Here is a 114,213-nt window from a genome sequence, read left to right on the forward strand (position 1 = left end):
GGTACCAGGGCGGCCAGCCTTGCAATGAAATCCAATGGTTCGAAAATGACGTGCGTGGTGCCGTCCCGGTACGGCGTCTTGAGCTGGTAGCGCACGTTGCCGCCTCGTGTTAACGACAGCCGCTTCTCGGATACCGCCGGACGGCTGATGTACCGGCACAGCCGTTCGAGCTTCTTGCGTTCATCGGCCCTGGCCGCCACGCCGGCGTGCAGGCTGGACCCGGCTACCTTGCCAATCCCGTCACCGGGGTCGTTTGCGGGAGGGGGCGGAATCCTACGCTAAGGCTTTGGCCAGCGATATTCTCCGGTGAGATTGATGTGTTCCCATCCGAGCGGCGAAACATGGGCCAAGAGATCGGGCGATAGCAGCTTTCCATCGCGTTTCTGGTTTGCAACGACCTCGCCGAGCTTCATGGTGTTCCAGAAGATGATGATGGCGGCGAGCAGATTCATGCCGGCGATGCGGTAATGCTGGCCTTCGGCGGAACGGTCGCGGATTTCACCGCGGCGGTGGAAGCTGATTGCCCGCTTCAGCGCATGATGAGCTTCGCCTTTGTTGAGCCCGATCTGGGCACGCCGTTGGAGTTCGGCATCCAGAATCCAGTCGATCATGAACAGGGTGCGCTCGACGCGACCGACTTCCCGCAGGGCTGTCGCGAGCTCGTTCTGCCGCGGATAGGAGGCGAGTTTCCGCAGAATCTGGCTTGGCGCGACGGTCCCGGCAGCAATGGTGGCGGCGATGCGCAGGATGTCGGGCCAATTGCGCTCGATCATGGCTTGGTTGACCTTTCCGCCGATCAACGCTCGCAGGTGCGCCGGGGCGGCCGACGGATTGAACGCGTAGAGCCGTTTGGATGGCAGGTCGCGGATGCGCGGAGCGAACCGGTAGCCGAGAATGGCACATGCGGCAAAGACGTGATCGGTGAAGCCGCCCGTGTCGGTGAACTGCTCGCGGATATGGCGTCCAGCATCGTTCATCAGCAGGCCATCGAGGATGTAAGGCGCTTCGCTTGCCGTTGCAGGAATCACCTGGGTTGCGAACGGCGCATATTGGTCGGAGACGTGGCTATAGGCTTTCAGGCCCGGGGTATTGCCATATTTCGCGTTGACCAGGTTCATGGCCTCACCTTGCTCTGTAGCGACGAAGAACTGTCCGTCGCTCGAAGCCGACGTGCCCATGCCCCAGAACCGGGCCATGGGTAACGCTGCCTGTGCCTCGACCACCATGGCCAGCGCCCGGTCATAGGCTTCGCCCTCGACATGCCACCGTCCAATGCGGATCAATTCCCAGAAGGTGTGGGTGTTTGTCGCATCCGCCATTTTGCGCAAGCCGAGGTTGATCCCTTCCGCCAAGATAACGTTCATTAGCCCGATCCGGTCAGCGCAGGGTGCTCCTGTGCGCAGATGGGTGAACGCTTCGGTGAAGCCGGTCGCCGCATCCACCTCCAGCAGGAGATCGGTGATGCGCGTGGGCGGGATCTGCTTGTAGAGATCGAGCACCAGATCTTCGGCGCCTGTCGGCGCGGCGGCTTCGAGTTTCTCGATATGCAGAACGCCGTTTTCAATCGACCCGCCCGGGATCGTGCCTGCGCGAGCGGCACGGCCAAGCTCGCGCAACCGCATGTCGAGGCGAGCTTGCCGGTCTGCCAGCCATTCCTCCGGCCGCAATGGCACAGCGAGACGACCGCCTTCCGCGATGGATTGTGCCGGAACGAGTGCGTGTTTCAGATCGCCATAGCGCCGGGACCTAGTAAGCCAGACATCTCCGGAGCGGAACGCATCGCGCAGATGGAACAGCACCGCGATCTCCCATAGGCGAGCGTCGCCAGCCCTCTGGGCCCGAAGGTGGCGATGCCATTTCGAGCTGGGCCGCAAGAAGCTGGTCATCGCGGCATCGTTCAAACCGGTACGAAGGGCCGTCACCGCTTCCAGAAGCGGCAGTGCAACGGGCGCAGCTCGCAGATCGAGCAGGCGCAACATGCGTGGAGCGTATCGGCGGAAGCGGTGATAACCGTCGAGCACATGATTGAGCGGATCGTCGGCCATGGTGGCGGTCAGCCTGGTTGCCATTGCAACAAGGGTTTTTAAGCCGTCCCACCCTGACCCACTCGCGATGACATCGCCCAGCGGCTGGCCATCATCCTGTGCATCGACCAGGGCGCCCCCGATCTCGGCGAAGGATTTCAGGGTGTCACGCACCACCCCCGCTTCGTCTGCGACCTTTGCATGGCAAATACGCTCCGAAGCACGGTAGAGACGGCCGACGATCCGGTCGTGGGTTTCGACCACTGCGTCGGCCAACATCGCCTGCCATTCCGAGACGCAAACAGCCAAGATCGCAAGCCGCCTGTCCTCCGGGAGATCGCGCATGCCGTCGGCATAATACCGTTCACCCTGCCTGCGCAGACGAGTCACCCGATGGGCAGGAACGCCGGCAAGCAGATCCTCGGGGAGATCGATGCGTTGCAGATATTCGAGCCGGTCGAGCAGCCGGTTGGCCGACGAAGAGTTCGAGCCAGGCTCGAACTGGCGCAGCCACACAAAACGGGTCACCCGATCATCAGCCGTCTCCTCGAGCAATGCCAGCAACTGTTCTCGGATCGACATAGGCAGCCGACTGGCGATCCTCGTCTCGATGCGTCGCTCGGCATCGACGAGAGCCGCGGCACAAAGCCGCTCGATCGTGGATGTCGCGGGAAGGACAGTGCGGGTGCGTCGGCACTCGGCTACGAAGCGACGGGCGATATCCTCGTTCGACACCGCCATCTCGGCTTCTCGGAACAACCATTCCTTCAGCTCGCTCGCACCACGTCCGGAGAAGGTGCGGAAGCCGTAGAGCCCCCGTAACTCGGCAAGATGCTCGTGCCGTGTTTCCTCGCGGGCAGCATAGTCTACGAGATCGTCGGCACCCAGGCCAAGCTGCGCTCCGATAAATTCGATGACCTCTGCAGGGATCAGTTCGCCTGGAGCCAGCACCCGGCCGGGATAGCGCAGGACACACAATTGCAGGGCGAAGCCGAACCTGTTGTGAGCGCGCCGACGCAGCCTGATATGCCCAAGGTCTTCATCACTCAGCGTATAGTGCTTGAGCAAATCCGTCTGTGAAGTCGGCAAGCGCAACAGCGCGTCTTTCTGCCGATCGGTTAGAGTGACGCGACGCGGCATACATGTTCCTTTTTCAAAATCTGATAGCGTTCAAGACGCTTTGTTTATGAAGCTGGTTGAGATACATTTCCAGAGGTCAATGCAATCGTGGCCGAAGCGCCGCCTCAAACCAACGTTTGTGATACATGCTGATCGGATATGCCCGCGTCTCCAAAGCCGATGGCTCGCAGTCTCTCGACCTGCAGCACGACGCCTTGCGCGCCGCAGGTGTCGAACGGGACAATATCTATGATGATCTTGCTTCCGGCGGTCGTGATGATCGCCCTGGCTTGACTGCCTGCCTCAAGTCATTGCGTGACGGCGATGTGCTGGTGGTCTGGAAGCTCGATCGCCTCGGACGATCGCTTGCCCATCTGGTCAACACGGTGAAGGAGCTGTCAGACCGCAAGATCGGCCTGCGGGTTCTGACTGGAAAGGGCGCTCAGATCGACACCACGACTGCGTCCGGTCGCATGGTGTTCGGAATCTTCGCCACCTTGGCCGAGTTCGAGCGGGATCTGATCCGAGAGCGCACCATGGCGGGTCTCGCCTCCGCGAGAGCGCGCGGTCGCAAGGGCGGACGAAAATTCGCGCTCACCAAAGCTCAGGTGCGTCTCGCGCAAGCCGCCATGGCCCAGCGCGATACTTCAGTTTCCGATCTCTGCAAGGAACTCGGCATCGAGCGCGTCACTCTCTACCGATATGTCGGTCCCAAAGGCGAGCTCAGAGACCATGGAAAGCATGTTCTCGGACTTACGTAGCAACTCGTTTCTTTTCGCAGGTTGAGCCACCTCCGCGCTTCATCAGAAAACTGAAGGAACCTCCATTGAATCGAACTAATATTTTTTTTGGTGAATCGCATTCTGACTGGTTGCCTGTCAGAGGCGGAGAATCTGGTGATTTTGTTTTTCGACGTGGTGACGGGCATGCCTTCGCGAAAATCGCACCTGCTTCCCGCCGCGGTGAGCTCGCTGGAGAGCGTGACCGCCTCATTTGGCTCAAAGGTCGAGGTGTGGCTTGCCCCGAGGTGATCAACTGGCAGGAGGAACAGGAGGGTGCATGCTTGGTGATAACGGCAATTCCGGGAGTACCGGCGGCTGATCTGTCTGGAGCGGATTTGCTCAAAGCGTGGCCGTCAATGGGGCAGCAACTTGGCGCTGTTCACAGCCTATCGGTTGATCAATGTCCGTTTGAGCGCAGGCTGTCGCGAATGTTCGGACGCGCCGTTGATGTGGTGTCCCGCAATGCCGTCAATCCCGACTTCTTACCGGACGAGGACAAGAGTACGCCGCAGCTCGATCTTTTGGCTCGTGTCGAACGAGAGCTACCGGTGCGGCTCGACCAAGAGCGCACCGATATGGTTGTTTGCCATGGTGATCCCTGCATGCCGAACTTCATGGTGGACCCTAAAACTCTTCAATGCACGGGTCTGATCGACCTTGGGCGGCTCGGAACAGCAGATCGCTATGCCGATTTGGCACTCATGATTGCTAACGCCGAAGAGAACTGGGCAGCGCCAGATGAAGCAGAGCGCGCCTTCGCTGTCCTATTCAATGTATTGGGGATCGAAGCCCCCGACCGCGAACGCCTTGCCTTCTATCTGCGATTGGACCCTCTGACTTGGGGTTGATGTTCATGCCGCCTGTTTTTCCTGCTCATTGGCACGTTTCGCAACCTGTTCTCATTGCGGACACCTTTTCCAGCCTCGTTTGGAAAGTTTCATTGCCAGACGGGACTCCTGCAATCGTCAAGGGATTGAAACCTATAGAAGACATTGCTGATGAACTGCGCGGGGCCGACTATCTGGTATGGCGCAATGGGAGGGGAGCAGTCCGGTTGCTCGGTCGTGAGAACAATCTGATGTTGCTCGAATATGCCGGGGAGCGAATGCTCTCTCACATCGTTGCCGAGCACGGCGACTACCAGGCGACCGAAATTGCAGCGGAACTAATGGCGAAGCTGTATGCCGCATCTGAGGAACCCCTGCCTTCTGCCCTTCTCCCGATCCGGGATCGCTTTGCAGCTTTGTTTCAGCGGGCGCGCGATGATCAAAACGCAGGTTGTCAAACTGACTACGTCCACGCGGCGATTATAGCCGATCAAATGATGAGCAATGCCTCGGAACTGCGTGGGCTACATGGCGATCTGCATCATGAAAACATCATGTTCTCCAGTCGCGGCTGGCTGGTGATAGATCCCGTCGGTCTGGTCGGTGAAGTGGGCTTTGGCGCCGCCAATATGTTCTACGATCCGGCTGACAGAGACGACCTTTGTCTCGATCCTAGACGCATTGCACAGATGGCGGACGCATTCTCTCGTGCGCTGGACGTCGATCCGCGTCGCCTGCTCGACCAGGCGTACGCTTATGGGTGCCTTTCCGCAGCTTGGAACGCGGATGGAGAAGAGGAGCAACGCGATCTAGCTATCGCGGCCGCGATCAAGCAGGTGCGACAGACGTCATACTAGATATCAAGCGACTTCTCCTATCCCCTGGGAACACATCAATCTTACCGGAGAATATCGTTGGCCAAAGCCTTAGCGTAGGATTTCGCCCTCTCCCGCAAACGACCCCCCGTAGGGCCGCTCCGGCTGGGGCAGTAGGCCCTTGAGCTGATAGAAGCGGATCGTCTCCACGTTCACCCCGGCGGCCTTGGCGAAGGCCCCGATGGTCAGATTCTCTTGAGCGTTCTCCATGGTGCTTGACTCCGTAGTTGACTACGGAAGTAACGTTACAGCATCAAGCGAAGTCCCGGAAGGAGAACCTTATGTCGGAACCCAAGAACGGCCGCGGCGCACTGGCGACCGGCGGCATCGCGGCCGTCCTCGCCTCGGCCTGTTGCCTCGGCCCCCTCGTCCTGGTCGCGCTCGGCTTCTCGGGCGCGTGGATCGGCAACCTGACCGTGCTGGAGCCGTACCGGCCGATCTTCATCGGCGCGGCACTCGTCGCGCTGTTCTTCGCCTGGCGCAGCATCTTCCGACCGGCCCATGCCTGCAAGCCGGGCGACGTCTGCGCCGTGCCCCAAGTGCGGACGGCCTACAAGGTGATTTTCTGGGTCGTGGCCGCCCTGGTTCTGGTTGCCCTCGCTTTCCCCTACATCCTGCCGCTGTTCTATTGAAAGGAGAATTGCCATGAAGAAACTCGCCACCCTGATCGCCCTGGCCGCCGCCCTGAGCACGCCCGCCTGGGCCGCCACCAAGACCGTTACCCTGTCGGTGCCCGGCATGACCTGCGCCGCGTGCCCGATCACAGTAAAGAAGGCACTCACCAAGGTGGACGGCGTGCAAAAGGCCGAGGTCAGTTACGAGAAGCGGGAAGCCGTCGTCACCTTCGACGACGCGAAGACCAATGCCGACGCCTTGACCAAGGCCACCGCAAACGCGGGCTACCCCTCCAGCGTCAAGCAGTGAGGGCACTGTCATGGCCGAAGCGATCACCCTTCACATCGAAGGCATGACCTGCACGTCGTGCGCCGAGCACGTCCAGCAGGCCCTGAAAAACGTGCCCGGCGTGCGCTCGGCCTCGGTGTCCTATGCGCAGCGGCAGGCCGAAATCGAGGCGGACGCGGGCGTGAACTTGCCCCCTCTGGTAGCCGCAGTGGCCGCGCTCGGCTACCGCGCACGGCTCGCCGACACGCCGAACAAGCCTACCGGCCTGTTGGATAAGGCGCTGGGCTGGCTCGGTGGCGACACGAAGCATGAAGGCGGCGAGCCGGCGCTGCACGTGGCCGTGATCGGCAGCGGCGGCGCGGCGATGGCGGCGGCCTTGAAGGCCGTCGAGCAAGGCGCGAAAGTCACGCTGATCGAGCGCGGTACTATCGGCGGCACCTGCGTCAACATCGGCTGCGTACCGTCCAAGATCATGATCCGTGCCGCCCACATTGCGCATCTGCGCCGTGAAAGTCCGTTCGACGATGGCATCGCGGCTACTGTGCCGGCGATTAACCGCAGCAAACTACTGGCCCAGCAGCAGGCGCGCGTCGATGAGCTGCGCCACGCCAAGTATGAAGGCATCCTGGATGGCAACCCGGCCATCACCGTTCTGCATGGTGAAGCGCGTTTCAAGGATGACCAAAGCCTTACCGTCCGTTTGAACGATGGCGGCGAGCGCGTCGTGGTGTTCGATCGCTGCCTGGTCGCCACTGGTGCCAGTCCGGCCATTCCGCCCATCACTGGTTTGAAAGGCACGCCGTACTGGACATCTACCGAGGCCCTAGTGAGTGACACCATTCCCGAACGCCTAGCCGTGATCGGATCGTCGGTGGTGGCGCTGGAACTGGCGCAAGCCTTCGCCCGGCTGGGCAGCCAGGTCACGATCCTGGCGCGCAGCACACTGTTCTTCCGCGAAGACCCGGCCATCGGTGAGGCCGTCACAGCCGCCTTTCGTGCCGAAGGAATCAAGGTTCTGGAACACACGCAAGCCAGCCAGGTCGCCTATGCGGACGGCGAATTCGTGCTGACCACAGGGCACGGCGAAGTGCGCGCCGACAAGTTGCTGGTCGCTACCGGCCGCACGCCGAACACGCGCAGCTTGGCGCTGGAAGCGGCGGGTGTCGCCGTCAATGCGCAGGGAGCCATCGTCATTGACAAGGGCATGCGCACCAGTACGCCACACATTTATGCCGCAGGAGACTGCACTGACCAGCCGCAATTCGTCTATGTGGCAGCGGCCGCCGGCACCCGTGCGGCCATCAACATGACCGGCGGAGACGCTACGCTCAATCTGACCGCGATGCCGGCGGTGGTGTTCACCGATCCGCAGGTCGCCACTGTGGGCTACAGCGAGGCGGAAGCGCACCACGACGGGATCGAGACCGACAGCCGCCTGCTAACACTGGATAACGTGCCGCGTGCGCTCGCCAACTTCGACACACGCGGCTTTATCAAGCTGGTAATCGAGGAAGGTAGCGGACGACTCATTGGGGTACAGGCAGTGGCCCCGGAAGCGGGCGAGCTGATCCAGACGGCGGTGCTCGCGATCCGTAACCGCATGACCGTACAGGAACTGGCTGACCAGTTGTTCCCCTACCTGACGATGGTCGAGGGGCTGAAGCTCGCGGCGCAGACCTTCACCAAGGATGTCAAACAATTGTCCTGCTGCGCAGGATGAAAGGAGATGGAACCATGAAGCTCGCCCCATATATTTTAGAACGTCTCACTTCGGTCAATCGTACCAATGGTACTGCGGATCTCTTGGTCCCGCTACTGCGGGAACTCGCCAAGGGGCGTCCGGTTTCACGAACGACACTTGCCGGGATTCTCGACTGGCCCGCTGAGCGAGTGGCCGCCGTACTCGAACAGGCCACCAGTACCGAATATGACAAAGATGGGAACATCATCGGCTACGGCCTCACCTTGCGCGAGACTTCGTATGTCTTTGAAATTGACGACCGCCGTCTGTATGCCTGGTGCGCGCTGGACACCTTGATATTTCCGGCGCTGATCGGCCGTACAGCTCGCGTCTCATCGCATTGCGCTGCAACCGGAGCACCCGTTTCACTCACGGTTTCACCCAGCGAGATACAGGCTGTCGAACCTGCCGGCATGGCGGTGTCCTTGGTATTGCCGCAGGAAGCAGCCGACGTTCGTCAGTCCTTCTGTTGCCATGTACATTTCTTTGCATCTGTCCCGACGGCGGAAGACTGGGCCTCCAAGCATCAAGGATTGGAAGGATTGGCGATCGTCAGTGTCCACGAGGCTTTCGGCTTGGGCCAGGAGTTTAATCGACATCTGTTGCAGACCATGTCATCTAGGACACCGTGATCGGATATCGACCCAATGTTCTACGGCACCGGCATCGGATTCGCAGCGCGCGGATTGAACTCGGCGAAACGGTATATGCATTGCCGTGAACCGACCAAAAGGAGGTGTTCGATGAACGCCTACACGGTGTCCCGGCTGGCCCTTGATGCCGGGGTGAGCGTGCATATCGTGCGCGACTACCTGCTGCGCGGATTGCTGCGGCCAGTCGCCTGCACCACGGGTGGCTACGGCCTGTTCGATGACGCCGCCTTGCAGCGACTGTGCTTCGTGCGGGCCGCCTTCGAGGCGGGGGTCGGCCTGGACGTGCTGACCCGGCTGTGCCGGGCGCTCGATGCGCCGGATGCGGGTGAAGCGGCGGTGTGGCTCACCGAGCTGCGCCAACTCGTCGAACGGCGACAGCGGGCGCTTGCGGGCCTGGAGGTGCAGTTGAGCGCGCTGCGTGCCGAGGTCGCCCGGCAGGAAGGGGCGTTGCCATGAACGGCCCCGAGCGCAAGCCCATTACCGGCTACCTGTGGGGCGGACTGGCTGTGCTGACCTGCCCCTGCCACCTGCCCATCCTCGCCGTCGTGCTGGCCGGTACGACCGCCGGCGCGTTCCTCGGCGAGCATTGGGTCATCGCGGCGCTCGGTTTGACCGGCTTGTTCCTGCTGTCCCTGTCGCGGGCGCTGCGGGCGTTCAGGGAAAGATCATGAGCACTGCCAGATTGACGGATGATTTCCTTGAGATTGCTCAGAAAGCCACTGCTAGCAAACAATACAGCAATCCCCGCACAAAGGAGTCATCATGGGCAGGAAGGAACCCGACGAAGCGATTGCAGATAGCCGCACCGGCCTGCGCGTAGACCTGACAATAGGGGATAAGAATGACCGAACCGAAGAGCCTTGAAAACTGGCTGTATGAGAAGGCAGGCCCCGCCTATGACGCCTTGAAGGCCGACCCGGCCCGCGCCGCCACGCCTGACCAGGTGCGTTACACCCTGGCCGAGCTGCTGGCCGAGGCCGAAGCCGCCGGCGGATATCCACTGCCGCCGGAACAACGCGAATGGGTAGATGCGCCGGCCGTTGGTCGCGAGTGGCCGGCCTGTGATGCCTTGGAAGCTGACCAGGTGCGCGCACGCCTACATGACGACGCGATGGTCGAAACGTTCCGCAAAGACCCGGCCTATGCCGTGGAACTGCTGAACAGCATCCTTGAGGATGGCGACAAGGGCGAGCTACTGATTGCACTTCGCCAGATGACGAAGGCTGCTGGCCGTGAAATGCTGACACCGTTTGACCCGGCCAAATGGCTGACCAGCACCGAGACCGTGGCCGCGTTCCTGGCCGAAGCCGAGGCCACCGGCGACCAGGCCTATGTCGAGCACGCCCGCGCAGTTGCAGCGCGGGCCAAAGTCATGCACGGCATCGAGTAGGGAGCTGGCCAGCATCGCCATTCCTGACGGTGCTGCAGCACCATGTGCGCGACTTGGTGCGCGGGGATCTCATCGCCGGAAATGACGATGCGAGATCCACGCCAAGGGGAAAAGCCAGAGCGGCCGTCATGGTCCGATCTGGCGATGCTCGAGCACGCCGGCGCACATCGCCGGCTATGACGATGCAGGCCCGGAAACGACAAGGGCGGCCACTGGCCGCCCTTGCTGTTCCTGGTGCGCGTGCCTACGCGGCACGGAGTGACTGCCGCACCGCCTCCAGGGCCTCGCGGAAGTCAGCAGGCGTCGCCCGGCCCGTCTCGGCCTGGTAGAAGACGACCATGAAGGCATTGGCGACGGCCTCGGCGAGCGGCCCTAGCTGCCGCGCTGCGTCCTGGTCGAGCCAGTCGAGCGCGGCGAGCTGCACGGCTGCATGATGAACGGCCTGCGTTGCATTGGTAGGATTCAGGGTTGCCATGATTCACCTCTCTAACAGGTGGGTTGTGGAAGTGTCGGCCGGCCCCACGCCGGCCGGCGCGCTTATCGGCTGCCGGTGCCGTAGAAGCCGGCGGCCTCGGCCAGCGGCGTGCTTCTCGCGCTGCTGCCGTAGCTGCTGGCGTTGCCGCCCGACCTGGCCGCCGGCTTGGTGGCCTCAATGACGGGCGAGGCGGGTCGATCAACAAAGGCCGCAACTTCTGCCGCGGGGTCTGCATCAGTCGATTGATCGTCGACCGGCTCAACCTCAACCGCCTGTGCCTGGCGCTGCTCGGTAGCGGCAAGGTCCAGGCAATCGAAAAATCCTCTCGGCGTCATCGTCATACCTCCTTGTCGCGGTTGGCGAACGTGGCCACTTCATCATCAGGATCAGCAGCAGCCGAATCGGCCCCTGCCAGGCTGTTGCCGCCGAAGCTGGGCACATCCTCGGCCGCCTGGTCTGTCTGGCTGCTCGCCCGGATCGCGGCGGCGATCTTTCCGCCAGTGGTGTCGGCGATGCGTTCGGCAGCGGCGTCGCGGATGCTGGCCGCCTTGGCCTTCGCAACGTCGCCAATGCCATGCGCCAGGTTCGCAGCCGTCGCCGCGAGAAGGCTGCCCGCACCTTGGCCGGCCTTCGAGCTGCCGGCGTCGCTGCTGGCCTTCGAGCTGGAACCGCTGCCCGAGCTGTCGGCGTGGCTGGTCTGCTGTGCCACCTTGCTCTGGCCGCTGCTGCCCGAACTGCTGGAGCTTCCCGAGTTATAGAAGCCGGCCGCCTGGCCGAGCGGCGTACTTGTGCCGGCACTGGAACCGCCGCCACCAAAGCCCGCCGCCTGCGCGAACGATCCAGCATCGGAATCACCGCCAGCACCACCACCAAACATGGGCATTCCGCCCGATTCGCCACCGGCGCTGGCCCCTGCTTTCTCGAACGCTGCTTTAATCGCCGACATGCCGCCGGCGGCCGAGGCTGCACCGCCCATCACGGCCGCGCCAGCCACGCTTGCCGCTCCGGCGGCCATGCTCGCCGCGCCCATAGCCGCACCGATGGCGGCACCTGCACCGAAGTTGCCGATGCCACCAGCGCCACCGATACCCGAGCCGGTGATGATGCCGGCGACAAGCGGGGGCACGCGATTGACCAGCATGAGCAACGCCACGCAGAAAACGAGCATCACGCCCAGCTCTTCAAAGTTCAGGGTGCCGGTGTTCATCCTGGCGTAGAAGCTGGAAAGCAGGTCGTTCCCGATGCCGACCAGGAGCACCATCGTCATGATCTGCACGGCCACGCCCAGCACGGTCTTGTAGTAGTTGATCGCCATGTCTGACGTCCAACGCGAGCCGCCGAAGCCAAGGAAGAAGATACCGGCGTACATCAGCAGCCAGCCTGACACGAGAAGCAGCAACATATTCACGGCGACAACGGCCAGCAGGATCAGGATGCCGACGCTCAAGGCCACACCGATGAAGCTATCCACGGGCGACCAGATCGACGAGTTCCTGAATGCCTGCTTCAAGATCATGAAGCCAATATCCACGATGCCCGAGGGTGTCACCGACGCCACCCCAGACGCCTGCTCACCAAGCCGGGCCAGTGACTGGATGATCGAGTTGGCGAAGGTCGGGCCATAGCGCAACAGCCAGAGGAAGAAGCCGAAGAACAGGATGAACCTGATGAACTCGGCGAAGAACTCGCCAATGTCGGCCTTGCGCAGCGCCATGAAGCCGAACGTGAAAACCAGCGAGATCGTGCCCAGCGTCCAGAACAGGAACATCGCGGCATTCATCACCACCGTCTGCCAGGACGTGGCCCGCGTGGCGAACTCCGTCACCACCTGGTCAAGCATCCCTTGGTTGGTGAGCTGGGCCGACGCGGCGGTGGAGTAAAGCGCGAGGGCGACGCCGATCAGCGCCGCCTTGTGCAGTGCTTTCATGGCTTCGCCTCCTTCTGGTCTTTCGGGTCGGCCAGTTCGAGCCAGTTCATGGGCTTCTCGGTCGGCGCGATGCCGCCGGCGGCCGGCGACCGGCGCGAGCACAGCCCGGCGAATTTCTCGCGCGTGGCCCTATCCTCGATCTTCGTGATCGCCTCAATCTGGCAATTGGTGTCATTGACCTCGGGCATGGGCGGGATGGCTGGCTTGTTGTCGCAACCAGCCACCAGCACCACCACGAGGCCGGCAAGCAGCATCGTATTCTTCATGGTGCAGGGCCTCCGTCAGCGGGTCAGTTCGAGCCAGTTTCTTGGGTTGGCCGTGCGCTCGATCCTGGATTCCCTGGAAGTCGCGCCGGCGGCCTGCTGTTGCGCCTCTACGTCGGCCTGCGCCTGCATCCTGGCGGTCGCGGCGTTCTGCTGTGCGATCAGCAGGCCACGGATTTGCAGGAGCTGGTTTGCCTGGTTGGCGGCGAGCTGGTTGGCGTAGCCGATGGCCTGCATCTGCCCGGTCGCGCCCTGCGCGGCGGACTGGAGCCGTTCGAGCTGGCGAGCATCGGCGGAAAGGTTGCGCTGCTGTTGCTCCAGGCCCTTGAAAAGCGCGTCGTTCGCCTTCTTCTGACTCTCGCTCGCCAGGCTGCGGTTTTGCTCCATCGCGGCGCGCTCGGCATCCGAGCACCCGGCGGCCGAGAAGCACGGCGAACCACGGTAGTAGGCCACATCCTGGAACTTGCCCAGGTACGCATCGACGCTGCCGAGCTGATTCCGGTAGTAGTTCAGCGTGTCGGTGGCGGCCATCAATCCGTTGATGGTGGACTGCGCCTGATCCCAGATATACGCGGCCGGGGCCATTGTGTTTTGCAGCATGTTTTCGTACTGCTGCAACTGGGTCTGGTACTGCTCGATCTGCTTGAGCGTCTGCGCCACCGACTCGATGGCCGTCATGACGTTTTGCACCAGGTTGCCGCCGTCGATGACGGGGATGCCTGCCTGCGCCGGGGTGATGATGATGCTGCCGGCCAGAGCGGCGGCGAGCGCGGTTTTAGCCGCTAAAAAACGGACGTGCTTCATGGTCGCAATCTCCATTCGATGAAAGAAAGGCAATGCCTTGACCAAGCTCGCGCTTGCCCACGGCAAGGTTTCATCGAAGAGCTACGCCACTAGCTAATCGGTATCGCCCTTGGCACTGAGGCCCGGGCTTCGGTGATTCTGTTCTCGGCCCTTACGGGGTGTCCCTGGCCTTATGCGTTCTCCCAAGAGTTGATAACGCCCAGGCTGGCGGCCTGGAAGGGGCTTGTGTCGCGTGCAGCACACGGTAATTTAGCTGCTAAAACTCTCAAGGTTCGGCCCTCGGCTGCACCACCGACTTCATGAGCCGGCTCATTTCGTCCTGGGTGGCCTCGATCCGACCCAGCAGGGCAAGGATCGTGGCATCGCCGAACCGGGCTGTGCGCGGATCGTCGGTCAGCCATAGCTTGAGCAATCCGCCCAGCCGGCCAAGGTCGCCATTCACTCGCACCAACTCGCGCACATAGTGATAGTCCATGACACCCCTGACCTGGTAGCCCTGGCCTACGTCGCGCAGGTAGCGCGCCATGCTGATTCCCGCCATCTTGGCGTTCGCCTCAATCAGTTCGCGTTCTTCTGGAAGGCAGTACACCTTGATCGGTGGGCTGCCCTTCCTGGTGATTCGATTCTCGTCGCCCATTTGTCCTCCAACCGGCGGTAGCCGGCAGCCTCGCAGAGCAGGATGCCCGTTGAGCGCCCCGCGCGAATAAGGGACAGTGAAGAAGGACAACCGGCTTGCCGGTGGGCCTACTTCACACATCCTGCCCGCCTTACGGCGTTGTTTTTGTCTCGTATGACTCATCGAATTTCGCGCTGTAACCGCACCATTGCTTCGCAACAGCGCGCCAGCAGCGAGAAAACCAACGGAAATTGCCAACGTCCGTGTGCTTGCAGCGATCCAAGAGGCCGGTAACAGCGTTTCAGCCATGCGCTTGCAGCGATTGAGCATGGGACTTTGCTCACTTCGTGCCCTGACCCGTGGAGCCAGGCGGCGCATTGGTGATGTGCTGGCGAACGTATTTCAGGAACGTCTCATAGCGGAAAGGGATTCGCCCAATCTCGCGCATGTGCTCCCAGATGATCTTGAGCGCGTAGCCGGCCTCCATCGCTTCCTTCACGTCCGCGCGCGCCGCCATGAAAGCGGCCAGGTAGTCCCTGCGCTTTATCTGCGAGGTCTGCTGCTGATGAGCGAGCCGTGCGGCCAGCTCGTCTGGATAGCTGCTTTCTGTCGTCGCCATGTCCGTAAACCTCCGTTATCAACTGAACTACTCCGAAGGTTACGGAGTGCCCGCCTACACAACATTCCAATAATTGGCCGAAACGGTTGACATGGAGCCGATGACACTGGCACGCGCATCGAAATAGGGATGGCAGCCCATTCGGCACGGAAGGTTGAACGCCAAGAGGGAGGCCGAGAGAATCCCCCGCCGCTCGGCCCCTCAAGTGTCAAAGAGTGGATCACATCGTCAGAGGCGGCGATGCGAGCTCGAGCGCCGGCGGCCGCCATCGTCGGAACTGACGATGGGGCCCTCGGTGCATCGTCGGATGTGGCGATGGTCGACCGTGGCCCGGACATGGCCAGCCTCGCCGGAAATGGCGATGCTGCAGCTCGACGTGTGCGCGAAAGAAGGGCCGGCCTCATGACGTGACCGGGAATGGATTTGAACTGTTGTATGTTGTAGCGCGCTACAACATACAACATACAACATACAACACCTGCCTATTGACACTTGAGGGGCGCAGCGTTTTAGCCGCTAAAAGAACCGCCCGGAGCTGCCCCCCCTTCTGGCGTACAACTCAACGGCCGAAGGCCGACCATCGGCAAGCGGCAAGGGCTTGGCGTCGCCCTAAAGGGCGGCGGCAAGCACCGCGCCTAGTGGATGATCTTGGAAGATCATGGATGGAATTTGCGAACTAGCCGCAAGCCCGCGCCGTTGCTGTGTTTTCCGGTTTGAGACGGGGAACGTTGCTACGGGTGAAGGGGAACATTGCTACGGAGTTTGGGGAACGTTACTACGGGCTTCGGCCTGCCAATTTCCCACTTCCCTGCCGCATACTCGCTGACCTTCCAGCCCACGGTGGCAAGCTCGGCCAGAGCCTTGCGGGCCTTCTGGCGGCGCTTCTTCATGGCCTCGGCGTTCGCCTCGTCCGGCCAGACGTAGCCAGAAAGGGTATCGAGTTCCACGCGCCCGGCTTTGCCGGGATCGATCCAGCCGCATAGCCGTTGGTGAATCAGGCGGGCCGGGTCGGTTTGTAGCGCCCGCACCTCGGCCATCTCGATGCGGGTATACGGGCGCCTCCCAAGAATCGCCTCCGCAATCTGGGGATTCAGCGCGACGAACAACCGCCCGTCCTCCTCATTGAAGGCGTAGCTCATCAGGTGAAAAGACCTTTGCCTGCTTCCCTTGCTGACTACCACCGTCACGTTTGCCATGCGCAGCAAGCTCGCCTTGATCGCCCTGATATTGTCGCCGCCATCGGTCAAGCCGATTTCGCCTAGCAGGCTGGTCATACTCTCTCTCACGACCAGCGCATCCTGCCCTACCGCGTCGAACTTCGGCTCAAGGAATAGACGGAGTTGCTTCGGCAAGTCCGCTGTTGGCTCTGGCGTCAGGATGATGCCCTTCGGTCCTCCAAGAGCCACAAGACCTTGCAGCAGCCGCATGTCATCAGCACCAAGAGGCTCGAAGCCGACGAACCGCGCTTGTTCATTTTCGGCGTAGTGATACGTCACATCGAGCTTGAGCCTCTTCCGTTCGCCGCGCTTGAGACTGCGGAACAAGCCGGGGACCAAGCAGTGCATTGGATCGTGCCTGGCATGGGTGAGGTCAAAAGCCATCGCCTCGCCTCCGACCATCACGTCTTTCCTCATTCCTGCTGGCCTCATACAGCTCCACCGGCACCAGCACGCCGCCGGCGTGCCGCATGTACCAGCGATCAAGCGGCGTGGCGTCGTAGTTCTGCTTGCTGACGCCGAAACGCACGAAGTAGCCGCGCCGCTCATCGCCGATGGGCTGCCGGTCATGGGCGCGGTCGCTGAGGCGCTTCGCCTCGTCCTCGGTCATGCGGGCGACGTAACCGCACCACCTGGCGTTGTCGATCAGCGCGGACGCGCCACGCGCGGCCTGCTGCTGGTCGGTCTGCCCTTCGCGGGCGCTGCCCTTGCTGACGTGGTGCAGGTAGAGCACGGATGCACCCGTGGTGGCAGCAACGTGCTCCAGTACGGCCACGAGGTGGGCCATGTTGCCGTTGCTGTTCTCATCGAGAGTGTGAATGCGGCTCAGGGTGTCCAGCACGATCAGCCGCGCCCCGGCACCGTCCTCAATAACGCGGCGCAAGTGGGCCTTTTTCATGATGTCCAGGCGCTTGCCCATGATCGGCTCAAGCGCGAGGTTCTCCGCGATGGCTTGACGAGCCGCGTGCCCGAGGTGCTGGCCGATGGCATGAATGCGCCGCACAAGCGCGGGCGGTGGGTCTTCCCCGGCCAGATAGACCACGCGCCCGGTGTGCGCGGGAGCAAGTCCCACGAGGTCGCCGCCGGCCACGCTGCATGCGATGCTCATGGCCGCTTCCAGCGCCCAGAAGCTCTTGCCAGTGGCCCCTGGGGCGACGAGCGCGCCGACGGTTCCCGCGAGGAAGCCCGGCCATATGAAGTCCAGCACCGGCGGTTCATGCTCGAACGCCGCCAGTACATCAATCGCCATGACTCAGTTCCCCGTTCCGTACAGGGACTCGTCGCTCAATGCCTCGGCGATCTGCGAGGTTCGGAAGTAGACCCGCCGGCCGATCTTCAACCGAGCCTTGTTGATCCGCTGCGTCCACTCGTTCGTCGCGCGCAGGCTGATCCGCAATCCATCAGGCGATCGATCCAGGACAGAGGCGAGCTGCGCCATGCTCAGCAGCGGGCCAAAGCGTTGCAGCAGCGTGTCTTCTATCGTCATTGCGTAAACCTCCGTTATCAACTGAATTGCAACGAAGGTTAGGCGCTATTGGGGGTTGCCTACATCTTATTAGTTGTCCAAAATGGTTGACATGAAGAACGATCCAACCATTGTCATCTGGGAAGGCTGCGATCCCACTGTCTCGGAAGCCATCGAGCAGTTTGAGGATCGCTGGCGGCCGTATTCCGCCTCCTCGCGGCGCTACCCCATCGTTGGGCTGATACAGGAACTCATTGACCCCGCCGTGGCTGCGTACACGGCGACGCTGCCACAACGCTACTTGGGCCATATCCCCGGAGCAGGGACAGGGGTGGGCCTCAGCGGGATCATTCGACTGGTTGGACTTGATGCGATGGTTCGCATGCAGCGGCAGTTGCTGCGCCAGTTCATCAAAACGGAGGATAGGCAGACGCCAAGAGATCGGCGGTTTGTTGCGACACTCGAATCGTTGATTGGGCTTGTATGGGACTGCGCCTGCAAACGGCCGGTGAAGTCGAAGGTGCGCGACACCCGACTGAATGGCGAACGCCTCCAGGGGTTCTGCCGGTTCTGCGGATCACTCGCCGAGCTGACCTCATTCGCCGGCGGGAGCGATGATCCGAAGGCGGACGATCCAGAGGAAAAGCTTCGACTAAGCAGCCTGTATTGCCTGGATCACCGGCCTAAATTGCCGAGCGGCGCATGGAACCCTGTCTACAGACAAGCAAGGCGATCCCTCGCGCAATTCGACCTCGAACTGGCGAGACTCAACCAGCAATGCGCGAAGCCGGCCACTGCCCAAGTGAAATCGGGCGATCAACTGGTTGACAGCTACTTCTTCCACTATGTCGCGGGCCAAACCTTACAGCCGGCGGACAAGGCAGAGCTGCGCAATCAAGCACGGCTGATGGTGGACTCGAAGCTATCGGATCGCAAAAAGCAGATGCTGATGCTCCAGTGGTCTGGACTCAATCAGTCGGAGATTGCGCGAAAGCTCGGCATCGAGCGCCAAGCGGTATCGAAGGCGCTGGCGGCGATCCCCGCAATGTTCCGCTTGAGTACAAAGCCGCGCTCACGGCGTCAACCTAATTGACCAACTAATAGGACGAAACAATCCGCATTGCCAGGCACCATCAGGCACATGTTCGCAAGTGACTGAAAGAGGCCAGGGGATGCAGGCAACGACAAGCAAGACGCTCATCAATCGGAAGAAGCTACTGGCGATGATCCCGCTGTCTGAGCGCACGATCTTCAACATGGAGCAGCGCGGGGAGTTTCCGCGCCGGATCGCACTCACCAGCCGAAACGTCGCCTGGGACTTGGCCGAGGTCGAGGAATGGATAGAGGCGCGGAAGTCGTCGGGCACTCAGGCCATGCGCCCTGGCTTCACTCCGTCTGCCGTGGCCGGCGGCTCTGCTGCCCCTTTTAGCGGCTAAAACGCTGCGCCCCTCAAGTGTCAATGAAACCCGAGGCCATGCCTCGATGCTCAGGCGGCGCTGCCTAACCTGCCTTCGTCTGGTTTACACCTTCGGCCGTCTCAGCGTCCATTCGTCGATCATGTCCGCCCAGTCCTGCAACATCGCCGTGCGCTGCTCGCGGTACTCGGCCTTGTTGTAGACGGCCCTGACGCCTCTCTGCTCGTGTGCCAGGCACTTCTCGATCCAGTCCGTGTTGTAGCCGGCTTCATGCAACAACGTGCTGGCCGTGCGCCGCAAGTCATGTGGCCCGAACTTGGCGAGCGACCGCCCCTCCTTCTGCGCCAGCCGATACGTCAGCGTCAGCACCTGGTTGAGCGTGGCGCTGCTCATGGGTAAATCCGAGTCATACCGCGACGGAAGCACGTAGTCCGATCCCCCTGCGAAGGTTTTCAGGGCAATGAAGATGTCCAGCGCCTGCCGGGACAGGAACACCAGGTGCGGATTGCGCCGCTTCATCCGCTCCTTCGGGATCGTCCAAAGCGCGTCGCTGAAATTGATCTCGCTCCATGTCGCGTTAGTCAGCTCGCTCTTGCGCACCATCGTCAACAGCAGCAGCTTGGCCGCCGCCCGAATGGATGGCGCTGTGCCGATGCGCTCCATGTACTGGTACATCAGGCCGATCTCGTCGGGCGTCAGCGCACGGTCGCGCGGCTCGAACTTGGCAATGGTCGTCGGGCGCACCAGCTCGGCCGGGTTCTCGACCTTCTGGCCGCGCTCGATGGCCCAGCGAAAGACCTGGAGCACCACCTCGCGGACATGCACGGCTGTCGCCGGCGCGCCGCGCTCGACGATGGCATCGGTCAGCGCGCGCAAGTCTTCGTGGGTGATCTCCACCAGCTTCTGATTGCCGAACTTCGGCTTCAGCTCGCGCTCGTAGACCGAGCGGCGCATGTCGCGGGTGGAGTCGGCCATCTGGTAGCCGCGCAGCCACTTTTCCGCCCAGGCCCCGAACGTCTCCGCGTCCTTGACGCGGGCCTTGTCCCGCGCCTTTTCCTTGGCCGGTGACTTCCCGGCCGCGACCATCTTCTTGGCCTCGCCCAACCGCTCGCGGGCTTCCGCCAAGGTGATGCCGCCGACACCGTAGCGGCCGAAGGTGATGGTCTCCTGCCTACCGTGGATCGAGTAGTTGTAGCGGAACGAGATCGCTCCGGCGGCCGTGACGGCTACATAGAGGCCGTCACGGTCATTCACCTTGTAGAGCTTGTCCTTCGGCTTGAGGTTGCGCAGCTTGGTATCGGTCAACATGGTTCTCGCCCTGATTCAGCTCAAATACCATGATCAGAAAACCGGCCCATCCTGGCGTAAAACAACAATTAAATCATCGTCTTACACAAATTCGATACCATGAACATCCGCAAGGTGGTTGCATGGTATTGGCGACTTCTCATGGCATAGAAGCATTCAATGCCATCCATCATGCCATGAAAAAACGGTGCTTGGCGATGCCAAATGTTGCCAGGCGGTGCTGAACGAAATCACAAAAAAGCCCGCAGTGACGCGGGCTTAGGTGTGTTTTAGTGCTACTAGATGCCAGCCAGTGCCAGACGCCGGATCACTCCCACTCGATCGTCGCCGGTGGTTTGCTAGAGACGTCGTAGGTTACCCGGTTAATGCCACGCACTTCGTTGATGATGCGACTGGATACTTTTTTAAGCAGCGCATAGGGCAACTCGGCCCAATCGGCAGTCATGAAGTCGGACGTTTGTACGGCGCGCAGGGCAACGACGTAGTCGTAGGTGCGGCCGTCGCCCATAACGCCAACCGACTTGACCGGCAAGAAAACAGCAAAGGCTTGCGAGGTGAGGTCGTACCAGTTTTGGCCACTGATCGGGTCTTCGGTCTTGCGCAGCTCTTCGATGAAGATGGCGTCGGCACGACGCAATAAGTCGGCGTACTCTTTTTTGACTTCGCCCAAAATGCGTACACCCAGACCCGGGCCGGGGAACGGATGACGGTACACCATAGCGGGCGGCAAGCCCAGGGCAACGCCTAACTTGCGCACTTCGTCTTTGAACAGTTCACGCAGGGGTTCGAGCAGCTTCAGGTTAAGCGTTTCGGGCAAGCCACCCACGTTGTGGTGCGACTTGATGGCAACGGCTTTGCCTGTTTTGGCACCGGCCGATTCAATGACGTCGGGGTAAATGGTGCCCTGAGCGAGCCAGCGTGCATTGCTGAGCTTGGCGGCCTCGGCCTGGAACACTTCAACGAATTCTTTACCGATGATTTTGCGTTTAGCCTCTGGGTCGGACACGCCGGCCAGCTTGCCCATGAATTGTTCGGTAGCGTCGACATGAATGATTTTCATGCCGAAATGTTCGCCAAACGTTTGCATGACCTGCTGACCTTCATTCAGGCGCAACAAGCCGTGGTCGACAAACACACAGGTGAGCTGGTCGCCAATGGCCTTATGAATAAGAGCCGCGGCGACAGACGAGTCAACCCCGCCCGACAAACCCAAAATAACTTCGTCTGAACCGACCTGGTCACGAATGGCCTGGACCGCTTCCTGTACATAGTCGGGCATGTTCCAGTCGCCTTCACAACCGCAAATTTCGCGCACAAAGCGCGACAACATGGCCGGGCCTTGCGTGGTGTGAGTGACTTCGGGGTGGAACTGGACCGCATAAAAATTGCGAGCTTCGTCGGCCATACCTGCAATGGGACATGACTCGGTAGAAGCCATTAGTTTGAACCCAGGCGGCAATTCGGTGACCTTGTCGCCATGGCTCATCCAGACCTTGAGCATGCCATGCCCTTCGGGCGTGGTGAAGTCTTCAAGGCCATCAAGCAGACGCGTGTGGCCCCGAGCCCGTACTTCGGCGTAACCGAATTCGCGATGATCGGAGAACTCGACTTTGCCACCCAATTGCAAGGCCATGGCCTGCATACCGTAGCAAATACCCAGCACAGGCACCCCCATTGCGAATGCGGCCGCAGGTACTTTAAGGGACTCTTCGTGGTAGGCCGAAGCATGGCTGCCCGACAAAATAATGCCTTTAAGACCTGGCTGCGACTTCAGGAAGGCGTCATCGACGTCGCCTGAATGAATTTCGCAGTAAACACCCGCTTCGCGCACACGACGTGCGATAAGCTGAGTAACTTGTGAACCGTAATCGAGAATGAGGATACGCTGATGCATGATGGGATATTTAAGGCCGCTTAGTCGGCGCGGTAGTTAGGCGCTTCTTTGGTAATTTGAACGTCGTGGACGTGGGACTCGCGCACACCGGCCGACGTGATTTCGACGAACTCGGCTTTTTCGTGCATGTTCGGGATTGACGCGCAACCCACATAGCCCATAGACGCCCGGATCCCGCCTACCAATTGGTAAATGATGGCGATGACGCTGCCCTTGTAGGGAACACGACCTTCGATGCCTTCGGGGACGAGTTTGTCGGCGTTATTGGACGGGTCTTGGAAGTAGCGGTCGGCCGAACCATCGGTCATGGCCCCAACGCTGCCCATACCGCGATACGACTTATACGAGCGGCCCTGGAACAAAACGACCTCGCCAGGGGCTTCTTCTGTACCGGCAAACATGCCGCCCATCATGCAAGCCGAAGCGCCCGCTGCCAAAGCTTTGGCAACGTCACCCGAGTAACGGATACCGCCGTCTGCAATGAGTGGAATACCCGAACCTTTAAGGGCGTCGGCAACGTCGGCAATAGCCGTAATTTGAGGCACACCGACACCTGCCACGATACGCGTCGTGCAGATTGAGCCCGGGCCAATACCGACCTTGACAGCGTCGGCGCCGGCTTCAGCCAGCGCTAATGCGGCTGCAGCAGTGGCAATGTTGCCGCCCACCACCTGAATTTTGGGGTAGTTCTTTTTAACCCAGCGCACGCGCTCGATGACGCCGGCCGAGTGGCCGTGGGCCGTGTCAACGACGATGACGTCGACACCAGCCGCTGCCAGCTTTTCAACACGCTCTTCGGTACCCTCGCCCACGCCTACCGCAGCACCAACGCGCAACTGCCCTTGGCTGTCTTTGCAGGCATACGGATGTTCGGTGTTCTTGACGATGTCTTTAACCGTGGCCAACCCGCGCAACTGGAAGTTTTCGTTGACGATAAGCACGCGCTCGAGGCGGTGCTTGTGCATCAGCGACTGGGCTTCTTCAAGCGTGGCGCCTTCTTTCATGGTGACCAGGCGTTCTTGAGGCGTCATGATGTCGCGCAGCGGGACGTCGAGGCGATCTTCGAAGCGCAGGTCGCGATTGGTGACGATGCCGACCACTTTACCGCCCTCGACAACAGGCAGACCCGAAATGCCATGTTGGCGCTGCAACGCAATGGCGTCGCGCACTTTCATGGTGGGTGTGACCGTGACCGGGTCAATAACAATACCGAACTCGTGGCGCTTGACGCGGGCCACTTCCTGGGCCTGACGGTCGGCCGTGAGGTTTTTATGGATGATGCCGATGCCGCCTTCCTGGGCCATGGCAATGGCCAGGCGCGACTCGGTTACGGTATCCATGGCAGCAGACACCAGCGGGATGTTCAGGCTGATGTCGCGCGTGAATTGGGTGGCAAGGGAAGTATCGCGAGGCAGGACCTGTGAAAAGGCCGGGACTAACAACACATCGTCGAAGGTTAGCGCTTTTTTGATGAGACGCATTCAATTACTCCGTGTGCAAAGCAAGATTATACGATGTAAGCCTTAGCCCAACCAAACGCGGGCATTGCGGAACATATGCAACCAGGGGCTGAACTCGCCGCCCGCATCGGCCTGCCCCCAGCGCTCGGGCGCCCACGACATCATGACATTGCGCGTAACCCGCTCGGGGTGCGGCATCATGATGGTGAAGCGGCCATCGGCCGTGGTGACGCCGGTCAAGCCGTTGGCGCTGCCGTTGGGGTTGTACGGGTAGGTTTCAGTCGGCTTACCGGTGTTATCGACATAGCGCATGGCCGCGATTACCTGGGCGGCGTCGCCTTGTGCGGCAAAATTGGCAAAGCCTTCGCCGTGCGCCACAGCAATTGGCGCCTGCATGCCGGCCATGCCCTTAAAGAACAACGACGGCGAATCGGGGATCTCGACCATGGACAAACGGGCTTCGTATTTTTCGGACTGGTTGCGCGTAAAACGCGGCCAATGCTGGGCGCCTGGAATCATGCTGGCCAAAGCCGCCATCATCTGACAACCATTGCACACACCTAATGCAAAGGTATCGTTGCGGCCGAAGAACGCCGCAAACTGGTCAGCCAGCTGCGCATTGAAACGAATCGTGCGCGCCCAGCCTTCGCCGGCACCCAATACGTCGCCGTAACTGAAGCCGCCTACGGCAACCAGACCCTGCACGTCGTCAAGACGCACGCGTCCCGACAGCAGGTCGGTCATGTGAACGTCCCAAGCTTCGAAACCGGCCTTGTCAAACGCCCAGGCCATTTCCACCTGACTGTTGCAACCCTGCTCACGCAAAATAGCCATACGCGGGCGGGCACCCTTGGCAATAAAGGGCGCAGCAATATCTTCTTGAGGGTTAAAGCCCACTTTAGGCGTGAAGCCTGGGTCTTGCGTGTTGGTCCAAACGTCGTACTCGGCTTGCGCACATGCGGGGTTGTCGCGGCGCGCCATAATGCGGCGGCTGACTTCGCTCCATTGCTGGGCCAATTCGCGCCATGGGCGCTGATACACGCACTTGCCGTCACGGAACACCTGAATTTCTTCTTGGGTGTTAAGCGAACCCACGACATGCGAATGCGCCGACAAGCCTTTCTCGCGCAGAGCTTGCAACACGGCGTTGCGCTGCTCGAGCGGAACTTGAATAACTGCACCGGCTTCTTCGTTGAACAACGCCTTGAGGGTGATTTCATCGCGCTGCACAGCCATTTGCTCGGGGCGAATTTTGTAATCACCCCAGTCGGCAGCCACCGGATCGATGGTCAGCATGTCGAGGTTGATCGAGACCCCGGTGTGGCCAGCGAAGGCCATTTCGCAAACAGTGGCCAAAAGCCCGCCATCGGAACGATCGTGATAAGCCAGAATGTGACCCGCATCGGCCAGCTCGCGAATCGCTTCAAAGAACGCGCGAACGGCGGCTGGATCTTCGACGTCGGGCGTACTGTCTCCCACCTGGTTGAACGCATGTGCAAGCACCGACCCTCCCATACGCTGACGCCCCTGCCCCAGATCGATAAGAATCAAGGCCGTCGCACCAACATCGGTACGCAACTGCGGCGTTAATGTTTTGCGCACATCAGCCACGGGAGCAAAACCCGTCACAATAAGAGATACCGGCGAAATCACTTCGCGCGAAGCGCCGTTTTCGGACCAGGTGGTGCGCATGGACAACGAATCTTTACCCACAGGAATAGACAAGTCGAGCTGCTGACACCACTGGCTGACGGCCGACACCGTGTCGTACAGCGCGGCATCTTGGCCTGGCACACCGCAAGCGGCCATCCAGTTAGCCGACAATTTAATGTCTTTCAGCGACCGTACATCGGCCGCCACCAGATTGGTTAGCGCCTCGGTAATAGCCATACGGCCCGATGCGGCGGGGTCGATCATGGCCAGCGGCGTACGCTCGCCCATGGCCATGGCTTGCCCGTCTGTTGATTCGAAATCAGTCAAAGTAACGGCGCAATCGGCCACCGGCACCTGCCACGGGCCCACCATCTGGTCGCGGCTGTTCAGCCCGCCGACACTGCGGTCGCCGATGGTGATAAGAAATGTTTTGTTGGCTACCGTAGGGTGGCGTAATACGCGTTCGATCGCCTCAGGCAAGGCAATCAGCGGCAAATCTACGGGCTCGGCAACGCCGTCAAGACGCTGCACATCGCGCGTCATGCGGGGAGGCTTACCCAAAATAACGTCAATGGGCACGTCGACCGGGCGTATTTCGTCTTTGGGTGTCAGGTCGGTAACCCCGGGCAGACCTTCACCCAGCGTGACACGCAATTGGCGTTCTTCAGTAGCCACACCCACAACCGCGTAGGGGCAACGTTCACGGCGTGCGATGACATCGAAACGGGCCAGGTCTTGCGGCAAAATCGCCAGCACATAGCGTTCTTGTGCTTCGTTGCTCCAGATTTCAGCGGCCGACAGCCCCGACTCTTCGAGATGAACCTGAGTAAGTTCAAAAATAGCGCCGCGACCCGCGTCGTTGACGAGTTCGGGGAAGGCATTGGATAACCCGCCAGCGCCCACGTCGTGAATGGCCAGAACAGGATTTTGCGCGCCCTGTTGCCAACACCGGTCAATGACCTCTTGGACGCGACGTTCAATTTCGGGGTTACCCCGCTGGACCGAATCAAAATCGAGCTCGGCGGTATTGGTGCCCACGCTCATGCTGGAAGCTGCGCTACCCCCCATACCAATACGCATGCCCGGGCCGCCCAACTGAATGAGCAATGCCCCGGGCGGGATCGGATCTTTATGTGTCAGGCTGTCTTCGATGCTGCCCAAACCACCCGCAATCATGATGGGCTTGTGATACCCCCAACGCGTGCCACCAGCAGTTTGTTCGAACGTACGGAAATAACCCGCCAGATTGGGACGGCCAAATTCGTTATTGAATGCAGCGCCGCCCAGCGGGCCTTCGACCATGATGTCGAGCGGGCTGGCGATGCGATCGGGCATACCGTGGGAATCGACTTCCCAGGGTTCGAGCGCATCGTCGAAACGCAAATTAGACACGGTAAAACCGGTCAAACCGGCTTTGGGCTTGGAGCCCCGGCCCGTGGCCCCTTCGTCGCGGATCTCGCCCCCTGCCCCGGTAGACGCCCCGGGGAACGGCGCAATCGCCGTCGGGTGATTGTGCGTTTCGACCTTCATGAGGGTGTGCACGGTAGCCTGATGATGGCCGTAGGCCGTAGCCCCCGCTTGCGATGGCTCGGTGCCAAATTGCCCTGCGTAAAACAGCGTGGCCGGCCCACCCGTCATAATGGCGGCGTTGTCAGAATAAGCCACTACTGTGCCTTGCGGCTGGGCGGCGTGGGTGGCACGAATCATGCCGAACAACGTATTGGGCTGCGCCTGACCGTCGATTACCCATTGGGCATTGAAAATTTTGTGGCGGCAGTGCTCGCTGTTGGCCTGCGCAAACATCATCAGTTCGACGTCGGTGGGGTTGCGCCCAAGGCCAGTAAACGACTGTTCAAGGTATTCGATTTCGTCTTCGGACAACGCCAAACCCAACTGCTGGTTAGCGGCTTCAAGTGCCGCGCGGCCCTGACCGATGACATCGATGGTTTGCATGGGCTTGCCAGGCAAAGACGCGAACAACGCCTGGCCGTCGAAGGTGGCGTCGACCACGGTTTCGGTCATGCGATCGTGCAGGCAAGCTGCAATTTGCGCCAACTGTTCGGGTGAAACAGAGGCCGTCCCCAGCAAACCTCGCGACGGTTGAACGGTATAACGAACCCCGCGCTCGACACGACGCACGGCCGTCAGGCCACAATTGTGAGCGATGTCGGTGGCCTTACTGGCCCAAGGCGAAACCGTACCCAGACGAGGAATAACGCGAAGCACCAGCGTGTGCTTGTCTTCTTTGGCAGCCGGCGCGGCTGTGCCGTAATCGAGCAATTGGGCTAAGCGATCGGCATCGGGCTGCGAGAACCCCGCTTCGGTCCAGACAAAATGCTCGTAGCGGCCCTGAATATCGGCCACAGGCAATTTGAGCTGGGAAAATTTCTGGAGCAGGCGCTCGCGACGGAAAGCAGACAGAACAGAGGAGCCGAGGAAATGCTGGATAGAGTTCACGGTGGGACGCGCTAAATGATGGGGAGACAATCCATCATTTTAGCCTTTTAAACCGTACGCTGGCCCGGCTCTGGGTAAGACACCTCGATAATGTCCAGCTCGTCGATGCCAGCCGGGGTGCGCAGCGTAATGGTGTCGCCCTCGCGCGCCTTGATCAGCGCCCGCGCCACAGGCGAAATCCAGCTGATTTTGCCCTGTAACGGTTCGGCCTCGTCAACGCCCACAATGGTGACCCGGTGGTCTTCGCCGGCTTTGTCGCAATACAGCACCGTCGCCCCAAAAAACACCTGATCGCGGTTCGGCTGCAAAGACGGATCGACCACTTCAGCCTGTTCAAGCCGCTTGGTTAAAAACCGCATGCGGCGATCGATTTCACGCAGACGCTTTTTACCGTACAAATAGTCGCCGTTTTCAGAGCGGTCACCATTGGACGCAGCCCACGACACGACCTGCACCACTTCCGGCCGTTCGACCGTCATTAAGTGGGCAAGCTCGGCACGCAGACGCTCGTACCCTTGCACCGTCATGTAATTTTTGGTGCCCTTGGGCAACGGCACGGCCTCGGGGCCAAGGTCGTCATCGTCGTCGTTGTCGGTTTCTTTGGTGAAGGCTTTGCTCATGGGTGGCCAAAGGCATAAAGGAGTTACTGCACCCGGTTATTGTAAACACGAACGACGCGCCCGCTGTAAGGTGCCGGCGGGTAATTCGAGCACGGACCGCGCCTGCAGACACAGACTGACGCGCCAAGGTTTTAAGCCCTGCACATACTTTACCGGCCGCATTTCATTGTCGAAATAAACGATATCGATAGCACTGGCTAAGCCAAAGGTATGAACTGAACAACAGGGGTAAAGCCATAATGCCCGCCCCCGCGTCGGAATACCGCAACGCCACACCCCCAACAGGCGCGCTGACCAGGAGGTTGCAAGATCAACAACCATTGTGCTTCACATTAAAAATCAGCAGACAACAATTTGATAACAATAGGAAATGCAATCACAAGAAATGTGCATGGAAAAATACACACCACCATAGGAAAAAGCATTTTTACCGGCGCCTGCAAAGCCAGTTTTTCGGCGCGTAAAAAGCGCTCATTACGTCGCTGTTCGGACTGCGCACGCAAAATAGGCCCCAAGCTCATGCCCAGGCTATCGGCCTGTTCCATGGCCATCACCCACTGCTGGACTTCGGCCAGACCCGTGCGTGCCGCAAATAATTTCAGCGCGGCAATGCGCGGCATCCCCGCGCGCATGTCGGTTTGCGCGCGGCGCAACTCTGACATCAGCGCACCTTGCGGGCCATGCGTTGCGGCCTGAATCAACGCGCCTTGCAAATTCAGGCCGGCCTCGACACACAGCGTGGTCATATCCAGCATAAAGGGGAACTCGCGCAACATGGCAAGCTGCCGTTCTTTGGCACGACGACGCAAGTGTTGAACAGGCAAACAGGCAAGCACGCCGCCGGCGACCAAACCTGCGCCCAGCAGCGCGGGCAACCCAGGCTCTGCGTATTGGAAAAGCACCCATACGGACAACGCCGCGCCGAGAATGAAACATAACAACTGTAATGCCACGACATGTTCGGGCCGCCAGTCTTCAGGCCAGGCAGACAGGCTCAAAAGCTGGCCCAGGCGTCGACGCCGCGCCCAGCTAATGAAAGGCTTACACACCTGCGATAGCGCCTGAACCCAAGGCCAAACAAAACGCAACATGCCACGGTTCTGTTGCGATGAGGTAGCGGAGCAAGATTGCGCCCAAGGTTGAAATACCAGCCACAACAGGCACGACAGGCAGGTACCCGCTGCCATTATGCTCAACCAGAACATGCTTCCCCCAATAGCGCCCCCGGCCGGAGACAGGATCGACTACACCTCGATATTGACGATACGGCGAATCAAAAGCACACCGGCTACTTCAAGTACAAGAACAGTAGCGATCAGCGTCCAACCCAGAGCGCTTTCCCAAAGCTGCGCCATGGCCTGCGGCTCAAGATAATGCAGCGCCACGGCCAACAGCAGCGGCAACCCGGCCATCACCCAGGCTTGCATACGTCCCTGTGCGGTCAACGCATCAATTCGCCCCAACAAATGCAAACGTGATCTCAGCGTGAAGGCAATACGTTCAAGTGTTTCGGCAAGATTGCCGCCGTTATGCGTAGCGATGGTCAGCGCAGACACCACCAGGCGGGTACTTTCGGTGGGCATGCGCATCGACAAGCCCGACAACGCCTCGTCAAAAGCACGCCCCATGCGTTGCTCGCGCAGCATCAACCCAAGCTCTTGCGACAAAGGTGGCGCAAACCCTGAAACGACTTGCCGCAACGCAGTTTGCATGCCAGAACCCGCCCGCAGCGCCCCGGCCAACGCCAACAGCAAATCGGGCAACTGTGCATCGAACTTGGCCAGTCTGCGTTGGCGAGTACGCCTGGCCAGTAACGGCGGCACCCCTAGTGCCCCCAGACCCAACATTAAGGCCAACACCACATTTGCAGACATCAAACCAACAAGCAGCACTACAGCAGCACAAAAAGCCACATTGAGAGCCCATAGCTGGCGAGCGTCGAGGAACAAAAACACTTCGGCCAACCGGACATCGGCCTGATCGGTAAAGATGGCACGATAACGACCGTAAGCCACAGCCAACGCCTGTTGAGCCAATCGCGCAAGCAAGACAACGGCCAACATTGTGAAGACAAATGACCAAAGCATCACATCACCGTATCCGGGGCGGCCCCACCATTCAACACTGCCGCACGTTCCAGGGCGAACGCCGCCGATGACGGCTGCCACGGCGTGCGCTGGCCGAAGGTGTCGGGCCCCAGCCCGGCCTGCACCAACACCGGCAACGCCAAAGATTCTGGCAAAACACCACAGCCCCGAAAGCAGGCCGTACCTTCAGGTTCAAACTGAAACAGCGTCTGAGACAAAATACGTCCGCTCTCGGTACCCCCTATTTCAACAATAGACGTAATCAATCGTTGACCCGAAGCCAGCCGTGCCTGTTGGACAATTAAATCGATACTTGCAGCGATATGCTCCCTGACTGCAGTCAGGGGCAAGTCCATGCCGGCCATCAAGATCATCGTTTCAAGACGCGCCAGGGCGTCGCGCGGGCTGTTGGCATGAAGCGTGGTTAAAGAACCTTCGTGACCCGTATTCATGGCAGCCAACATGTCGAATGCTTCTGCACCCCGGCACTCGCCCACCACAATGCGGTCGGGCCGCATACGCAACGCATTACGCACGAGGTCTCGAATATCAATACGCCCCCTGCCCTCAAGGTTCGCCGGCCGTGCCTCGAGGGTGACCCGATGCGGATGGGTTAATTGCAACTCGGCAGCATCTTCAATAGTGACGACACGCTCACCTTCAGGAATGCAGTTCGACAGCACATTCAACAATGTCGTCTTGCCCGATCCTGTCCCACCTGACACCAGAATATTTTTTCGATGCTCGACGCACACAGCAAGAAATGCGGCCATATGCGGGTCAAGCGCCCCCACATCCAGCAAGTCGGACATAGTTGGCCGCCGTGCGGGAAATTTGCGTATGGTCAGACTTGCACCCCGCAAGGCCACGGGCGGAATCACCGCATTGACACGCGAACCGTCTTTAAGCCGGGCATCAACCATCGGCGCGCTTTCATCCACGCGCCGGCCCAACGGCGCCACAATGCGGTCAATGACCTCGAGCACCGCCTGCTCGCTACTGAATATGGCCGGGTGCCGCCTCAATTGCCCCGCCGACTCGGTATAAATCTCATCGAACCGGTTCACCATAATTTCGGTAATGGTATCGTCAGCCAAGAGTGGCTCCAGCGGCCCCAGGCCAACGGCCTCGTTGACCACCTCGGTAATCAACGCTGCGCTATCCACCCAATCGGGAAGGCTCACGTCATCGTGCACCAGTCGATGCACGACACGTCGAGCCTCAGCGCGTAAATCGTCATCGCTTAACGCAGCAATATCGCGACGACGAAGATCAAACTCTTTGATCAGAGCCTGGTGAAACCTCACTCTTAAAGACAGTACCTTGGCCCGCTGGACGACATTAAGCGACGTATCGTCATTGCGTTCAGGAGTGCCGGCGTTCACGCGGCCTAGCGAAGTTGTTAGGCCTGACGCTAAAGCCGTCACCGGATCAATGGTGACGCCCGCCCCATCTTCAGGAGCGCCTGACCTATGGGTGTCGTCAAGCACATCGCCTTGAATCCTGATAAGGCAGGGGCCGACGACTAACTCGTCACCCGCAGCCAGCGCCGTATGCTGAATGACTCGCCGACCATTCAAGGCCGTACCCGCCAGCGAGCCCAAATCTTCAAGAAACAACTTGCCTGCCCGCATTTCGATGCGTGCATGCCTCTTGGCCACACGCCATGCTTTGATACGCAGACCGCAGTCGGCATCACGCCCTATCGCCAGCGGCAAAGCAAATTGCTCAATAGCCGTCTGCCCGTCTTCGTATTGCAACGACAATGTCAACATTACGGCTCCTTTTTATCAAGCGTCGCGCCCGTTGTTGCGCCCGACCATTGGGACCCCGGGCCTTCGTGTGGCCGCCAGGTCTGACGCCCACCACCGTCAACTGCCCCAGGTAAAGAAACGAGGGGACGAACGGGTGTATTGATACGCGGCCCGGCATCAAATGCGGCATCAAGCGCCACCGACGAGCGCCGGATACGATCAGCCAGATCAGGGTTTTCGGCGTCTACCACGACCGGCGTCACAAATATCGCAAGCTCGGTCTCCTGGCGCTGAAAGCGCTCGGATTTAAACAGCTCACCCAACACAGGTATATCGCCCAGCCCGGGAACCTTGCTGACGTTGCTCGAGAGTTCTCTGGAAATAAAACCCGCAAGAACAAGGGTCTGCCCGGAACGCACATTGAATTCGGTCGACGCCCGGCGCGTTTTAAGCGACGGGCCTGTGGGGATCGACAATGCCGTGTCTATGGAACTGACCTCGACCTCCATTCGGGACCGGATCGCCCCATTGGCCTCGACCTGAGGCGTAATACGCAATGAAACGCCATAAGGCTTGAAAGACGTATTGGTATTGCCGCGAGCGTCGACGGTGGAATACGGCACTTCGCCGCCCGCCAGGAATTCGGCCGTTGCACCACTGCGCGCCAGCAACTGTGGCTGCGCAAGCACGACGGCATCGCCGGTTTGCGCCAGCAACTTGATTTTTGCCGACAACAGCGCATTGGCGCCAAAGTAGCCCGCAGCAATTCCGGCCGGGAATGGCAGGGCTAAGGGTGCTTCGGCGGGCCGCATTTCAATGCCGCGCGATGCCCCCTCCCAGGCCACACCCATCCCGGCACCACCAACCGATTCGCTGTCCCATCTGACGCCCAACTCGGTTAGCTGGCTTTTGGGCACTTCCACCACCTGCACATCGAGCAGCACCATACGATCCCAACCGACACTACTTGTGAAATCGACGAGTTGTGGATAGCGTTTCGTTAATGTCTCGACGCGCTTTCGATCTGCATCCGACAAATCGCTGCCTTCGACAAGCAGTTTGTCTCCAACCACTGAAATTTTTGCGTTCGGAATCCTTTGAAGCACTGACTTAAGCTCTGCCTGGGTCTGTCGGGCGCCCTCAGGGGCCACCTCGACCTGATATCGGTATCTCAGACCTTGAGACGTCCATATCTGCACGGCGCTAGAGCCCTCGTTGCGCGCAAAAACAATGACTTCCTTTTCTTCGGTAGTGATGGCGTTGACCACATGACCATCACCAACCGCTACCCTTGCCACGTCGGGTATGGCCAGTACCCTAACCTCGCCGGCCTGCATCTGCAGTAGCTGCTCGGCTTGCGCCTGTGCAGGATTTGCCACCGACCATAGACAAGCCGCAACCAAGACCGGCACACCGCATTGCGATCGGTGCAATTTAAGAAAACGGATACAACCCGCATATAGCCAGGCCTTGGAACGAGAACTCATGGAGCCTCTCCCTCTGCGGTTTGGGTGTCGTCAGAATCAACTGCGACTCCGTGAATACCCCCGCCAAGGCCCGTCGGGACATCGTTGTGTAATGCGACATCTGTCGCCCCCCCTGAGCCCACACGCACCAAACGAGGTTGATCGGGAAGATCAAACACCCCACTTTCGTGGCGAACAGTGGGCACTGTCGGATTCAGTCCCGGCAAGGCCTGCTTTCCGGTACTGCCATAAATGACCGGCGCACGCTTAGGGTAAGAACTCTGGGGTGCAGGTCGAGCCACACCCAATAAACTGGCCAGATCACCTCGCACGGCTTTTCTGCTGGAATCAGCATCGTCAGACCGGCGCAGAACGGATGTAATCACACCGCCTTGCCGCGCAGCCACCAGCTTGACGGCATCTTCAGGGGACGTGTCGAGCGTGACCGTACCGAAACTACCCGACCCCACCCGATCAGACTGGCCGTCGGTCGCAATGGTGTCGAGCCCCGTCGCCAGCACCTGGACGCCTTGCAGCAAGGGCGCGGTAATACGCCGACGCTGGTAATCGAACGAAACATACAAATCAATCAGATCACCCGGTTTGAGCAAACCGGCGACGGCATTAATGGCATCGACCGGCATGGTGATTGCCCGGCGCCCTAACCCAAGCTGATCCGAAAACGGGGCAGGACCCGCCCCGCGTGTGTGGGCTGCCCCAATGGCATCGCCTGCCCTGAGCGGAACCTTCAAGACTTGACCCACCACGTAAGTGACCTGCTCGGGAGGCATGGAATCACTGGAAACAAGTGAACGAGGATATTGGCGCGTGGCGAGATGGCTGGTGTCGATCAAAGTGCCTGCGGGCAAATCGAATGCGGCTACGATACGAGCTACCGTCGGAACCGAGGCTGCAGCCTCGAGCTGACGCACTTTCTGATCGAGATGACGCTGTGCTGCCAAAGCTGCAAACACCCCTGAAGCCAATGCCACCCCCCACACCACAAGCGTGCGCCCGGCAACCGGCAAACGGTGCATGAATAACTGCATGTCAGCCGCCCCCAACTTGCAACGGCTCGGCCGCATGCAAGAAAAGCGTTGTGCCGTCACCAACCTGATACGCCGAAAACACAAGTTTGACGCTCTGTTTGCCCCACTGCTCCAAACTTCCGGTCGAGCTATCAGACAACCCCGTCCAGCCTTCCTTACGCAAATTTTCTTGAACAAGACGACGCAGCGTGGCTGGTGGTAGCGACGCGCTGTGCACCTCGTGCGTTGTTGTAGCCATGGACGAATGCGTGGTTTGCCGGTAACGCGACTGCGCCCATTGCGATAACCAGGGCAACACAGCTGCACGCTCTTGAGTCGATGACTGCCCCGAAAGCAGCATCATGGACAGCACCCCTTTGACGCCGTCGGACGTTGCAGTCAGATCAGCAACCCAATGTTTGCCGCCTGCTACACCGGACAAGACCACCTTGTTACGCAAGACCAACGCCCGCTGAAACACATTGGGAAACTGACTCATACGCGCCGCCGTTGCCATCAACGGACCTGCATCAGAAAACATCCGCCAATACACAGGCTGACCACCCAAGGTTGCCTGCTCGATAGGTTCCCACACCATATCGGGCGCAGCCAGACGCTCAAATACCCGCATGATGTCGGCCCCGGCCTGCACCGGCGACGTCGCCCACAACATGCAGCCGGCAAACGCCCATCGCATAAAAAGACGTGTAGACATCATCCGGGGCTCCCGCCAGAAGGCTTGAGATGCCAGGCGGGCACGTCAGCATGCCAGGGTGAAAGCCAGTCTAAATCGGGCACAGCGCGAGACCACCCCCGATCGAGGGGCTCTAGAACCGATGCAAGCGCTTGACCCGTCGACACCGAGCTAGCGGTTGCAACTGACCAGGCCGCCGCCGATGAACCGACGCGTTGAACGACATCGGCGTCATCGATGGCATGGCCAGCCCCCACCAAAATAGATTGCCTGCCGACCAACAACGGGGCTGCCCCCGTGTCCAAAGCTCGTGGCTGCAACCGGACAACGGCCTCAGTCAGCAGACTATCCCCTACACCCAATGATGAGGCCAGCACTGCGGCGCCATGCGCCCCCGCTCCGGGTTGAGCGTATGGCGAAAGCGCAGGCAATGTACCGATATCAACCGACAACTCGGGGCGCCCCGAACGCAGCCACGACTCGCCAGCGCGAGTACGCCACTGATGCGACGGGCCGGAAAAGTAACGCTCTCGTACCAGATCAGCAGCCGCCGACAAACTGCCACCACGCGTGGCAGCAAAGGCAACAGAACGACTGGCATGCAAAACCTGCAAGGCCATATCTTGCAGTCGAAACAACCAGGTTGATGCCGCCCACAAGCCGCACAGCACGACCAGCACCACCACCCCTTCGGCAAGCGCCTGACCTCGCGCCTGTGTTGGCAGCCGTATCATGGCCCCACCTTCATGCTGTGACGTAATGCCGGACTGATTGCCAACCGCGCCTGCCAATAAGGGTTAAACAAATTTTGGCGCTCGAGCCTGCGATCGGCACGCGCTTGCGGCCGCTGAAAGTACGTTTCGGCTGCACTATTAGTGTGGACGCGCTCACCCGAGGCAATAGCGCGAACAAGGTGGGCCGAAAAATACAACGGCTTGGCCTGGCCAGACTGACGGACGTCGAAATACCTTGGCAACCCACGCATGGACCATAGCGGACGCTGCGACACGGCCCTTGAATTTGCCAACGGGTTGGCCGAACCCGAAAAAATATCCCAATCGGTATGCGCGTGGACCCATCGCCAGAAATCTTGCGCAGCAAAGTTGTCGGGAGGATTCTGCACGTGGGGCATATCGTTGCCTGTCGCGTGCTGACCCGCAATCCAGCCCCACCCCATCGCATATTCCCGGTAATAACAACCTATCCATTTGTTCGATCGCAACGCATGGTAAGACTGCGTATCTGTCGATGACCAACGCCCGTCTGATTCGAGCCGGGTGTCGCCCCTGCGACGCAGCTCGTGACGCATATGAGGACAACGAGGATTGACCATCCAGGCATTTCGCATTGTCTCGTTACGCGGCGCAAGAAAAACAAATCTGGCAACAACGTCGGTTATGAAGCCCGAAAGTGACAGCCCGCCATGCTGGGCCAGGTAATCGTCCAGACCGTCATCAGACACCTTCAGCGAATAGTTTTCGTCGGGATAGCTTCGATTGAGCACCAGGGTCATGGCCTCGTCACGTGATCGACGCAAGTTCGTCACGATGTCTTGCTGGGCCTTGAACAAAGTATCGTGCACCAGTCGATCGTGGCCGGCATACGCTTGTGCCAACGCCCCAAACCCTGCGGCGGCCGTTTCGCGCCCGGCAGCCCTATCGGCCGACGCATATGCCGCCCCATGCGATGCGCCGAACATCATGGCAATAAGATAGGCCGGCGGGTTCCCCTGAACGAGTTGCCTGGCCTCGTGCCCGCCAAACAAGGCCCACGACCCCAACGTAGTCAAATGCGCCATGGCGACCTGATGCCCTACCTGCGCCCTATTGATAAATGACAGCAGATTCAGGGCACGCGCCTGTACCAGCGCACCGCTGTAGGCCGCCGCATCGAGCGCGTGGGTTTGATCGGCCCGCGCGCCCAACACCTGCCCGACGCCAAAGTACCGAATCATCGCCAATGCCGCCACGCCAACCAGCAGCAACCCCAACACCATGGATTGCCCGTGCTGGCGCGCCGGGCCGCGCGATACGGAATGAGCAGCGCGCAACACCTTTACTGCCCGCCACCGGCGTTGCCGGTAAACGACTTGAGACTTTTGGCAGCCGTTTGCGCTGCCGCTGCCTGCGCGGCCGTTTGTGCCATTTGCGACTCGGCCGTGCCGTCTTCGCCGGCAAGCTCTTTTGCCATTGCCGCCGTTTGCGACCTGACCACTTGGCCAAACGTTTGATAGACGGCAATGGCCGCAACGGCAACCAGCGCCACGATAATGATGTATTCAGTCATGCCCTGGCCCGCCTGTTTATGCATCCGCATTGTCATAACGCCCCCTTTGATCAGATGGCTCTTAGTGTGGCCAATAGATACGGGCACAACAATTCGCAGATGCCGAGCCGGCGAAAAGTATCCGGCCAACGACTACGGCCAACACATCACCGGAAAAAAATACAAACAGATGGCCATACCTAAGCCCACAGCGGTTTACACCAACCTTAATTCACGCTTAAGATAATTAATAACCGGCTGCACCTGATGCCTAGTATCCAAGTCAACACCACAAGCACCCAAACCATGAGCTCCAAACCTGCAAAACCTCGCAAACCCCGCGCCAAAGGCCGCCCCGACGCCGTCGATGGGGTGGGCCCGGAAGCCCTGGTGCAAGCTGCTATTGAAGAACTAAAGCACAGCACACCGCAGGCCTTGACGCTTGCAGCGGTGGCCCAACGCGCCGGGGTGCACCCTGCGCTTATTCGCTATTACTTTGGCACCAAAGACGGTTTACTGACGGCAGCCACCCAGCAACTGGTCGAGGGCGAGCACGACACCGTACGCCCGTCAGTGCAAAGCAATTCGCCGCTGGGCGACAAACTATCGGCGCGGCTGCGCGGCATGATCGAATTGATTGAAGCCAACCCGCATTTTCACCGGCTGGTCATGGACCAGATCTACCAGAAGTCGGCCGAAGACAAAGGTAAAGCCTTGTTAGGCCGGGTCACATCGCGCGGCCTGCAACTCACGGTGTCTATGTTGCACGACAACCCTCAAGCCCCCATCCGCGCTATTGACCCGCGTTTTCTGCATATCGCCTTAATCGGCCTGACAGAATTTTTTACGGCAGCCGGCCCGCTGCTGTCCGAGCTGTTCGGCGACGATGCCGACCCAGCCGAGCTGAAGACACGCTACGTCAACTTTCTGACTGACCTGATTCTGCATGGTCTGGAACAACCTATCGCTAACCCTGATTGACCCGGTATCGCTAGTCGGCCAATAATTCACGCTAACGTTAATTAATTTAAATGCGTAAATTCAAATGCTTAAGAACTTTTGGTACGTTGCCTGCACCAGTGCCGAACTGGCCCAACAACCGCTTGGCCGTATTATTTGCAACGAACCGGTCGTTATTTACCGGCAGGCCGACGGCGCCCCCGCCATTCTTAAAAACGTGTGCCCGCACCGGCAAGCGCCCCTATCTATGGGGGTGGTCGAGGGCAACACGCTGCGCTGCATCTACCACGGCATGACGTTCGATGCCGGCGGCAAGTGCGTGCATATCCCCTCTCAAGACGTGATCCCGCCGCGGTCGCACATTCGCAGTTATCCGGCGCAAGAACGCTATGGTTTGGTATGGATTTTTACAGGCAAGCCCGAACTAGCCGACAGCACGCCGCTACCCGCCCGGCCGTGGCGCGAGTCGGCGCAATGGAACACCGAAGTCGTCCAGTATTTTCATGTTGATGCCGCAGCCGAACTGATGAACGACAACCTGCTCGACTTGTCGCATGTGGCGTTTCTACATGCCTCGACAATTGGGTTTGATGCGCGTCGTCTTGAAAAAGACCCATTGCAAATTGACGTTGACGAGGGGTGCATTCGTACCACCCGAGTATTCAAAAACACCACGCAAGCGCCGGCCCATAAAGCCTGGCATACCTTGGCCGAGCCTGTCGATCGCACCCAGCTGGCCGAATGGACGGCCCCGTACAACGTAACCGTGCTGGTACGCAACGAAAACGATCAAGAACAAATAGATTTGCGCGCCGACCATTTCATCACACCCGAAACTGACACCTCGCATCACTACTACATTGCCTTGTCGCGCAACTTTCGTACCGACGATGCCGAGTTCTCGCAAAAGCTCGACGCCGACACCCGCCGTGTTCATACCGAAGACGTCGATATCGCGCAGGCCCAACAGGCGATGAAACCGTGGGTGGCCAACGAGCCGCAAATGGCGCTAAAGGCGGACAAGGCCGTCACCGCAGCACACCGCATGCTGGCGGCGCTGGCCGAAAAAGAAACCACAACAGAGGCCGCCCATGGCTGAGATTAAACACGTACTCATCGTGGGCGCCGGCATCGCCGGATGCTCGGCCGCCATTGTGCTGGCCAATCGGGGAATCCGCGTCACACTCATCGAGAAACAAGCCGAATGGCGCTTTCAGAGTTCGGGCATTTTTGTGTACAGCAACGGCTTGGCTGCACTGCAGCGGGTGGGTGTGCTGCCCGACATTCTGGCGGCCGGCTTTGCAATTGACGACGGCAAAAACATTTACCTTGACCACTTGGGCAACCCCATTACCGACGTGTACTACCCCACGGTAGATCCGGCTATCCCGCCCATTCTGGGCATCAAACGCAGCGAAATTCATCGGGTACTGGCCAGCCGCCTGGGCGCGCTGGGCGTCGATATACGACTGGCGACAACGGTCGTACAAATCGACAAGAACACCGACGCTGGCGCGACGGTAACGTTGTCAGACGGCAGCCAAACCAAATACGACCTGGTGTTGGCCTGCGACGGCATCCGCTCTCAGGTGCGTCAAATGGCCTTCCCCGAAATCGCACCGCGCAGCACCCATTTTGGCGTGTGGCGCAGCGTTCATCAGCGCCCGTCCTGGCTTAACAAAAAGTATATGTTGATGGGCGTGGGCAAGCGCCTGGGCATTATGCCCATCAGCCACGACAAACTCTACATTTTTGGCACCATCAGCGAGCCCGACAGCCCCTGGTTCGATCCCAGTCACTGGCCGGCGCTCATGCGCGAAAAATTTGCCGAATTTCAAGGCCCAGTAAAACAATTTCTGGACGAAGTGTCGGATCAGACCGAAGTGCTTTACACCCTGGTCGAAGAAATTGTGGCTCCCCTGCCCTGGCATCGCGGCAGCATTTTGCTTATAGGCGACGCGGCACATGCATCAACCCCATTTATGGGCCAGGGTGGTGCCATGGCGATTGAAGATGCGGTTGTCTTAGGCGACTTGCTAGATAAGCATGGCCACGACACTCGCGTACTGGAACACTTCGGGCGTACACGACTACCGGTATGCCAGTTTGTGCAAGACGCTTCGCGCCGCGTCGGCGAAGCCGGCGCCGTCGAAGATGCCCAGAGCTGCATGACGCGCAATGAAGCCATGAAAACCAACGCACAACATCAAGTGGAGCAGTTTTACGCCCGGTTGGGCGATCTGCGACACCCTCATTAATTTTCAAACCCGCAACACAAACTTTTTGCCTCAGGCAGTTAACCAAGGAGACTCAAGATGATTCGAACGCTATCTAAATGGCGCACCAACGCGTCGGTGGCATGCCTGGCCCTGGCCACCGCACTGGGCGCTGGCCCAACGCAAGCTGCAGAGCCCCTGACCGAAATTACCTACCTGCTGCCGGCACCAGCGGGCGTGATTGCCTTTGCCCCTTTCATGCTGGCCCAAAACAAAAATTACTATGCCCAACAAGGCCTGAAAGTAAATTTCGTGACAGCCAAAGGCGGCGCCGATGTGGGTAAGCAGCTGGGTGCGGGTAACGCACCATTGGGCGGTGCCTTGGGCGACACCCCCATTATTCTTCGTCAGAACGGCATCCCCGTTAAGGGCGTGGCGCTGCTGGGTGGCCAAGCCCTGCACCAGATCATGATGCGCGCCGACGCCAATATTAAGTCTCCGGCCGACCTGAAAGGCAAAACCTTTACGGTGATGTCTTACCAAGACACCTCGTTTTACGCCACGCTGGCCGTGCTGTCACAAGGCGGTCTAAAACGCGACGACACCGATGTGCAAGCGGCCGGCCCGGTCGGCATCTGGCAATTGGTGGGTACCGGCAAAGCCATTGGCATGATCGGCGCCCCCGAGAACGGTTTCATGGTTGAGGACGGCGGCGTGGCCATGACATATGAGTCGACAGGCAAATACTTCCCCGGCATGGCGCAGGCCATTATGGCGTCTGAAAAAATGATTGCCGAAAAGCCCGAAATTATTCAGAAGTTCTTGAACGCCACCCTGAAAGCCTTTGCCGAAGTCCGTGACAACCCGGCGCAGGCCACTGCCGAATACGTGTCGTTCATGCCCTCGTACAAAGGCCGTGAAAAGTTTGTAGAGCAAGTACTGACGTATTACGCGAAAAACGTGTATTCGGGCCAGGAACGCACCGGCAGTTTCGACCCCAAACGCGTGTCGGCGCTGCAAGACTTTTACCTCAAAGAAGGCATTATTCGCGACCGAATCGATCTGAACGATCTGTTTACCAACCAGTTCATCCAAGTGGCCAAATAAGCCAAAACGTAACCAAGCTGGGCGGCGCTTGATTTTGGTCAACTAAACAACCGGGCGTCGCCGTCGTTAATCCCCCTGTCAGGTTACGATCTGGCAGGGGTTTTTACTGTCAATCACATAAGCAAGGGGCAATTTCCCCGGCTAATTTGGGGTAGCAGGCAGTTTCACCCACTTACAATCGCGGGTTAGACGTTGCTCAGACATAACCTCGCACATCTTGTAGCGAAAAAACGGAACCCACTCTCTGTATGCGTAAAAACCTGCCCGTCACTAACATCGAAACTGTTGTTCGCGAAGACCAGTACCTGATTTCTAAAACCGACATGAAAGGTCGGATCATTTATGCCAACCCGGCATTTATCGAAGTCAGCGGCTTTACGCGCGACGAGTTGCTGGGCAAACCGCATAACCTGATCCGCCACCCCGATATGCCCCCCGAGGCCTTTGCCGACCTATGGGACACACTGAAAGAAGGCAAGCCCTGGTTGGGCATCGTAAAAAACCGGCGCAAAGATGGTAGCTATTACTGGGTGCTGGCCAACGCCTACCCGGTCGTCGAAAACGGTGAAGTTACCTGCTATGCCTCGGTCCGGGTCAAACCCACCGAAGAACAAATCAAAGCCGCAGAAGCCTTCTACCAGGACATCAACGAAGGCAAGGTGCGTTGGCATACCGTCAAGGCTGGGCAAAAAGTCCGTAAAGGGCTACTGCGCGTGCTCGACTACGCAGCCATGCCCTTTAACAACAGCCTGCGCTCAAGCCTGCTGCGCATGTCGGCCATGGGCCTGGGCGCCATTGGTATTGCCAGCTGGTTCGCCGCGCAAGGCGGTGTCCCGTCGGGTCAGGCATGGTACGTATGGCCTGCAGTTGGCGTGCTGACGGCAGGTATGCTGGGCTATGGTTGGCTGGTAGCGCAACGCGCCATTACGTCGCTGGCCGACGCGGCCCGCGTAGCACGACAAATTTCAGCGGGTAATCTGACGCTTGCGCTGCAAGAAGGCAAAAGTGACGAGGTCAACAACCTGAATTTCTACCTCGACATCATGCGCAAGAGCCTGATCAGTATCGCGCACGATGTCGAAGTCGGCGTGCATTCAACCGCCCACACGGCCCAGGTTTTGTATGCCAACAACACGCATTTGTCGGCACGCACCGAAGACAACGCGGCATCGCTGCAAGAAACGGCCGCCGCCATGGAAGAGCTGACAGTAACCGTCAAACAAAACACCGACAACGCCCATCTGGCCAGCCGTCTGGCCGACGAAAGCATGAAAATCGCGCAACGAGGCGGTGAGGTGGTCGGCGAAGTGGTTCACACCATGGACGGCATCAGCGAAAGCTCGCGCAAGATTGCAGACATCGTCACCCTTATTGAAGGCATTGCGTTCCAGACCAATATTCTGGCGCTTAACGCAGCCGTCGAATCGGCCCGTGCCGGCGAAGCCGGCAAGAGCTTTGCCGTTGTCGCAGGCGAAGTACGCAACCTGGCCCTGAAAAGCTCGCAAGCGGCCAAAGAAGTCAAAAACCTTATCGACGATTCGAATTCGCGCATTACTGCCGGGTCTGAGCAAGTCTCTCGCGCTGGCGCCACAATGCAGGAAATCGTTGACTCCGTTCGCCGTGTTACCGACGTGATGGCCGAAATCTCGACCGCGTCGGTCGAACAAACTACCGGCTTGACCGAAATCAACCAGGCGGTCTCGCTGATGGACACCGTCACCCAGCAAAACGCCAACATGGTTCACGACCTGGGGCAAACCGTTCGGCACTTGTCGGCCGAAGCCGAAAATCTGGGCGTGGCCATTGCAGTCTTGAATACAGGTGTCGGTCAAAAAGGCCGCCCTGCACAGGTCGGCTCCGACGAGCCGAAACTGGTCGGCTAACCCGGCCTGAGGCCAGGGCTGCCCTGGCCGCCGGTTACACGGGGCTACAATAACGGGGCCAACCGCAGGGTTGGCCCCGTTTTATTTCCGGAGACACCGTGAGCGTACCAATTTTTGACAGCTTCCTGACCACCACCGACATCATCGACGTTTTCGACGATATGGCGGTAATTCAAGGCATGCTTGATTTTGAAGCCGCGCTGGCACGCGCCCAGGCCGCCGAGGGCCTGATTCCGGCCCAGACCGCGCGCATCATCGAAAAACACTGCGTGGCCGACGCATTCGACCTGCCTGCCATCATTGTGGCTGCGCGCCGCGCAGGCAGCATGGCTATACCCCTGGTCAAGGCGCTGACGCAAAAGGTCGCCACCGAAGACCCCGAGGCCGCGACGAAAGTGCATTGGGGCAGCACCAGCCAAGACGTGATCGACACTGCGGCTGTACTGGTAACCCGCAAAGCCCTGGCTCTGATCGACGGCGAATTAAACAGCCTGGCGGCCCGCTTGCTCACCCTGGCACAAACGCACATACAAACACCGGTACTGGCTCGCACACTCATGCAACCGGCACAAGTCACCAGCCTGGGCTTCAAATTCGCCAATTGGGCCGCGCCGCTGGTACGCAGCCGCACGCAGCTTAAGACGCTGGCCAATCAGGCCCTGCAGCTGCAGCTGGGCGGTGCAGTAGGCACGTTGGCCGTCATGGGCGAGAAAGGCCCAGCCGTAGCCCAGCGCGTTGCTGCCGACCTGGGGCTGGCCAACCCCCTGGGCAACTGGCATACGCAACGCGATGAATGGGTTCGCCTGGGGCTTGAGGTTGCCGTGCTGACAGGTAGCCTGGGCAAAATCGCCACCGACCTGAGCTTGATGGCCCAGGGTGAAATCGCCGAACTGGCCGAGCCTTCGGGCCAGGGGCGTGGCGGCTCGTCGGCCATGCCCCACAAACGCAACCCGGTCTCTTCCATGATTGCGCTGGCCGCCGCGGGCCGCACGCCGCATCGGGCCGCTGCACTGCTGGCCAACATGCCACAAGAACACGAACGCGGGCTGGGCAACTGGCAGGCCGAATTGGCCGAATGGCCCGGTCTGTTTTTAAGTGCCCACGGTGCGCTGACGGCATTGCGTGAGGCTATGGATGGTCTGGTTATCGACGCGGCACGCATGCGACAAAACATCGATGCCCTGCAAGGGTTGATATTCGCAGAAGCGGTGTCCATTTACCTGGCCGGCGTCATCGGACGCCCAGCTGCCCACCATTTGATGGAAACCTTGACCGCACGCGCCGTCACCGAAAAAGCCCATTTGTCAGATGTGGTACGCGCGGCCGTTAACGCCGACGAAGCCCTGCGTACCCAGCTTGATCTCTCGGCGCTCGACGCCCTTTTCGACCCGGTCAATGCTACCCACAGCGGCGCCGCCATGGCCCGTACGATTATTCCCCAATTGCTTGCCCAACTGGCTTAACACATACACTTGAACCGCAGGAATCACCATGACTTTTGATGCCACCAATCACGACTTTGAACGCGGCCTGAAAAATCGCCGTGAAATTCTGGGCGACGCCTGGGTCGACCGCTCGCTCGAGCGCGCCACCAACTTCAATGCCGAATTCCAGGAACTGATTACCCGTTTTGCCTGGAATGAAATCTGGGGTCGCCCCGGACTAGAAAAGAAAACCCGCCGCGCCATGGTACTGGCCATTACCATGGCTCTAGGCCGCTGGGAAGAGTTCGAACTGCATGTACGCGCCGGCTTGGTCGGGGGCACACCCGAAACCCGCCTGACCCCCGACGAGCTGAAAGAAATCATCATCCAGACCGCCATTTATGCAGGCGTACCCGCCGCCAACACCGGCTTTACCCACGCCCAGGCCATCTTGAAAGAAATCGGCGAAGAAATCGGCTATACCCTCACACCACTTAACCCAGCCGATACCTGCCACCCTGGCATTGGTCACGAACACGTTACCCAAAGCAAACCGGCACTGCACTACACCCGTCGCCCGGCCCGCAACGGTCAACCGCGTCAAACCGTCATCCTCAGCCATGCACTAGGTTGCGACCTGACCATGTGGGACCGCCTGGCCAACGTGTTGGCGGCCGAGTACGACGTCGTCTGCTACGACCATCGCGGCCACGGCTCATCCGACGCACCGGCCAGTTTGTACACAATGGAAGCGCTGGCTGATGACGCCGCTCGTCTGATTGGCGAACTCGGTTGCGGACCGGTGATCTGGATTGGCCTTTCGATGGGCGGTATGGTGGGGCAAGAACTGGCTATCCGCCGCCCCGAACTGGTGTCGAAACTGGTGATTGCCAACTCGACGTCGGCCTACCCCGATGCGGTACGCGACGTATGGCAACAACGCATTGCCACCGTCAAAGCCCAAGGCATCGAAGTCATCGCCGACGCGGTAATGGAGCGCTACTTCCATGCGGGCTTCCGTGCCGAACGCGCAGCGACAGTGGCGTCGTACCGCCGACGTTTGGTAACGACCGACGCCGAAGGCTATATCGGCTGCTGCAATGCGGTTGGCACCGTCAATACCACCGATCGCCTGCCCCAGGTCAAGGCAGCCACGTTGGTCATTGCCGGTGAACTGGACCAAGGCGCGCCGGTATCGATGTCTGAAACTATGGCTAACCAGATTCCTGGCGCCAAGCTGGTCGTCCTTAAAGACGCGTCGCATCTGGCCGTCGCCGAACAGCCCCAGGCCTTTACTGACGCCGTCCAGGCATTTTTGAACGCCTGAAACCCTAGTACAGATCGAGCACTATTCGTTTGATGCTCGACGACTGACCCCCCGCAGGATTTTCATTAAAGCCTGCGCGGGGGGGCTAAGTACCGCATCAGACCGATGCAACAGCCCCACCGGCTCTTCGGTGCCCTCAAATGCCAGCGGCAACCGGGCGAGCAACCCACGCGAAATATCATCACGCACCGCACCTGCAGACGCAAACCAGACTGCGTCGGACTGCAGCACAACCAAACGGGCAACGGATACCGACAGGGTTTCTAGACAGTTGTTGGGCAGCTTGAGCCCGCGGGCGGCCAGGTAATTTTCGGTGTTATGGCGCGGTACCGTACCCGGCGGCGACACCACCAACGGACACGCAATTAGTTGCGACAACGACAAGCCCCCTTGCAACAGAGGATGCCCCTCTCGTACCACGGCAATCAGGGGTTCGACATACAACAACTCGAACGACAACCCCACCATCATTTGTGGGTCGGCCATGCGCCCCACCGCCACATCGGATTCACCGGCCTTGAGCTTTTCGAGCAAGGCACTGTTGGTGGCCACTAGCACTTCGACCCGAACCTGAGGATACTGCTGCCGGAATTGCGTCAGGGTAATCGGCAAAATATCGGGAGCCACAGTGGGCAATGCCCCCACGATCACCGTTTCTTGGGCAGCGCTGCCGCCTTTGCCCACAGCACGAGCTGCACCGTCCAGGGCCTCGAGCACCGATAACGCGTGCGCCAGGAAATGTTCACCCTCGGGTGTCAGGCGAGCGCCAAAACGCCCACGACGCAACAGCGCGACACCCACCATCTGCTCAAGCTCGACCAACGTCTTGGAAACCGCCGGCTGACTAAGGTTAAGCCGCTCGGCCGCCTTACCCAGATTCTGCTCTTGGGCAACGGTGACAAAGCACTGCAAATGGCGCAGCCTTACCCGGTGAAGAAATCGGTCATTTTCCATAACCTGAGGTTATCAAATATTCGTCATTAATTCAATTTACATCACCCATAGCCCGCATTATGATGGCCCCACTGAGCTGCACGTCAGACCAGACAGAACAACCAGGAGAGCCCTCAATGACGACCCCTATCGACCAATTCGGCGAATTTCTGCAACGTGACCGCACGTGGCATCCGCCTGCCTATACCCCCGGTTATAAAACCAGCGTATTGCGGTCGCCGCAAAAATCGCTCATTTCCATCGAAAACGATCTGTCCGACATCACCGGCCCTCTGTTTTCGCGCGATGAACTGGGCGCCCTTGATAACGACCTGATCATGAACTACGCCAAGTCGGGCTTGCCCATTGGCGAACGTATTCTGGTGCACGGCTACCTGCGCGACGAAAACGGTCGCCCCGTTCCCAACGCCCTGATCGAGGTCTGGCAAGCCAATGCTTCGGGCCGCTATCGCCACAAAAACGACAAATACATTGCCCCTATCGACCCCAACTTCGGCGGCTGTGGTCGCGTCATCACTGACGAAAACGGGTACTACTTTTACCGCACCATCAAGCCCGGCCCATACCCATGGCGCAACGGCATCAACGACTGGCGTCCGGCCCACATCCACTACTCAATTTTTGGTACCGGTTTTGCCCAGCGCCTGATCACGCAAATGTACTTTGAAGGCGACCCGCTCATCCCCGGCTGCCCCATCGTTCGCGCCATTCCCAACGAAGACGCCGTACGCGGCCTGATCGCACAAATGGATCGCGGCGCGTTTGTGGCCCTCGACAGCATGGCCTACCGCTTCGACATCACTATTCGCGGCTCGCGCGCCACCTTGTTCGAAAACCACATCCAGGGAGCCAAATAATGAACCCGAACACGCCTGTTTACCTGAAAGAAACCGCGTCCCAAACGGCGGGTCCGTACGTTCACATTGGCCTGGCCCCCAAGCAAGCCGGCTTCGATATCTTCGAAAATAACTTTGGCAACGTGCTGGTTAAGCCCGAAACCAAGGGCGAGCGCATTCGTGTCGAAGGCCGTGTATTTGACGGCAGCGGCCACATCATCAAAGACGTGCTTATCGAATGCTGGCAAGCCAATGCGGCTGGCCGGTACAACCACCCTGCCGACAAGCAAACCGACAAGCCCGTCGACCCAAGTTTCCGGGGTTGGGGCCGTACCACGTCCGATTTCGAAAGCGGCGTGTACGCATTCGAAACCATCAAACCCGGTTCGGTCACCGGTCGTCATGGCAAACCCATGGCACCGCACATCAACCTCTGGATTGTCGCTCGCGGTATCAATATCGGTCTGCAAACCCGCATGTACTTCTCTGACGAAGAAGCCGCCAATGCCGCCGACCCGGTGCTGAACGGGATCGAATGGGCAGGTCGTCGCAAGACACTGGTCGCTCAAAAGTCCGAGAAAGACGGCCAAGTCGTTTACACGTTCGACATCTACCTGCAAGGGCCAGACGAAACTGTGTTCTTCGACGCCTGATTTAACGGCGTTATCGGGCCTTAGCCCGTAAAGTCAAAGCGGTACGTGGTCTTTAGACCCGTACCGCTTTTTTACTGACACACCCCATTTTTACTGGGCCGCGCCCAACAACATATTGATTTTGGCGGCTGCCGCCAGCAAGCGCGGCAAACACACCTCAAGCAAATAATGGGCGTCGGCTTTGTCGGCCGACCCGCTCACATTAATTGCCGCCACTACTTTGCCGCTCATGTCGCGGATGGGTGCCGCCATCGACACCAGCCCCGGTTCCAACTCTTCGCGCACCAGACTCCACCCCTGCGCCCTGACCTGCAGCAAGGTCTCGTACAACTGCTCACGATCGACAACCGTATGCGGCGTATAGGCCGTCAGCGTCATTTGTGCCAGCCGTGCCTTAAGCACGTCATCGGGCAAGGCCGCCAGCAACACCCGGCCCATCGACGAGCAATACGCCGGCAAACGACTGCCCACACCCAGATTAATAGACATGATTTTGTGGGCCGGCACGCGCAACACGTAAACCACCTCATCGCCATCGAGCACGGCGGCCGAGCTGGACTGACGCAACTGCTCAACCAGCGCCTCCATGACCGGTTGCGCACGTGTCCAGACGGGCAACGAGGTCAGATACGCGAACCCCAGTTCAAGCACCTTGGGTGTCAAACGGAACAAGCGCCCCTCGTTGGTGACGTAACCCAATGCCAGCAACGTCAACAGAATACGGCGAGCGCCAGCCCGCGTCAGACCCGTATTTTGCGCAACCTCGGACAGCGTCTGCGCCGGCGCATTGGCGCCAAAACTCCGCAGCACCGCCAGCCCCCGCGCAAACGACTGAACATAGCTGTCGCCTGGTCGCACCGCGCCGGCCGCCGATACCTCGCTATCGATAGGTAATGAAGCTTCTGACATAAAAAACCTGATTGAAATACCCGTCGCTGCCAAGAAAACAAAATGACCGGTACTGTTGCGCTCAAGTGCCCGCGACCCGAGCTGACATTGACAACCCGGGCACGTCTGATTAAGCTAGACGAAGTTAGTTCTATATACGAATATTTGTTCAATATACGAACATATTCAGAAATTTTCAACACAATGTTCGCAGGGAAAACATGATCAATAAAATTTCTCCCTCTGTCGAAGCCGCATTGGCTTCGGTACACGACGGCGCCACCATCATGATTGGCGGCTTCGGCGGTGCCGGCCAACCTGCCGAGCTTATCGACGGCCTTATCGCACACGGCGCCAAAGACCTGGTCATTGTCAATAACAATGCCGGTAATGGCGACGTCGGCCTGGCCGCACTGCTGAAAACCGGCCGTGTGCGCAAAATCATTTGCTCGTTCCCGCGTCAGGCCGATTCTTACGTCTTCGACGAGCTCTATCACAGCGGCAAGATCGAGCTCGAACTCGTGCCCCAAGGCAACCTGGCCGAACGCATCCGCGCTGCAGGTGCGGGTATCGGGGCGTTCTTCACCCCAACCGGTTTTGGTACCGAACTGGCCCAAGGCAAAGAAACCCGCGAAATCAACGGGCGCAATTACGTGCTCGAACACCCTATTTTTGCTGACTTTGCCCTTATCAAGGCCGAAGTGGGCGACCGCTGGGGCAACCTGACTTACCGCAAGACCGCGCGTAACTTCGGCCCCATCATGGCAACCGCGGCCAAATGCACAATCGCCTCGGTTCACGAAATCGCCGAACTGGGCACACTCGACCCCGAAACCGTCGTCACCCCCGGCCTTTTCGTCAAACACATCGTAAAAGTCCCCCGCACGGCTACCGGCCCGGCCGGCTTCAAAACGGCTTAAGGAATTCTGACATGAGCGAACAACAAACCATTCCTTCCTGGACACGAGACCAAATCGCCGCTCGTGTAGCGGTCGATATCCCCGACGGTGCTGTCGTCAACCTGGGAATCGGCCTGCCCACCAAAGTGGCTAACCACCTGCCCGCCGACCGCGAAGTCATCTTGCACAGCGAAAACGGTGTTATTGGCATGGGCCCCGCCCCGGCCAAAGGCGAAGAAGACTACGACCTGATCAACGCGGGTAAACTACCCGTCACCCTGTTGCCCGGCGGCTGCTTCTTCCACCACGCCGACAGCTTCGCCATGATGCGTGGCGGCCACCTCGATGTGTGCGTTCTGGGTGCGTTCCAGGTATCGGTTAAAGGCGATCTGGCCAACTGGAGCACAGGCGCACCCGACGCCATCCCTGCAGTAGGCGGCGCCATGGACCTGGCCATTGGCGCAAAAAAAACCTACGTCATGATGGATCTGCGCACCAAAACCGGTGAATCGAAGCTGGTCGAGGCCTGCACCTACCCCCTGACAGGCATTGGTTGCGTCAGCCGTGTTTATACCGATGTCGCCGTGTTCGATCTGGGCGCCGAAGGCGCACGTGTCATTGACATCGTCGAAGGTCTAAGCTTCGACGAACTGCAAGCCCTCACGCCCGTCAAACTGGTCGACGCCCGCGCCTGACGCACAAGCAAACCGTGTGATGCACGCAACGCCGCCCCGAAACGGGCGGCGTTTAACGACCTGCCAATTCGAGCATACTAGTGGCTTGCTGCCTGAATGCTTTGGGCGACACGCCCACGTGCCGTTTGAAAAAGCGCGTGAAATAGGCTGGGTCGGTAAAACCTAGGGCATACGACACCACACTGACCGTCATAGTGGTGTAAACAAGGTCGCGCTTGGCGGCCAGAATAATGCGCTGATGAACAAGCGCCAAGGCCGATTGGCCCACCCATTGCCTGCACAGCAAATTAAGATAGGCCGCAGTAATGCCGATGGCCTGCGCATATTGCTCTACAGACCAGCCTTCAGCGTAATGGCGCTCTATCAGCGCCCCGAACTGCCTGAAATACTCACGCCCACGATCTTCAGGACGCGCCTGGCCAACACGGTTGTTAGCCGTTTGCCGACTGATCCAGATAAAAATGCCCTGCAGCAACGACTCCATCAGGCGTTCCCGGTGCAATGCGGCGCCACGGTACTCGCGATCCAGCAATGAGAAAGCCAGGTCTACTGAGGCGTCGATCTCCACATCGAGCGGGTAGATTTCCGGGACCAGCAAGCCACTGTCGACCGCACCCAACGTTGACAGCAGCGTGTCGACCAAGGGGTGAGCCATCGTCACGACATGCCCCTGGGCATTGGGCGCAAAACGAAACCCATGCACGCACATTTGCGGCACCAACACCACATGGCCCGGCTGCATATCGTGCACATGATCATCCAGACCAACACGGGCCGTCCCGCCCTTCAGGTACAGCAACTGCACCAACCCATGATGCTGGTGCAGCTTGATCTCCCAGTCGTGCAGGCGGCTGCGGTCAGCGATCAGCTCGCAATGCACCATGTCCGGCGTCAGCCACTGGTCGCTTTCGCCATACAACTTGTAAACCGGCACACGAGACGTTGCCAGCGGTGTGGATGTCGAAGGCAGCGTAAGCGTTGCCGTCGGCGGCTGTGCCACAGACTGTGATGAAACCGGGTTATTTTGCATCATTAATACAAGCGACTAGCTAGGGTTCACCCTAGTATTCCTTATTTTTCAGTATGTTGAACCAAAAGTTCATATATTTATTTTCGAAAAGTGCAATTATTATAGGCAAATATCCATTCACTTCATGGCCCATAAGGCGCAACATAGTGCCATTCCAGTGACCACCACAGGTTTGTACTGGGGCACTCTCAGGAGCCATCATGAAAAAAATGAAAACACAAGTTGCCATTATCGGAGCAGGTCCGTCGGGCCTGCTGCTGGGTCATCTGTTGCACTTACAGGGCATCGACACTGTCATCCTTGAACGCAAATCGCCCGAATACGTCCTTAGCCGCATTCGCGCCGGCGTGCTCGAACAAGGCTTGGTCGACCTGCTACGCGAAGCCAAGGTCAACGAACGCATGGATCGTGAAGGTATGGTCCACGAAGGCGTCTCGTTCAGCTTCAACGGCGAACAGCGTCGCATCGACTTCAAAAAATACGCCGACGGCAAAACGGTCATGGTGTACGGCCAAACCGAAGTCACCCACGACCTGATGGACGCGCGCAAGCAAAGTGGCGCGCTATCTATCTACGAAGCCGATGACGTCCAACCGCATGATTTCTACACCGACAAGCCCCGCATTACCTTTTCCAAAGACGGCGAAACCTTCGAGCTTGAGTGCGACTACATTGCCGGCTGCGACGGCTACCACGGGGTCGCCCGCCAATCGGTACCAGCCGACAAAATCAAAACCTTTGAACGCGTCTACCCCTTTGGCTGGCTGGGTATCTTGTCGCGCACACCGCCCGTCGACCACGAACTGATTTACGCCAACCACGAAAACGGCTTTGCCCTGTGCAGCCAGCGCAATGCCATGCTCAGTCGCTACTACGTTCAGGTGTCGCTCGACGACAAAATCGAAGACTGGTCCGACGACCGCTTCTGGGGCGAACTTAAAACACGCCTGCCCGAGCAGGTCGCCGATCGCCTGGTTACTGGCCCATCTATCGAGAAAAGCATCGCCCCGTTGCGCAGCTTTGTGGCCGAGCCCATGACCTTCGGCCGTCTGTTTTTGGTCGGCGACGCCGCACACATCGTGCCGCCCACCGGCGCCAAGGGCCTGAACCTGGCCGCCAGCGATGTATCTACCTTGTATCGCATTTTGACCAAGGTCTATAAAGAAGGTCGTGCTGACTTGACGGCCAAGTACTCGGAAATCGCCCTGCGTCGTATCTGGAAGGCTGAGAGGTTCTCGTGGTGGATGACGTCGATGCTGCACAAGTTTTCCGACGACGCCTTCGGCAAGCGCATGCAACTGGCCGAACTTGAGTACTACACCACTTCGGATGCCGGCTTGCGTAATATTGCCGAAAACTACGTCGGCCTGCCCTACGAGCCTATCGAATAAAGGCATACGCGGTGCCGCCGGCAAGGGGCGCCGCAAAAGCGCAACGTGCACGGCTTAGCCGCAAAAGCAGACCACGCACAAAAACGCCTGGGCCCCGTTGCAATTTAGTATTTGCAACGGGGCCCAGGCGTTTTACGTATTAACGATTACTTCTGTGCGGCGTAACGCGCAGCGCTGTCGGTAATCTCTTTGCGGGCGGCTTCGGCGCCGTCCCAGCCCTTGACCTTGACCCACTTGCCTTTCTCGAGGTCTTTATAGTGCTCGAAGAAGTGCTGGATACGGGCCAGATCTTCTGCAGGAAGATCTTCGGGCGTCTGGATATGACGGTAAGGCGGGTAAAGCTTGTCGACCGGAACAGCCAGTAACTTGGCGTCACCACCCGCTTCGTCGTCCATGTTCAGAACACCGATGGCACGGCAGCGAATTACCGCACCGATCTGGATGGGGAACGGAGCAACAACCAACACATCAACCGGGTCGCCATCGTCGGAGATGGTTTCTGGAATATAACCATAGTTGGCCGGGTAATGCATGGCAGTCAGCATGAAACGGTCGACAAACACCGCGCCCGAATCTTTATCGACCTCGTATTTGACCGGGTCGGCATTCATGGGAATTTCGATAATGACGTTGAATTCGTCAGGCAATTTCGAGCCCGCAGGCACGCGATCTAAACTCATGATTTCAAACCTTAAACAATAAGAAATACGCTAACAAAAATCTGTTTTGAACTACCCGCCTAGCGGTGCTCGCCACCTTTGGGACGGTCGGAGGTTTGCGACACATCGACCCCGGGTATCGGCGCACTGTCAAAATACTCGTCAAAATCCCCCACAGGCGTTTGAGCATAGCGGGACGACTTGCCCGCTTCGGCAGGCTGAGTGGCTGTCGCAGCCGTATCGTCGAAATAATCGGCTGCACTGGCTGCAACAGGCGGCGCATCAGACACAACAGGCTCGATAGACTCGAGGTTATCGACGTCGACCAATGACGGGTCGGCGCGCGTATCGGCCGGCGGCAACACAGTACTCGCCTGCAAAGGCAGCAAGGCACCTGTTACGCCTGAAGCCTGGCGCCAGTGTGTCATGGCATCGTCCGTACGGCCTAAACGATCGTACAAGCTGCCCAACAAGGCATGAATACGCGCATCACTGCGGATCAACATGCTGCGTTGCAAGTAGCGCTCACCAGGGCCCCACAGCTGACCGGTCAGGCACAATTGCCCCAATGTCGTCAGCAAGGCAGCATCGTCAGGATGGGTTTTCAGCCAGACCTCGGCTTTATTGATGCGGCGGCTGACCAGTTCAGGCGAACACTGCGCATACGCAGCCAGCAAGCGCGCGTCGAGTTGAACCGACAGGGCTGACTCAAGAATTTTCCCGGCTTCTTCATCGTGCCCACCCAATTGACGGACGTGCGCAGCAGCCAAGGCAATTTCAGGCAAGTTTTTTTCGTCGCCTTTAAGTTCGCCCCAAATAGTACGAAAGCCATCCGGACCGGCAGCACGCAGACGCTCGGACGCGGAAAGCGCGATAAGCGGCATAGCCTGCGCGCGATCAATCGCTCCACGACGCATCAGTTGACGGGTCAGCTCGAACACTTGATCAAAATTACCCAATTGCTGATGCGCTTTCAGCAGCAAACGGGTCGCATTGACGTGCTTGGCACTACCATCGTGCAAAGGCTGCAACAGGCCCAGCGCCTCTTGAGCACGATTCTGGTCAAGATACATTTCGGCCGCAGCCGTAGCCCAGGCTTCTTTCAGGCGGCCATCTTTGGCGGCGGCGGCTTGCGCAAGCCCCAGTGCCTCGTCACGACGGGCGATTTCGCCCTCGTGGTGGCAGGCACGCGCCAGCGCCAAACCTGCCAATACACGCGTATTGACGGAACGCGTACGTGCCAGCAAGCGCGACAATTCTTGTTCGGCTTGCGCATAACGGCCCTCTAGCACCAGCAACCAGCCTTTTTCAAGTTGTTCGTGATCGCGTTTACGTGCGCGCGAACCACGCCACGAACGAAAGCGCTCAGGGCCTGACGAAAACCAGGCCAGAACACGCAACACAATATAAAAAACGACAAACGCGGCAACCAGCAACAAAACGGCCAGCGTCAGCGAGAGTTCGATGCGCCACGGCTGCGCAACGATAAGAACGTTGCCACTATGCTCTTTAAGCACAACGCCAAGCGCCACGGCCAGCGCTAGAACAATCAGAGTCCAGAACCAGGTTCTCATGCCTTACCCCCGAACAACGGCCAAAGCCGAACGGACCGCAGATACGGATGCCCCATCGGCAGGTTGCGCGGCAGCGGCGGGTGCAGACGGCGTCTGGGCGGGAGCTGACGCTGGCTCAGGCTCTTGGCCGGATGCTGGCATACCTGTTTGCGCCGGTGCGGACGTGTCAGGCGAACGCGCTTCGGCAGGTGAAGGTACAGATTCGGCTTCCGGTGCCTCGAGGGATGAGGGGCTGCGACGGCGCTCGAGAGCCTGTGCGCTTTCCTGGCGTAGGGTTTCAAGCACCTGCAGAGTTTGCGCCGGTGCTGGCAGCTTAGCATCGACGGGGGTATCGACCAGACGTGACGCCAGCAAAGCGGCACGCTGTGTTAACGGTGATTGCTTATCGAAATGCGATTGCAGTGCCTGGCCAACAGCCTGCATCTCGGTCTTCCAGACCTCGGGCTGACGCATCATTAGCGCAAGCTGCGCCGTCATAAGACGCAGACGAAGCGTGAGGCGCAACTGATCGGCCTGATCGGGCGAAATGAGTAGGGCCGATTCGTTATCGACACGACGAACACTAATAAAACCGGCCAGGTCGTGCCGTACCACGCCCCAGGCCTGATTGGCCCAGTGCGCGCCGGCGTCCAGGCCATTACGCCACCAAGGCGCGTTAGGGTCAGAATGGAACTCAGGCGATGCCTGGGACGGCTTTAGCGCGGCGTCGCGTTCGGAGGTATCTATTTGCGGCGCGGCGTCGTCGGGAACCAGCAACGGGGCCTGACTGAGTAGCCCGCCCAATTGCTCGAGCTGGCGTGACACCGAGGCAACGTCTACGGTCGCCGCCGCACGCAGGCGCTCAAGATCGCCATTAAGCGTTTGCTGCAAAGAAGCCAGCGCTGGGCGGTTGGCGCGTGCCAAACGAGCCTGGGCAGTTTCAAGTGCAACGACGGCATTGGCCACATTGCCGCCCAACAAAATTTGTTGATTGGCAATAGAAACCAGATGGTCGATATCGTTCAGCAAGACCAGATCGGAGCCGCTGTCGGTGAGTACCTGAAACGCCTGATCGAGACTGCCGATTTGCGACTGCAGTTCGCCCACCTGCGATTGAAGTTGAGCCAATTGCGCAGCTTGAGCATCGGCCACGGCTTGCGCCTGACGTGCAAGCTGATCGGCCTGCCCGGCCGCCGCCTTGCTTTGGGCAAGCTGCAGCGTAATGTTCTGATGGGCTTGCTGCCATGAGTGGTACTGAAACCAAGCAACACCCGCAAGCACCACAACCAGTACAAGCAATACCACGACGACCGTTGTGCCGCCCGAGCCCTTGCGCCCTTTGGACGCCTGCGGCGTGGAAGCTGCCTTTGCAGCATTGGCCTTTGCGGTATTTTTATTATCTTGGACTATATCGCCAGGGGCCTGGTCGGTAGATGAAGAAGCTTTAGGTTCAGTCATGGCTAAATTCTAATCGTTAGCGCCTTTGAAACCGGCGCGGTCTTATCGGGCCACTGCGACCAAGGCATCGGCCATGGACGCATTGTCTGTAGCGCATAGTGTAACCGCTGGCTGGGCGTCAGCGCCGCAACACACCGTAATTTGCGATTTTAAACGCTGGGCAATGCGGTCATGGATAGCCACGAAACGTGCATTGGCCATCACCTTCAATAGCTGATGCCGACGCAGCTGATCGAAAATAGCATCGACACCGTGCACACTGGTCAACAGCCATATTGTGGGCTGCCCCCGATCGGCCATTGCAGCCAGCTGCAATACTTGCTCGGGCGTCCAGGCGGAAGGCAACCGCGCATAGCTGGCATGACGCACGACCTGAACACCGGCACGCACAAGCTGTTCGCCTAGCCAATCGCGGCCCGCCTGACCTCGCACAATCAAAGCGCTTTGAATTTCTGGCAGATGCGGCTGCAGCACCTGCCACAAACCTTCAGAGTCGTGCGATGCCCCCTGCGGCGGGGCTAGAATCCGCGCCGACAGCCCTTGATTGAACTGGGCCAACGCCACCGCCGTTGACGGGCCGACGGCAGCCAGGTATTTGGGGCGGTGGCCCTGCGACCGAGTCGGTTCGAACGACATCTGTAGTGGTGTTCGAGCGGAAGCTTGACCTAATACTGCCGTTCCCTTGCCGCCCATCGCAGATGCGCCTAAAAGCTGCGCCTGTTGCCACTGATACGACGTAAGCGCGATGCGGCTAACAAAAACTACCAAATCAAAATTTTCGAGCGCCGAAAACCCGACCGGATCGGGCTGAGCCGGGTGTATCTGCAGGGCGGGAAGATCGAACACCATCAAGCCCTTGGCTTGAAGCACCGCGGCCAACGGTGCATTCTTGCCTTCAGGCCGGGTTAACACAACCAAGGGCGAATCAAGTCCCCTCATGCGAAGCGCTAATTAGACGGCGGCTGCGCTTGCTGCAGCCGATCGAGAATCGGCTGTGCACCCTTTTGCAATAACTCGCGCGCGACCTGCTCGCCCAGTTGCAACGCTTGAGCCACAGGCGCACGACCTTGCGCACTGATGACCTGGCTGCCATCGGGTTCGGCCACCAGCGCATCGACGCGAATGATATCGCCTTCGAGCTGAGCAAATGCGGCCAGAGGCACCTGGCATGAGCCCCCTAGAACGCGCGACACTGCGCGCTCGGCCTGTGCCCGGGCGGCCGACTGGGCGCACTGCAACGGTGCCAGCCATTGCGCTAGGTCGGCTCGGTCGGCCATGACTTCGATGCCCAACGCGCCCTGCCCAGCGGCCGGCAAACTTTGCTCAGGCTCGATACACGACCGGATCCGGCTTTCGAGGCCCAAACGACGCAACCCGACGGCGGCCAAAATAATGGCGTCGAACTCGCCCTTGTCGAGCTTGCCCAGACGGGTGTCGAGGTTGCCACGCAGCGGCTTGACCTGCAGATGCGGATAAGCCGCACGAATTTGCGATTCGCGCCGCAAGCTGGACGTACCCACGACAGCACCGGCCGGCATATCGGCCAGAGTGGCGTACTGATTCGACACAAAGGCGTCGCGCGGATCATCACGTTCGAGAATGACGGCCAGCGAAAACGGCAAGGTCAATTCGACGGGCACGTCTTTGAGCGAGTGCACAGCCAAATCGGCACGGCCATCGAGCAAGGCATTTTCGAGTTCTTTGACAAACAACCCCTTGCCGCCCACCTTGGACAGCGAACGATCGAGAATCTGATCGCCGCGAGTCGTCATTTCGAGCAGGCTAACATCGCAATCGGGGTATAGCTTTAGAAGAAGGTCGCGCACATGATAGGCCTGCCACAAAGCCAGCCGGCTGGCCCGAGTCGCAATTACCAGTTTGCGAGGAGATGCTGTCATATGCTGATTAACCTGCGAAATAAGACAATGCAATGTAGGCAACAATACCTATCAGCGCCAAAATGCCCAGCCCCTGCAACAGGGTCAGTCCTTTGTCACCTTCTTTTTGTTTAAACAGGCCCATGTGATTTCCCCTGAGTAGCCACTTTACGTGACGCAATAAATTTACCTACCAAAACAACGGCCAGCGCGCCGACGATTTCGGCACTGTACTTAACCAATGACGTTGGTTGACCGAACTGATCGGTAAGAATGACGTCGGTTACCAGCATGCCGCCGGCAATCCAGCCCAGCAGCGCCGCACCCAGCGTAATGACCAGCGGAAAGCGATCGATAAGCTTGAGCACCAAGGTGCTGCCCCAGATAATAATGGGCACGCTGAGCAACAAACCAAAAATAACATAGCCCATTTGATGGTCGGCCGTTGTGTTCTGGGCCGCACCAGCAATGGCGATGACGTTATCCAGACTCATGACGAAGTCGGCCACCAGAATGGTTTTAACCGCCGCCCAAACCGATTGGCTGGCCGTAATATTGCCATGGTGATCTTCGTCGGGAATCAGTAACTTGACTCCGATCCAGACCAGCAAAATGGCGCCGGCCAACTTCAGGAACGGAATACCGAGCAGCGTGAGCGCAAAGAAAATCAGCACCACACGAAGGAAAATCGCACCTGCGGTGCCCCACAAGATACCTTGCAAGCGCTGACGCGCCTCGAGCTTGCGACACGCCAGTGCAATAACGACGGCGTTGTCTCCCCCGAGCAAGATATCGATCATCACGATCTGGAACAATACACCCCAGTGCAGCGATTCGAAAAACTCGACCATTTGACGTCCTGATTACCCGACAAAGCGGGCAAAGTAAAACCGTGAAAATATACCCACCAAAAAAAGGCCCGCCGGAGCGAGCCTTTTCCGGAGTGCCGGGTATTACAGCACCGATTTGAGCAACTTGCCCATTTCGGAGGGGTCGCGCGTGGTACGAATACCGCAAGCTTCCATCACTTCGAGTTTAGCGTCGGCCGTGTCGGCACCGCCCGAAATGAGCGCACCGGCGTGACCCATGCGCTTTCCGGGAGGGGCGGTAACACCAGCAATAAAGCCGACAACAGGTTTTTTCATGTTGTCTTTGGCCCAAAGTGCAGCGTTGACTTCGTCAGGGCCACCGATTTCACCGATCATGATGACGGCATCGGTGTCGGGGTCGTCGTTGAACATTTTCAGAACGTCAACGTGCTTCAGACCATTGATGGGGTCACCACCAATACCCACGGCAGTCGACTGGCCCAGACCGAGTTCGGTCAGCTGTGCAACCGCTTCGTAAGTAAGCGTGCCGGAACGGCTGACCACGCCAATACGACCCTTGCGCGAAATGTGGCCGGGCATAATGCCGATTTTCAGTTCGTCGGGGGTGATGAGGCCGGGGCAGTTCGGGCCCAGAACCAAAGAGGTCTTGTTCTGATCGCGCATGCGGTTACGCAGTTCGAGCATGTCGCGTACGGGGATACCTTCGGTAATGCAGATCACCAGGTCAAGGTCGGCGTCGACCGCTTCCCAGATGGCTTCAGCTGCACCTGCGGGGGGTACATAAATAACCGAAACGGTGGCACCGGTTTCAGCTTTGGCTTCTTTGACGGAAGCGTAAATAGGCACGCCTTCGAAGTTCTCGCCGGCTTTCTTGGGGTGTACACCGGCCACAAACGCGTTCTTGCCGTTTGCGTATTCGCGGCACATGCGGGTATGGAACTGACCGGTTTTGCCGGTCATACCCTGGGTAATGACTTTTGTGTCTTTGTTGATCAAGATCGACATTTACAAATCCTCGACTAATTCTTATTTCGTGGCGGCAACGACTTTGGTCGCGGCTTCGGCCATGGTGTCAGCACTGATGATGGGCAAACCGGACTCGGCCAGCAGCTTCTTGCCCAGCTCTTCGTTGGTACCCTTCATGCGCACGACCAACGGCACATTGAGGTTAACGGCCTTGCATGCGGCGATAACGCCTTCGGCAATAACATCGCAGCGCATGATGCCACCGAAGATGTTGACCAAGATGGCCTTGACGCCTTCGTTTTTGAGCATGATCTTGAAAGCTTCGGTGACTTTCTCGGCGGTTGCACCACCACCAACGTCGAGGAAGTTGGCAGGCTCGCCGCCGAACAGCTTGATGGTGTCCATGGTGGCCATGGCCAGACCGGCACCGTTGACCAGGCAGCCGATGTTACCGTCGAGCTGAATGTAAGCCAGGTCAAATTTGCTGGCTTCGACTTCAGCGGGATCTTCTTCGTCGAGGTCGCGATAAGCCACGATTTCGGGGTGACGGAACAACGCGTTGGAGTCGAAGTTGAACTTGGCGTCGAGCGCGATGATGTCGCCCGAACCCGTCAGGATGAGCGGGTTGATTTCGGCCAACGAAGAGTCGGTATCCCAGTAGGCTTTGTAAAGCTTCTGGAACTCGGCGGCAGCTTTGGCAACCGATGTCTCGGGCACGCCAATACCACGGGCCAGTTCAGCAGCCTCGGCGTCGGTCAGACCAGTTTTCGGGTCGACAAACACTTTCAGGATTTTCTCGGGACTGTGCTCGGCCACTTCTTCGATGTCCATACCACCTTCGCTGGACGCCATAACGCAAACGCGCTGCGTGCCACGGTCGGTAACGATACCAACGTAGTATTCTTTCTTGATGTCGGCGCCTTCTTCAATGAGCAGGCGGCGCACTTTCTGGCCTTCGGGGCCGGTTTGGTGCGTAACGAGCTGCATGCCCAGAATTTCGGACGACAATTGGCGAACTTCGTCGATCGAGCGTGCCAGCTTGACGCCGCCGCCCTTACCGCGGCCACCCGCGTGGATTTGCGCCTTGACGACCCACACAGGGCCACCGAGCTTTTCAGCAGCGGCAACGGCTTCGTCAACGGAGAAAGCAGGAATCCCGCGCGGCACTGTAACGCCAAATTTCTTCAGCAGTTCCTTGCCTTGATACTCGTGAATTTTCATTTGTTACCTGTCAGAACGTAAAAATAAGAAAAAAACTTGCCTGTGATGACACCGGCTAGCCGGCAGAGGTTGCGCCCCCTGGCTCCGACGTGCCGGGCTCGGTATCGGACCCGGGCTTGACGTACCACTGGGGATAAAACTTCAGGGTCATGGGGCTATCGACCCGAAGGGCATGACACCCTTCTATGTGAAACGGACGCCGGGCCGGCTTATCGCCCTGTTCGGCCTGGGATGCATCGGACTCAGCCTGCTTGCGACGGCGTCCGGCCATGGTTTGAACGGCCGCCGTAGGCAAAATGTAAGACAACTCGGATAAATGCGTACAGCCTTCGGTACGAGCGAAGCGCGCCTTGACGGCCTGACGAAACCCACGCAGCAGGTTCATGCCGACCATATCTTTGTAGTCGGGCGCGATGGAAGAACAATATTCGTTGTACGGGGCCGCATCGTAGGCCGCAACCGCATCGGTGATGGTGAAATCTTCGGTGATGGTGAGACGAAGATGCATATGATGCACAGGCTGCCCGGCCTTGTGAATGGTGCCACCCGATTTGGGGAAATCGTAGCCTTTAACGTCGATAAGTTCGGCTTCGAGATCCCATTGGCCGTCGTCTCGGGCGTATGCGTTGACACGCATTGAGCGTGTGTGCACGTGCTCGCGAGCAACAGATGATGGTGGCAAAGGCATGAATGTTAGTTAATGCTGTAGGGCGATAAACTCTTCAAGTATAACGCACTGCCCGGCGCTTGGCATAACCCGGGCCTATTCGGGAAAGTCGTCGAGGTCGCCCAGAATACGGCGCAAAATGGCCGGCGAAAACCCGCGCGACGCCAAAAAACGCATTTGACGGGCATATTCTTTTGAGTCGACCGGCGGCGCGCCAAACTTGCGTTGCCACACTGCTTTGGCACGATCGTATTCGGTAGCCTTGAGCTGATCGTGGATGGCGGCGACATCGTCGTCGGCCACACCATGACGACGCAGTTCTTGAACAACCACGGCCGCACCCTTTTTAGATGCCCGACGATGTACCAGACTTTGCGCAAAACGCTGATTGGACTGCCATTTTTCGCGCTCAAGCTCGTCGAGCACGCGGGTGAGCTCGTCGGGGTCGTCGGGGTTGGTGTGCGGCGCAAGCTTGCGCTGGAGCTCGGCCCGGGAATGCTCGCGCCGAGACAAATAGCCGATGGCCCGCGCTTTAAGCGAAGGCCCCGTACGTGAAACACCCGGACGCCGACCGGGAGCCGCGTCGGGCGCGAGTTGCTCGAAATCGTCGTCGGGGGAACCAGCCATGGAGCGCAAACGCTAATGCGGTTGATTAGTCTTCGGGCTTGCCTTCAAGGTCTTCGCCAGGGGCGGGAGAGTCACCCGATTCGGCGTAGGCCTTGGCCTGCGCACGCGCCACAACACCCATTTGGTCTCGCACACGGTTTTCGATTTCGAAAGCCATCTCAGGGTGCTCTTTAAGGTATTCGCGGACGTTGTCTTTACCTTGACCAATACGCGTACCGTTGTAACTGAACCAGGCGCCAGCCTTGTCGACAATACCCGCCTGCACGCCCAAGTCGATGACTTCGCCTTCGCGGGAGATACCCGCACCGTACATGATGTCGAATTCGGCCTGCTTGAACGGCGGGGCCACCTTGTTTTTAACAACTTTTACGCGGGTTTCGTTGCCGACGACCTCGTCGCCCTTTTTGATTGAGCCAATACGGCGGATATCGAGGCGGACGGACGAGTAGAACTTGAGCGCATTACCGCCGGTGGTGGTTTCGGGGTTGCCGAACATGACGCCGATTTTCATGCGGATTTGGTTAATGAAAATAACCATGCAGTTGGCACGCTTGATGTTTGCCGTCAGTTTGCGCAGGGCCTGGCTCATGAGGCGGGCCTGCAAACCGGGGAGAGAATCGCCCATGTCGCCTTCGATTTCGGCTTTGGGCACCAACGCCGCGACCGAGTCGATAACGATAAGATCGACACCGCCCGAGCGAACCAGCGCATCGGTGATTTCGAGGGCTTGTTCGCCCGTGTCGGGCTGGGAAATAAGCAAGTCAGACAGATTGACGCCGAGGCGCGAGGCATACTGCACGTCGAGCGCGTGTTCGGCATCGATAAACGCACATGTGCCGCCAATTTTTTGCATTTCGGCGATGACTTGCAGCGTAAGCGTGGTTTTACCGGAGGATTCTGGGCCGTAGATTTCAATGACGCGGCCACGCGGCAAACCACCGACGCCCAAAGCAATGTCGAGCCCCAACGAACCTGTAGAGACCACCTGGATGTCGTGTTCGACCTGGTTATCGCCATAACGCATCACCGAGCCCTTACCAAACTGCTTTTCGATTTGCGACAGGGCCGCCGAGAGCGCTTTGGCGCGTTCTGCGGAAGCGGTTTTGCTTTGTTTAGCGTCCATGCTGGTTCCTTGGGGAAAAAATTGAATTATTGCATCAAATTATACTGTATAAAAATACAGATAAACAACTGTACAATGGGTTTCTTGCCATCTACCCAGGCGTCGCCTGGGTATATCTACGGGTGGATCATTCCGGTTTTTTTGGCCTTACAATCACCCGCTTTCTTTCTTCTTGTTCAGGCAGCTACCCTATGTGGTTCAAAAATCTCAAAGTCTTTCGTCTTGCCCCCACCTGGTCGCTTTCGGTCAACGCCATCGAAGAAGCCCTTGAAAAAATGGCGTTTCGCCCCGGCAGCAGCCAAGACATGCAAAGCCTGGGTTGGGTACCACCGGCCGAAGGCCTGGGGCTGGTCCACGCCTTAAATGGCCAACTGCTGTTCAGCCTGCGCGCCGACAAAAAACTGTTGCCCAGCACCGTGGTCAACCAGGTGGCTCGCGCTCGCGCTCAAGACATCGAAGAGCAGCAAGGCTACAAGCCCGGCCGCAAACAAATGAAAGAAATCAAAGAACGGGTCACTGAAGAACTGCTGCCCAAAGCGTTCAGCGTGTACCGCGACACCCGCGTCTGGGTCGACACCCGCAACCACTGGTTGGTTATCGACGCGGCGGCCAGCGCCAAAAGCGATGAAGTCCTGGGCATGCTGGCCAAGGTATTTGACCCGTTCCCCGTTAGCCCGCTATACACCGAAATGTCCCCTGCTTCGGCCATGACAAGCTGGTTGGTCGACGACGAGGCCCCGGGCGGATTCAGCATCGACCAAGACACCGAATTACGTTCAACCAGCGAAAGCGGCGCAGCGGTTCGCTATGTACGCCACTCGCTCGAGTCTGCCGAAGTGCGTAAACACGTTGAGAACGGCAAGCAATGTACGCGCCTGGCCCTTACTTGGGCCGACCGCATCTCGTTTGTACTTACCGACGGGCTCGACATCAAACGCGTCGCCCCGCTCGACGTCATCAAAGAAAACCCCGATGTCACCGGCGCCAACGATGCCGACGCCTTCGACACCGACTTTGCGCTTATGACAGGCGAATTGTCCAAATTGCTCGACGACCTCATCAACGCACTGGGCGGCGAGAAAGCCGTTCGGTAGTAACTCGCAGGTAGACGTAAAAAAAGTCCGGCGCAGGTGACTGCGCCGGACTTTTTTTTTGACGACAACTTAGGCACCGCAACTGCCTGACTTAGACCAGAACTCGATACAGCAGCTATATCAAAAACTTATACAAACTCACTTCAGAAGCTTGACGAGGCTTCCAGTCCAGCACCCCTCCTTGGGAAGCTACCAACATTGACAAATCTGACGTGCCAACCAAGGTGGACATGAAGCTCACAGGTCACAAGACCGTGGCAATGTTTATGCGCTATGTTCCTACTGACCACACGCTTGTAGAGAATGCGGCCGAACTGCTAGCGCATCGACGGCGGGCGATCGCCAGGGCATCCTGATCTATGGAGACAACTGCATGACACGGAAGGCGCCCTTGGCAACACGGCAAACTACCGCTTTACCAGCTGGATATGCGGGCATTCACGGCAGCATCGTGGAGCTGCTAAATACGGCGCGCCTGGCAGCTGCGCGCAGCGTCAACGCATTGATGACTGCGAGCTATTGGGAGATTGGTCGCCGAATCGTCGAAGCCGAGCAGAAAGGCAGGCGGCGGGCAGGTTACGGCGAGCAGTTGATGGAACGATTGTCCGCCGATCTGACGGCCCGATTCGGGCGCGGATTCAGCCCAGACAACCTGGAAAACATGCGGCGCTTCTTTATCGCATACCCCCCGCCCGAGATTTCTCAAACACTGCCTGGGAAATTAGGAAATGATTCGCCTGCCAAGAAATCCGAGACGGTGTCTAGGAAATTCGACCTCTCAGAACTGTCCCAGGTCTTCCCCCTGCCATGGTCGGCCTATGTCCGGTTACTGTCAGTCAAAGATGACCACGCCCGTCAGTTTTACGAAGCCGAGGCGCTACGCGGCGGCTGGAGCGTGCGCCAGCTCAACCGGCAAATTGGAAGCCAATTCTATGAACGCACAGCCCTGTTCAAAGACAAGACAACCATGCTAGCCAAAGGCTCGGTGGCCAAACCTGAAGATGCCGTCACGCGCAATGACGCACTCAAAGACCCCTATGTGCTTGAATTCCTTGACCTGAAGGATGAATATTCGGAATCCGATTTGGAAGCAGCTTTGATCCAGCGACTGGAAGACTTCTTGCTGGAGCTGGGTGAAGGCTTTACCTTCGTTGGGCGACAACGCCGGTTACGTATCGACCAGACCTGGTATCGCGTGGATCTATTGCTGTTCCATCGCAAGCTGCGCTGCCTAGTCATTGTCGACCTAAAACTGGGTAGTCTGACCCATGCTGACGTAGGCCAGATGCACATGTACTGCAACTATGCCAAGGCGCATTGGGCCTACCCGGACGAAAACCCTCCGGTCGGCCTGATCCTGTGCGCAGACAAAGGCCGCGCCTTGGCACGGTATGCTTTAGAGAGCTTGCCGACCACGGTAATGGCAGCGAACTACCGAACGGTATTGCCAGAAGCCGAGCTGCTGCAAAAAGAAATTGAGAACTCGCGACGTCTGCTTGAGTCTCGTGAAACGCTATCCTGAGTGCTTGTGCAAAAAGCTGGCGGGCTTTGAGTTAATCAATCCCATGGAAAATACTGTCGTCGGGCCCAATATGCGACGGCGGGCTCCAGGTCACATCGCGTAGCGAATGCTGCACCAGCCCCTCTACCCCCAGCAACACCGCAAAAATCGCCATCCGCACAGGGATACCGTTATCAGTTTGACGGAAAATGGCCAAGCGCGGATCATCGTTCAGGTCAACGCTTAAGTCATTGGCCCCTTCGCGGCTGTCGCGCGGCAAGGGGTGCATAACAATGACGTCGGGGCCGCAACATTGGTCGACAATGGCTTTGTTGACCTGGAAGTCGGCGCTGTAACCCTCCAGATCTTCGCCGGAAAAGCGCTCTTTTTGCACGCGGGTGGCATAGATCACATCGGCCCCAACCAGGCCCTCTTCCAACGAATGCGTTTGCTCGATCACGTGCCCGCCACGACGGCCGACCTGCTCAAGAATGTAGTCGGGCATTTCCAGGCCCTTGGGCGCCACCAAGGTAAATTTTAGGCCGCGGTACAAGGCCAGCAACTTGATCAATGAGTGCACGGTACGGCCGTACTTCAGGTCGCCCACCAGCGCAATATGCGCGCCGTCAAGCAACTTACCCAAGCGCGAGAACTCGGTCAGAATGGTGTACAGGTCAAGCAAGGCCTGGCTGGGGTGTTCGCCCGGGCCGTCACCGCCATTCACGACAGGGATATTCGTTGCGCGCGCAAATTCAGCTACCGACCCCTGGTCGGGGTGCCGGATAACCATGGCATCGACATAGCCGCTAAGTACGCGGCTGGTATCGTAAATAGATTCGCCCTTGGCCATCGAAGAAAAGGTAAAACCCGTCGTGTCGCACACAGACCCGCCCAGGCGGCAAAACGCCGCGCCAAAACTAACACGGGTACGCGTACTGGCCTCGAAGAACAAGTTACCCAGCACAGCACCTTCAAGTACGCGCGACACCTTTTGCCGGCGCGCAATCGGCTGCATCAGGTCAGCAATGCGGAACAGCTCTTCAACTGATTCGCGCGAGAACTGATCAACGGACAACAACTGGTGCTTGCCATCAACGGCAATACGTTGACGCAACGGGCCCGATTGCGCGCTTTGCGCATACTTTTGCAGCAACGATTCGTTTTCAACGATTTCGGTAACGAACCGCCCCACGACTTCGGGCATATTGCGGGCTTCTTGCGACCCTTCCGGGAGCAACCATGTGTCGAGGGCACGACGTTTGACGCCAATACGCGCAGCAAAAACGTCACGCGTGAGATTGAGGCGGCGCATAGCATCGCGCAGAAAAACTTGTTGAGAGACAGACATGGAAACCCCTTAATGTACGCAGTGCGTATATTTTATTTTGCGCGACTCGCAAAGACGAGGTTTATATACGCAGTTTTGACAAAAAACAACGCCCACTCCCTGAAAAGGTGAGCGGGCGTTGTTCTGGTACGGGTAAGACAGAGAAACAGGACAGCGTGGGTTGGTGCAAAAAAGCGCGTTTTCTATACCGTGATATTTACCGCCATTGCTGTTGCTGTGGTTGTTACACCCCAGCTACCCTGAAATGCCACCTTTATTTGCATCCGCGCATAAAACCAATTAATTGCCTGAATCGGCTGCGCTGCCACTTGTAGCGGCAGGCTCGGGGGGCACGCCGGCAATGGCCCGTGCGGCAGCCGTGGCGTTGGCTTCGGTGCCTACACCAAACACTAGTTGATTGGTTGAAACGGCCGTGGTGTAGCCCGGTGCCGCCATCATCGTCCGCCCCACAACAAGCGCCAGACGCATATTTGGATTGGCAGCCGTAATATCTTCTACTTTCTTCTTGCCCAGTTCGGTCAGACCCAACGCCAGCAAACCTTCACCCTGGGCACTGGTGCCGGCACGAACGTCGTCGAGGTCGTCGCGGGTAATAATGGGTTGAGGGTTAAGATAAATGGTGCCGGCCTGAATTTGCACCGCACGCCAGCCCGCGTGGTTTTCGGTGTCGGCCAGGAAAACAGCCACGGGCGCACCTTGACGCGTCGCCTGAACCGTTTCAGCCGGTTTGGACTGTTCAGTTGTGGCTTGCGGCGCAGGCGCGGCCGAGCCCTGCTGCTGACCTTGCCCGACAGGAACGGTTTGACAAGCCGCCAGCGCCAAAAGCCCTAGCGGCAACAAGAAACGACCGACGTGATGAACTGTTTTCATGATGCCCCTTCCTTTGCTTCAAATTTGATATCTGATTTTAGCAGGCCTGTTTTTACGTGCTTTGCGATGATGATGTCGCAAATATGTCGTTATAATGCCGCCTTTAATATGCATTGCGCAATCAACACTAATTTACGGAGGCCCCACATGGCTAATGACAAACCCAAGTTTTCCGCAGGCCTGGTCACGGTAATCATTACGCTGGTTTTCGTTGCCTTGTTTGGCTTTTTCGTCATGGAAGGCGCAGCAGGCATTAACCAGCACGCTGCACTGTTGCAGGGTAACTAAGTTTTTGGCACATTAGCCGCGGCGCAAGCGGCTGGTGTGTAACCTTTTAAGGGCCTCTAGCTCATGCCTGGTTAGAGCAGCGGACTCATAATCCGTTGGTGCCGAGTTCGACTCTCGGGGGGCCCACCAAAAACCAACAGCCGCAAACCCGCATAAATACTGGCTTTGACCAATTTTTTGCATTTTTTGAGGCTGCAGCGTTTTGAATCTTGAGCTCAATTTGTGACCATTTAAGTCACTTTTTGAGCCACATTCGCAATCACCTGCGGATCTGAGCCAAAAAAGTTCTTGTTCAACTTTTTTGAAGATTCAAGACCATGACCAAACCATTCAAAACGCCAACAGGCTGGCGCATCAATTATCGCCGCAGCCGCACAGGCGAAAAACCCTTTCGCTGCCAGCGCTCATTCCGCACAAAATTAGAAGCCGAAGAATTTCTCAAAGCGCTTGATGCAAAAGTGCGACACGCCGCGCGCGTTGATATGCGCATGCCAGACTCAACCACCGTCGGCCAAGCACTTGAAGAATTCTTTGAAGAACGCAAAGAAACACTAGCAGCAAGCAACGCCAAGGCGTACGCAAACCGCATCAAAAAATGGCAAGCAACGCACTATGCAAGCATCAAGATTGGCGACCTAACGCGCAAGCACATGCGCGCGTACATCAAAAGTGAGCGAGCGCGAGGCAGCAGCGAGAGCACAATTCGCAACAGTGTTCAAATCATCAAAAGCATGTACGATTGGCTCGAAGCCGAGCGCGACTTCCACGTTGAAAACCCCGCATCAAAATTAAAAGTGGGCAGCAGCAAAGAGCGCAAACGCAGGCTCACACAACAAGAGCACGAGCAAATCATTCATTCTTTTGATGCACTCGCAGCAGCATACCAAGCGCGCGCGAGCGAGCGCGACACACTGACAGTGACGCTCACAAACAACAAAAAATTTAAAACGCTCGCAACATCAAACTTGCTTTACTTAAGCGCAGCCTACCAGGCCGCCATTGAATGCGCGCTGCGACGCGAGAAACTCTTTTCACTGACCTGGCGCGACGTCGATTTGCAACGCCGAGTAATCACGATTCGAGACACCGGCGCATTAAACAAAGAAACACCCGCATCAATCCCCATGTCATTAAAGCTAGTAAATGTTATGCGCGGGCTGGCGGGCAACACGCCGCGCATCGGTGCAGCCCTGGACGATAGAGTGTTTAGCACGCTAAACGGTGAGCGCGCGTACCGCTACTTAAAAGAAATCTCCAGGGCGCTAAACATCAATGATGTTCGCTGGCATGACTTGAGACATGAAGCATGCACACGTCTCGCTGAATTAGGCTTTTCAGTGTTGCAAATACAAAGGGTCAGTGGACACAAGTCCCTTCAGAGCCTCAAGAGGTACGTCCATATCTCGGACGACGTGATGCTGAGAATGTTGGACGAAGCCCACCAAAAATTGCATCGCACTGCATAAAAATACAACTAAATGCATTTTTACTGCGGGGGCTTATAAATTAACTTCCAGCTTTGCCATTCAAATTGCAATCAAAAAACATTAATTTCGCTCTTTTTCTATATTTTCGAATTGCAAATGAAAAAGGAATGACGCAGAATTAAAACATGTAAGTTTTAAGAGTGATCAACATGCAAATGACACAACAAATCATCACCTCAGGCGAGCTCTGCAAAATTTTGGGCATGAGAAAAGAGGCCCTCAGAACTGCTATTTGGAGAATCAAACATGGAAAAGCGCCAGCGGGGATAATCCCCCCTCCACTTAACCTGCCAGGAGCGCACGCGCGCTGGCATGTGGAAGACGTCCAAAAGTGGATAAATGACGCGCGCCAGGCTGTAGTAGTGGCGCCAGATGAGCCGCCAACACCGAAACCCAGGCAGGAAACAAAAAGGATCGGACGCCCGCGCAAAGCCGGCCTTCCAAAAATCGACCTGATATAAAGGTGTAGAAAATGAGCGCCGACGAGTTTTTAGCGGCCGTCAGGCACGCCAGGACGAGAGAAATTTTGTTTGTAAGCCAAACCGGCCTGCGTCTGTCAAGGTAGTTGGAACATGAGTCATGCTGCTTTTAACTCATTCTGATCATGGATAACGGTCGTTTCCTTTTCTGGATTCAGCCAGACGCTGCCTATGGGTTGCCAGTTGCGCGTTTTTCCCGACCAGCGTGCAGGGTGATGGGCGCGAGCAGCCTGATACAGAGCATGGCGTCGAGCAAGAATGCTGTGGTCCAGCCCGGCATGGCGTTGCGCAGGTGTGACGTAACGGATTTCGCTATGGCGATGCTGTTCGTTGTACCAGTGCACGAATTGCCCCACCCATTGGCGTGTGTCGGTCAGATCAGTGAAGCCCGTTGCCGGGAAGGCAGGATGGTATTTGCAGGTACGGAACAGAGACTCAGAACAGGCGTTATCGTTCGAGACCCGTGCGCGGCTGTGCGATGGCGTGACGCCCAGCTCTTCGAGCTTGGTATAGATGGTCGAGCCCTTCATGGCCGAACCGTTGTCGCCGTGCAAGACAAGAGGACGGTGACCGCATTGCTCACGCAGTACGGCGCGTTGAATGACCTGCGAACTGTTGGCCATGTTCTCAGATTCAAAGACCTCATAGCCGACAATCTTGCGGCTGTAGATATCAACAATCAGGTACAGGTAGAAGAACTGGCCACGCACCAAGGTCGGCAGATAGGTCACGTCCCAACTCCACACGGCGTTGGGGTGGTCGGTACGATGACGGCGTGGCGGTCCTTTATGGCGGGGCGCAGATTGGCGTCCACGACGACGCTGTTCTCCCGCCGCATGCAGGATGCGGTAGAAGGTCGATTCCGAGGCCAGGTAGGTTTGTTCATCGTCCAGCAATCGGGCAACGATCTGCGCGGGTGGCAAGCTGGCAAACTCCCGGCGGTGGCAGGCGTGCAGAACCGCCTGACGTTCACTCTGAGTCAACGCATGCGACGGTGTGGGTCGGCTGACATGGGATCGCTGGTCTTCACAGCCTTGAACCGACCAGCGTCGGTAAGTGTTCAGGCCGATACCCAGTTCATCACAGACACGACGCAGACGCGCTCCCGCCGTTCGGGCTTCATTGACCAACTCTACAATTCGACGGCGATCTGTGGCATTGGTCATTTTTCCTCGTCCCCCCAGATCGCCTGGACTTTTTTTCGCAGCGCCAGCACTGCTGCCGTTTCAGCCAAAGCGGCATCTTTGCGGCGCAGCTCCCGCTCCAATTCTCGAATACGTTTACGTTCGGCCTTGGTCGCCTCGGTATGCCGTGCAGCAGCCTGCTCAGACCGGTCATTGGCCTGTTCGCAACTGGCGCGCCAGCGACGGATCTGCTCAGGATACAAACCACGGCGGCGGCAGTATTCGGCTAATTCCTCTTCAGTCAGAGCAGCAGTTTCCAGCACAGCATTGAACTTCTGCTGGGAGCTCCAGCCTTCGGTCGTGGCAGACGCATTGGGCAGCAAGCGCCCTGTGTTGCGGGCCTGCTTGCGCCAGTTGTATATCGTGGCTGTTGAAATGCCCTCCTCGGAGGCCAGATCATTGACGGTGCGGTTGTATGGCGCTTCCAGCTTGGCCAATATGGCTTCGCGCCGCTCGGGTGAATACTTCATGGGAACCTTCTCTCTGCCCCAGGTTGGAGATTCAAACTCTAACATCTGTAGAGGTTCCAACTATTCTGACAGCGGGGGCGGCCTAACCCACAAAAAAAGCGAAGCCACGAGGTTTGAGAGCGAAAGGCAGGCCGCCCTTGCAGTTCAACATGCCGTCTCGCTGATGAACAAGAAACCAATCCACAAATCCAACCGATAAAAAGAAAAAGCCCCAGCGTTAGCAGCGCCGGGGCTTTTAATCCACCCAAGGGTGGCAAAAACTGAACTTTGACGGGTTCAAAAACAAAACCAATGGAACAATCCAAGGGAAATGCGTTATGTCTTTATTGTATACAAACAAAAGCAGCAGAACAACAAACAACGTCGGCGAGAGCACAAATGTTTTGCTTGCGTTGGCGAAAGACAAAACCGCCGAACTGCTCAGCGAGCTGGATGAAGGCAGAGCGCAAGTCAATCACAGTATCCTAGAGATTGAGTGCAATCGGCTTAGGATAAACCCAAGGCTTAGGGCAGAGCTTCACAAGCACCTCAAGAAAACAAACCTGCATACAGCGCTTAAGGCCGCCCCAGTGCTCTGCGCTATTGACAAACTCAACCCCACCCCGCGCCACAATAAAAAGCTATTAGGAGTGCTCTTTAAAAATGGGGCAAACCAGGCGGCAGAGTTAATCAAAGCAGTCCAGCAGCACACCCTACCAGCCGCGCCAGCCATCGACATCAGCTATCAAAAAGCAAGGGCGCTAGCCAACTCGCTAGCAGAAGATTTTTTCATTCGCGGCTGGTCATACAAAGAGAAAATTGCCGACAAACTGGACAAGGAAGCCCAAGCGCAGTTTGAAGAAGACCTGCAAGAAGTGAAGCGCATTATCAACTACAAAAAACGAAAACAGACCGACGCACAGGGCTTCTATAAAAGAGCAAGCGAGCCAAAGTTTTGGGTAAAAAAAATACAAGCCCAGGCAAACCAAGCAGCCATACAGACCAGCAGAATTTTGCAGCAGATGGGCACAGGCCCAGGCCGCGAAGCTTACCTGCCAGGATACGTGATAGACAGAAAGCACGAGCAGATCGACATGATGAACGACTGGCTTGCCCGCAGCATCATCAGTTCTGGCGGCACAATCAAAACCCTGTTCGAAATCGCTTTCGAAGCGCCCGTCAGGCAATTCCACGAACTTCAAATCCGTATCCTTGCCCAAGCCAAACGCATGAAAAAACTTGGGTGCATAGCTTTCTTTGTGACCGTTACACCGCCATCACGCATGCACAGCGCGCGCCTGGCGAGATGGGGAAAGAACAAAGGCTTTAGCGAGCCAAACCCAAAATTCGACCCAGCCATCACACCCGGCTTAGCAGCCGACTGGCTGCAAAAAAGCTGGCAAAATTTCCGCGCGCTGATGAATGAGCACCAAACCCAATTCAGCTATTTTGGCGCTCAAGAACCTCATAAAGACGGCACGCCCCATAGGCATTACATCATCTACATCCGCATAAAAGACGAGAACATACTCGAACACTGTTTAAAAACAGCGTTTCTATACAGCGACGAGCCCGACGAGCCGGGCGCGCGAGAGCACCGCATCAAAATAGAGAAAGAACACACCAACGGCGGCGTTCAAAGTTACATCAGCAAACTACTTGCCTACCCCTTAAAAACGCTCAACACAGAAAAAGAAAAAAAGGGCGAAGAAACAAACGACCAAGGCGACAAACCAGCGGCTGAATCGCTCTTCAACAAAGCGATTGGCAAACGCACTTTTTACACAAGCGCAGACTTTGTCGGAATTTGGCGATGGCTTCGCGCATGTGATGAGGCAAGCGCTGAACGTTTCCCAGCCGAGATGAAGGCCGCCTGGCACGCCGCGCACGGGACAGGCAGTGAAACCACAAAACCAGAGCACTACCTAATCTTCCTGGAGTCTGGCGCGACGCAGTACAAACCAGCCTTCCGCATGGAAGACTACTATGACATCGAATATAAAACCATCGATGATTTTGACAGCTACGAGGAGTACAAAGACGCTTACTTAGAGTTCTGTCACACAGACGACTACTCCCTTGTGGCAAAGCTCTTCAAACGCAAACTGAACCGGTACGGCGAGCCAGCCAAACCAAGCCTAAACAAAGCGCCCCTTCTTTACAAAGCCAATAAAAACAGCCGCCCTACATTAATCAGCAGGAAGGTTAAGCACTGGGAGAAAGAGCACGATGAAGAAAGCACGGGCGAGCAAATCGCCGCGCTAATCAAGACCATAAAAGCCAGGGCGCAAGCCAAAAAAGAGGCAAAAAACTCAGAGAGCTTACAGTTATTTATACAGGGCCAAGGCGCGGAAACCCGCGCCAGTGCTGGCTTTGAGATTTCGACCGACCTAGAATCATGGCAAAACTCAGCAATTGACGCTGCCAACGCCGACTTCATGAGCCCCGCCCCGCCACCACACTGATTTTTGCCAGCAAAAACGCAGCATAAACGGCAAAAACAAGCAGAAATACAAGAGATTGCACCCGCAAAAAAGAGGTGTAGGAGAAAAATTTCGCCAAAAAAGGGACTTTAACCCGATTTTCAAATACCAAAGCAGCCAGACCAAACTACCCTAAACTACTTATGTGCGACCTCCCAGCCCAACACCATGGAATATAAAAATTCCTTTATTTCTTATAATGGAATATCTATATTCCTCAGAAAGTGCGATCATGCCCAAAAAACTGCCGCCCGGCCTTCACTGCGATTACGACGTCATCGATACGCTGAAAATCTGGGGGCAATGTGTCAGAACCGAGCGGCGAGGCGGGCGTCCCATCGGAGTTAAGCGTGTAGGCGTAGAAGTCGCTGACGAAGCGACTCAAGCCCGCGTCGGAACGGTCGTAGCGTGCCGCATGGGCTTCAGTCATGTTGCCGACCAGCACGTTGAGTGCATCGATCGCGGCAACGCAGTGCCCTTGTCCCATCATCCAGGCGCGGGTCACCCCGTCCAGCGCGTCCATCAGGAGGTACCCCGTGTACGCGGGCACCATGTTGAGTGAGCCGCCGGTATGACCTTCTGGTGTGGGTTTGAATTCGGCCGCGTCGAGCGCCGCGCCGTCGGTACGCACGCGGCGACCGTACGTCATGTGCGCGACCAGCCACATGCCGGCGCTCGTAAGACGGTCGGCCGCGGCGAGCTGCCGCCAGGCAGTGGCTGCATCCGGCGTGCGGCTACGGGCGACAAGCTCGTCCACCATCTGGCGCACCCGTATCTGAGTAAGCGGATCGTGGCGAATTACGCCATAGCCGGCAGCCCAGTGCGCAAACTCGGGGTCGGCCCGTCTATGAGCAGCTGCCAGTTCTACGATGCGCTGGCGTTCGGAGGCTGCCAGTTGATCGGAGGTACAACAGGTGAGATGCTGGTTTATGTATCCTCCCAGGAAACCGATGAAGAAGTCATTAGCGCCGAGGCGGCCGCCGCAAGGTCGGATCCAACCGAGATCGCGTTGGATGGATGGGCGATAGTGTCGGTGCTGGCAATGTGTTTAAGTCCGGCGTCCTGCAGACGTTCATAGGCGTTGCCGGCAAAGACGGGATGGATAGTGACTAGCACCGCTTCGCGTAACGCAAGGCGCTGTAAGTGCGTCACCGTCTCCAGAATCGTGTGACCCGATGAGACGATATCGTCAACCAGTACGGGGATGCGCCCTGCTACTGCTGAAGGATCCGGCAGGCTGACGCGAACGTCGTAATCACCATGCCGCTCCTTGTTTAGCACTTGATAGGGCAACTGCGCCTCTTGGGCAATGCGTGATACCCATTGCTCACTTTCACTATCAGGACCAATCAGTATAGCCTCGGGGATCGCCTGAGCGATCCAGCGCGACACGGCTGGCATCGCCGAAACGTGAGCGACGGGAATACGATACAACGACTGCAGTTGCCGGATCCGGTGCAGGTGAGGATCCACGGTCACCAACCAATCAAAGGCCTCTTCCAGAAATCGAGCAAAGAGCGGCACACTGACCGCTTCGCCGCCGTGAAAGCGGGTATCCTGGCGCATATAGGCCAGGTACGGCGCAATCAATCCGACCGAGCGTGCGCCAAACTCACGGGCAGTGTGGGCCGCAAACAGCAACGGCAAAGCCAGTGGATCTGGGTTGCGCAGCGTGGCCAAAATCGCCACATCCGCCCCTTCGAGGTCATCGTCTAACGTGACGAGCGACTCACCGTCGGGAAAGTGCCGCCAAGCTATTGGCGCCACGCGCGCTTGGAGATGTGTAGCGATGGTAGCAGCCAAGGTAGCGTCAGCGGGAAAAGGCATCAAAACTCGGGTCATGCGCCCTCCGTAGAAATTGAGAATGGCTGATTGATCCTAGCGTACTCCAGAGCATAGGCAAGCTCACCGCGCGATTGCGCGTGCACGGTAAAAAGGGGCTGGCCGTGCTGCACCGTATTGCCGACCCGCAACGCCGTTTCCAAACCGGCGGCGGGCGAAGTCGGCGCCCCGGCCAGCTTCGCAATACGTGCAAGGCGTCGATTGTCGATCGCTGTAATGCGCCCCTCCAAGGGGGCGGCGACATCGGCGGTTAATGCCGCCTGTGGAGGCTCTCGAAATCCACCTTGAGCCTCGCAGATGGCAAGGAACTTTGCCAGCGCTTGCCGGGAGTGCAATACCGCGCGCGCACGTTGGATCCCGGTGCCTGAGGCGCTTCCAGGGGCCAACTCGAGTAAGGCACCCGCCAAGGCAATCGCTCGCTCTTTGAGGTCGGCCGGCGCGTCGGCGTCATTGTTTAGGACTTTGAGAACATCCCGTGCCTCAAGAGCTGGCCCGATTCCCACACCCACCGGCTGTGTACCATCGGAGCGATAGATGCCCAACTGCAGGCCGACCGCCTCAGCCGTGTGGCGCAGACGTGCAGCTAGGCTGTCCGCTGAACTGTCGCTGCGGACCTTGGCGGTGGGCCCGACCGGCATGTCGATCAGCACATGCGTGGATCCGGCGGCGACCTTCTTGGACAGCACACTGGCGACCAATTGCCCGTCACTGTCGAAATCCAGCGGCCGTTGAATACGAATGAGAACATCGTCCGCAGGACTTAGGCGAACGTTCCCGCCCCAGACGATGCAACCTCCCTCGCGCTCGACCACGCGGCGCATCGCCGGTATGTCCAGCGAGACCGGCGCCATGACTTCCATCGTATCGGCCGTACCCGCCGGGGAGGTGATCGCCCGAGAGGACGTTTTAGGGATGAGATAGCCCAGCGCTGCAATAATAGCCACCACAATCGGTGTCGTGCGATTGCCGGGCAGCCCACCGACGCAGTGCTTGTCCAACACAGTGCCCTCCCCCCAGTCTAATCGCTGCCCGACGGAGATCATTGCGCGGGTTAACCCGGTGGTTTCTCCATGGTCGAGGCGTTCACCGGCACTAGCTGAGACGAAGGCCGCCAACTCTAGATCAGAGAGACGACTTTCTACCACATCCTCTACCAGCGTGAGGTATTGTGCATCGTCCAGACGCGCCCCGAAGACCTTGGCACGCAACGCTCCAGCCGAAGCGGCAGGCGCAGGGTGTCGAACGGTTGCCCGCGCGTCGACGTCCGGCTCTAGGATGTTCCAAGCAGCCTCAGACAATGCCACTTCATCAAGGGCAATCTGTTCGTTCACCACCACATTTAATGTTGCGGTCAAGAACCGGTCGCCCACCTGTATCCGAACTCGGGTCATGGCAACAAAGCCTTCAGAGCGGCACACTTCGCAATCGCGGTGCATATACGCGATCGGCTGTTGATAGGTATCAATACCGGCACGGGTAACTCGCAAGGATGTATGGCTTGACGCAGATACAGTCATCGCACTGCCTCCAGCTCCACGCGTTCCAGGTGTTCCGGCACACGCGCTTGCCAGCCTAGTTCTCGCTGAATGCTGATCCGCAGCGTGTCGGCAGCATCCGGTTCGCCATGGGTGACGTACACCATGTGCGGTGCCGAAGGCGCAGTCCGCATCCAGTCCAGCAGTTCGGTGGCGTCGGCATGGCCAGAAAATCCCTGCAGCTGCACCACTTCGGCGCGAATAGGAACGTCGCGACCGAACATACGCAGTGTGCGGACGCCCGCGGCAAGTGCGGCGCCTCGCGTGCCGCCTGCCTGATAACCCGACAGCAGGATCGCGTTTCGGTAATCAGATCCGAAGGCCTCGATATGGTGCAGCACGCGACCACCGGTGGCCATGCCGCTGGCCGAGATAATAATCATCGGCACACGGCGTCGGTCAAGCGCTTTCGATTCGTCGACGCTGTTGACGAAAGTCGCCAGCTCGTACATGCGCTGGCAGTCCTCGTTGGATACGTGGTGTTCGTCATGATGCGCGTGGTAGTGTCGGGTCGCATTCACTGCCATTGGGCTGTCAAGGTAGACCGGCAACGATGGGATCTCGCCCCGCTGCTGCAGCCGCGCCAAGTGCAGCATCAGCGCCTGCGCGCGACCTACAGCAAACGCAGGTATGACAATCACCCCGCCGCGAGCAGCCACTCGACGCACGATAGGCCCAAGCTCCGCTTCCTGGTCCACGTTTACATGTGATCGATTGCCATAAGTGGATTCGCAGACCAACACGTCACAGCCGGGAAGCGATGAGGGGGGATTCATGAGCGATTCGTGTTGCCGCCCCAGGTCCCCGCTGAAGTGCAGGCGTCGGCCTTGCACATCCAGGCTGATATGGGCGGCGCCCAGAATGTGGCCAGCTGGGTGGAATCGGGCCTGGATGCCGGGTGCGACCTCGATATCGAGCTCGTAGGCGTGTCCTTGCAGCTGGCGCAGGCTTTGCCTCGCGTCGCGCTCGGTATAGAGCGGGAGGGGCTCCTTGTGCTTGGAAAAGCCTTTGCGCGCCGCGTATTGCGCCGCCTCTTCGAGCAAGTGTCCGCTGTCCGGGAGTAATAGACCGCACAGGGCTACAGTCGCATTGGTGCAGTGGATACGGCCACGAAAACCTTGTTTAACCAGTGCAGGCACGTATCCCGAATGGTCCAAGTGAGCATGGGTAAGTACTAGGGCGTCGATTGATGTGGGGTCGACGGGAAACGGTGCCCAGTTGCGATCACGCAACTGCTTGTAGCCTTGGAACAGACCGCAGTCCACGAGCACGCGGCGCCCGTTGGCTTCCACAAGATACCGGGAACCAGTCACAGTGCCCGCAGCGCCTAAAAACTGGAGAGTAGGTCCAATATTGTTATTCATGAGTGCCCCGATCAGGGGCGAGCGGCGAGCCCGCAGCGTTGAGAGGCGAGGAAGAGGATGTTGCGGCGGCACTACGCGGAGCCAGCCGGACCCGCCGTAGCAGCAGCGCGTTGAGAGCCACGATGACTGAACTACCCGACATCGAAAGAGCAGCAACCTCGGGTGACAGCGTAAAGGGGTACAGCACGCCGGCTGCCAACGGAAAGGCGAACACGTTGTAGCCGACCGCCCAGGCCAGGTTCTGGTGCATCTTACGCAGCGTCGCTCGGGCTACGGTAATCGCTCGGACAACGTCGTGCGGATCGCTGCGCATCAGGACGATGTCCGCGCTGTCGATAGCCACGTCCGTACCGGCGCCGATTGCAAAGCCGACGTCGGCCTGCGTAAGTGCCGGGGCGTCGTTGATGCCGTCGCCGACCATGCCGACCTTGAGACCCTGCGCTTGCAGCTTTTTGACTTCGTCGGCCTTGCCCCCAGGCAACACATCAGCCAGCACGATATCGATCCCGAGATCTCGAGCCACGCGCTCGGCGGTCGGCCGGTTGTCGCCAGTGATCATGGCGACCTTTATGCTGCGCCGGTGCAGCTCATCGATCGCTGCGCGCGACGTCTCACGAATCGCGTCAGCAATTGCAATAAGACCAACGAGCTGACCACCGACCGAGGCAAAGATTACGGTGCGACCTGCGCCGGTTAGGCGTTGCGCGTCGACTTCCAACACGCCAAGGTCGATACCGTGTTCTACCATGAGCAGGCGGTTGCCAAGCAACACCTGCACGCCGTCGACCACACCCATGGCGCCTTGCCCATCGATGTTGGTGAAGGCAGTGGCGCGTTCTGAGATCGGACCGGCCCGCTTCAGGATGGCCTGTGCCAGCGGATGCTCGGAGTGCGATTCCACAGCAGCGGCGACCGCGAGCAGCCGGTCCTGCGTCCAGCCCGCTGCGATGGCCATGTCGACGACCTCCGGGGCGCCCACGGTTAGAGTGCCAGTCTTGTCGAAAATCACGACGTCCAGCCGGGCGCTTTTCTCGATGGATTCCGCATGCTTAAAGAGGATGCCGTGGCGGGCTCCTAACCCCGTCCCAATCATGATCGCCATGGGTGTCGCTAATCCAAGCGCGTCCGGACAAGCGATTACAAAAACGGTAATCGTGAGCGTGAGAGCAAAGAGCAACGGCTGGCCCAACCACCAGAACCACACGGCGAACGTCCCCAAGCCGATCACGATGGCTGCAAGCACGAGCCATTGCGAGGCGCGGTCGGCGAGCAACTGGGCGGGCGCCTTGGAATTCTGTGCGTCCTGCACAAGTTTGATGATCTGTGCGAGCGCGGTGTCACTGCCGATTTTGGTGGCGCTGTAGGTAAACGCGCCACTCTTGTTGATCGACCCAGCGACCACGAGTGCGCCTGGATCCTTGCGCACAGGCATGGATTCTCCGGTCAGCATCGACTCATCGACCTGGGAGCTGCCTTCCGTCACAACCCCGTCAACAGGGACTTTTGCACCCGGGCGCACGACCACTAGGTCTCCGACCAACACCTCCGCGGTCGCCATCTCAATCTCTTGACCGCTGCGTCGCACAACGGCGCGCGGCGGTGAGAGCTTCAGCAGGGCCTTCATCGCATCCGAAGCACCGGCGCGGGCCCGCATCTCGAGCCAGTGACCTAGCAGGACAAAAGTGAGCAGGACGGCGGACGCCTCGAAAAAGTTGGGACCGTCGAAGAGAAACGTTGAAGCTATACTAAACCCGTAGCCGGTGCCGACGCTCAGTAGCACCAGCACCGCCATGTCGAGAACGCCGCGCCGCAGCGAGCGAACCGCGGCGGCGAAGAATGGCCACCCGGGATACAGCACCCCGCCGGTCGCCAGCAGGAATAGCCAGACATTCTCTCGCAGACCGAAAGGAACGGGCGGCGGTTCCATCATGCCCATCGGCGACCATAGGAATACCGGGATCGCAAAGGCGAGCGCGACCAGAAAGCGGCGGCGCATATCGCGGGCTGCGGCATGCAAATCGTTTCCGTGGTGCATGCCGGCGTGCGCGTCATGGGCCTCCGCATGCGCGCTGTGCGGCTGCTTACGCCCAACTTCTGGCGTCGGCTCGGCATCTTGCCCCACCGCCTCACAATCGAATCCGCATTTCCTGATCGCGGCGGCGACCGCCCCAGTCGAGAGACTAGTAGGATCAAAGGACACTTGCAGGCTCGCATTGGCGTAGTTGGCGGATACTGCGGTGACGCCTGGTACGGCCGCGACTACTTTCTCTAGGGTGCGCGCGCATCCGGCGCTCACCATGCCGCCAATAGGCCAAGTGCGCGTCCTCGCCGCTGTTTTATGGACAGGCATCAAAGTTCCCCTTCGTGTGAATCATGAGCTCGCCGGCGTCGAGGCAGGAATGCGGGCACCTCGCGCATGTAGCGGGCGTAATCGTCGCCAAAACGAGCCAAACTGTCGCGCTCCTCACGCCGAGCCAACCGCGCATAGGCCCACAGCAGCACGGGGTAGAAGATAATCGTGATCAACGTCGGCCACTGTAGTAAGAATCCAGTCACCACTAGGGCAAACGCCACGTATTGCGGATGGCGGATGCGTGCGTAGATGCCCTCCCGCGCGACCCGACCCTCGCGCTGTGCCTGGTACAAGATCGGCCAGACAGACGCCAGCAGCCAGAACCCACCGCCCATCAGCACGAAACTCGCCAAATGAAACGGCCCAAAATGCGGGTTGGCGCGCCATCCGAACCACATTTCAAGCAAGTGCCCTGCGTCATGGCTGAGCCAGTCTACTTGTGGATAGGTCGCGCTCAGCCAGCCGGACAGCAGGTAAAGCGTGAGCGGAAACCCGTACATCTCAGCAAACAACGCCACGACAAACGCCGAGAACATCCCAAACCCCCGCCAATCCCATCTGGTCAACGGCTTATAAAAGCTCCAAGCGAAGAAGATAAAGAATGCTGCGTTAATGGCGGCAAGGAGCCATAGGCCATATTCGCCTTGAGATTCATGCATGTCAGTGCCTTCCTGAAGATATATCGGAGCTGTCCTTCGATGAAGCGCTATCGCGCATACTGGCATGTCCGCCATCGGGCGGGCGATCCGCTTTGTTCTCGTCATCATCACGACCGTGGTCACCATGACCGCCGTGCATGAACTTATGCATTAAGGGACACAGCAGTAGAAGGCCCAGCGGCAACCAGCGCAGCGATCCCGCGAGATGAGCACGGTGCTCCGCAATTAGGTAAAACGCTGCCAGCGCTAGGAAGACCCAGAGAGTCCAGCGCCGGCGCTTAGGCGAGGTGTGGTTGATAGACATGGAAGTGCCCTCTGCGAATGGCGCCGGGATGGCGAGCAGTTTTGGAAGGAGTCGATATCGACGTAAGGCTTACATTTGTAGCAATTTCATTGCGTTTGGCCCGGATGCGCCTCGGGTCTTCATCGCCTAGACTGGCGGTTCGTGCGCGCACACTGGGTTCGCACGGTCGAAACCGGCTTGAGCCATGTGGGTCATACTTCCCTGCTCCCTCGTGCGATCCGAAGTAACGGCGGCTCAAGTACGTACCGCTCTGCTTAATCTTTCTCGAGATGCCCGACGTTGAAACGACCCACTCGGTTAGTCGTTTCATGCGCACATCTCCTAATTAGTTCGAAGTTGAAATCCGGCAAGCCCGGCGCGGTATGGACTGAATTGCACTGAACAACGGTTTCAATATATTTAAGCGCCCCTTTCAATCCGATGACTCCACAATTACATTTTTGTAATCACAGCAAACAGAACCACTCGTTTGAGGTGGACTTCCACGAACAGATCAAGCATCAAAGCGCTTATTCACGGCTTGGTGAAGCCCGTTTGTCCTCGTTTTAACCGTGCTGAATCGGCCTACGGGCTATAGTCACTGGTGATTCTCTACTCTGCGACCTCCGCTTTCGGTTTTTTCAAATCGACCACCGGGCGAGACTGGCGAACATTCAAGGCGTTTACGGCATTCGTTGTAGCTTTGTTCGTGGAAATGTATGGCTTCCCACTGACGCTTTACCTGTTCTCAGGATGGCTTCAGAAGCGCCTCCCAACCGACGAGCCACTGTCGCACGACGGTTGGCCACTCGTGGTCGACGCTGTTCGAGTCGAAAGTAGATCTGCACTTCGGTGAGTTGCACACGACTAGCTAGTTTTTCCTGGAATATGGTTTCTATCTGCTGTCCGGCTTGGAGCGCGCCGAAATCGATCGCTATCCGGAACCGGGATAGAATCGGTAGCGATATTGCTTGACCTTGTCACGATGGGAAGGTTTATCTTGTTATTGGCAGAACGCAATGTGGGACTGCCGGGTAGAGGAAACCGAGGCGACCTACCGGCTCACCCTACCCTTCGGATCGAATTGACACCTAAGGAGTAACGTATGGAACAAATCGAATTTAAGGTAGCAGGAATGACTTGCGGCGCCTGCGTCGCCCGAGTGACCCGGGCACTTCTCAGCATACCTGGGGTGCGTAACGCGGAGGTGGACCTTGCGCGGGGCATGGCGCGCGCCCAAGTGGACGACATCGCTGCGGTACAACCTGCCTTGCTACAGGCTCTCGCGGCGGCGGGCTACCCTTCTGAGCCGCTGACCGGCAGCGCAGTCAGTGTGGAAGGCACTCAAGGAGCCGCCCCGGGGGGCTCTAGCAGCGACCCTCGAGCAAACCGCGGGGGATGCTGCTGCGGGCACTGAGCCTGGCGAAGTAGTTGGTCGATATTTCGCCGAACACGCTGATGGCCTCCCGTATCCTAGAAAGACTAGACTCAGCCATCCCAATTGGAGATCCTACACATGAACCATCATCCGTCCGACCCCGAGCACCTGCGGCCATCTACCTCGTTTTGGGCGCGTCCGGGGGCCAAGGCTTGGATTTCCCTCGTCCTAGTGACGGGTTTTTACCTACTGCGGGAGCATTGGGGGCATATCGCCGGTTGGTGGCCTTATTTACTCCTTGCAGCCTGTCCGCTGATACATCTGATGCGTGGGCACGGCGGACACCAACATGGCAATTCGAGCGAACCAGATTGACGCAGCGCGACGAAACAACCGAAGGTAAATAAGATCGCTGCTGCTGGCAACGGTGACTATCCGCCCGAGGAGGCGGCGATAACGTCGCCGCTAAAGCGCCCAGTGCGTAGTTACCTTTCAGAACCGCCAGTCGATCTACTTACTTAATAGTTAACTGTTGTAAGTCGCGCGATCTCGATCCCGAGGAAGTTTGATCTCAAAAACTATTTGCCCATCCTCATTTTTTGCAGTAATGGTGCCGCCATGTGTGTCAATAATCGATTTGACAATGGCTAGGCCTAAACCGGCTCCGTCGCCCTTACGTTGGCGTGAAGGATCCGCGCGGTAAAATCGGTCAAACAATCTGGGAAGATGTTCGGAATTAATCATTAGCCCCGGGTTTTTTACACAAATAATCACCATATCGTTGCTGTTCACTGCTAGTGAAACTGTGACTGCGCGCCCCTCAGGGGTATAGCGTATGGCATTAGATAAAAGATTGGTCAGGGCGCGGCGTATCATCAAGCTATCGCCCTGAATACGTAAGACTGGTCCTTCGCGTATCAATGAAACAGAGCGTTCTTCAGCCCATGCCTCGAAGTAATCAAATAGACCTTGCACTTCCGCAGCCAGATTCACACTGACCAGCTCAGGTTTGAGCTGGTTATTATCGGCTTGCGCCAAAAACAGCATATCTGCGACCATTTTGGCCATACGTTCGTACTCTTCCAGATTCGAATACAGAATTTCGCGATACTGCTCAATGCTACGTGCTTGGGATAGGGCAACTTCCGTTTGTGTCTTCAAATTGGTGATCGGGGTACGCAGTTCATGGGCGATATCAGCCGAAAAATTGGAGAGCCGTCGAAAGACCCCTTCAATTCGCTCGAGCATGTCGTTAAACGACATCGCCAACTCGGTCAATTCGACTGGTACTGTCTCAGGGGCGAGTCGGATATGCAATTGATCTGATCTAATGCGTCTGATTTCCTGGCTAATGCGTCGAATTGGCGCATGGCCTTGATAAACAGCAAACCATGTCGCCAAAATCGCAATCAAGCACGCCGCCACGGTAATAATTCTCAGGTAGCTACGGAAGCTTTCAAGATAGTGCAAATGGAAATTGATCTCGGTGGCAACCGCTATGGTTAAGGGCTTTCCGTCTGGAAAGCCCTTTTGCATGAGCTGCACAACAGCACCTCTGTAGGTTTGTCCCTTATCTCGCCAGATTTTTACCGAGTCAAGATCTATCGTGTCCGTAATGGGAGCCAATCGTGCAAAACCATCAAGATTCGAATTAGGCGTAGCGTAAATCACATTTCCGGTAAGGTCCGAAATGCGAAACTGCGCATTATGGTGACCTGATATCGCCGCGGCCAACTGTTGCCTCAGCGCATTTGGTTCTTGACTGGCTGGCGGTCCGGAAAGTGACTTCGCCAGAGATTGAACAACAGCATTAAGTTCATCAACATCCTGCTGAACAAAGTGGCTATTAATGGATCGTTCGACCATCCATCCAAACGTAAGAAGCACCACCGTTATGACTGCTCCGATGGATATCGTCAGGCGCAGGGCCAGGGACACGGGACGACGTGCCATCATTCAGTTCGCGCTGCTGACATCAAGCATGTAACCCATGCCGCGAACGGTATGGATTAGCTTGGGTTCAAAGGCGTCGTCGATTTTAGCGCGCAGGCGCCGAATCGCCACGTCAATGACATTGGTATCACTGTCAAAATTCATGTCCCATACTTGGGAGGCTATCAGGGACCGTGGCAATACCTCGCCTTGGCGGCGCACCAACAGTTCGAGCAACGCGAACTCTTTGTTGGTTAGATTAATGAGTACCTCTTGCCGCGTTGCTCGCCGACGAGGGATGTCCAGCACGAGGTCGGCCACTTGCAATTGATCATGAAAGATTGACATGGTTCCTCGGCGCAGTAAGGTACGCACTCGCGCGAGCAGTTCCGAGAAAGCAAAAGGCTTAATCAAATAATCGTCGGCACCCAGCTCCAGGCCCTTGACCCGGTCTTCCACGCTATCGCGCGCCGTCAAGAACAATACTGGTGTAGTCGATTTCGCTTCGCGCAAGGCTTGAAGAATACGCCAACCGTCAACATCCGGCAGCATGACATCCAGGATGATCAAATCATAGTCTTCAGTCAGCGCAAGGTGATGCCCGTCCAGGCCCGTACGAGCCAGATCGACCACAAATCCAGACTCCATCAAGCCTTGGCGCACATACTCGCCGGTTTTTATCTCATCTTCAACGACGAGTAGTTTCATGGGTCACTCCTGCAAATTCCTTCTGTTTTGCGCCTGAATCAAAGGCGGCGCTCTGACCCGGCATCGTCAGAATTCATAGCAAGACTCTACCCGCGCGAAGCTGACAGCACGATGACTGGAGAATTACAAAATTGTAATCTGCCGATTGCAGACAAGTTTCTCTTGAACAGCGGAGCGGCGGTGAATTTGCTCAAACGTTGTGCAGGAATGTGCGAGCATCTGCGAAGCATGCGTTCAAGAATGTAGTCAGCATCAGATGAAGCATTATCAGCATCGCGCCGAAGCGTGTCGAAAATGCGTAGAAGTGTTTGAGTAAATGGCTCACTGAGCGCTGATTGAAGACGACCTACCCCCTAACCGAAAAGGTCGAAGTGAACTGGGAAAATCAGGGCCAGTCCGTTTAATGTATCTGACCCATTAAGCCTTGAGCACCGGCGTATATCCGACCTCTCGAATGGCGCGTTCGATGACATCCAGATTGGATGACCCCTCCACACGGACCAAATGTTGGGAAAGATCAATGTGAACGGATGCCGTCGGGACGGTTTCCTTAACGGCACGAGCGATCGTATCCACGCAATGGCCACACGTCATATCCTTCACTTCAAACTCAATCATTGCACTCTCCTAAAGTAAAAGACACCTTAAACCTTCCTACGGTAGCAATGTCAAGCCAGCCCTTAGCTATATTTACCCGTATTACTAAATTATTGTCCGAGTTTCTCCAGGCAATCAAGAGGACACCATCTCTACTTCTGTGACAGTAACGAAAAATTTCATCATCACGATCAAGCAGTGAGCAAACATGACAAATATGTAATGAGAGCGTAATCGGACTGACAGCCTGGGTTCGCTACAGTGCATTGGGTACTACCCCTTTATCACTGTCGGGTAGATCTGAAGCAACCTGCCTATTTGAAGGAAACGATGATGAAATGTGATGTAAAAACCATGCTGAAGGCGGCTCTTGGCCTAGCTGTCGCCATTGCCGTGGCGTACGCGACTTTTCCCACCGCCCGTGAATGGCTTACCGCCAGCGCCCCATTTTTGTTCTTTCTAATTTGTCCCTTGATGATGTTTTTCATGATGAAAGGTATGCACTCCTGCGACAAGGACCAAAGGGCGGGAAAAACCCAAGCCGACCAAGCTCCCTCCATACCATCGGTCGGACACTCGCCGCTCAAAGACTAGCCGGCTCGCAGCCGTCCTACCCTACCCATAGCGGACTCCTGATGGGGTAGCACTTAGATTTACGGATATCACGTGATGAGTTCTAAAACGATTTTTACCAGCCTGGCGGCAACAAGCGTTGGCACGCTATTGATGTTCGGCGGAATCGGCGTAGCAACCGCAAGTACCGATCCATCCGTAGCCGATGTACAAGCCATAATGACTTTGGCACAGGCTGCGCCGATTGAACTCACGCACGTGCACGGGCTTGCCTATAGCACAGACGGTAAACAGTTGCTGATCCCGAGCCATCATGGCATCGCAGCGTATGTCGATGGGCAATGGTCAAAGATGACCGGGCCTAAGCATGATTATATGGGGTTTGCCGCCACCCGCGAGGCGCTTTACAGCAGCGGGCATCCAGCAGCAGGCTCGAAGCTAATTAATCCGTTCGGCCTCATCAAAAGTACGGATACCGGAAAAACCTGGCGACAGTTGGGGTTGGAAGGAGAGTCCGATTTTCATACCTTGGCCACGAGCTATGAAACCAATGCGGTGTATGTTCTGAATTATGGGCCTAATAGCCGGATGCCCCAAGCTGGGCTGTATATGACTCAAACAGACGGCTTGGCGTGGACGCGAGCAACAGCTAACGGCTTGAAGGCCAAAGTTAACAGCTTGGCGGTGCACCCGCGCGATGCCAACGTCGTTGCCGTGGGCGCTACCGACGGATTGTACTTATCTCGTGACGCGGGCAACCATTTTGAGCCATTGGTTCGGAGCACGCAGGTACTCGCGCTGTGGTTCGATCTGGATGGCGAGCACCTTTGGGTCAGTAGTTATGCAAATACTCCAGTGCTGGGTCGCATGGACCTGAAGGACGGCGGAGTTATAGAAAAAATCGAGCTTCCCCCACTAGATGAAGACGCGGTGGCCTTTATTGCTCAAAACCCTACCCGCCACGAAGAACTTGCGATCGCGACCTTCAAGCGTAGCGTCTATGTCAGCCAAGATCGTGGTGCGACCTGGCTACAGATTGCTAAAGGTGGCACGACGCTCGATAAGTAATCTCCTGACATCGTATCGTTTGGCATTCACATAGCGTAAAGCAATTTGAGTAGTTTCATGAGTAATAAACTGATAAAAATCATTGTGATCGCACTGGCGGCGATTGGACTCATAGCCGTTTTTGCTTTTGTCGGCATGGGAGCCATGATGTTTTGGATGATGGGCACTTAACGCGAGCGTTACACGCTTAAGTGCCTCCCTGCTGCCAGTATCGAAAATGCAACCACACGGCCCAACCTGAAGAATACCTATGCATTACAAAAATGTAATGCCGGCGTCATTGGGCCGACAGGCACATTTCGTTAAAGTGCTAGTCATCAATTTAATTTGAGGCTTTGATCATCGAAGGATGATTGATGTCTGCCTCTTTCGACTTTGGGATACGCTCACGTGAAACACCTGCTACCGTCCTCGCTTGCACTACCTATTCTACCCCGTCGCCGATTCGTTCAGGGCCTAGCGGCCGGCGGCGTATTGTTGGGCTTATCGCCCTTTGCCCGAGCTGCTGGGAGTCCGTCCGCCAAGACGAGCACCGGCTCAGCCGCTGTGCTGACGGGGACCGAGTTCAACCTGGAGATCGGTGAATCGCCCGTCAACTTCACCGGCAATCCACGCATGGCGACGACGGTGAATGGCTCGCTCCCTGCCCCAACGTTGCGTTGGCGCGAAGGCGATACGATCACTATTCGCGTCAAGAACCGCCTGAAGGAAGCCACCTCCATCCATTGGCACGGCATCATCCTGCCCTTCCAAATGGATGGCGTGCCAGGCATTAGCTTTGCGGGCATCGCCCCAGGGGAAACGTTTACCTACCGATTTAAAGTCGAACAAAGCGGCACGTACTGGTATCACTCCCATTCTGGCATGCAGGAGGCGACCGGCGTTTATGGGGCGATCATTATCGACCCGGCACAAACCGACCCCATACGCGCGGATCGGGAGTACGTCGTTCAGCTCTCTGACTGGACCGACGAGGACCCGATGCGAGTCCTGTCCAAACTCAAGATGCAAGGCGACTACTACAACTACAACCAACCCACCGCCATTGATTTCTTCCAGGATGCCTCGCGAGATGGCCTAAAAGCGGCTATCGATAAGCGCAAGATGTGGAACGAGATGCGCATGAGTCCGACCGATCTTGCGGACTTATCGGCCAACGTGTTGACTTACCTGATGAACGGCACAACGCCAGCGGGCAACTGGACTGGGCTATTTCAACCTGGAGAACGTGTGCGGCTGCGCTTTATCAACGGCGCAGCAAACACTTTCTACGATGTGCGCATACCAGGGCTGAAGTTAACAGTTGTTCAGGCGGACGGCGTCAATGTAGAACCGGTAACCGTTGATGAGTTCCGGTTCGGGCCAGGAGAAACCTACGACGTATTGGTGCAGCCGAAGGACGACGCTTACACCGTTTATGCGCAGGCCATGGACCGCACCGGATATGCCCGTGGCACGCTGGCTACGCGTGCTGGTCTCGAGGCGCCCGTGCCCGCGCTTGACCCTGTGGAATGGCTCACCATGGCGGACATGATGGGTGCCATGGGTGGCGGAATGTCGGGAATGAGCCATGGCGCGTCTGGTCAGTCGCCGATGAGCGGTATGGACCACGGCAATATGGCAGGGATGAACCATGGCAGCATGCAGGGAATGAATCACGCGGGCATGACGGGTATGAATCATGGCGCGATGGCAGCAGCCGGCGCGAGCACCCAAGTGCGCCACGCCAAGACCGAGTATGGCCCAAGTATCGATATGCGGGTCGACATGCCGCGCACCAACCTGGACGATCCCGGCATTGGGCTGCGCAACAACGGCCGCAGAGTATTGACGCTATCGGACTTGCACACCGTGGGTGGCGCGATGGATCCGCGCGGTGCAGAGCGTGAAATCGAGCTGCACCTCACCGGCAATATGGAGCGCTATACCTGGTCGTTCGACGGCGTTGAATATGGAAAATCGACGCCAGTCCATTTCCGCTACGGCGAGCGGGTCAGAGTCATATTGCACAACGACACCATGATGACGCACCCGATGCACTTGCACGGTATGTGGAGTGAGCTGGAGGCCCCCGACGGCAGCTTCCAAGCTCGCCGTCACACAATTCCGGTGCAGCCGGCGCAACGCATCAGCTTTCTCGTGACCGCCGATGCACTGGGTCGCTGGGCTTGGCACTGCCATCTGATGCTGCATATGGATGCGGGGATGTTTCGCGAAGTGGTGGTGGCATGAGCTCAATAAACGAGAAAAAGGGAATCTTGACCGTGAATACCCATACAAAAAAACGCATTCTTGGAGTCGCCATCGCAACGCTCGGCGCCACTCCGCTTTTTGCCTACGCCCAAACGCATGACGCCCATAGTGCCCATACCGCCACGCCGGCCAGCTCGGCGCCTGCCGATGCAGCAAACATGCCTGGCATGGATCACAGCAAAATGAGTATGCCTGACATGGACCATGGCACCATGAATATGAAGCCAACCTCCGCGCCTAAGCCAGCAGAGGCCATGCCGGGGATGAACCATGGCCAAGCCAACACAGCGCCACCTGCGCCTGCTCACGATATGGGAGCAATGAATACGAGCGGTGGAGAAATGGACCACGGCGATATGCAGATGCAAGGCGGATCGGCGCCACCCGATGCCCGCGATCCGGATGCTTACTCCGATGGCTACGTGCGTAACGCGGGCAAGTATGCATTACCACCCTCAAATGCGCTGATCATGTCGGACATGCACAACTTCGGTTCGGTCTACTTCGACCGGTTGGAGTACGTCAGGGCGCGAGGCGAAGAATGGGCGGCCTACGAAGGGGAGGCCTGGTACGGCAGCACCTATAACCGCGCCGTCATTAAAGCGGAGGGCGAAGTGGCGAGCGGCAAGTTGCAGGAATCCGAGACGCAGCTCCTGTGGCGCCATGCGGTTTCAACGTTCTGGAATACGGAACTGGGCGTACGATTCGACCATGCACAGGGCGCGCCAAACCGAGAATGGCTGGCATTCGGCTTTAATGGGCTTGCGCCTTACTGGTTTGAAGTCGATGCCACTGCCTATGTCGGCCCCAGCGGACGAACCGCTCTGGGGCTGAAGGCGGAGTATGACATCTTGCTTACCCAGAAGCTCTACCTTCAACCAAGCGTGGAAGTGAATTTCCACGGCAAGGACGATGAACGCTGGGGCATTGGCAGCGGCCTGACAGACGGTACTGCGGGCTTGCGTCTCAAATACGAAGTCACGCGTCAGTTTGTTCCTTACGTTGGCGTGGAATGGTCCAGCAAATTCGGAAAAACGGCGGATTACGCGCGCGCGGCGGGCGACTCCAAGCAGGAAACCCGTTTCGTGGCCGGTTTGAGCTTTCGGTTTTAACTGTTGTACCAGGGAACATCAAGCCTGATGCTCTTATTTTTCCCTTATCCAAAAGTGGTTTTCATGAAAAAGACACTATCTGTACTGATATTAAGCACGTTACCCGCCCTGGCATTAGCCGCCGGAAGCCATGGTGGAGGTCATGAAATGAAAGACGGCACCATGATGCAAGGCCATGATATGTCCAGCATGAACCACGGCGATTCAGCTGTGGGACAACCTGGCGATGCCGCCAAGGTCACGCGTACGATCGAACTCGTCATGGACGACACCATGCGTTTTTCTCCAAGCCAGTTCAACGTCAAGCCTGGCGAGACGGTCCGTTTTTTCATGAAAAACAACGGTAAGATTCCTCATGAAATGGTGATCGGCTCCGTTGCAGAACTCAAAGAGCATGCCGCCATGATGCAAAAAATGCCGGGGATGAAACATGCTGAGCCCAATATGATCACGGTCAATCCTGGCCAAAAGGGTGGTCTCGTCTGGCAGTTTCCTCAGGCCGGAACCGTTGACTTTGCCTGCCTTCTTCCTGGTCACATGGAGGCGGGCATGATCGGTAAGGTAAAAGTCGGATAAGGCGACGTAAAGACAGTGCCTAATGGCTTGATTATCCATCCACTTCGTGATGGGTTACCAGGCACAGCAGCAACAATACGTTCCCCCAGAGCGGCAGCACTGCATACAGTGCTGCCAATTGCTTATTTAACGATTCTAATCAGAGCCGATCCGGCGACAAAAGGCGAATCACGCTCTCGCACTATCTAAATATTTTGGGTATACGGATTTAATGGTTGATGGGGCACCTTCACCCCATCAATCGTAATGCTCCGGCCTGTACCGTCTTGACCGCGCGGGCTCAACAATCCATTCACAATTAAAATCGGCCTTCACCTCTTACCGACATTTAGGCCCGATATGGATCATGAGACCATCAATCGCAATTTAATTATCATTTTGCCCAAGCAACCGGCGTTAGACTGGATCATAAGCGTTGATCCGCAACCGATTCAAGGACTGACGCTGGAGGAATTGCGCCAGGAGCAAGAGGTCTATTTGTTAGCAGGTGGAACGGTCAACACCCCAGAGCAAGCCGAACAGTGGGCGTTGCAGCGCTTTAGCAATCTGTTCGCTACGTTTTTGCACGGTTGGTTTACTGACGATTCGCTATGGCCTAAGCGCCGAACCCGTAAAATGTTCAAGGAATGGTTTGAGGTGCAATACCACTCGACGATTTGGGATTTGTCGACAGACCCTCTTGAACACGAGTCGTGGAACTGATCTATTGCGTTGAGACGCTGGGCAGGTTCACATTCCAGGGCAACAACTCGTCGACTTGATTGACCGGATAGTCAGCAATCACGGTCAAGACGTGACGCAGATACGCCTGGGGATTGATGTCGTTTAACTTGGCGGTGCCAAGTAGGCTGTACATCGTGGCCGCGCGTTCACCGCCCGCGTCGGATCCTAGGAACAGGTAGTTTTTCCTGCCCAGGGCTACCCCGCGCAACGCTCGCTCGGCGGTATTGTTGTAGATCTCAATGCGGCCATCGTCCAGATAACGCACCAGTGCCTGCCACTGATTCATGGCATAAGCGATGGCGTCGGCCGTATTCGATTTGCGCGAGATGGTCGTCAACTGTTCGCGCAACCAGGCATGCAGCGCGATGACGATGGGCTTGGCGTGTTCTTGACGAGCCCTTCGCCGTACGTCCGCTGGGCTACCGCGGATGCCGGACTCAATCTTGTAGAGTGCGGCAATCCGATCAAGCACGTGCGTCGTAATGGGCGTGGCACTCTTAACATGGATGTCGTAGAACTTGCGTCTGGCATGCGCCCAGCAACCGGCCTCTAGCACGCGGCCCGATTCATAAATTTTGTCGTAGCCCGCGAAGGCATCGGCCTGCAAGATGCCGGTGTAATCCTTCAAATGGGTTTGGGGATGGATGCCGCGCCGATCGGGCGAGTAACGTATCCACATGGCCGGCGCTGTCGTATCGCCACTGGGCCGATCATCGCGGGCATAGACCCACAGGCGCGCCTGGCGTGTCTTGCCGGTTCCCGGCGCAAGTACGTTGATCGGGGTGTCGTCGGTATGCAGCTTGCCGGCGCTAAAGACGTGGCGGCGTAGCGCCTCCAGTAAAGGGCGCAGCAATTGGTGCACCCCACCGACCCAGTCACCGACGGTGCTCTCACTTAAACTCACGTTCTCGCGCTCGTAGATCTGGCACTGGCGGTACAGCGGTTGATGGTCCAGATATTTGCTGACCATGACATGGCTCAATAGCCCCGGCCCCGCGAAGCTGCGGGCAATGGGGCGGCTGGGCGCGGGCGCTTGCGCCATCCGCTCGCAACAACTGCACGCCAGGCGTGGGCGCACATGGCGAACGACTCTAAAGCTGGCCGGCACGTGCTCCAGCACATTGCTCACGTCCTCGCCCAAGCGCGTCCACGCGCCGCCGCAGTCGGGGCAGGCAGGCTCTTTGGGAAGATGTTCTTGCACGTCGCACGGCAAGTGCTCGGGTAATGGCCGACGCTGCGGCGCGGGGCGCAAGGCAGGCGCTTGGGCCGATTCAATGCTTTGCGCGCGTTCGCCTTGGTTAATGTGCAGCTCTTCGAGTTCGAGCTGCAATTGATCGATTTGGCCCGCAAGCTTCTCAGACTTCTGGCCGAACAAGGCGCGCCGTAGTTTATCGAGCAACAGCGTCAGACGGGCAATTTCTTGTTGATCGCCCTGCTTATCCTGACGCAGGGCTTCGCGCTCTACCTGCCACGCCGCGCGCTCTTGCTCGAAGGCATCGATCTGGGCGGATTTGGCCGACAGCAACGCCTTCAGGGCGTCGATATTGTCGGGCAGTTGGGTGCGGTTGAGCATGGCCGTTATTATACTAAATAACGACTGTTTTCTCTATGAATAAAAGGCTGAAGGACCAATAAATATGCGGCTCTCAAGCGTTTTATTAACGCTAGACCTGAGTCGGTTTATGCGTGCGAACGGGCCGACGCCAGTCGATCCCCTCGAGCAGCATCGATAGCTGCGCGGGGGTCAGATGCACGGATCCTGATTCGGCACTGGGCCACACGAAATGACCGTGCTCCAAGCGCTTTGCCAGCAGACACATGCCGTCGCCGCTCCACCACAGCACCTTGATGCGATCGCCCTTGCGCCCACGAAAGACAAACACATGACCGCTAAAGGGATCCTCAAGCAGCGTGGCCTGCACCGTTGCCGCCAGGCCATCGAAGCCACGACGCATATCGGTTGCACCGGCTGCCAGCCAGACCCGGGTTCCTGCCGGTAAGCCGATCATTCTCGTAGCGCCTGAATGAGGCAGCGTAACGTAGGCAAGTCTGCTGCGCCATGGATCACGACACGCGCGGCTGGGAAGATCAGTTCGACGCCAGAGATCGCCGGCCTATCTTGCCCGTCAATTATCTTGGCCGGTTGGCGCGGTGTGGATACCGGTGGCGCCGCTATCTGCACCGGCAGCAGCAACGGCCCTTGGCTAATTGGGCCGAAGTCGCCACGCCGATACTGCCAGCGCCAATTGTGCAATTGGTTGGCATTGATGCCGTGCGCCAACGCAACCCGTGCGATCGACGCGCCAGCGGACATCGATTCCTGCACGACCTGACGTTTGTACTCGACCGGATAGCGGCGTCGGGGGCTCTGCGAGGAACTCACTACACAAAGAGAATCGCTCATAAAAATACGTGTACATCTCAAAAAATACATGGACACGTATCTTGATGAGATTTAACCGAGACTTCTAGACGGTACAGAGCGGGCCTTTACGTTCGTCGGACATATCAAGGTCATCCCTACATTGCTGACTGCGAGCCACTATTAGATGCTGCGCGCATACGAGAGATAGCACTTCTCCCGTCTTCCAAGGCTAGAGGTGGGACATCAAGCAAGGGGCATGCCTATGCCGTCCGCTCTTCGCCCGAGAGTCTCCCCCCACAATCCGACCTCAGGCGTACACCTCCTTTACGAGGGCGCCTCCTTGGCAGCTGCTTCGCTTAAACGAAATGCGAAGCGGCCCATGATCCGGGCATCTCAACTGTCGGGCCAGCGCTGGATTTATCGCCAGGATAGGCACTACCTCGAGAGAGCGTTGGCAGGCTTAACTTCGCACCGCGCCTTCGCTGTTTCCCCTGATTGAAACTCAAAATCGGCTTCGACTTCGGTACCAACAGTAAGCGCTTGAGTAGGCTTTTCAAGCATCGCATGATAGCTGCCCGGCTTAAATTGCAGTTCGCCACCAGCAGGGATCGAAACAGCGTCAGCCACGGCCATCCTGATTTTCCCGTCCTGATCGATCGTTTGATGTAAGGACACCTGGTCGAAAGCGGCAATAGACATGGAGGCGAGCTTTGCTTCGCTATTGCCAGCGTTCTTTATCACAAAGTAGCCCGCAGAAGGAGTCGGCCTTGGCAACGACCGAATCCAGCAATCCGAAACCGTCAATGTTGTAGACAGTTCGGCGCTACCATCGGCGTCTTTGCTGACGTGTTGTGCGGTTTGCGCATGAGCTGCTACGGCTACGTGTGTATCGTGTGGGCCTGCAGCATAGACAATGGAACCCGTACACAGGACAATAGCGCCAACAATCACTCTTTTCATATGGTTACCTCAGAAAAACGAAAACTTTCATAAACGCTCGGATGTCATTCCTGTCCGGGCAGGATCAATATGAACCAAAACATCAGCTTCATGTTTGTTCACAGCACGCTTGCCGGTTGCATGCGCGGCTGATGGTGCTTTGTCGCCGCCGCTCCCTTGAAACGCAGCAGACGTAACGCATTAAGCGTGACAATTGCCGTCGCGCCCGTATCGGCCATGACGGCAACCCACAAACCGGTGACGCCCAGCACAGTGGTAATCAAGAATACGGCCTTCAAACCGAGCGCAAAAATCACGTTCTGATGAATGTTTGCCATCGTTGCACGTGAAAGCGCGACTAGGTGGGCTACATCCGTAACGCGGCTTTTAAGCAGAGCCGCGTCGGCCGTTTCGATTGCCACATCGGTGCCACCGCCCATCGCGATGCCCACATCGGCCGTTGCCAGCGCCGGCGCATCGTTGATGCCATCACCCACCATGGCCACCTTGGCGCTGCGCTTCATTTCATCGATCAGGCGCAGCTTATCCTGGGGCAGAAGTTCAGCTTCCCATTCCATGCCCAAGTGGCCGGCGATGGCTTGGGCGGTGAGGCGGTTATCGCCCGTGAGCATGACTGAGCGCACGCCCATCGCTTTGAGTTCGGCTACACCCTCTTGTGCGTCCTGCCTTGGCTCGTCGCGTAGCGCCACCAGCCCAAGCGCTTCACGGGTCTGTTCGTCCAGCAAAACGGAAACGGTTTTTCCGTCATGTTGCAGCGCTTCGATGCGTGCGCGTTGTCCTTGTGTAAGGGCCGCTGCTTGGGCAGCGTAAATCGGCGAGCCAATGGCCAATTTGTGGCCAGCTACGCTTGCATGTACGGCTTTACCCGCGGTGGCGTATGCATGCGAAGCAGCGGGGATAAGGCTGTTAGCGGCCTCGGCATGGCTCACAATGGCTTTCGCTAGCGGGTGATTCGAGCCGGATTCTACGCTTGCGGCGAGCGCCAAAATCTCGTCCTCGCGCCCTGATGTGAAGGCAACCACGTCAGTGACGCGCGGCTTGCCTTCGGTCAGGGTGCCTGTCTTGTCAAACGCGATCGTACTTACCCGACCAATGGTTTCCAAGGCATTGCCGCCCTTGATGAGTAGCCCGCGGCGCGTCCCGACAGCCAAGCCCGAAGCGATAGCCGCCGGCGTAGACAGCACGAGTGCGCAGGGGCAGGCAATAAGCAACAGCGCCAGGCCACGATAAAGCCAGGTTCCCCAGTCCCCGCCCATCGCCAGTGGTGGAACGACCACAATCAGCGCGGCAATAGCCATCACGGCCGGCGTGTAGTAACGACTGAACCGCTCAATGAAACGGGCGGTGGGTGCCTTAGAGGCCTGTGCCTGTTCAACCAGATGGATAATGCGCGAAATCGTGTTGTCGGCGGCAGCCTTTTCCACGCGAATCTGGAGCACCCCATCGACGTTGATCGAGCCCGCGAATACATTGTCGCCTGCCGCCTTCGCAAGAGGTATGGACTCGCCTGTGATGGGCGACTCGTCAAGGCTGGACGCGCCTTGGATAATCACGCCATCGGCGGACACCCGGTCCCCGGGGCGCACGAGCACATGGTCGTTCACGTCCAACGAGGCTGCAGGGACCTCGCGTTGCCCCCCTTGTGGATCGATTAAAACCGCCGTTTTCGGAACCAGTGACGCCAAGGCCCTAATGCCGGCACGGGCGCGACCGGCTGCCACGCTCTCCAGCAACTCACCGACCGAGAACAAGAATACGACAGCCGCCGCTTCTTCGGCTTCACCGATGAAGAGGGCGCCAAGCGCGGCCACGGACATGAGTGTCTCGATCGAAAAGGGCGAGCCAGACTTGGCCAGCGCAAGCGCTTTGCGTGCAAAGGGAAAGACGCCGACAACCACGGCTGCACCAAACACCCAGGTCCCGTAATTCAGGAAAAACAGCGCGATAGCGTAGGCGGTGGCCATCAGAATGCCAAGGCCCACGACCTGCTTGCCCTTTCTAGTTTGCCACCAACGCAGCTGGGGTGCGGCGGCTTGATCGTCCGTGCCGATGCCTGGCGTAGCGCTTTGGTCGGTACTGGCAGATACGCCAAAGCCCAAGCTCTTAATGGTTTTTTTGATGTCACCAAGCTGGGTGGGCGATTCGGGCGCCAGCGTCAGTTCGAGCCTCTCTGTGGCGAAGTTCAGCCGGATATCAGAAACGCCGGGCATGCGTGCCAGCGCCGTTTCAATCTTGCCGACGCAACTTGCGCAGTCCATGCCCTGTACCTGCATGGAGAGGCCCGGAGGCATTTCTTGTGCGGGGATGGGAGCCACGCTTTTGGCGATCGGAGCATCGCTGCCACGCGGTGGGTAACCCGCCTGACACAAGGCCGATTCAAGCTGTGCCCTTGTCGCTGACGAGGTGACTTGCACGCTGCGCGTTGGCGGCTCGGTGATGACTTCAGCGTTCGGGTCGACTGACTGAATGGCTTTGACGACATTGCCGGCGCAACCGCCGCATGTCATATCTTCAATATGAAACCGCATAAGAATTTCTCCTTTGAATGCAGGTATTAGAAAGCCTCTAGTGGCTTCAGAGTCAAGCGCTTTGATTTCACCCCGCAACAGGTCAGATCTTGATTTCTTGACTGCTAAAGTCTATAGTAACTTTAGTGTTTCAAACAAAGGAGACCATCATGCCAATTAGAATCGGCGAGCTTGCCAAACGTACGGAGTCAACGGTGGAAACCATTCGGTATTACGAAAAGGAGGGTCTGCTGCCGGAGCCTTCTCGCAGCGATGGCAATTATCGTCTGTATGACGAGCAGCATATTGAACGCCTGCAATTTATCCGGCACTGCCGTACGCTCGACATGGCGTTGGACGAAGTACGAACCTTGCTTCAGTACCGTGATACGCCTACTGAGGATTGCGCCGACGTGAATGACTTGCTTGATGAGCATATCCGCGCGGTGGAAGTGCGCGTCGACGAGTTAATGCAATTAAAAGAGCATCTGGTGTTATTGCGGCAAGAATGTGCGATCACTGCGCCTACCAATTCATGCGGGATTTTGCGCGCCCTTTCCGATCAATCTTGCCACGTTTAGAGGTGCAGGTCGATGATACAACTCGCAATTGGAATCGACTTTCAGCAACACAATAGTCAGGATGCCGCATTTCATCGTAGTGGCATTCGGACCGCTCGGTAAAAACAACCCGTAACCAAATTGCCGTCGAGCTTTCCCACACCCAGCACACTCATCGGCATGCCAGGCGTAGCTTAGTTCTGCCGTTGCGAAGTAACTTCCTTCTGTGGGGGTAATCTGCATTGGGCATGCGCTCACGCCAGTTCGGCTGCCCTTGCAGGGATTCATCATGGCACGCCGCGCAATTGTTTGCATAAATCACCCTACCCTGCATCACAAGGGTCTGATCTGCAGGATCGATGAATGCCTGACCAGATGGCCGCAGCGTGCTGTAGAGAATGACGGCGACACCTATTATGGCAACGCCGATCAGCCCAAAGGTTCACTTTTTCTGCGACATGTGTTTACTCAACTGGCCTTTATCTTGTCGGCCATCTTGGCCTCCAGTTATTGTTCCTCGCGTTCCCGCGCGGCGGCACGCCGATGGCTCAACTCGTACAGTATGGGTAGCACCAGCAAGGTCAGCAGAGTCGACGATATGATGCCGCCTATAACCACGGTGGCCAATGGCCGCTGTACCTCAGCGCCAGTCCCGGTATTCAGAGCCATAGGCACAAAGCCTAAAGAGGCCACTAAAGCGGTCATCAATACGGGCCTCAGCCGAGTCATCGCGCCTTCAAGAATGGCTGCGTTGAGCGATAACCCGCCCTCGCGCAAACTTCGGATGAAGGACAGCATCACCAGACCGTTGAGCACTGCCACCCCGGACAGGGCGATGAAGCCCACCGCTGCTGAAATAGACAACGGAATACCTCGCAGCCAAAGCGCCACGATGCCGCCGGTCAATGCAAAAGGAATGCCGGTAAATACCAGCAAGCCGTCCTTGATGTTGTTGAACATCATGAAAAGCAGGATGAACACAAGCAACAAGGCCACAGGCACCACGATTTGCAGCCGCGATGTGGCCGATTGAAGCTGCTCGAACGTTCCACCCCACTCCACCCAGTACCCAGCGGGCACCTGCACCTCACCCTGCATTCGTTCTTGCGCCTGAGCGACGAATGAGCCTATGTCGCGGCCCAGCACGTTAGACGTAACGACCACCCGACGCTTACCGTTCTCACGACTGAACTGATTCGGGCCGACGGTCGTCTCCAACGTGGCGATCGAGCCTAGCGGAATCTGGTTGACCACCTCGCCATCACGGGCTGGCAGCGCAATAGGCAGTTGTTTGATGGCGTCTATGTCGCCCCGTAGTGTTTCGGGCAGCCGCACTACAATCGAAAAGCGCCGGTCTCCTTGAAACAGCGTTCCCGCGTCGCGTCCTCCGACGGCTACCGCCACAGCATCCTGGACCTCTTGCATCGATAGACCAAAACGTGCCGCCTGAGCGCGGTCAATAGCAATGGTGAGTACCGGCAGCCCCGTCGTCTGCTCAACGTTGACAGCCGATGCGCCGGGCACTTGCCCCAGTACCTGCGCGATTTGCGCAGCCGTTGAGTTCAGCACCTCCATATCGTCACCAAAGACCTTGATTGCTATGTCTGATCGCACACCCGAAATCAGCTCGTTGAATCGCAGCTCAATCGGTTGGGAGAATTCGTAGTTGCTGCCGGGCAGTTGCGCCGCAGACTCTTGCACTTGACGTATCAGCTCGTCTCGGGACAAATTTGGATCGGGCCATTGGTCCTTCGGTTTAAGCATGACGTAAGCATCCGAGATATTGGGCGGCATTGCATCGGAAGCCACTTCAGCGGTGCCAGTACGGGCGAAAATGCGCTCAATTTGCGGAAACTCCTTGATCAACTTGCGTTCCAGCTGCTGCTGCATCTCTACGGACTGGGTCAGACTGGTGGCTGGCACCCTCAACGCTTGAATGGCGAAGTCGCCCTCGTTCAAGCTTGGAATAAATTCGCTTCCCATGCGTGCACCGATGAGGCCTGAGAGGATGATGGCAACAATTGCAACGGTCAGGACGACCGCTTTGTTGGCCAAGGCGGTATCCAGAGCGGGACGATAGGCCCTTTTTGCGGCACGAATGAAGATACTTTCTTTTTCTGTAACGCGCTTACCGATGAACAGTGCAACGGCAGCTGGCACGAACGTGACCGAAAGAATCATCGCTCCCAGTAGCGCCGTCACCACGGTAAAGGCCATCGGAGTGAACATCTTGCCTTCAACGCCCGTCAGGGCGAAGACGGGTAGATAGACAATCATGATGATGAGTTGTCCGAATATCAATGGACGGCGTACTTCTTTCGAAGCAGCAAATACCTCATGGAGTCGTTCCGAAAGCGTCAAAGACCGTCCGTGGTGAGCTTGTGCATGCGTCAGGCGCCTTATGCAGTTCTCCACAATCACCACGGCCCCATCGATGATGATGCCGAAATCAAGCGCGCCCAAGCTCATCAGGTTCGCGCTGACCTTGCCTGTCACCATGCCCGTAAAAGTAAATAGCATGGCTAAAGGAATGACCAGGGCTGTCAGCACGGCCGCTCGTATATTTCCTAAAAACAGGAAGAGCACCACGATGACAAGAATCGCGCCTTCAAGCAGGTTTTTCTGTACTGTGGCAATCGCTTTGTCTACAAGCACGGTGCGGTCGTAGACCGTTATTGCTTTGATGCCCTTGGGCAAACTGCGGTTCACTTCCTGCATTTTTTTGTCGACTGCATGTGAAACCGCTCGACTATTTTCACCCATCAGCATGAATGCCGTACCCAGCACGACTTCGCGACCGTTTTCGGTAGCCGCGCCGGTGCGCAGCTCTTTGCCTACACCCACCGTCGCGACATCCTGGATGCGAATCGGGGAGCCGTCCACGTTGGCGATGAAAATCTGGCCGATTTGCTCCACGGACTGCACCTGGCCGGGCACCCGAACGAGCGATTGTTCGCCACGCCGCTCGATATAGCCGGCCCCAAAATTGCTGTTATTCCGATCGACGGCGTCCAGCAGGTTTTGCAAGGTAAACCCGTAAGAACGCAGCTTGACCGGGTCGGGCGCGATCAAGTATTCCTTGGCGTATCCGCCAATGGTGTTGATTTCGGTGACGCCTGGCACATTACGCAACTGAGGCTTAATGATCCAGTCCTGGATTTCGCGCAAGTCTGTTGGCGTATAAGGCGTGCCGTCTGGTTTCAGCGCCCCTTCATCCGCCTCTACAGTCCAGAAATAGATTTCGCCTAACCCCGACGAAATAGGCCCGAGCTTCGGTGCAATGCCATCTGGAAGCTGGTCCTTGACTCCCTGCAGCCGTTCGCTCACCAACTGGCGCGCGAAATAGATGTCCGTACCTTCTTCAAAGATCACGGTGATCTGAGACAGCCCATAGCGAGACAGAGAACGGGTCTGCTCCAACTTCGGGATTCCCGCCATGACCGTTTCAAGCGGATAGGTGATGCGCTGCTCCACTTCTAGCGGCGAATACCCGGGTGCGGGCGTATTGATCTGTACTTGTACGTTGGTGATATCGGGCACAGCGTCGATGGGGAGGCGCTGGTAGTTATAGATACCCAGGGCGGCCATTCCAAGTACGGCCAGGATAATCAGCCAGCGTTGCTCGATTGAAAAGCGGATGATGCGTTCAAACACGGCGTCTCCCCTGCTCAGTGGCTGTGCGAGGCGCTAGCCTTGCCCAACTCGGATTTGATGACAAAGCTGTTTTTCACGGCGTAGGACGTACCCGCTTCCAACCCTTCGACAATTTCCACCGAGTTGGCATCGCGGCGGCCGGTCGTCACAGCTTGTGCAACAAACTCGTTATCGTGGCGCACAAATACCACTGACTCTTCCTCCAGGGTGTGGATCGCCTCAGGCTCTATCGCGACAGGCACTTGTGCCTCACCTGAGAGCACTTGGACATTCACGAACAGGCCGGGCCTCCACGCCCCATTGGGATTGGGCAAACTGATCCGAGCCGTAGCAGCCCGGCTTTGCTGGCCCAACAGCGAACCGACATACGAAACGGTGCCTTGAGCCTGTGAGTCAAAGGCGGTAGCCTGTACGATTGCTTTGCTGCCAACACGCACGGTGCCCAGTGCTTCAGCCGGCACAATCATGTCAGCCCATACCGTCGACAAATCTGAAATCTTGAAGATCGGCGCATCAGCACTGACCGTCTCCCCAAGGGCGATGTCTTTTTCTACGATCATTCCATCGAAAGGTGCTCGCACTTCGAGGCGGTTGAAGCGGCCAGGTTCACCGGCATCAGTCCCCAGCGCCTGGAGCTGCTCAAGGGCGTCGTCCACAGCAATCTGCGCTTCTTGCAGTTGCTGGCGAGCTTGCAGATAGTCCTGCTCGGCCGACACCTTCTCCTTCCATAACAGCCGTTCGCGCTCATAGGTGGTTCGCGCCAGCGTCAGGCGCTTTTGCGCGGCGCTCAACGTGCTGCGTCGCTCGGACAGCTCCGGGCTGGCTATCTCGGCGAGTACATCGCCTTCTTTGACCTCTTGCCCGAGGTTGGCTTTAACCGCCTGTATGACGCCGGCAAGGCGCGGAACGAGCTGCGCAGTGCGATCGGCGTTAAAGACGATTTCGCCCGGCAACTGGATGGTGCTTTGAATGGACGCCGGCCCAGCAGTCGCCAAGGTGATTCCGGCCGCCTCAATCTGCCCCTGCGTAAAGGTCACCTCGCGCCCATGCTGTTCTTCATCTGCATGCGTCTCGCCACCCTCATCCGCATGTTCAGCCTCCTTGCTGTCGTGCTGCTTTTCTGTATCTTCCGACGCATGCGCATGTTCCTCTTGCTCGGACCCACCCTCCTGCGTGTTGGTCCCGGCCAACAACAAGGTACTAAGTAAAACGCCAATGAGGACAATCAGGGCAATTAAGACGGTCTGCCGGCTGCGGTTGCCCAAACCTGGCTTATTTTGTGTGCTTTTCATAGTCAATCTGATCCCAGAATACGGTCTATTTGCGCGAGGGCTTGATATGCATCCGATAGTGCTGAAAGGTGGCGAACGCGCGCTTGAAATAACGTTCGCTGCGCATCCAACACTTCGGTAAACCCGAACTTGCCAGCTTCAAAACCTTTCTTGGCGCGTTCAAACGCCGTTTCGGCCTTAGGCAAAATGTCGGATGCAAGCCTTGCCGAGGTACTTTTGGCCATGTCGAACTGGCTGGCGCTCTGTTGTAACTGCGTCTGCAAACGAATCTTTAAAGCCCGGTAATCGTCTCGGCTCTTGTATGCCAGCATCGATGCTTCATAGACGTTGCCTTGATTTCGGTCGAAAAAGGGCAAGGGAATCGATACGCCCACCATCATCTGATTTCGATCTAGTTCGTTATTACGAATGACGCCGGCGCTTACCGTCAGATCCGGATATCGCTTGCTGCGTTCCACATCGATCTGAGCTCGAGATCGGTCCTGCTCAAGCCGTGCGGCCTGTATATAAGGAGAACGCTCCAGTGCAGCGGCCAAGTCGTCTAACCCGGGGCGTGCCGGCAAGACAGCGACCTCCCCTTGCGCTTGGGTGAATTGCGGTGACGGATTGCCCCACAACGCCGAAAGGGTGCGCCGCGCCAGTTCCAAGGAGCTGGCCGCCTGGGACTTTTCCAACTCGGCGTTTGCCAGTTCGACCTGCGCCCGATCAGCCTCAAGCGGCGGAACTTTTCCCGCCTCCACGCGCCGATCTGCAATGCGGTATGCATCGCCAGCAATCTCAACCGTTTTAGTTGACAGCGCTACTTGCTCTTGCGCGATCAAGACATCGAAAAATGCGGCCACCGTTTGTGATCGCACATCGGCTCGAGCCTGCAGCAGCTGCTGGCCCGCAATATCGCGGGTAAGCTCGGCCGAGGCAATGCGCGCATCGCGCTTGCCCCCAAGCTCGATAGGTAGACTGAGTTTGGTCGTTGTCGTACGCGAGGCCTTGCGGGATGTGTCCTCTACTTCGATGTCCAGTATCGGGTTTGGCCTGACGCCGGCCTGCAAGACGACGCCTTGCGACGAATCGGCCGCGTAACGGGCCGACGAAAGGGTGTAATTGGCATCCAGGGCCAGTGTCAAAGCCTGATTGAGTGTCAGCGACGTGGCTGGCTCAGTGGGCGGGGCAGTGGGCGCGGCGGAATATGAAGGCAGCGGCTGGGCCGAGGCGGCGCTCCAAAGGATCGCGGCGGCCGCAAATAGAACTAATGCACTGCGCATGGAATTGCTCCAAGATAGTCTTTAGAGATACTTGACTCTTGAGCAGCGCCGGGGGGTGCGGTCATAGTCGCCCAGGGGCGAACGCGACGGGAGCGATTCTGTTAAATCAGACGAAAGTGGTACCCGTCCTGCCGTTCCCAGCTACTGCAAGGATAGACGTCACGACGCGGTGAGTGCTGCGTCGCGCCGTTTCAGGCTGACGCGTTCCATTTAGGCCGCTCTGGCCGTTCGATGAAGATCTGTAACGCAAGCCGCGACTCTTGGACTCGAGGGGCTGCGTCAGATGAGAAGGAGATGCCTTGATGAGGGCCGGTTTCGACAATACCGAGAGCATGCAAACCACAAAAACGGTCTTCGTGATGAGCACTCGGTGTGGTGGAACTGTCTTGGTCGCCATCCTTTGCTTGAACCATTTGAGCTTCGGAGCAAGTAGGAGAACAGCTATCATGCTCTTGTGTCGCGTACACACTGACCACTCCCCAGGAAGCCTGGAGGGGCAGAAGCACCAGCAGAAAGATGAATATAAACTTTTTCATTCAAGCTGGATTATATCAAATTTAGCTGGTAATTCTCATGGCCGTAGGCCCATCCCGCATTCTGATGCTGATGCTGATGCCCTCAGGCTATAGGTGGTTGAGAGTTTATTTAACTAAATACAAATCGATGCCAGTGTCGTTTAGCTGCCCGTCGTTTCGATTTCCTGCTCCATGGCGCGCTCGGCCAAGCGGGCGACCTCGGCGGCCAAGCGCGTCAGGATGCGCGCCGCTTCTTCGGTAAGGAGGCGGCTGTATGAGCGCTCACGTAGCGAACCGTACAGTAGAAGAATATGGGGCGGATGCGTTGCCCCAACCGACAAGGAAAGTTTGTCATGAGTGGGTCTGTCCAATAGGGTCTCGTCGACTATTGGCAAGGTCAAATCGGCGGGTGAAGAATAGCTGGTCATCGATGGTCTCAAACTAACAGAAAAAAACGGCTGAGCGGCGTTGGAAGGTGAGTATCGCTAACGCACGCGTTGACCCCGCTCATCCAGGTCCTGGCACGCAAGGGGATGACCATTACGTGGGGCTATTACTTCCGAGTGGGTATCGTGCTGACTTTGCCCGTATTGCTCATTACTCTCGCGGCGCTCGCGCTGCGATTAGGTGTTACATGACAAAAATGTAATGCGCCAAGCCCCGAATTAACGTCTGATCACGTGTTGGTATGTGGCATGATGGAATTTGACCCCAATTTCCCTGGCGCTAAAAGCATCTGGCCGTACACGGGCTGAACTTGCGCTCACACTCTTGGAAGGTTTTTATCGCCATGGCGCACAACAAGTCTGAACCTCACAACCACAACGTGACGCAGCCCTCCTCCAGCTTGCAACTCACCGATCCTGTGTGTGGTATGCCAGTGACGAAAGACTCCGTAAATCAGGTTCAGCATGAAGGCAAGCGTTTCTATTTTTGTAGCACCAAGTGCTCGGAAACGTTCAAGCGTGATCCCAAAAAATTCACCGGTCAGAAAAACAAGAACGAAGCAGCTTTCGAGCAGGTAGCTCCTGGCACAATTTATACCTGTCCAATGCATCCCGAGATTCGACAGGATCATCCGGGAAGCTGCCCAAAGTGCGGCATGGCGCTTGAGCCGCTCATGCCCAGCCTGGAGGACGATAATCCTGAGCTGAAAGACTTCTCTCGGCGATTCTGGTGGACACTGCCCCTTACGGTCATTGTCACCGTGCTGGCCATGTTCGGTCCGCAGCTTGGCTGGTTCAACATGAGCGCGCAAACGTGGATCGAACTCGTGTTGTCAATACCCGTGGTGCTATGGGCTGGGCAGCCCTTCTTCGTGCGCGGCTGGCAATCCGTTGTCAACCGCAGCCCCAACATGTGGACGCTCATCGGTCTTGGCACAGGCGCTGCGTTCGTCTATAGCGTCGTGGCGACAGTCGCACCGGGCATTTTCCCCGAAACGTTCATATCCATGGGGCGTGTGGCTGTTTACTTTGAAGCCACAGTGGTCATCATTTCCTTGACCCTGTTTGGCCAGATCCTGGAACTGCGGGCGCGGTCGCAAACTTCGGCTGCAATCAAATCGCTGCTGGGACTCGCACCCAAAACAGCACGCCGGATCAACGCGGATGGAACAGAAGAGGATGTACCCCTGACGCACGTGCATGAAGGCGATCGCTTGCGTGTGCGCCCTGGGGAGAAAGTCCCCGTAGACGGCCTGGTGGAAGACGGCGCCAGTTCCCTAGATGAATCCATGCTCACAGGCGAACCGCTGCCAGTAAGCAAGCGCCCTGGCGACAAAGTGATCGGCGCAACGATGAACACGTCGGGCTCGCTAGTGATTAGAGCTGAAAAGGTCGGCTCAGCCACAGTGCTATCGCAGATCGTCCAGCTCGTCGCGCAAGCGCAGCGCTCCCGCGCACCGATGCAACGCATGGCAGATCAAGTGGCTGGTTATTTTGTGATGGCAGTCGTCGTCATCGCCATCATCACGTTTTTTGTTTGGGGTACTTTTGGGCCGCAACCGAGCTGGGTATATGGCTTGATTAACGCCGTAGCTGTACTGATCATCGCCTGCCCATGTGCCCTGGGCTTGGCCACGCCCATGTCCATTATGGTGGCAACCGGCCGTGGCGCCACCCAGGGCGTGCTGTTTCGCGATGCAGCAGCCATCGAGAACCTACGTAAAGTCGATGTCCTTATCGTCGATAAGACCGGCACCTTGACGGAAGGCCGCCCTGCGTTCGAGCAGGCCATTCCGGCAGGCGACACAGAGGCTGCCGAAGTGCTGCGTCTGGCGGCTAGCCTTGATCAGGGCAGTGAACATCCGCTAGCAGACGCCATTGTTAGCGCAGCGCGTGAGCAAGGCTTAAGCCTCAGTGCCGTCAACGAGTTCGAATCGGGTAGCGGTATTGGGGTGCGGGGCCAGGTCGACGGTAAGCACCTCGCCCTCGGCAACACCGCTCTCATGGACCAAGAAAACGTTAACGTTACGATCATGGCCAGTACCGCCGAATCGTTGCGCACCAAGGGTGCAAGCGTCATGTATTTGTCAACAGACGGTCAATTAATAGGCTTGCTGGCCGTCTCTGATCCAATCAAGAAAAGCACACCGGAAGCCGTGAAGGGTCTCAAGGCGGCTGGGATCCGCGTCATCATGGCAACAGGCGACGGCATTTCGACGGCTAAAGCTGTGGCACAGCAATTAGGAATTGACGAGGTTCACGGTGAAGTGAAGCCGGCCGACAAGCTGGATTTGGTCAGCAAACTTCAAGCAGAAGGCCGAGTTGTTGCGATGGCCGGCGACGGCATTAATGACGCACCTGCCTTAGCCAAAGCGGATGTCGGGATTGCGATGGGTACCGGAACCGACGTGGCGATGAACAGCGCGCAGGTCACGCTGGTCAAGGGAGACTTGCGCGGCATCTCGATTGCGCGCCACCTCTCGGACAAAACAGTCGCCAATATGAAGCAGAATCTGGGCTTCGCATTCGTTTACAACGCTCTTGGGGTGCCCTTGGCCGCTGGGGTCTTGTACCCGTTTGTCGGGCTGTTGCTTTCACCCATGTTCGCGGCACTGGCGATGAGTCTGAGTTCAGCATCGGTCGTTTTCAATGCCCTTAGGCTTCGAAAGTCTACCTGAAGTGCAACGCGTCGCGTGAGTCGGTGGCACTTGAACTTAGCAAGTAGCCAAAGCTGACGTGTTTGGGGAAATAGCAAATCTTTACGTAAAACAGGAGATCAGCCATGCGCCAATACCTTCGGTTTGCCGCCATGATCGCTACTTCAACGATCGTGATGTTCGGCCTTATGTATCTAAATACGTATGAGCTGGCCGACGTCTTTTTCAGTGAAACCCGCGTGTATATGGCATTCATGATGGGCGCCGCGATGGCAATCATCATGCTGGCCTTCATGGTCCATATGCACCGAAGTCGTCGCGTGAACAGTGCGATTTTTGTCGCCAGCGCGATAGTATTTGCGCTTGCTCTCTGGCTTGTGCGAAGTCAGTCAACCATTGAGGATGTTTCCTGGATGAAGGCGATGATTCCGCATCACTCCATCGCGATCTTGACCAGCGAACGGGCGACCCTCTCTGATCCTCGCGTTCGTGAACTGGCCGGTCAAATCATCGAGTCACAGCGCAGGGAAATCGAAGAAATGAAAGCGCTTATCAAGGATCTCGAGAAATAAATCCGCATCTGAGCCGCAAGTGAGCCTGAACGAAGTCACAGGAAAGGTTCTAAGCAACAATACTCATTGACTGCCTGGGTAACTGCACAGGATTGAATGCCGGAAACTCTGCATCAGCCGACGATGCGCTGACCCAGGTCTCCAGCGTCGTGCTGGCCTCAAGCGCTCTGGCAAACGCATTGGCGACTGTGATCACCCACTGCTCATCAATGCAAAGCGAAGTACGCAGGGTGCCGAAGGTAAATGGCTTGCTCAAGCGATCGCTCCATCGTTTCCAAGGACGATGCGGGAGGCAGTCTTCGGTTAGCGCCGGCATTTGGTAGCCGACGCCCCATGAACGGCTCGCAGCGCATCCAAAGCCATCGAAATAGCTTTCTTGACAGCTCTTTGGTTCGAACTCAGATCTCGTTATTGAGGCGAGGATGGCACTTCAAGTTTATCGGCATACTTAATCATGATGTCGCCCATGGCACGCATCATCTCGCCATGCATCTGCATCATCACTTTGCTATTGGCGCCGCTGGCGGCACCCATCATAGGGCAACTGCCCATCATCCCCATCATGCCGCCGCCCATCATGCCGTGATCTTTCATCCTACCTGGCTTCATCTGGCCCATCTGGGTCGCGTCATCATTATGCATCATGCCTGGTTCAGCTTTCATGCCCGTGGATGTGCCATCGCCGCTGGGAGTCGCTGCTGCTCCTGCACCGCTTACGCCCAACAAGAGCGCCGTAACGGGCGCAATAAATAGTGCTTTCATATTCATTTTGATCTCCTAAATTCAGAAAATTGACTTTTCACGAACCGGCTTGAACTTGTGGCGCAAGAGAGATGTAGGTGTGGAGGTGTAGTGTCTTCCAGCGTCAGAGCAGCAAATGCGTACCAATCGTGGCGTACCCGGCTATATCGTTGCTCGTCTGTAGATTTTAGTCCTTAGAAAATGGTTTACCGTTAAAGTCCACCGTAACCAGATTGCCGTCCAGTTGCCCCATGCCCGGCGCATTCAACGGCATGCCAGGCGCCGACACGCCCTTCACCGACGAGTCAGCGAGCAACTTGTTGACTGCATTGGCGGGCACATGCCCTTCTATGATCTGGCCGGTGGCGTGTACCACGCCTGTATGGCACGATCCAAGCTTTGGTGGCACACCGAGTTTTTGCTTGACTGAAACCATGTCGGCTGTCTTGATCGTCGTAACGTCAAAGCCAGCATCCCGCATATGCTCGACCCATCCGGTGCAGCAGCCGCAATTGGGGTCCTGATATACGGTAATGGCCGTGCCGGCAGCCTGTGCAAAGGATGACGCGACAGATAAGGCAGCCGCTGTTAGCCATAGTTTCATGAAACCTGCTCCAGCAAAAATGTAGATCTTGAATGATTCATAGTATAGATAAAGACCACAACCAAGCAGCTTAGTTCTGCTGTTGCAAAGTAACTTCCTTCTGTGCCTCTAGAACTTTAGGGGGCCAAGTGCTCTTGATATAAGTCAGTACCGCAATGATCTCTTGGTCGCTGAGGATGTCGCGATACGCGGGCATGTCGCTTACATAGCCTGGAGGTGCTGTCTTCCCAGGGACCAGACCGTTTTTCACCATATCGACCAACATCGCATCGGGATGGTGCCAGGTATGGCCGCTCTTGTCATGCGGCGGTGCAGGCAGCCTGCCATTGGACATGCGTTCACGCCAGTTCGGCTGGCCTTGCAGGGCCTCGCCATGGCAGGCTGCGCAATTGTTCGCATAGATCGCCTTGCCCTGCATCACAAGGGATTGGTCCGCAGGGTCGATGAATGCCGGGCCAGATGGCCGAATCGTGCTGTAAAGGACGGCGGCGGCGCCGATTATGACGACGCCAACCATTCCAAAGACCAATTTTTTTCTCCGTGTCATTTGAATGCGCTAGATCAGCTGACTTTTACCTTGCCGACCATTCCAGCTTCCATGTGACCCGGAATCAGGCAAGCGAAATCGACAGTGCCCGCCTGGTCGAACTGCCACACCAAGCCGCCAATCTTACCCGGGCCCAATGTAATCATATTCGGTTCCGAATGCTGCATCCCCGGCATCTTCTGCATCTCGGCCGCATGGGCCTTCATATCGGCAATGGACCCGATCACCATTTCATGAGGGATTTTCCCCGTATTCTTGATAAAGAAACGAATGGTCTCGCCAGCGCGGACCTGGATGTCACCAGGCGTAAACCGCATGGTGTCGTCCATCGTCAGTTCAATCGTGCG

General features: G+C 57.7%; 109 protein-coding genes, 1 tRNA gene and 6 pseudogenes (1 of these 116 only partly in view). 47 read left to right on the plus strand and 69 right to left on the minus strand.

What is annotated here, in order from left to right; genetic code table 11:
- Window positions 1-263 (minus strand): annotated as a pseudogene (locus tag CHR62_RS12540) (transposase); the annotation flags it as partial.
- Window positions 264-278: 15 nt separating this feature from the next.
- Window positions 279-3,164: a Tn3 family transposase gene (locus CHR62_RS12545; protein WP_001138082.1), complete on the minus strand. Its 2,886-nt coding sequence runs from the start codon at window positions 3,162-3,164 to the stop codon at window positions 279-281.
- Between the two features lie 125 nt (window positions 3,165-3,289).
- Here CHR62_RS12545 and CHR62_RS12550 point away from each other — a divergent pair, with 125 nt between their 5' ends.
- The 3 genes from CHR62_RS12550 (at window position 3,290) to CHR62_RS12560 (ending at window position 5,609) form a co-directional block, all read left to right on the plus strand.
- Window positions 3,290-3,904, plus strand: coding sequence for a recombinase family protein (locus tag CHR62_RS12550; RefSeq protein WP_000904906.1), 615 nt, complete (start codon window positions 3,290-3,292; stop codon window positions 3,902-3,904).
- Window positions 3,905-3,969: 65 nt separating this feature from the next.
- Window positions 3,970-4,773 (plus strand): aminoglycoside O-phosphotransferase APH(3'')-Ib, encoded by an 804-nt coding sequence (gene aph(3'')-Ib / locus CHR62_RS12555; RefSeq protein ID WP_001082319.1) that lies wholly within the window; start codon window positions 3,970-3,972, stop codon window positions 4,771-4,773.
- Complete coding sequence (locus tag CHR62_RS12560; protein ID WP_000480968.1) at window positions 4,773-5,609, plus strand: aminoglycoside O-phosphotransferase APH(6)-Id; 837 nt, start codon at window positions 4,773-4,775, stop codon at window positions 5,607-5,609. Before aph(3'')-Ib ends, CHR62_RS12560 begins: the two co-directional genes overlap by 1 nt.
- Before the next feature lie 102 nt (window positions 5,610-5,711).
- On the opposite strand, the pseudogene CHR62_RS12565 reads toward CHR62_RS12560, so the two are convergent.
- A pseudogene (locus CHR62_RS12565) lies at window positions 5,712-5,837 on the minus strand (MerR family DNA-binding transcriptional regulator); the annotation flags it as partial.
- Between the two features lie 71 nt (window positions 5,838-5,908).
- On the opposite strand from CHR62_RS12565, the gene merT reads away from it, so the two are divergent.
- The 7 genes from merT to CHR62_RS15845 all read left to right on the plus strand — a co-directional run bounded on the left by merT (window position 5,909) and on the right by CHR62_RS15845 (window position 10,314).
- Window positions 5,909-6,259: a mercuric ion transporter MerT gene (merT, locus tag CHR62_RS12570; RefSeq protein WP_022579740.1), complete on the plus strand. Its 351-nt coding sequence runs from the start codon at window positions 5,909-5,911 to the stop codon at window positions 6,257-6,259.
- A gap of 13 nt (window positions 6,260-6,272) precedes the next feature.
- On the plus strand, window positions 6,273-6,551 hold the full coding sequence (merP, locus tag CHR62_RS12575) for a mercury resistance system periplasmic binding protein MerP (protein ID WP_022579741.1): 279 nt from the start codon (window positions 6,273-6,275) through the stop codon (window positions 6,549-6,551).
- A gap of 10 nt (window positions 6,552-6,561) precedes the next feature.
- Window positions 6,562-8,250: a mercury(II) reductase gene (gene merA / locus CHR62_RS12580; protein WP_031294484.1), complete on the plus strand. Its 1,689-nt coding sequence runs from the start codon at window positions 6,562-6,564 to the stop codon at window positions 8,248-8,250.
- A 14-nt stretch (window positions 8,251-8,264) separates the two neighbouring features.
- On the plus strand, window positions 8,265-8,903 hold the full coding sequence (gene merB / locus CHR62_RS12585; RefSeq protein ID WP_000761850.1) for an organomercurial lyase MerB: 639 nt from the start codon (window positions 8,265-8,267) through the stop codon (window positions 8,901-8,903).
- Window positions 8,904-9,014: 111 nt separating this feature from the next.
- The gene (gene merD, locus CHR62_RS12590) at window positions 9,015-9,380 is read left to right on the plus strand and encodes a mercury resistance co-regulator MerD (protein ID WP_022579743.1); all 366 of its coding nucleotides are present in this window, start codon (window positions 9,015-9,017) and stop codon (window positions 9,378-9,380) included.
- Complete coding sequence (gene merE / locus CHR62_RS12595) at window positions 9,377-9,595, plus strand: broad-spectrum mercury transporter MerE (protein WP_022579744.1); 219 nt, start codon at window positions 9,377-9,379, stop codon at window positions 9,593-9,595. Before merD ends, merE begins: the two co-directional genes overlap by 4 nt.
- Window positions 9,596-10,008: 413 nt before the next feature.
- Window positions 10,009-10,314, plus strand: coding sequence for a transcriptional regulator (locus CHR62_RS15845; RefSeq protein WP_223276974.1), 306 nt, complete (start codon window positions 10,009-10,011; stop codon window positions 10,312-10,314).
- A 244-nt stretch (window positions 10,315-10,558) separates the two neighbouring features.
- On the opposite strand, the gene CHR62_RS12610 is transcribed toward CHR62_RS15845, so the two are convergent.
- The 7 genes from CHR62_RS12610 to CHR62_RS12640 form a co-directional block, all read right to left on the minus strand.
- A complete protein-coding gene (locus tag CHR62_RS12610; protein WP_000212713.1) occupies window positions 10,559-10,789 on the minus strand; it encodes a type I toxin-antitoxin system ptaRNA1 family toxin in 231 nt (76 codons plus the stop codon).
- 62 nt (window positions 10,790-10,851) lie between these two features.
- On the minus strand, window positions 10,852-11,124 hold the full coding sequence (locus tag CHR62_RS12615) for a hypothetical protein (protein ID WP_022579746.1): 273 nt from the start codon (window positions 11,122-11,124) through the stop codon (window positions 10,852-10,854).
- A 2-nt stretch (window positions 11,125-11,126) separates the two neighbouring features.
- Complete coding sequence (trbL, locus tag CHR62_RS12620) at window positions 11,127-12,716, minus strand: P-type conjugative transfer protein TrbL (protein ID WP_022579747.1); 1,590 nt, start codon at window positions 12,714-12,716, stop codon at window positions 11,127-11,129.
- Window positions 12,713-12,982: an entry exclusion lipoprotein TrbK gene (trbK, locus tag CHR62_RS12625; protein WP_022579748.1), complete on the minus strand. Its 270-nt coding sequence runs from the start codon at window positions 12,980-12,982 to the stop codon at window positions 12,713-12,715. Before trbK ends, trbL begins: the two co-directional genes overlap by 4 nt.
- Window positions 12,983-12,997: 15 nt before the next feature.
- Complete coding sequence (gene trbJ / locus CHR62_RS12630) at window positions 12,998-13,783, minus strand: P-type conjugative transfer protein TrbJ (RefSeq protein ID WP_022579749.1); 786 nt, start codon at window positions 13,781-13,783, stop codon at window positions 12,998-13,000.
- 265 nt (window positions 13,784-14,048) lie between these two features.
- The gene (traJ, locus tag CHR62_RS12635; RefSeq protein WP_022579750.1) at window positions 14,049-14,420 is read right to left on the minus strand and encodes a conjugal transfer transcriptional regulator TraJ; all 372 of its coding nucleotides are present in this window, start codon (window positions 14,418-14,420) and stop codon (window positions 14,049-14,051) included.
- Window positions 14,421-14,739: 319 nt separating this feature from the next.
- Window positions 14,740-15,018, minus strand: a complete 279-nt coding sequence (locus tag CHR62_RS12640; RefSeq protein WP_022579751.1) for a TraK family protein — start codon at window positions 15,016-15,018, stop codon at window positions 14,740-14,742.
- Window positions 15,019-15,258: 240 nt separating this feature from the next.
- On the opposite strand from CHR62_RS12640, the gene CHR62_RS15715 reads away from it, so the two are divergent.
- Window positions 15,259-15,429 (plus strand): hypothetical protein, encoded by a 171-nt coding sequence (locus CHR62_RS15715; RefSeq protein WP_185756018.1) that lies wholly within the window; start codon window positions 15,259-15,261, stop codon window positions 15,427-15,429.
- A 320-nt stretch (window positions 15,430-15,749) separates the two neighbouring features.
- Here CHR62_RS15715 and repC read toward each other — a convergent pair whose 3' ends face one another.
- From repC to CHR62_RS12655, 3 genes are read right to left on the minus strand one after another with little or no spacing between them, the layout of a single operon-like run.
- The gene (repC, locus tag CHR62_RS12645) at window positions 15,750-16,619 is read right to left on the minus strand and encodes a replication protein C, IncQ-type (protein WP_031754834.1); all 870 of its coding nucleotides are present in this window, start codon (window positions 16,617-16,619) and stop codon (window positions 15,750-15,752) included.
- Window positions 16,609-17,484 (minus strand): helicase RepA family protein, encoded by an 876-nt coding sequence (locus CHR62_RS12650; RefSeq protein WP_022579753.1) that lies wholly within the window; start codon window positions 17,482-17,484, stop codon window positions 16,609-16,611. Before CHR62_RS12650 ends, repC begins: the two co-directional genes overlap by 11 nt.
- 3 nt (window positions 17,485-17,487) lie before the next feature.
- Window positions 17,488-17,721: a hypothetical protein gene (locus CHR62_RS12655; RefSeq protein WP_022579754.1), complete on the minus strand. Its 234-nt coding sequence runs from the start codon at window positions 17,719-17,721 to the stop codon at window positions 17,488-17,490.
- Window positions 17,722-17,812: 91 nt separating this feature from the next.
- Here CHR62_RS12655 and CHR62_RS12660 point away from each other — a divergent pair, with 91 nt between their 5' ends.
- Entirely contained in the window at window positions 17,813-18,793 is a 981-nt protein-coding gene (locus tag CHR62_RS12660) for a hypothetical protein (RefSeq protein WP_022579755.1), read from the plus strand.
- A gap of 79 nt (window positions 18,794-18,872) precedes the next feature.
- A complete protein-coding gene (locus tag CHR62_RS12665; protein ID WP_022579756.1) occupies window positions 18,873-19,136 on the plus strand; it encodes an AlpA family transcriptional regulator in 264 nt (87 codons plus the stop codon).
- Window positions 19,137-19,220: 84 nt separating this feature from the next.
- Here the strand turns inward: CHR62_RS12665 and CHR62_RS12670 are convergent, their stop codons facing one another.
- The 14 genes from CHR62_RS12670 to CHR62_RS12745 form a co-directional block, all read right to left on the minus strand.
- On the minus strand, window positions 19,221-20,423 hold the full coding sequence (locus CHR62_RS12670) for a site-specific integrase (protein ID WP_022579757.1): 1,203 nt from the start codon (window positions 20,421-20,423) through the stop codon (window positions 19,221-19,223).
- 307 nt (window positions 20,424-20,730) lie between these two features.
- Complete coding sequence (guaA, locus tag CHR62_RS12680) at window positions 20,731-22,317, minus strand: glutamine-hydrolyzing GMP synthase (protein WP_123661159.1); 1,587 nt, start codon at window positions 22,315-22,317, stop codon at window positions 20,731-20,733.
- A gap of 20 nt (window positions 22,318-22,337) precedes the next feature.
- Window positions 22,338-23,798, minus strand: coding sequence for an IMP dehydrogenase (guaB, locus tag CHR62_RS12685; RefSeq protein ID WP_093970275.1), 1,461 nt, complete (start codon window positions 23,796-23,798; stop codon window positions 22,338-22,340).
- Window positions 23,799-23,840: 42 nt separating this feature from the next.
- Window positions 23,841-27,887 carry a phosphoribosylformylglycinamidine synthase gene (gene purL / locus CHR62_RS12690; RefSeq protein WP_123661160.1) on the minus strand — a complete coding sequence of 1,349 codons (4,047 nt, stop codon included), beginning with the start codon at window positions 27,885-27,887 and terminating at the stop codon, window positions 23,841-23,843.
- Between the two features lie 47 nt (window positions 27,888-27,934).
- On the minus strand, window positions 27,935-28,507 hold the full coding sequence (greB, locus tag CHR62_RS12695; RefSeq protein WP_123661161.1) for a transcription elongation factor GreB: 573 nt from the start codon (window positions 28,505-28,507) through the stop codon (window positions 27,935-27,937).
- Between the two features lie 332 nt (window positions 28,508-28,839).
- The gene (locus CHR62_RS12705) at window positions 28,840-29,598 is read right to left on the minus strand and encodes a type II secretion system F family protein (RefSeq protein WP_233574993.1); all 759 of its coding nucleotides are present in this window, start codon (window positions 29,596-29,598) and stop codon (window positions 28,840-28,842) included.
- 153 nt (window positions 29,599-29,751) lie between these two features.
- Window positions 29,752-30,594, minus strand: coding sequence for a type II secretion system F family protein (locus CHR62_RS12710; protein ID WP_093970280.1), 843 nt, complete (start codon window positions 30,592-30,594; stop codon window positions 29,752-29,754).
- Window positions 30,594-32,369: an ATPase, T2SS/T4P/T4SS family gene (locus tag CHR62_RS12715; protein ID WP_123661164.1), complete on the minus strand. Its 1,776-nt coding sequence runs from the start codon at window positions 32,367-32,369 to the stop codon at window positions 30,594-30,596. Before CHR62_RS12715 ends, CHR62_RS12710 begins: the two co-directional genes overlap by 1 nt.
- Entirely contained in the window at window positions 32,369-33,835 is a 1,467-nt protein-coding gene (locus CHR62_RS12720) for a type II and III secretion system protein family protein (RefSeq protein ID WP_123661165.1), read from the minus strand. The genes CHR62_RS12715 and CHR62_RS12720 overlap by 1 nt, the downstream gene beginning before the upstream one ends.
- Window positions 33,832-34,863, minus strand: a complete 1,032-nt coding sequence (gene cpaB / locus CHR62_RS12725) for a Flp pilus assembly protein CpaB (protein ID WP_233574994.1) — start codon at window positions 34,861-34,863, stop codon at window positions 33,832-33,834. The genes CHR62_RS12720 and cpaB overlap by 4 nt, the downstream gene beginning before the upstream one ends.
- Before the next feature lies 1 nt (window position 34,864).
- Window positions 34,865-35,560: a hypothetical protein gene (locus CHR62_RS12730; RefSeq protein WP_123661166.1), complete on the minus strand. Its 696-nt coding sequence runs from the start codon at window positions 35,558-35,560 to the stop codon at window positions 34,865-34,867.
- The gene (locus tag CHR62_RS12735; RefSeq protein ID WP_123661167.1) at window positions 35,557-36,270 is read right to left on the minus strand and encodes a hypothetical protein; all 714 of its coding nucleotides are present in this window, start codon (window positions 36,268-36,270) and stop codon (window positions 35,557-35,559) included. Before CHR62_RS12735 ends, CHR62_RS12730 begins: the two co-directional genes overlap by 4 nt.
- Window positions 36,267-37,589: a hypothetical protein gene (locus CHR62_RS12740; protein ID WP_233574996.1), complete on the minus strand. Its 1,323-nt coding sequence runs from the start codon at window positions 37,587-37,589 to the stop codon at window positions 36,267-36,269. The genes CHR62_RS12735 and CHR62_RS12740 overlap by 4 nt, the downstream gene beginning before the upstream one ends.
- A gap of 2 nt (window positions 37,590-37,591) precedes the next feature.
- Window positions 37,592-37,858, minus strand: coding sequence for a hypothetical protein (locus CHR62_RS12745; RefSeq protein WP_093970285.1), 267 nt, complete (start codon window positions 37,856-37,858; stop codon window positions 37,592-37,594).
- Between the two features lie 249 nt (window positions 37,859-38,107).
- Between CHR62_RS12745 and CHR62_RS12750 the strand changes: the two genes are divergently transcribed.
- The 7 genes from CHR62_RS12750 (at window position 38,108) to CHR62_RS12780 (ending at window position 46,718) form a co-directional block, all read left to right on the plus strand.
- Window positions 38,108-38,782 (plus strand): TetR/AcrR family transcriptional regulator, encoded by a 675-nt coding sequence (locus CHR62_RS12750; protein ID WP_158609127.1) that lies wholly within the window; start codon window positions 38,108-38,110, stop codon window positions 38,780-38,782.
- 64 nt (window positions 38,783-38,846) lie between these two features.
- Window positions 38,847-39,860, plus strand: coding sequence for an aromatic ring-hydroxylating dioxygenase subunit alpha (locus CHR62_RS12755; RefSeq protein WP_123661169.1), 1,014 nt, complete (start codon window positions 38,847-38,849; stop codon window positions 39,858-39,860).
- Window positions 39,853-41,019 (plus strand): FAD-dependent oxidoreductase, encoded by a 1,167-nt coding sequence (locus CHR62_RS12760; protein WP_123661170.1) that lies wholly within the window; start codon window positions 39,853-39,855, stop codon window positions 41,017-41,019. The genes CHR62_RS12755 and CHR62_RS12760 overlap by 8 nt, the downstream gene beginning before the upstream one ends.
- Window positions 41,020-41,076: 57 nt before the next feature.
- The gene (locus CHR62_RS12765) at window positions 41,077-42,084 is read left to right on the plus strand and encodes an ABC transporter substrate-binding protein (protein WP_093970289.1); all 1,008 of its coding nucleotides are present in this window, start codon (window positions 41,077-41,079) and stop codon (window positions 42,082-42,084) included.
- A gap of 248 nt (window positions 42,085-42,332) precedes the next feature.
- On the plus strand, window positions 42,333-43,967 hold the full coding sequence (locus CHR62_RS12770) for a PAS domain-containing methyl-accepting chemotaxis protein (protein WP_123661171.1): 1,635 nt from the start codon (window positions 42,333-42,335) through the stop codon (window positions 43,965-43,967).
- Window positions 43,968-44,065: 98 nt separating this feature from the next.
- Window positions 44,066-45,430, plus strand: coding sequence for a 3-carboxy-cis,cis-muconate cycloisomerase (gene pcaB / locus CHR62_RS12775; RefSeq protein ID WP_123661172.1), 1,365 nt, complete (start codon window positions 44,066-44,068; stop codon window positions 45,428-45,430).
- A gap of 28 nt (window positions 45,431-45,458) precedes the next feature.
- Complete coding sequence (locus CHR62_RS12780) at window positions 45,459-46,718, plus strand: alpha/beta fold hydrolase (RefSeq protein ID WP_123661173.1); 1,260 nt, start codon at window positions 45,459-45,461, stop codon at window positions 46,716-46,718.
- 21 nt (window positions 46,719-46,739) lie between these two features.
- Here CHR62_RS12780 and pcaQ read toward each other — a convergent pair whose 3' ends face one another.
- The gene (pcaQ, locus tag CHR62_RS12785; protein WP_093970293.1) at window positions 46,740-47,672 is read right to left on the minus strand and encodes a pca operon transcription factor PcaQ; all 933 of its coding nucleotides are present in this window, start codon (window positions 47,670-47,672) and stop codon (window positions 46,740-46,742) included.
- Between the two features lie 116 nt (window positions 47,673-47,788).
- On the opposite strand from pcaQ, the gene pcaH reads away from it, so the two are divergent.
- Complete coding sequence (gene pcaH / locus CHR62_RS12790; protein WP_093970294.1) at window positions 47,789-48,529, plus strand: protocatechuate 3,4-dioxygenase subunit beta; 741 nt, start codon at window positions 47,789-47,791, stop codon at window positions 48,527-48,529.
- Window positions 48,529-49,161: a protocatechuate 3,4-dioxygenase subunit alpha gene (pcaG, locus tag CHR62_RS12795; protein ID WP_093970295.1), complete on the plus strand. Its 633-nt coding sequence runs from the start codon at window positions 48,529-48,531 to the stop codon at window positions 49,159-49,161. The genes pcaH and pcaG overlap by 1 nt, the downstream gene beginning before the upstream one ends.
- Before the next feature lie 90 nt (window positions 49,162-49,251).
- On the opposite strand, the gene CHR62_RS12800 is transcribed toward pcaG, so the two are convergent.
- Window positions 49,252-50,070 carry an IclR family transcriptional regulator C-terminal domain-containing protein gene (locus CHR62_RS12800; protein ID WP_123661174.1) on the minus strand — a complete coding sequence of 273 codons (819 nt, stop codon included), beginning with the start codon at window positions 50,068-50,070 and terminating at the stop codon, window positions 49,252-49,254.
- A 200-nt stretch (window positions 50,071-50,270) separates the two neighbouring features.
- On the opposite strand from CHR62_RS12800, the gene CHR62_RS12805 reads away from it, so the two are divergent.
- Window positions 50,271-50,969 carry a 3-oxoacid CoA-transferase subunit A gene (locus CHR62_RS12805; RefSeq protein ID WP_123661175.1) on the plus strand — a complete coding sequence of 233 codons (699 nt, stop codon included), beginning with the start codon at window positions 50,271-50,273 and terminating at the stop codon, window positions 50,967-50,969.
- Window positions 50,970-50,980: 11 nt separating this feature from the next.
- Window positions 50,981-51,643, plus strand: a complete 663-nt coding sequence (locus CHR62_RS12810; protein WP_199722944.1) for a 3-oxoacid CoA-transferase subunit B — start codon at window positions 50,981-50,983, stop codon at window positions 51,641-51,643.
- A 52-nt stretch (window positions 51,644-51,695) separates the two neighbouring features.
- On the opposite strand, the gene CHR62_RS12815 is transcribed toward CHR62_RS12810, so the two are convergent.
- Window positions 51,696-52,676: a helix-turn-helix domain-containing protein gene (locus CHR62_RS12815; RefSeq protein WP_123661176.1), complete on the minus strand. Its 981-nt coding sequence runs from the start codon at window positions 52,674-52,676 to the stop codon at window positions 51,696-51,698.
- Window positions 52,677-52,882: 206 nt separating this feature from the next.
- Between CHR62_RS12815 and pobA the strand changes: the two genes are divergently transcribed.
- Window positions 52,883-54,064: a 4-hydroxybenzoate 3-monooxygenase gene (gene pobA, locus CHR62_RS12820; RefSeq protein ID WP_123661305.1), complete on the plus strand. Its 1,182-nt coding sequence runs from the start codon at window positions 52,883-52,885 to the stop codon at window positions 54,062-54,064.
- Window positions 54,065-54,210: 146 nt separating this feature from the next.
- Here pobA and ppa read toward each other — a convergent pair whose 3' ends face one another.
- The 11 genes from ppa to recA all read right to left on the minus strand — a co-directional run bounded on the left by ppa (window position 54,211) and on the right by recA (window position 65,045).
- Window positions 54,211-54,744 carry an inorganic diphosphatase gene (ppa, locus tag CHR62_RS12825; RefSeq protein ID WP_093970299.1) on the minus strand — a complete coding sequence of 178 codons (534 nt, stop codon included), beginning with the start codon at window positions 54,742-54,744 and terminating at the stop codon, window positions 54,211-54,213.
- 59 nt (window positions 54,745-54,803) lie between these two features.
- Window positions 54,804-56,297: a heme biosynthesis HemY N-terminal domain-containing protein gene (locus tag CHR62_RS12830; RefSeq protein WP_123661177.1), complete on the minus strand. Its 1,494-nt coding sequence runs from the start codon at window positions 56,295-56,297 to the stop codon at window positions 54,804-54,806.
- Window positions 56,298-56,300: 3 nt separating this feature from the next.
- Window positions 56,301-57,734, minus strand: a complete 1,434-nt coding sequence (locus CHR62_RS12835) for a uroporphyrinogen-III C-methyltransferase (RefSeq protein WP_123661178.1) — start codon at window positions 57,732-57,734, stop codon at window positions 56,301-56,303.
- 42 nt (window positions 57,735-57,776) lie between these two features.
- Entirely contained in the window at window positions 57,777-58,673 is an 897-nt protein-coding gene (locus CHR62_RS12840; RefSeq protein ID WP_123661179.1) for a uroporphyrinogen-III synthase, read from the minus strand.
- An 8-nt stretch (window positions 58,674-58,681) separates the two neighbouring features.
- Complete coding sequence (hemC, locus tag CHR62_RS12845) at window positions 58,682-59,632, minus strand: hydroxymethylbilane synthase (RefSeq protein WP_123661180.1); 951 nt, start codon at window positions 59,630-59,632, stop codon at window positions 58,682-58,684.
- Between the two features lie 110 nt (window positions 59,633-59,742).
- Complete coding sequence (locus CHR62_RS12850; protein WP_123661181.1) at window positions 59,743-60,462, minus strand: TerC family protein; 720 nt, start codon at window positions 60,460-60,462, stop codon at window positions 59,743-59,745.
- A 102-nt stretch (window positions 60,463-60,564) separates the two neighbouring features.
- On the minus strand, window positions 60,565-61,446 hold the full coding sequence (gene sucD / locus CHR62_RS12855; RefSeq protein ID WP_093970305.1) for a succinate--CoA ligase subunit alpha: 882 nt from the start codon (window positions 61,444-61,446) through the stop codon (window positions 60,565-60,567).
- 21 nt (window positions 61,447-61,467) lie between these two features.
- Window positions 61,468-62,628, minus strand: coding sequence for an ADP-forming succinate--CoA ligase subunit beta (gene sucC, locus CHR62_RS12860; RefSeq protein ID WP_123661182.1), 1,161 nt, complete (start codon window positions 62,626-62,628; stop codon window positions 61,468-61,470).
- A gap of 55 nt (window positions 62,629-62,683) precedes the next feature.
- On the minus strand, window positions 62,684-63,316 hold the full coding sequence (locus tag CHR62_RS12865; protein WP_123661183.1) for a DUF2889 domain-containing protein: 633 nt from the start codon (window positions 63,314-63,316) through the stop codon (window positions 62,684-62,686).
- A 75-nt stretch (window positions 63,317-63,391) separates the two neighbouring features.
- Entirely contained in the window at window positions 63,392-63,922 is a 531-nt protein-coding gene (gene recX / locus CHR62_RS12870) for a recombination regulator RecX (RefSeq protein WP_123661184.1), read from the minus strand.
- Between the two features lie 25 nt (window positions 63,923-63,947).
- Window positions 63,948-65,045 (minus strand): recombinase RecA, encoded by a 1,098-nt coding sequence (gene recA, locus CHR62_RS12875; protein WP_233574998.1) that lies wholly within the window; start codon window positions 65,043-65,045, stop codon window positions 63,948-63,950.
- Window positions 65,046-65,236: 191 nt separating this feature from the next.
- On the opposite strand from recA, the gene CHR62_RS12880 reads away from it, so the two are divergent.
- From CHR62_RS12880 to CHR62_RS12885, 3 genes and pseudogenes are all read left to right on the plus strand, one after another.
- Window positions 65,237-66,139: a recombination-associated protein RdgC gene (locus CHR62_RS12880; protein WP_123661185.1), complete on the plus strand. Its 903-nt coding sequence runs from the start codon at window positions 65,237-65,239 to the stop codon at window positions 66,137-66,139.
- Window positions 66,140-66,330: 191 nt separating this feature from the next.
- A pseudogene (locus tag CHR62_RS15850) lies at window positions 66,331-66,495 on the plus strand (integrase); the annotation flags it as partial.
- A 17-nt stretch (window positions 66,496-66,512) separates the two neighbouring features.
- Entirely contained in the window at window positions 66,513-67,661 is a 1,149-nt protein-coding gene (locus CHR62_RS12885) for a YhcG family protein (RefSeq protein WP_123661186.1), read from the plus strand.
- Between the two features lie 31 nt (window positions 67,662-67,692).
- Here the strand turns inward: CHR62_RS12885 and CHR62_RS12890 are convergent, their stop codons facing one another.
- Both CHR62_RS12890 and CHR62_RS12895 read right to left on the minus strand, forming a co-directional pair.
- A complete protein-coding gene (locus CHR62_RS12890) occupies window positions 67,693-68,988 on the minus strand; it encodes an aspartate carbamoyltransferase (RefSeq protein ID WP_123661187.1) in 1,296 nt (431 codons plus the stop codon).
- Window positions 68,989-69,267: 279 nt separating this feature from the next.
- A complete protein-coding gene (locus CHR62_RS12895; RefSeq protein WP_123661188.1) occupies window positions 69,268-69,858 on the minus strand; it encodes a hypothetical protein in 591 nt (196 codons plus the stop codon).
- A 147-nt stretch (window positions 69,859-70,005) separates the two neighbouring features.
- Between CHR62_RS12895 and CHR62_RS15655 the strand changes: the two genes are divergently transcribed.
- The 4 genes from CHR62_RS15655 to CHR62_RS12910 all read left to right on the plus strand — a co-directional run bounded on the left by CHR62_RS15655 (window position 70,006) and on the right by CHR62_RS12910 (window position 72,094).
- Window positions 70,006-70,146, plus strand: a complete 141-nt coding sequence (locus tag CHR62_RS15655) for a hypothetical protein (RefSeq protein WP_158609128.1) — start codon at window positions 70,006-70,008, stop codon at window positions 70,144-70,146.
- A 50-nt stretch (window positions 70,147-70,196) separates the two neighbouring features.
- A tRNA-Ile gene (locus CHR62_RS12900) sits at window positions 70,197-70,275 on the plus strand.
- A gap of 188 nt (window positions 70,276-70,463) precedes the next feature.
- Window positions 70,464-71,612 carry a site-specific integrase gene (locus tag CHR62_RS12905; protein WP_123661189.1) on the plus strand — a complete coding sequence of 383 codons (1,149 nt, stop codon included), beginning with the start codon at window positions 70,464-70,466 and terminating at the stop codon, window positions 71,610-71,612.
- 170 nt (window positions 71,613-71,782) lie between these two features.
- Complete coding sequence (locus CHR62_RS12910) at window positions 71,783-72,094, plus strand: AlpA family transcriptional regulator (protein WP_123661190.1); 312 nt, start codon at window positions 71,783-71,785, stop codon at window positions 72,092-72,094.
- 116 nt (window positions 72,095-72,210) lie between these two features.
- Here CHR62_RS12910 and CHR62_RS12915 read toward each other — a convergent pair.
- Window positions 72,211-73,766, minus strand: a pseudogene (locus CHR62_RS12915) (IS3 family transposase).
- Between the two features lie 317 nt (window positions 73,767-74,083).
- Between CHR62_RS12915 and CHR62_RS12920 the strand changes: the two are divergent.
- Window positions 74,084-76,210 carry a replication endonuclease gene (locus tag CHR62_RS12920; RefSeq protein ID WP_123661191.1) on the plus strand — a complete coding sequence of 709 codons (2,127 nt, stop codon included), beginning with the start codon at window positions 74,084-74,086 and terminating at the stop codon, window positions 76,208-76,210.
- Window positions 76,211-76,445: 235 nt separating this feature from the next.
- On the opposite strand, the gene CHR62_RS12925 is transcribed toward CHR62_RS12920, so the two are convergent.
- From CHR62_RS12925 to CHR62_RS12955, 7 genes are all read right to left on the minus strand, one after another.
- Window positions 76,446-76,988 carry a hypothetical protein gene (locus tag CHR62_RS12925; RefSeq protein ID WP_199722945.1) on the minus strand — a complete coding sequence of 181 codons (543 nt, stop codon included), beginning with the start codon at window positions 76,986-76,988 and terminating at the stop codon, window positions 76,446-76,448.
- 167 nt (window positions 76,989-77,155) lie between these two features.
- Complete coding sequence (locus tag CHR62_RS12930) at window positions 77,156-78,070, minus strand: ribose-phosphate diphosphokinase (RefSeq protein ID WP_123661192.1); 915 nt, start codon at window positions 78,068-78,070, stop codon at window positions 77,156-77,158.
- A complete protein-coding gene (locus CHR62_RS12935; RefSeq protein ID WP_102071069.1) occupies window positions 78,067-79,587 on the minus strand; it encodes a thymidine phosphorylase family protein in 1,521 nt (506 codons plus the stop codon). Before CHR62_RS12935 ends, CHR62_RS12930 begins: the two co-directional genes overlap by 4 nt.
- Complete coding sequence (locus CHR62_RS12940; RefSeq protein WP_123661193.1) at window positions 79,584-80,969, minus strand: MBL fold metallo-hydrolase RNA specificity domain-containing protein; 1,386 nt, start codon at window positions 80,967-80,969, stop codon at window positions 79,584-79,586. Before CHR62_RS12940 ends, CHR62_RS12935 begins: the two co-directional genes overlap by 4 nt.
- On the minus strand, window positions 80,962-83,319 hold the full coding sequence (locus CHR62_RS12945; RefSeq protein WP_123661194.1) for a cation-translocating P-type ATPase: 2,358 nt from the start codon (window positions 83,317-83,319) through the stop codon (window positions 80,962-80,964). Before CHR62_RS12945 ends, CHR62_RS12940 begins: the two co-directional genes overlap by 8 nt.
- Entirely contained in the window at window positions 83,319-83,981 is a 663-nt protein-coding gene (locus tag CHR62_RS12950) for an isoprenylcysteine carboxylmethyltransferase family protein (RefSeq protein WP_123661195.1), read from the minus strand. The genes CHR62_RS12945 and CHR62_RS12950 overlap by 1 nt, the downstream gene beginning before the upstream one ends.
- Before the next feature lies 1 nt (window position 83,982).
- Window positions 83,983-84,285: a DUF2933 domain-containing protein gene (locus tag CHR62_RS12955; RefSeq protein WP_123661196.1), complete on the minus strand. Its 303-nt coding sequence runs from the start codon at window positions 84,283-84,285 to the stop codon at window positions 83,983-83,985.
- Window positions 84,286-84,865: 580 nt separating this feature from the next.
- Between CHR62_RS12955 and CHR62_RS15855 the strand changes: the two are divergent.
- The 3 genes and pseudogenes from CHR62_RS15855 to CHR62_RS12965 form a co-directional block, all read left to right on the plus strand.
- Window positions 84,866-85,136, plus strand: a pseudogene (locus CHR62_RS15855) (isoprenylcysteine carboxylmethyltransferase family protein); the annotation flags it as partial.
- A gap of 233 nt (window positions 85,137-85,369) precedes the next feature.
- A complete protein-coding gene (locus CHR62_RS12960; protein ID WP_123661197.1) occupies window positions 85,370-85,681 on the plus strand; it encodes a heavy-metal-associated domain-containing protein in 312 nt (103 codons plus the stop codon).
- Window positions 85,682-85,780: 99 nt separating this feature from the next.
- Window positions 85,781-86,017 (plus strand): DUF2933 domain-containing protein, encoded by a 237-nt coding sequence (locus CHR62_RS12965; protein ID WP_123661198.1) that lies wholly within the window; start codon window positions 85,781-85,783, stop codon window positions 86,015-86,017.
- A 150-nt stretch (window positions 86,018-86,167) separates the two neighbouring features.
- On the opposite strand, the gene CHR62_RS12970 is transcribed toward CHR62_RS12965, so the two are convergent.
- Both CHR62_RS12970 and CHR62_RS12975 read right to left on the minus strand, forming a co-directional pair.
- The gene (locus CHR62_RS12970; RefSeq protein WP_346727030.1) at window positions 86,168-87,598 is read right to left on the minus strand and encodes a Cu(+)/Ag(+) sensor histidine kinase; all 1,431 of its coding nucleotides are present in this window, start codon (window positions 87,596-87,598) and stop codon (window positions 86,168-86,170) included.
- A complete protein-coding gene (locus CHR62_RS12975; RefSeq protein WP_123661199.1) occupies window positions 87,599-88,282 on the minus strand; it encodes a heavy metal response regulator transcription factor in 684 nt (227 codons plus the stop codon).
- A 199-nt stretch (window positions 88,283-88,481) separates the two neighbouring features.
- Here CHR62_RS12975 and CHR62_RS12980 point away from each other — a divergent pair, with 199 nt between their 5' ends.
- Window positions 88,482-88,598, plus strand: coding sequence for a four-helix bundle copper-binding protein (locus CHR62_RS12980; RefSeq protein WP_158609129.1), 117 nt, complete (start codon window positions 88,482-88,484; stop codon window positions 88,596-88,598).
- A 101-nt stretch (window positions 88,599-88,699) separates the two neighbouring features.
- Here the strand turns inward: CHR62_RS12980 and CHR62_RS12985 are convergent, their stop codons facing one another.
- A complete protein-coding gene (locus tag CHR62_RS12985; RefSeq protein ID WP_123661200.1) occupies window positions 88,700-88,900 on the minus strand; it encodes a heavy-metal-associated domain-containing protein in 201 nt (66 codons plus the stop codon).
- A 333-nt stretch (window positions 88,901-89,233) separates the two neighbouring features.
- Between CHR62_RS12985 and CHR62_RS16000 the strand changes: the two genes are divergently transcribed.
- The 6 genes from CHR62_RS16000 to CHR62_RS13015 all read left to right on the plus strand — a co-directional run bounded on the left by CHR62_RS16000 (window position 89,234) and on the right by CHR62_RS13015 (window position 95,163).
- Window positions 89,234-89,473 (plus strand): DUF2933 domain-containing protein, encoded by a 240-nt coding sequence (locus CHR62_RS16000; RefSeq protein ID WP_123661308.1) that lies wholly within the window; start codon window positions 89,234-89,236, stop codon window positions 89,471-89,473.
- Window positions 89,474-89,548: 75 nt separating this feature from the next.
- A complete protein-coding gene (locus CHR62_RS12995) occupies window positions 89,549-90,520 on the plus strand; it encodes a F510_1955 family glycosylhydrolase (RefSeq protein WP_123661309.1) in 972 nt (323 codons plus the stop codon).
- A gap of 390 nt (window positions 90,521-90,910) precedes the next feature.
- Window positions 90,911-92,752 carry a copper resistance system multicopper oxidase gene (locus CHR62_RS13000; protein WP_123661201.1) on the plus strand — a complete coding sequence of 614 codons (1,842 nt, stop codon included), beginning with the start codon at window positions 90,911-90,913 and terminating at the stop codon, window positions 92,750-92,752.
- A complete protein-coding gene (locus CHR62_RS13005) occupies window positions 92,749-93,885 on the plus strand; it encodes a copper resistance protein B (RefSeq protein WP_199722948.1) in 1,137 nt (378 codons plus the stop codon). The genes CHR62_RS13000 and CHR62_RS13005 overlap by 4 nt, the downstream gene beginning before the upstream one ends.
- 63 nt (window positions 93,886-93,948) lie before the next feature.
- Window positions 93,949-94,461, plus strand: coding sequence for a plastocyanin/azurin family copper-binding protein (locus CHR62_RS13010; RefSeq protein ID WP_185780725.1), 513 nt, complete (start codon window positions 93,949-93,951; stop codon window positions 94,459-94,461).
- Between the two features lie 339 nt (window positions 94,462-94,800).
- Complete coding sequence (locus CHR62_RS13015) at window positions 94,801-95,163, plus strand: hypothetical protein (protein WP_123661203.1); 363 nt, start codon at window positions 94,801-94,803, stop codon at window positions 95,161-95,163.
- 1 nt (window position 95,164) lies between these two features.
- On the opposite strand, the gene CHR62_RS13020 is transcribed toward CHR62_RS13015, so the two are convergent.
- From CHR62_RS13020 to CHR62_RS13040, 5 genes are all read right to left on the minus strand, one after another.
- Window positions 95,165-96,757, minus strand: coding sequence for an IS66 family transposase (locus CHR62_RS13020; RefSeq protein ID WP_123661204.1), 1,593 nt, complete (start codon window positions 96,755-96,757; stop codon window positions 95,165-95,167).
- A 91-nt stretch (window positions 96,758-96,848) separates the two neighbouring features.
- Window positions 96,849-97,193 carry an IS66 family insertion sequence element accessory protein TnpB gene (gene tnpB, locus CHR62_RS13025; RefSeq protein WP_123661205.1) on the minus strand — a complete coding sequence of 115 codons (345 nt, stop codon included), beginning with the start codon at window positions 97,191-97,193 and terminating at the stop codon, window positions 96,849-96,851.
- Window positions 97,190-97,588, minus strand: a complete 399-nt coding sequence (locus tag CHR62_RS13030) for a transposase (protein WP_158306418.1) — start codon at window positions 97,586-97,588, stop codon at window positions 97,190-97,192. Before CHR62_RS13030 ends, tnpB begins: the two co-directional genes overlap by 4 nt.
- A 396-nt stretch (window positions 97,589-97,984) precedes the next feature.
- On the minus strand, window positions 97,985-98,509 hold the full coding sequence (locus tag CHR62_RS13035) for a copper chaperone PCu(A)C (RefSeq protein WP_123661206.1): 525 nt from the start codon (window positions 98,507-98,509) through the stop codon (window positions 97,985-97,987).
- A 98-nt stretch (window positions 98,510-98,607) separates the two neighbouring features.
- Complete coding sequence (locus CHR62_RS13040; RefSeq protein WP_123661207.1) at window positions 98,608-101,037, minus strand: heavy metal translocating P-type ATPase; 2,430 nt, start codon at window positions 101,035-101,037, stop codon at window positions 98,608-98,610.
- 149 nt (window positions 101,038-101,186) lie between these two features.
- On the opposite strand from CHR62_RS13040, the gene cadR reads away from it, so the two are divergent.
- Window positions 101,187-101,597, plus strand: coding sequence for a Cd(II)/Pb(II)-responsive transcriptional regulator (cadR, locus tag CHR62_RS13045; protein ID WP_123661208.1), 411 nt, complete (start codon window positions 101,187-101,189; stop codon window positions 101,595-101,597).
- A gap of 151 nt (window positions 101,598-101,748) precedes the next feature.
- Here the strand turns inward: cadR and CHR62_RS13050 are convergent, their stop codons facing one another.
- The 5 genes from CHR62_RS13050 to CHR62_RS13070 form a co-directional block, all read right to left on the minus strand.
- Window positions 101,749-101,910: a c-type cytochrome gene (locus CHR62_RS13050; protein WP_185780626.1), complete on the minus strand. Its 162-nt coding sequence runs from the start codon at window positions 101,908-101,910 to the stop codon at window positions 101,749-101,751.
- Window positions 101,911-102,083: 173 nt separating this feature from the next.
- Complete coding sequence (locus CHR62_RS13055; RefSeq protein ID WP_123661210.1) at window positions 102,084-105,230, minus strand: efflux RND transporter permease subunit; 3,147 nt, start codon at window positions 105,228-105,230, stop codon at window positions 102,084-102,086.
- Between the two features lie 14 nt (window positions 105,231-105,244).
- A complete protein-coding gene (locus CHR62_RS13060; RefSeq protein ID WP_123661211.1) occupies window positions 105,245-106,522 on the minus strand; it encodes an efflux RND transporter periplasmic adaptor subunit in 1,278 nt (425 codons plus the stop codon).
- 2 nt (window positions 106,523-106,524) lie between these two features.
- Complete coding sequence (locus tag CHR62_RS13065; protein ID WP_123661212.1) at window positions 106,525-107,784, minus strand: TolC family protein; 1,260 nt, start codon at window positions 107,782-107,784, stop codon at window positions 106,525-106,527.
- A 676-nt stretch (window positions 107,785-108,460) separates the two neighbouring features.
- On the minus strand, window positions 108,461-108,727 hold the full coding sequence (locus tag CHR62_RS13070) for a hypothetical protein (RefSeq protein ID WP_305000435.1): 267 nt from the start codon (window positions 108,725-108,727) through the stop codon (window positions 108,461-108,463).
- Window positions 108,728-108,808: 81 nt separating this feature from the next.
- On the opposite strand from CHR62_RS13070, the pseudogene CHR62_RS13075 reads away from it, so the two are divergent.
- The 3 genes and pseudogenes from CHR62_RS13075 to CHR62_RS13085 form a co-directional block, all read left to right on the plus strand.
- Window positions 108,809-108,937, plus strand: a pseudogene (locus tag CHR62_RS13075) (ArsB/NhaD family transporter); the annotation flags it as partial.
- Between the two features lie 152 nt (window positions 108,938-109,089).
- Window positions 109,090-111,423, plus strand: coding sequence for a heavy metal translocating P-type ATPase (locus CHR62_RS13080; RefSeq protein ID WP_123661214.1), 2,334 nt, complete (start codon window positions 109,090-109,092; stop codon window positions 111,421-111,423).
- A 104-nt stretch (window positions 111,424-111,527) separates the two neighbouring features.
- Window positions 111,528-111,974 (plus strand): DUF305 domain-containing protein, encoded by a 447-nt coding sequence (locus tag CHR62_RS13085; protein WP_123661215.1) that lies wholly within the window; start codon window positions 111,528-111,530, stop codon window positions 111,972-111,974.
- A 49-nt stretch (window positions 111,975-112,023) separates the two neighbouring features.
- Here CHR62_RS13085 and CHR62_RS13090 read toward each other — a convergent pair whose 3' ends face one another.
- The 5 genes from CHR62_RS13090 to CHR62_RS13110 form a co-directional block, all read right to left on the minus strand.
- Entirely contained in the window at window positions 112,024-112,230 is a 207-nt protein-coding gene (locus CHR62_RS13090) for a hypothetical protein (protein ID WP_123661216.1), read from the minus strand.
- Between the two features lie 152 nt (window positions 112,231-112,382).
- The gene (locus CHR62_RS13095) at window positions 112,383-112,742 is read right to left on the minus strand and encodes a hypothetical protein (RefSeq protein WP_123661217.1); all 360 of its coding nucleotides are present in this window, start codon (window positions 112,740-112,742) and stop codon (window positions 112,383-112,385) included.
- 160 nt (window positions 112,743-112,902) lie between these two features.
- Entirely contained in the window at window positions 112,903-113,319 is a 417-nt protein-coding gene (locus CHR62_RS13100) for a DUF411 domain-containing protein (protein WP_123661218.1), read from the minus strand.
- A 70-nt stretch (window positions 113,320-113,389) separates the two neighbouring features.
- Complete coding sequence (locus CHR62_RS13105; RefSeq protein WP_148062193.1) at window positions 113,390-113,866, minus strand: cytochrome c; 477 nt, start codon at window positions 113,864-113,866, stop codon at window positions 113,390-113,392.
- A 14-nt stretch (window positions 113,867-113,880) separates the two neighbouring features.
- Window positions 113,881-114,213 carry the 3' portion of a plastocyanin/azurin family copper-binding protein gene (locus CHR62_RS13110; RefSeq protein WP_123661312.1) on the minus strand. Its footprint extends 177 nt past the window's final position, so 333 of the gene's 510 nt are visible here — the last part of the coding sequence; its start codon lies off the right edge, out of view; the stop codon is at window positions 113,881-113,883.

The organism is Pusillimonas sp. NJUB218, from assembly GCF_003788685.1.
Classification (GTDB): domain Bacteria; phylum Pseudomonadota; class Gammaproteobacteria; order Burkholderiales; family Burkholderiaceae_B; genus Neopusillimonas.

Coding starts and splice junctions, on each gene's coding strand:
- CHR62_RS12610 (WP_000212713.1), bottom strand. CDS start 10,789: ATGGCAACCCTGAATCCTACCAATGCAACGCAGGCCGTTCATCATGCA.
- CHR62_RS12810 (WP_199722944.1), top strand. CDS start 50,981: ATGAGCGAACAACAAACCATTCCTTCCTGGACACGAGACCAAATCGCC.
- CHR62_RS13080 (WP_123661214.1), top strand. CDS start 109,090: ATGGCGCACAACAAGTCTGAACCTCACAACCACAACGTGACGCAGCCC.
- CHR62_RS12755 (WP_123661169.1), top strand. CDS start 38,847: ATGCTTAAGAACTTTTGGTACGTTGCCTGCACCAGTGCCGAACTGGCC.
- hemC (WP_123661180.1), bottom strand. CDS start 59,632: ATGACAGCATCTCCTCGCAAACTGGTAATTGCGACTCGGGCCAGCCGG.
- CHR62_RS12955 (WP_123661196.1), bottom strand. CDS start 84,285: ATGTCTATCAACCACACCTCGCCTAAGCGCCGGCGCTGGACTCTCTGG.
- CHR62_RS13105 (WP_148062193.1), bottom strand. CDS start 113,866: ATGACACGGAGAAAAAAATTGGTCTTTGGAATGGTTGGCGTCGTCATA.
- cadR (WP_123661208.1), top strand. CDS start 101,187: ATGCCAATTAGAATCGGCGAGCTTGCCAAACGTACGGAGTCAACGGTG.
- CHR62_RS12670 (WP_022579757.1), bottom strand. CDS start 20,423: ATGTTGACCGATACCAAGCTGCGCAACCTCAAGCCGAAGGACAAGCTC.
- CHR62_RS12800 (WP_123661174.1), bottom strand. CDS start 50,070: ATGTCAGAAGCTTCATTACCTATCGATAGCGAGGTATCGGCGGCCGGC.
- merT (WP_022579740.1), top strand. CDS start 5,909: ATGTCGGAACCCAAGAACGGCCGCGGCGCACTGGCGACCGGCGGCATC.
- merD (WP_022579743.1), top strand. CDS start 9,015: ATGAACGCCTACACGGTGTCCCGGCTGGCCCTTGATGCCGGGGTGAGC.
- CHR62_RS12885 (WP_123661186.1), top strand. CDS start 66,513: ATGACACGGAAGGCGCCCTTGGCAACACGGCAAACTACCGCTTTACCA.
- CHR62_RS12710 (WP_093970280.1), bottom strand. CDS start 30,594: ATGCTTTGGTCATTTGTCTTCACAATGTTGGCCGTTGTCTTGCTTGCG.
- sucC (WP_123661182.1), bottom strand. CDS start 62,628: ATGAAAATTCACGAGTATCAAGGCAAGGAACTGCTGAAGAAATTTGGC.
- CHR62_RS12560 (WP_000480968.1), top strand. CDS start 4,773: ATGTTCATGCCGCCTGTTTTTCCTGCTCATTGGCACGTTTCGCAACCT.
- CHR62_RS12890 (WP_123661187.1), bottom strand. CDS start 68,988: ATGTCTGTCTCTCAACAAGTTTTTCTGCGCGATGCTATGCGCCGCCTC.
- CHR62_RS15655 (WP_158609128.1), top strand. CDS start 70,006: ATGGCTAATGACAAACCCAAGTTTTCCGCAGGCCTGGTCACGGTAATC.
- CHR62_RS12970 (WP_346727030.1), bottom strand. CDS start 87,598: ATGATGGCACGTCGTCCCGTGTCCCTGGCCCTGCGCCTGACGATATCC.
- pcaH (WP_093970294.1), top strand. CDS start 47,789: ATGACGACCCCTATCGACCAATTCGGCGAATTTCTGCAACGTGACCGC.
- CHR62_RS12640 (WP_022579751.1), bottom strand. CDS start 15,018: ATGGCGACGACAGAAAGCAGCTATCCAGACGAGCTGGCCGCACGGCTC.
- CHR62_RS13060 (WP_123661211.1), bottom strand. CDS start 106,522: ATGAAAAGCACACAAAATAAGCCAGGTTTGGGCAACCGCAGCCGGCAG.
- CHR62_RS12765 (WP_093970289.1), top strand. CDS start 41,077: ATGATTCGAACGCTATCTAAATGGCGCACCAACGCGTCGGTGGCATGC.
- CHR62_RS12815 (WP_123661176.1), bottom strand. CDS start 52,676: ATGATGCAAAATAACCCGGTTTCATCACAGTCTGTGGCACAGCCGCCG.
- repC (WP_031754834.1), bottom strand. CDS start 16,619: ATGGCTTTTGACCTCACCCATGCCAGGCACGATCCAATGCACTGCTTG.
- trbL (WP_022579747.1), bottom strand. CDS start 12,716: ATGAAAGCACTGCACAAGGCGGCGCTGATCGGCGTCGCCCTCGCGCTT.
- CHR62_RS12960 (WP_123661197.1), top strand. CDS start 85,370: ATGGAACAAATCGAATTTAAGGTAGCAGGAATGACTTGCGGCGCCTGC.
- CHR62_RS13095 (WP_123661217.1), bottom strand. CDS start 112,742: ATGAATATGAAAGCACTATTTATTGCGCCCGTTACGGCGCTCTTGTTG.
- CHR62_RS12805 (WP_123661175.1), top strand. CDS start 50,271: ATGATCAATAAAATTTCTCCCTCTGTCGAAGCCGCATTGGCTTCGGTA.
- recA (WP_233574998.1), bottom strand. CDS start 65,045: ATGGACGCTAAACAAAGCAAAACCGCTTCCGCAGAACGCGCCAAAGCG.
- CHR62_RS12720 (WP_123661165.1), bottom strand. CDS start 33,835: ATGAGTTCTCGTTCCAAGGCCTGGCTATATGCGGGTTGTATCCGTTTT.
- CHR62_RS12735 (WP_123661167.1), bottom strand. CDS start 36,270: ATGATACGGCTGCCAACACAGGCGCGAGGTCAGGCGCTTGCCGAAGGG.
- CHR62_RS12965 (WP_123661198.1), top strand. CDS start 85,781: ATGAACCATCATCCGTCCGACCCCGAGCACCTGCGGCCATCTACCTCG.
- CHR62_RS16000 (WP_123661308.1), top strand. CDS start 89,234: ATGCTGAAGGCGGCTCTTGGCCTAGCTGTCGCCATTGCCGTGGCGTAC.
- merE (WP_022579744.1), top strand. CDS start 9,377: ATGAACGGCCCCGAGCGCAAGCCCATTACCGGCTACCTGTGGGGCGGA.
- CHR62_RS12730 (WP_123661166.1), bottom strand. CDS start 35,560: ATGATGTCTACACGTCTTTTTATGCGATGGGCGTTTGCCGGCTGCATG.
- CHR62_RS12615 (WP_022579746.1), bottom strand. CDS start 11,124: ATGACGCCGAGAGGATTTTTCGATTGCCTGGACCTTGCCGCTACCGAG.
- guaB (WP_093970275.1), bottom strand. CDS start 23,798: ATGCGTCTCATCAAAAAAGCGCTAACCTTCGACGATGTGTTGTTAGTC.
- CHR62_RS13005 (WP_199722948.1), top strand. CDS start 92,749: ATGAGCTCAATAAACGAGAAAAAGGGAATCTTGACCGTGAATACCCAT.
- greB (WP_123661161.1), bottom strand. CDS start 28,507: ATGAGCAAAGCCTTCACCAAAGAAACCGACAACGACGACGATGACGAC.
- cpaB (WP_233574994.1), bottom strand. CDS start 34,863: ATGCAGTTATTCATGCACCGTTTGCCGGTTGCCGGGCGCACGCTTGTG.
- CHR62_RS13070 (WP_305000435.1), bottom strand. CDS start 108,727: ATGACCAGCTATTCTTCACCCGCCGATTTGACCTTGCCAATAGTCGAC.
- CHR62_RS12715 (WP_123661164.1), bottom strand. CDS start 32,369: ATGTTGACATTGTCGTTGCAATACGAAGACGGGCAGACGGCTATTGAG.
- CHR62_RS13050 (WP_185780626.1), bottom strand. CDS start 101,910: ATGCAGGGTAGGGTGATTTATGCAAACAATTGCGCGGCGTGCCATGAT.
- CHR62_RS12975 (WP_123661199.1), bottom strand. CDS start 88,282: ATGAAACTACTCGTCGTTGAAGATGAGATAAAAACCGGCGAGTATGTG.
- merP (WP_022579741.1), top strand. CDS start 6,273: ATGAAGAAACTCGCCACCCTGATCGCCCTGGCCGCCGCCCTGAGCACG.
- CHR62_RS12655 (WP_022579754.1), bottom strand. CDS start 17,721: ATGACGATAGAAGACACGCTGCTGCAACGCTTTGGCCCGCTGCTGAGC.
- CHR62_RS12905 (WP_123661189.1), top strand. CDS start 70,464: ATGACCAAACCATTCAAAACGCCAACAGGCTGGCGCATCAATTATCGC.
- CHR62_RS12920 (WP_123661191.1), top strand. CDS start 74,084: ATGTCTTTATTGTATACAAACAAAAGCAGCAGAACAACAAACAACGTC.
- CHR62_RS15715 (WP_185756018.1), top strand. CDS start 15,259: ATGCGAGCTCGAGCGCCGGCGGCCGCCATCGTCGGAACTGACGATGGG.
- CHR62_RS12930 (WP_123661192.1), bottom strand. CDS start 78,070: ATGACCCGAGTTTTGATGCCTTTTCCCGCTGACGCTACCTTGGCTGCT.
- CHR62_RS12950 (WP_123661195.1), bottom strand. CDS start 83,981: ATGCATGAATCTCAAGGCGAATATGGCCTATGGCTCCTTGCCGCCATT.
- sucD (WP_093970305.1), bottom strand. CDS start 61,446: ATGTCGATCTTGATCAACAAAGACACAAAAGTCATTACCCAGGGTATG.
- CHR62_RS12865 (WP_123661183.1), bottom strand. CDS start 63,316: ATGCCTTTGCCACCATCATCTGTTGCTCGCGAGCACGTGCACACACGC.
- CHR62_RS13035 (WP_123661206.1), bottom strand. CDS start 98,509: ATGAAAAGAGTGATTGTTGGCGCTATTGTCCTGTGTACGGGTTCCATT.
- CHR62_RS12935 (WP_102071069.1), bottom strand. CDS start 79,587: ATGACTGTATCTGCGTCAAGCCATACATCCTTGCGAGTTACCCGTGCC.
- CHR62_RS13040 (WP_123661207.1), bottom strand. CDS start 101,037: ATGCGGTTTCATATTGAAGATATGACATGCGGCGGTTGCGCCGGCAAT.
- ppa (WP_093970299.1), bottom strand. CDS start 54,744: ATGAGTTTAGATCGCGTGCCTGCGGGCTCGAAATTGCCTGACGAATTC.
- CHR62_RS12925 (WP_199722945.1), bottom strand. CDS start 76,988: ATGGTGGACGAGCTTGTCGCCCGTAGCCGCACGCCGGATGCAGCCACT.
- CHR62_RS12760 (WP_123661170.1), top strand. CDS start 39,853: ATGGCTGAGATTAAACACGTACTCATCGTGGGCGCCGGCATCGCCGGA.
- pcaG (WP_093970295.1), top strand. CDS start 48,529: ATGAACCCGAACACGCCTGTTTACCTGAAAGAAACCGCGTCCCAAACG.
- CHR62_RS12545 (WP_001138082.1), bottom strand. CDS start 3,164: ATGCCGCGTCGCGTCACTCTAACCGATCGGCAGAAAGACGCGCTGTTG.
- CHR62_RS12985 (WP_123661200.1), bottom strand. CDS start 88,900: ATGATTGAGTTTGAAGTGAAGGATATGACGTGTGGCCATTGCGTGGAT.
- CHR62_RS12705 (WP_233574993.1), bottom strand. CDS start 29,598: ATGTTGCGTTTTGTTTGGCCTTGGGTTCAGGCGCTATCGCAGGTGTGT.
- CHR62_RS12650 (WP_022579753.1), bottom strand. CDS start 17,484: ATGGCGATTGATGTACTGGCGGCGTTCGAGCATGAACCGCCGGTGCTG.
- CHR62_RS12945 (WP_123661194.1), bottom strand. CDS start 83,319: ATGCCTGTCCATAAAACAGCGGCGAGGACGCGCACTTGGCCTATTGGC.
- CHR62_RS13020 (WP_123661204.1), bottom strand. CDS start 96,757: ATGCTCAACCGCACCCAACTGCCCGACAATATCGACGCCCTGAAGGCG.
- CHR62_RS12835 (WP_123661178.1), bottom strand. CDS start 57,734: ATGACTGAACCTAAAGCTTCTTCATCTACCGACCAGGCCCCTGGCGAT.
- CHR62_RS12830 (WP_123661177.1), bottom strand. CDS start 56,297: ATGAGAACCTGGTTCTGGACTCTGATTGTTCTAGCGCTGGCCGTGGCG.
- CHR62_RS12895 (WP_123661188.1), bottom strand. CDS start 69,858: ATGAAAACAGTTCATCACGTCGGTCGTTTCTTGTTGCCGCTAGGGCTT.
- guaA (WP_123661159.1), bottom strand. CDS start 22,317: ATGCATCAGCGTATCCTCATTCTCGATTACGGTTCACAAGTTACTCAG.
- trbK (WP_022579748.1), bottom strand. CDS start 12,982: ATGAAGAATACGATGCTGCTTGCCGGCCTCGTGGTGGTGCTGGTGGCT.
- CHR62_RS12550 (WP_000904906.1), top strand. CDS start 3,290: ATGCTGATCGGATATGCCCGCGTCTCCAAAGCCGATGGCTCGCAGTCT.
- CHR62_RS12770 (WP_123661171.1), top strand. CDS start 42,333: ATGCGTAAAAACCTGCCCGTCACTAACATCGAAACTGTTGTTCGCGAA.
- CHR62_RS12995 (WP_123661309.1), top strand. CDS start 89,549: ATGAGTTCTAAAACGATTTTTACCAGCCTGGCGGCAACAAGCGTTGGC.
- CHR62_RS13010 (WP_185780725.1), top strand. CDS start 93,949: ATGAAAAAGACACTATCTGTACTGATATTAAGCACGTTACCCGCCCTG.
- CHR62_RS13065 (WP_123661212.1), bottom strand. CDS start 107,784: ATGCGCAGTGCATTAGTTCTATTTGCGGCCGCCGCGATCCTTTGGAGC.
- CHR62_RS12660 (WP_022579755.1), top strand. CDS start 17,813: ATGAAGAACGATCCAACCATTGTCATCTGGGAAGGCTGCGATCCCACT.
- tnpB (WP_123661205.1), bottom strand. CDS start 97,193: ATGATCGGCTTACCGGCAGGAACCCGGGTCTGGCTGGCAGCCGGTGCA.
- CHR62_RS12850 (WP_123661181.1), bottom strand. CDS start 60,462: ATGGTCGAGTTTTTCGAATCGCTGCACTGGGGTGTATTGTTCCAGATC.
- CHR62_RS12880 (WP_123661185.1), top strand. CDS start 65,237: ATGTGGTTCAAAAATCTCAAAGTCTTTCGTCTTGCCCCCACCTGGTCG.
- pobA (WP_123661305.1), top strand. CDS start 52,883: ATGAAAACACAAGTTGCCATTATCGGAGCAGGTCCGTCGGGCCTGCTG.
- merB (WP_000761850.1), top strand. CDS start 8,265: ATGAAGCTCGCCCCATATATTTTAGAACGTCTCACTTCGGTCAATCGT.
- CHR62_RS12665 (WP_022579756.1), top strand. CDS start 18,873: ATGCAGGCAACGACAAGCAAGACGCTCATCAATCGGAAGAAGCTACTG.
- CHR62_RS13085 (WP_123661215.1), top strand. CDS start 111,528: ATGCGCCAATACCTTCGGTTTGCCGCCATGATCGCTACTTCAACGATC.
- CHR62_RS13100 (WP_123661218.1), bottom strand. CDS start 113,319: ATGAAACTATGGCTAACAGCGGCTGCCTTATCTGTCGCGTCATCCTTT.
- CHR62_RS12840 (WP_123661179.1), bottom strand. CDS start 58,673: ATGAGGGGACTTGATTCGCCCTTGGTTGTGTTAACCCGGCCTGAAGGC.
- recX (WP_123661184.1), bottom strand. CDS start 63,922: ATGGCTGGTTCCCCCGACGACGATTTCGAGCAACTCGCGCCCGACGCG.
- traJ (WP_022579750.1), bottom strand. CDS start 14,420: ATGGGCGACGAGAATCGAATCACCAGGAAGGGCAGCCCACCGATCAAG.
- CHR62_RS12780 (WP_123661173.1), top strand. CDS start 45,459: ATGACTTTTGATGCCACCAATCACGACTTTGAACGCGGCCTGAAAAAT.
- CHR62_RS13030 (WP_158306418.1), bottom strand. CDS start 97,588: ATGAGCGATTCTCTTTGTGTAGTGAGTTCCTCGCAGAGCCCCCGACGC.
- CHR62_RS13015 (WP_123661203.1), top strand. CDS start 94,801: ATGGATCATGAGACCATCAATCGCAATTTAATTATCATTTTGCCCAAG.
- merA (WP_031294484.1), top strand. CDS start 6,562: ATGGCCGAAGCGATCACCCTTCACATCGAAGGCATGACCTGCACGTCG.
- pcaQ (WP_093970293.1), bottom strand. CDS start 47,672: ATGGAAAATGACCGATTTCTTCACCGGGTAAGGCTGCGCCATTTGCAG.
- CHR62_RS12910 (WP_123661190.1), top strand. CDS start 71,783: ATGCAAATGACACAACAAATCATCACCTCAGGCGAGCTCTGCAAAATT.
- CHR62_RS12745 (WP_093970285.1), bottom strand. CDS start 37,858: ATGACAATGCGGATGCATAAACAGGCGGGCCAGGGCATGACTGAATAC.
- CHR62_RS12750 (WP_158609127.1), top strand. CDS start 38,108: ATGAGCTCCAAACCTGCAAAACCTCGCAAACCCCGCGCCAAAGGCCGC.
- trbJ (WP_022579749.1), bottom strand. CDS start 13,783: ATGAAGCACGTCCGTTTTTTAGCGGCTAAAACCGCGCTCGCCGCCGCT.
- CHR62_RS12940 (WP_123661193.1), bottom strand. CDS start 80,969: ATGAATAACAATATTGGACCTACTCTCCAGTTTTTAGGCGCTGCGGGC.